The sequence below is a fragment of the Priestia sp. D3YE.R1 genome, from assembly GCF_049199565.1.
Classification (GTDB): Bacteria; Bacillota; Bacilli; order Bacillales; family Bacillaceae_H; genus Priestia; species Priestia aryabhattai.
In genome coordinates, this window is record NZ_JBLTHW010000001.1 from 288,220 (window position 1) to 403,326 (window position 115,107).

Genomic DNA, 115,107 nt, shown 5'->3' on the forward strand with positions numbered 1-115,107 from the left:
TAACGATTTTACCATCGCTTTCACTTGTTGATAAAACAGCCAGTTCCAGAGCATTCAAAGCGGAGCGTACGTCACCGTTACAGCTGTTGGCAAAATGGTTCATGGCGTCATCTTCTACGACAATTTTTCTATCCCCAAATCCATTGGATGAGTCGCTGAGTGCTCTTGTTAGCGCCATTTTGATATCATCTGGCGTAAGAGATTTTAATTCAAAAATTTGGCATCTGCTTCGAATAGCAGGATTAATCGCGTGATAAGGATTGCTTGTTGTCGCTCCGATTAGAATGATCATGCCGTTTTCTAAATAAGGAAGTAAAAAGTCTTGCTTGGCTTTGTCAAGGCGATGAACTTCGTCTAACAGCAGAATTACTTTGCCTGACATTTTGGCTTCTTCGGCGACAATTTCCATATCTTTTTTATTGTTTACAACGGCATTTAACTGACGAAACGCCGTGTTGGTTGTTTTTGCAATAGCTGTTGCAATTGTTGTTTTCCCAACGCCTGGAGGCCCATATAAAATCATCGAGCTTAAGTGATTTGCTTTTACCATTCGATAAATCATTTTATCTTTGCCAACTAAATGCTGCTGCCCGATAACGTCATCTAAATGAGTCGGACGCATTCGAAATGCAAGAGGTTTTGTAGCCATGTTTATCTCCTTTCTTTTCTTTCACTGTATCACAAGAGGTGAATAGGTGGTGGAAATTTATCTTATAGGCATAGTATGTTATAATGTCAACAGCTACATTTGCAAGAAACGTGTATAGAGAAGTTCATATAGCTTAGTAAAAAACGACTCATCACAGCATTCAGTGACAACGTGAGAGTCTTATTTTTTTCATAAATAAAAAAGTGTATTGAAGGAGTGTATCGTATGAAAATTTCAACAAAAGGACGCTACGGTTTAACGATTATGATTGAGCTTGCGAAGCGCTTTGGCGAAGGTCCTATCTCGCTTAAAACTATTGCTCAAACGCATGACTTATCTGAACATTATTTAGAGCAGCTTATTTCACCGCTGCGTAACGCTGGGCTTGTAAAAAGCGTGCGCGGAGCTTATGGAGGTTACATCTTAGCACATGAACCTGCTAACATTACTTCTGGCGATATTATTTCCGTTTTAGAAGGTCCTATTAGTCCTGTAGAAGGAATTGAGGATGAAGAGCCTGCAAAACGCGAGCTGTGGATTCGTATTCGTGATGCCGTTAAAGAAGTGCTAGATAGTACAACGCTTGAAGATTTAGCAAATCATTCTGATGATGATCAAGCGTCTTATATGTTTTATATTTAATAATGAGCTAGGAGGCGTTTATTTTGGAACGTATTTATGTTGATCATGCAGCAACGTCTCCAATACATCCAGCAGTCGTTGAGAAAATGACGACTTTTATGCATGAGTACTTTGGAAATCCGTCTAGTATTCATCACTACGGGCGGGAAAGTCGACGCTATTTAGACGAAGCTCGCCAAACGATTGCAGCAAGTATTGGAGCACACGAAAATGAACTGATTTTTACAAGTGGTGGGACAGAAGCAGATAATATGGCACTGATCGGAGTCGCTCTTGCAAACCGCCATAAAGGAAATCATATTATTACCACGCAAATTGAACACCACGCTGTGCTTCATACGTGTGAATATTTAGAAACACAGGGCTTTGAAGTAACTTACTTACCAGTTAATGAGTACGGACAAGTATCTGTAGATGAAATAAAATCAGCCCTAACGGATCAAACAATTCTTGTGTCGGTGATGTTTGGAAATAATGAAGTAGGCGCTATTCAGCCAATTGGAGAAATTGGAGTTCTGTTAAAAGAGCATGGAGCATATTTCCACACGGATGCAGTGCAAGCTTATGGATTAATTCCGTTAAATGTGCAACAATTAGGTGTCGATCTTTTATCCGTTTCGGCTCATAAAATTAACGGACCAAAAGGGATGGGCTTTTTATATGCAGCTGCTCACGTTTCACTGTCTCCTTTGCTATTTGGAGGAGAACAAGAGCGCAAACGACGAGCTGGAACTGAGAACATGACAAGTATTGTTGGGTTTGAAGAAGCTGTGAAAATTTCGCAACAAACGCTGCAAACACGTGCAGATGAATATAGAAGATACAAAGAAATAATGGTAGCTGTGTTGAAAGAAGAAGGTATTTCGTTTGAAATTAACGGACATCTTGAAAATTCTCTGCCACATGTGTTAAATTTATCATTTCCAAAAACAAATGTTGAATCGATGCTCGTAAATTTAGACTTAGCAGGAATTGCGGCATCGAGCGGTTCAGCTTGCACAGCGGGAGCAATCGATCCTTCTCATGTGCTTGTAGCTATGTTTGGAAAAGGGTCTGAACGTTTAACAACTTCTATTCGATTTAGCTTTGGCTTAGGAAACTCAGCTGAGCAAATTGAAAAAACCGCACGTCAAACAGCAAACATCGTTAAGCGACTAACGATGTAAATAGCAGCCATCAGTAGGGTCTTCATCCCTCACTGATGGTTTGTGTCGTTTCGTTCGCTTTTTAGCGAACAATTTAATTAAAATGAAGAAAGCGGAGGTGGCGAAGTTGACAAAATCACCTAAAGATACGCGTGTAGTAGTCGGAATGAGCGGAGGCGTTGATTCATCTGTAGCAGCTCTTTTATTAAAACAACAAGGATACGATGTGATCGGAATCTTTATGAAAAACTGGGACGATACGGATGAAAACGGTGTTTGTACTGCGACTGAAGATTATAACGATGTTATTCGCGTATGTAACCAAATTGGTATTCCCTACTATGCAGTCAACTTTGAAAAACAATATTGGGATAAAGTATTTACCTACTTTTTAGATGAATATAAAGCAGGTCGTACACCGAATCCTGATGTAATGTGTAATAAAGAAATAAAATTCAAAGCCTTTTTAGAGCATGCAATGACGCTAGGAGCAGACTATCTAGCGACAGGGCATTATGCACGCGTTGCGTATCGCGACGGGGAGTATAAAATGCTTCGAGGCGTAGATGAAAATAAAGATCAAACGTATTTCTTAAATCAATTAGGACAAGATCAGCTGTCTAAAGTAATGTTCCCGATTGGTGAAATTGAGAAATCAAAAGTGCGTGAAATTGCGAAAGAAGCAGGCCTTGCTACAGCAACGAAAAAAGACAGCACAGGTATTTGCTTTATTGGTGAACGCAACTTCAAAGAATTTTTAAGTCAGTATCTTCCTGCTCAGCCAGGTGTAATGCAAACGCTTGACGGCGAAGTGAAAGGCAAGCATGACGGTCTCATGTACTATACGATTGGCCAACGCCATGGTTTAGGTATTGGAGGCAGCGGTGAACCTTGGTTTGTAGTAGGAAAAGATTTAGAAAAAAATGTTTTGTACGTCGATCAAGGCTTTCACAATGAGCTGCTCTATTCTACATCTCTTACAGCAACCAATGTCAGCTGGGTAAGCGACCGTGATTGGTCGTCACCAATGACGTGCACAGCAAAATTCCGCTATCGTCAAACCGATTCAGCAGTAACCGTTGAAAAAGTCGATGATGATACAATTAAAGTTACTTTTGCTGAACCTGTTCGCGCAATTACGCCAGGTCAAGCAGTTGTGTTTTACAAAGATGATGAATGTCTTGGCGGAGCAACAATTGACAAAGTATTTCAAGAAGAAGAGCAAATCTGGTACGTATAATTCATATAAGCAAGAACGAAAAACCTCGGCTGTATATAGCTGAGGTTTTTCTATGATATACTTTACTTATTGGGTAAACTAATAACTTACATATTCTAGATTTTCATGATGTGAAAGTCTTTTAAATCATAACTAAAACAGTGGAGTGAACGAAAAAATGACAGATAAAAATCAGCTAGGAATTCAGTATATGCAGGAAGGGAAATTTGAAGAGGCTGCTAAAACATTTTCAGAAGCAATTGAAGATAATCCAAAAGATCCAATTGTGTATGTGAATTTTGGCAATTTGTTAGCGGCTGTTAGTGAGATGGATCGTGCTTTGAAATTTTATGAACGTGCGATTGAATTAGATGAAGAAACGGCAACAGCGTATTACGGAGCAGGAAATATTTATTTTAATGCAGAGCAGCTTGAGCAGGCAAAGCACTACTTTGATTTAGCAATCAAAAAAGGCTTAGATTCATCCGATGCCTACTTTATGCTTGGTTTAACGCTGTTTCATATGGAAGAAATTCGTTTTGCGATGCCTTATCTGCAGCGAGCGGTAGAACTAAACGAACATGATGTAGAAGCAAAATTTCAGTACGGTCTTTGTTTAGCACAGCTCGAAATGGTAGATGAAGCGATTGCTGAATTTCTTAAGGTAGTAAATCAAGAGCCAGAACATGCCGATGCTTTCTATAATTTGGGCGTAGCGTATGCCATGAAAGATGATAAGGACAAAGCAATTGAGATGTTAGATGAAGCTTTAAACGTGCAGCCAGATCACGTAATGGCAGCAAATGCTAAACAAGTTCTGTCTACATTAGAACATTAAGAAAGCGGGTAAAGGAAGGATAACATGAACGAAGAACTAGTGAACCCTTCACAGCCAGAACGTCATTATATAAGCGGCACGTCAATTGTAACGGTTTTTCATAACGAAGAAAACTTATATAACGTTACGCGGATACGGATCAAAAAAACAAATTTAGAGATTGAAGATAAAGAAACGGTCGTTACAGGCTATTTTCCTAAGCTTAATGAAGATGAAGTATACACATTTTACGGGGACTTCAAAGAGCATCCAAAGTTTGGTCTGCAATTTCATGTTGAGCAGTTTAAAAAAGAACTTCCGCAATCAAGGCAAGGGGTTGTTCAGTACCTATCAAGCGATTTATTTCACGGAATCGGTAAAAAAACCGCTGAAAATATTGTGGACGCCCTAGGAGAACGCGCTATTTTTCGTATTTTGCAAAATGAGTCCGTGCTAAAAGAGGTTCCGAGGCTTTCAGCCGACAAGGCAGAGGCTTTAGTAACGCAGCTTCGTGAACATCAAGGGTTAGAAGAAGTAATGGTAAAGCTGACAGACCTCGGGTTTGGACCGCAGCTTTCGATGAAGATTTTCCAAGCGTACAAACAAGAAGCGCTTGAAATTGTTCAAAATAATCCTTATCAGCTCGTAGAAGATATTCAAGGTATTGGTTTTAGCAGGGCCGATGAACTTGGAAAGAGGCTTGGTATGGCAACCAACCATCCTGATCGTTTGCGTGCAGGTATTTTATACGTCATTGAGCAAGAATGTAATCAAATGGGACATGTATACGTCACGGCAGATCAGCTGTACGGAAAAACAGCAGAGCTTCTTCGAAAAAGCAGGCATGAGAATCTGTCTGAAATGGATCTTACAAGAGAAGTGGACGCATTAAAAGCAGACAAAAAGCTTATCATTCAAGACGAAAAAATTTATTTTCCTCCCCTTTTCTATGCTGAAAAAGGGCTGGTTAAAGCTATTCAAAAAATTATGGCCCAAACGCAATACGAAGAGCAGTTTCCAGAATCAGAATTTTTACTAGCTTTAGGTGAACTAGAAGAGCGATTAGACGTGCAATATGCACCGTCTCAGCGCAAGGGCATACAAACTGCTTTAATGTCTCCAATGCTTCTTTTAACAGGTGGACCAGGTACAGGGAAAACAACGGTTATTAAAGGAATAGTCGAACTCTATGCAGAACTTCACGGATGTTCGTTAAATCCAGGGGATTATAAAAAAGATGAAGCTTTTCCTGTTTTACTTGTGGCACCTACTGGACGCGCTGCTAAACGAATGAGCGAAGCGACCGGACTTCCGGCAGTTACGATTCACAGATTATTAAAATGGAACGGACAAGAAGGATTTGACCATAATGAGGAGAATCCAATTGACGGAAAATTATTGATTGTGGATGAAGTATCGATGGTAGATTTGTGGCTTGCTCATCAGCTGTTTAAGTCTCTTCCTGCTAATTTACAGGTTATTTTAGTTGGAGACGAAGACCAGCTTCCTTCAGTAGGTCCGGGACAGGTGTTAAAAGATTTACTGAGTTCAGAAGTAGTTCCTACCGTCCGTCTGACAGATGTATACCGGCAAGCGGAAGGGTCATCGATTATTGATTTGGCTCATGAAATAAAAAAAGGAAAGCTTCCGGAAGACTTATCGAGGCAGCAAGGAGATCGTTCCTTTATTCGCTGTCACGGACAGCACATCACGAACGTTGTGCAACAAGTTTGCGGGAATGCGTTAAAAAAAGGCTATACGGCTAAAGATATTCAAGTTCTAGCTCCTATGTATAAAGGTCCTGCAGGGATTGATAAACTGAATGAAGTTCTTCAGGAATTATTTAACCCGGCTTCTGAGCAAAGAAGAGAGCTTAAGCACGGAGATATTACGTACCGAGTCGGAGATAAAGTGCTGCAGCTTGTAAATCAGCCGGATAGCAACGTATTTAACGGAGATATGGGAGAAATCGTCTCAGTTTTCTTTGCCAAAGAAAATACGGAAAAACAGGATATGCTGGTTATTTCATATGAAGGAAACGAAGTAACTTATACAAAGCAAGACTTTAATCAAATAACTCATGCATACTGCTGTTCCATTCATAAATCGCAGGGAAGTGAATTTCCCATTGTTGTGCTTCCAATTGTCAAAAGCTATTACCGAATGCTGCGACGCAATTTACTTTATACCGCCGTTACGCGAAGTAAACAGTTTTTAATTTTATGCGGCGAAGACGAAGCGTTTCAGCTTGGAGTCAGCCGGAATGAAGACAGCGTTCGACAAACGAATTTACAGCCTTTGCTTCGAGAAAGCTTGGATAACGACATAGAAGATCCCGAAATTCCATTTATGAAAGATGCAAATATTGGGATGGAAAACGTTACGCCGTATGATTTCATGTAACCTTTCGCATGCTAACAAAGAGTTAAATAAACTCCTTTGTTGCCATCCTTCTTTGCTAATTGTCAGAAAATAAAGTATAGGCGTGAAAAAAAGTGGACATAATGCGTTTATATAAGTAGAACGTATAAAGAGGTGTCGACTTTGTTTAAATGTCCAAACTGTAAAAGTATTGACGTTGGCAAAATTGGTGTAAATCAGTATTACTGCTGGAATTGTTTTATTGAAATGACTATTTCAAAAGGACAAATTAATACTCACCAAGTAGAAGAAGATGGAACATTGAGCTCGCTTGATGATTTGTTCTCAGATGACGAGCGCACAATCAATTTCTAATTCTTTTTTACCGGGAGGAAGAGCAATGGGCAGAATCATTCCGTCAGTAGTCGCTTTCGGTCTTGGAGCTTATGCATTTAAAATGGCAGATGATCGAGAGATGTTTACAAAAAGAAATATGAAAAAAATGCGTAAACGTATGATGAAAGCTATTCACTAATAAAAAAGCACTATTGCACTGAGCTGCAATAGTGCTTTTTTGCAGGCAGAAGATACAACTGCATGTATAAACTCCTTTCTTTATCAAAAAATAGAAGGGAGGAGGAGTTTACGTTGAAAGATAGTTCATTCAAATGGTTCTATAGATTCGGACTGCTGTTATTAGCACTGCTGTGCGTATTAGTCTTTTTTAAAGTCCAGTTTTTATGGCTGCCTGTTATTTACATGTTTTTAAAAGCACTGCTGCCTTTTTTTATTGCAGCATTCATTACATATTTACTTCATCCGCTTATTGAAAAAACGCATGATAAAGGCGTGCCTCGTCCTCTAGCTATTTTACTGATCTACATTATCTTTTTTGGAGGAATCGGGTTCGGAGCCTATAAGTCGTATCCTATTTTTGTGGAACAAGTAAAAGATTTAAATGAACAGCTGCCTCATTTTACGAATACATATAGACATTGGGTAGAATCGATTCATGATCGTACAACTTCACTTCCAAACGGTGTACATGAGAAAATTGAAGGCAGCATTGATGATGTAGAGGCTACGCTCAACGTGTGGCTTACAAAAGTGGCGGAAGGATTAAAATCATTGATTACCTCTTTTTTGATTTTAATCATTATTCCATTTATTGTTTTTTATATGCTGAAGGATTTTTCCTCTATTAAGAAAGCAACAGCTTATGTCACACCTAAAAAGTGGCACAAACCAGGCGAACGTTTTTTATCGGATGTGAATGAATCGCTTGGCAATTATATTAGAGGACAATTTTTTGTTTGTCTCATTATTGGTGTGATTGCCACAGCAGCACTTTGGTTCTTTCATGTACCTTATGCACTTCTTTTAGGCTTTATTATTGGCGTAACGAATATCATTCCGTATTTTGGCCCGATTATTGGTGCGGTTCCAGCAGCTATTATTGCAGCAACTATCTCGATAAAGTTGGTTATTACCATTGTCATTATTATCTTTGTGCTGCAGTTTCTAGAAGGAAATGTGCTGTCTCCGCTTATCGTAGGAAAGAGCCTTCATATTCATCCTTTGTTTATCATGCTTGCGCTCCTTTTAGGAGGAGAGTTTGGAGGAGTATTGGGTCTCATTTTGGCTGTGCCAATTTTAGCAGTCGTTAAAATATCTATTTTGCATATTCGCTCTTATACGCTCAAACATTGACAAAGAGCGGTTAATTTGTCATAATATCGCCATAAGAAAACGCTACATATTTTGAACACAATGATGGATCGAGTACGTTGCACACTGGTTTTTAGAGAAGGGCTTCCTTGGCTGAAAGAAGCGCTAAACAAAGAGCAGCTGAACGCTAGTCCAGAGTGCAGGCTAAAACCTGCCGTGTCAGCAACGTTAACGCTATGAAGGTGATAAATGCTTTTGGCATTTATAATCAGGGTGGTACCGCGAGTTCAACTCTCGTCCCTGCTACAGGGATGAGAGTTTTTTTGTGTGCAAATAACTAGCAATTGCTTTTGGACACAGAGAAAATAGATGCTTTTATGTCATCATTTTTTTGTCTATAAATAAGAAGAGTATTAAAGGAGGACCAATCATGAAAAAACTGACGTCAGCACAAGTTCGTCAAATGTATTTAGATTTCTTTAAAGAAAAAGGCCATGATGTAGAACCAAGCGCATCTTTAGTCCCGCATGAAGATCCATCTTTATTATGGATTAACAGTGGAGTAGCTACATTAAAAAAATATTTTGATGGTCGAGTTATTCCTCAAAATCCGCGTATTTGTAACGCACAAAAATCTATTCGTACAAACGATATCGAAAACGTAGGTAAAACTGCTCGCCATCATACGTTTTTTGAAATGCTTGGTAACTTCTCTATCGGTGATTATTTCAAAGAGGAAGCAATCCAATGGGCATGGGAATTCTTAACGAACGATAAATGGATTGGATTCGATGCAGATAAGCTATCTGTAACAGTTCACCCTGAAGATGAAGAAGCATTTAAGATCTGGAATGAAAAAATGGGTGTGCCTAAAGAGCGCATCATTCGTTTAGAAGGTAACTTCTGGGATATCGGAGAAGGTCCGAGCGGTCCAAATACAGAGATCTTTTATGATCGCGGAGAAGCATATGGTAATGACCTAACTGATTCGGAATTATATCCAGGTGGAGAAAATGAGCGTTATTTAGAAATTTGGAACCTTGTATTTTCTCAGTTTAATCATAATCCTGATGGTACGTACACGCCGCTTCCAAAGAAAAACATCGATACAGGAATGGGCTTAGAGCGCATGGTTTCTGTTATTCAAGATGTGCAAACAAACTTTGATACAGATTTGTTTATGCCAATTATTGAAGCAACAGAAAATATTTCAGGCGCTAAATATCGTACAAATGATGAGCAAGATACGGCATTTAAAGTCATTGCTGACCATATTCGTACGGTAACATTTGCTGTAGGTGATGGTGCGCTTCCTTCAAATGAAGGCCGCGGGTATGTGCTGCGTCGTTTATTACGCCGAGCAGTTCGCTATGCTAAAAAGTTAAACATTAATCGTCCGTTCATGTACGAGCTGGTGCCGGTAGTAGGTGAAATCATGGTTGATTTCTATCCGGAAGTAAAGGAAAAAACGGATTTTATCCAGCGCGTTGTAAAAAATGAAGAAGAGCGTTTTCACGAAACGTTAAATGACGGACTAGCTATTTTGGCAACGGTTATTAAAAAAGAAAAAGCGCAAAACAGTGATACGGTACAAGGCGAAGATGTGTTCCGTTTATATGATACGTATGGCTTCCCTGTTGAATTAACGGAAGAATATGCAGAAGATGAGAACATGAAAATTGATCATGCAGGTTTTGAACGTGAAATGGAAGCACAGCGTGAGCGTGCGCGTGCTGCTCGTCAAGATTCTAGTTCTATGCAAGTTCAAGGCGGCGTACTTGGTGAAGTAACCGTTGCAAGTGAGTTTGTTGGCTATGATAAAAATGAAGTAGAAACAGTTGTTGAAGCAATTATTGTAGACGGAGAGCTTGTTGACCGCGCTGAAGCTGGAACAGAAGCGCAAGTTATCTTAAGCCACACGCCATTCTACGCAGAAAGCGGCGGTCAAATTGCGGACCAAGGTACAATCCAAAGCGCTGCAGGAACAGCGGAAGTAAAAGACGTTCAAAAAGCGCCAAACGGCCAAAATGTCCAAACGGTATCTGTAACAAACGGAGAGCTTGTAAAAGGTGAAACATACAAGGCGACACTTGATGAAGAAAACCGCAGTGCGATTGTGAAAAACCATACGGCAACGCATTTATTGCATCAAGCACTAAAAGATACGTTAGGAACGCATGTTAATCAAGCGGGTTCTTTAGTAACAGCGGATCGCTTGCGCTTTGACTTCTCTCACTTTGGTCAAGTGACACAAGAAGAGCTTGAGAAAATTGAACAAATCGTTAATGAAAAGATTTGGGACAGCATCTCTGTACAAATTGAAAACAAAGCAATTGACGAAGCAAAAGCGATGGGTGCAATGGCGCTATTTGGTGAGAAATACGGAGATATCGTGCGCGTAGTACAAGTAGGCGACTACAGCTTAGAATTATGTGGTGGATGTCACGTACCAAATACATCTGTTATCGGTTTATTTAAAATTGTATCAGAATCTGGAATCGGTGCAGGTACTCGACGTATTGAAGCTGTAACTGGAAAAGCTGCCTATCAGTTAATGAATGATCAAGTAGGTTTACTAAAAGAAGCTGCGGCAAAAGTAAAATCCAACCCGCGCGATTTAGTAGGGCGCGTTGAAGGATTACTAGAAGAAATTCGTAATCTTCAGCGTGAAAATGATTCACTATCTACAAAGCTTGGCAATATTGAAGCTGGCAATCTTGTTGACCGCGTACAAAACATTAATGGTGTAAATGTCCTAGCAGCAAAAGTGAATGCAACGGATATGAATAACCTTCGTGCAATGGTTGATGATTTAAAACAAAAATTAGAATCTGCTGTGATCGTATTAGCTTCTCCACAAGGTGAAAAGGTAAATATTATTGCAGGTGTAACAAAAGATTTAATTGCTAAAGGCCATCATGCTGGCAAACTTGTTAAAGAAGTAGCAACGATTTGCGGCGGAGGCGGAGGCGGACGCCCTGACATGGCGCAAGCTGGAGGAAAAGACGCTAGCCAAATTGAAAAAGCACTTGGCACTGTAGAAGAATGGGTTAAATCCGTTTAATTCTCCTCTTTCTTGGTGTACAATATAAATAAGACTTAGCATAGTGCACAATGTGTTCACAAATTAAGAGAGTGAGGTGGGACCGTGAGTTCATTTGATAAAACCATGCAATTTAATTTTCAAGATGAGCCAGCTGAAACAAACGTACATGAAGTATTGTTTACGGTTTATGACGCACTGCAAGAAAAAGGCTACAACCCGATTAACCAAATCGTTGGGTATTTGTTATCAGGAGACCCTGCTTACATTCCTCGTCATAACGATGCGAGAAACACAATTCGCCAGTTAGAGCGAGACGAGCTCATTGAAGAACTTGTTAAATCTTATTTACAACAGCATCGAAAGGATTCATAAATGCGCGTATTAGGATTAGATGTAGGAACCAAAACAATTGGTGTGGCAGTTAGTGATGAAATGGGATGGACAGCGCAAGGAATTGAAACAATTAAAATTGCAGATGAGCAGATGGAGCAATCATATCCTCGTTTACAGCAGTTAATTGACGAATATTCCGTAGAGAAAATCGTAGTGGGTCTTCCTAAAAATATGAATGGTACGATTGGCCCTCGAGGCGAAGCGTGCATCGAGTTTGCTGACAACGTCAAAGAAAAACTTAACATTGAAACGATGATGTGGGACGAGCGCTTGTCAACGATGGCAGCAGAGCGAGTACTGCTGTCTGCCGACGTAAGCCGCAAGAAACGCAAAAAAGTAATCGATAAAATGGCAGCTGTTATGATTCTTCAAGGATACTTAGACAGCAAGCAATAAGAAAAGCAGCAGGCTTTGCTTAAGCTGACAAGTTATGACTTTCCCTTTTACATATTCTTTTGTACGTAAAAGGGAAGTGAAATAACTGAACAGCTTGCTTTTCGCTGAAGAAAAAGTTAAGCTAAGAGCTTACAATATAAAATGAGGTGCAAACATGAGCGTAGAAGAAAATAAAATTACAATCGTCGATGAGAATGGAAATGAGCAGCTATGCGAAATTTTATTCACATTTGATTCTGATCAATATAACAAATCATATGTAATTTACTATCCAATCGGAGCAGACCAAGATGATGAAGAAGAAATTGAAATTCATGCATCTGCTTTCACACCAAGTGAAGACGGTCAAGACGGCGAGCTTCAACCGATTGAAACAGAAGAAGAGTGGGACATGGTTGAGGAAATGGTTAACACATTCCTTGACGAAGAAGGCGAATAATTATAGTGAAAAAGCTGATGACAATCGTTATCAGCTTTTTTTTACATAGAGGCCGTTCTTTTTAGATATAAAAAGGTTTTTCCTTGCATTCTTAGGGGAGATTGTATGATAATGACGAAAAATGAGATAAATTGTAGTATAATAATTCCTGCGTGTGAGAGTGCATTTTAATAAAAGAATTCATTGTTTGAACGGATGAAACTAGACTTTGGGCAGACAATAACATAAATCATGGAAAAAATTTAGGAGAGGCGATAGTTTAAGGAAGCGATACCATCTCACACCTATAGGAGATACGAATGAATCGCAATCTCATGTATCCTCTCTGTTCATACTTACAAAAAATCAAGAAGAAAAGAGGTGAAACTGGTTGTATCTTCTTTTACAGAAGTAGATTTAACCAGGAAGCTGCTTGTCGCAACAAACATTTTTACCACCTAATCGTTCAAGGAAAAAACGAGTTATTTTTATTACAATTATCGTACTTCTTTTACTTGTTGGCGGTGCATTTTTCTATGCTCAATCCCGCTTAACACCCGTGGATCGAAACAGCAATAAAAAAGTAAATGTGACCATTCCACAAGGTTCTTCCGTTCAATCGATTGGTACGGTATTGAAAAAAGAAGATTTAATTAAAAGTAAAAGTGCCTTTCGCTATTACGTAAAATTAACCCATGTATCTGGATTTCAAGCTGGAACGTATTTATTTTCTCCTTCCATGAGCTTAGGGGAAATGGTTGAAAAAATGGAAAAAGGCGAGGTTTCAAAACAACCTGATATTCGTGTCACCATTCCAGAAGGACGCCAGCTTGTCGAAATTGCTGATATCATTGCTAAAAATACAAAGTTTACAAAAGACGAAGTCATGAAAAAGCTAGACGATAAGGCATTCATCAATAAAATGAAAGAAAAGTATTCAGATTTAGTAACGGATGAAGTGATGCAAAAAGATATTAAACATCCGCTAGAAGGTTATTTATATCCCGTTACGTATGATTTTTATGATAAAAATGTGTCGTTAGATGAAATATTGGATAAAATGGTAGGGAAAACAAATAATGTATTAGGTCAGTACAGTGGGCAAATGGAAAAGAAAAAATTTAGTGCACATAAATTGTTAACCATGTCTTCTCTAATTGAAGAGGAAGCGACTGCGAAAGTCGACCGAGAAAAAATTGCCAGCGTCTTTTATAATCGCCTTGAAAAAAACATGCCTCTTCAAACGGATCCAACCGTATTATATGCCTTAGGAGAGCATAAAGACCGGGTGTTCTATAAGCATTTAGAAGTGGACTCTCCTTACAATACGTATAAAGTAAAGGGGTTGCCTCCAGGACCAATTGCCAGCTCTGGATTGATGTCAATCAAAGCTGCGTTACATCCAGCCAATACAGATTATTTATACTTCTTGGCTACACCTGAAGGAAAAGTTATTTTTACCAAAACGTTAGAAGAACATAACAAAGAAAAAGCCAAGCATATTACAGGTAAAGAAAAGCAAAATACCGAAAAATAATTGGAAATTTAAAATTGGGGAATCGCGATACTTCGCATTCCCCATCTTTTATGTTAAAATATATCGGGTTTACGTAAAAACGAAAAAAACTTATAATAGACTAGTTGTCTTACTATTTTGCAGTAATGAAACGTTATGAAAACATAATGTAAAATGTACTTCTGAGAACGGAGGAAGTGTTTTGCTTTTACAAAACGTAGAGCAGTATGTGGAAAAGCTTATTCCTAAGCGCCAGGAGCTTATTGAAGAAATGGAAGCTTATGCAGAAGAATATCACGTTCCGATTATGGAATTGATTGGTGTTGAAACGCTATTGCAAATTCTTCGTCTTCATCAGCCAAAACATATATTAGAAATTGGAACAGCGATTGCATATTCGTCTATTCGAATCACCCATGCGCTTCCAGAGGCACGAGTGGTTACGGTAGAACGAAATGAAGAGCGTTACCAAAAAGCGCAAGAGTTTATTGAACGGGCGGGAAAACAAGATAAAATTGTGTCGTTGTTTGGAGATGCACTTGAGCTTAGAGATGAAATTGAACGTCATGGTCCTTATGATGCAGTCTTTATCGATGCAGCTAAAGGTCAGTATCAGCGTTTTTTCGAACATTATGAGCCGATGCTATCTTCTAAAGGAATGATTATTTCGGATAACGTACTATTTAAAGGTCACGTAGCGACCGATTTGGCGGAAGTAGAAACACGTCGACGCCGCAGCTTAATTAAAAAAATTCAGGCATACAATACGTGGCTGATGAATCATCCCGATTATTATACAACTATTCTCCCTATTGGAGACGGAATCGCGATTAGTATTAAAAGAGGTGACCAAGAATGAAAAAACCAGAACTATTAGTGACACCAACTGCAGTTTCGGAAATCGAATCATTATTACAAGCTGGAGCAACAGCTATTATGGTTGGTGAACAGCGCTACGGTTTGCGTTTAGCAGGTGAATTCAAACGTGAAGATATCGTAGAAGCTGTAAATATTGCTCATCAGCATGATGCAAAAGTCTACGTAGCGATGAACGGATTATTTCACAATGATAAAATCGCCGAATTAAATGAATATATTTTATTCTTAAAAGAAGCAAGCGTGGATGCGATTGTATTTGGAGATCCGGCTGTATTAATGGCAGTGCGTGAAACAGCTCCAGAAATGAAGATGCACTGGAGTACTGAAACAACGGGAACAAACTGGTATTCATGTAACTACTGGGGCCGCAAAGGAGCTAAGCGTGCAGTTCTTGCTCGTGAGCTAAGCATGGATAGCATCATTGATATCAAAGAAAAAGCCGAAGTAGAAATTGAAGTTCAGGTGCATGGCATGACGTGTATGTTCCAATCGAAACGTTCACTTCTTGGCAACTACTTTGAGTATCAAGGAAAAGTCATGGAAATTGAAAATCGTAAAGTAGAAAAAGATATGTTTTTACTTGATAATGAGCGAAACAATAAGTATCCAATTTTCGAAGATGAAAATGGAACGCATATTATGAGTCCAAATGATATGTGCATTATCGATGAGCTTTCCGAAATGATTGACGCTGAAGTAGATGTATTTAAAATTGACGGCGTATTAAAGTCACCGCAATATATTTTAGAAGTAACAAAAAAATATCGTCAAGCGATTGATTTATGTGTAGATGACCGTGAAGAATACGAAAACGTTAAAGACGATTTGTTAGAAGAAATTGAAAGCTTGCAGCCAATTAACCGCCCGTTAGACACAGGGTTTTTCTTTAAAGAAACGGTATATTAAAAAGCATGCAAAGAAAGATAAACAAAGGAGGTACAAACGATGGCTGTTCAAATCGATACTGTAGTAGAAGGTAAACGAGTTATTACTAAAAAGCCTGAGTTGTTAGCTCCAGCCGGTAACCTTGAAAAATTAAAAGTTGCCGTACACTATGGAGCAGATGCTGTGTTTATCGGAGGAAAAGAGTTTGGCCTTCGTTCAAATGCAGATAACTTTACATTTGAAGAAATGGCAGAAGGTGTTCAGTTTGCAAACAAATACGGCGCACGTATTTATGTTACAACAAACATTTTTGCTCACAATGAAAATATGGACGGACTTGAAGATTATTTAATGGGATTAGAGCGCGCTGGCGTTTCTGGAATCATCGTAGCTGATCCGTTAATTATCGAAACCTGTCGACGCGTTGCACCTAAGCTTGAAGTACACTTAAGTACGCAGCAATCACTTTCAAACTGGAAAGCCGTTCAATTCTGGAAAGAAGAAGGATTAGAACGTGTTGTACTTGCTCGTGAAACGGGTGCTGAAGAAATGCGCGAAATGAAAGAAAAAGTGGATATTGAAATTGAAGCTTTTATTCACGGAGCGATGTGTATTGCTTATTCAGGCCGCTGCGTGCTAAGTAACCACATGACAGCGCGTGATTCAAACCGTGGAGGCTGCTGTCAATCATGCCGTTGGGACTATGATTTATTTAAAGTAGAAGACGGTAAAACGGAAACGCCTTTATTTGATGAGCAAGACGATCCGTTTGCAATGAGTCCAAAAGATTTAAATTTAATTCAATCTATCCCTCAAATGATTGAGCTGGGTATTGATAGCTTGAAAATTGAAGGACGTATGAAGTCGATCCACTATATTGCAACAGTGGTGAGCGTATATCGCAAAGTGATTGACGCATACTGTGCAGATCCTGAGAATTTTGTGATTCAAAAAGAATGGCTTGATGAGCTAGACAAATGTGCGAACCGCGATACGGCTCCCGCCTTTTTTGAAGGGGTTCCTGGAGTGGATGAACAAATGTTTGGCGTACACGGCAAGAAAACAAAATTTGATTTTGCTGGTTTAGTATTGAATTATGATGAAGAAACAAGCATCGTGACATTGCAACAGCGTAACTATTTTAAACCGGGAGAAGAAGTGGAATTTTTTGGTCCGGAAATTAAAAACTTTACGCAAAAAATAGATAAAATTTGGGACGAAGATGGCAATGAACTAGATGCTGCGCGTCATCCGCTGCAAATTGTGAAATTTAAAGTGGACCAACCTCTATTTTCATATAACATGATGCGAAAGGGGATTTAAATATAAAATGGGGAAAAAGCCCGTTGTAATCGGTATCGCTGGTGGATCCGGTTCTGGTAAAACAACTGTAACCAAAGCTATTTATGAGTATTTTAAAGGGCATTCTATTATGCTTCTTGAGCAAGACTATTATTATAAAGATCAAAGCGATGTACCGTTTGAACAGCGTTTGCAAACAAATTACGATCATCCTCTAGCATTTGATAATGATTTGCTGATTGAACACTTGCAAAACTTATTAAATTATGAGAGCATTGACAAACCGGTATATGATTACGCAATTCATACGCGCTCTGAGAAGGTAATTAAAGAAGAACCAAAAGATGTTATTATCTTAGAAGGTATTCTTGTACTAGAAGATCAGCGCTTGCGTAATTTAATGGATATCAAGCTATACGTAGATACAGATGCGGATCTTCGTATCATTCGTCGTATGCTTCGTGATATTAAAGAACGAGAGCGTACGCTTGAGTCAGTTGTTGATCAATACGTATCTGTCGTTCGCCCGATGCATAATCAGTTTGTTGAACCAACAAAACGCTATGCAGATATTATCATTCCTGAAGGCGGTCAAAACCACGTAGCGATTGACTTGATGGTCACTAAAATTCAAACAATTCTTGAACAAAATGCCATTTTATAATAACATAGCATAGATGCAGGAATTTTTTTGAAGACAATGCAGACATATTCTGCTAACTAAACACAAACATTATAAAGAATAGAGAAACGAGCAGCTTCTATTTTGAAGCTGTCATTTCTCTATTAACTGATTTTTCCACAGAGTGGAAAATTTTTTGTACATACAGAAATCGACTGTATACACTAGAGATTTTGAGTTCAAGAAGGAGTGAAGGGATTATGGCACAAGAAAAAGTATTTCCAATGACAGAAGAAGGAAAGCTAAAGCTAGAGCAAGAGCTAGAATATTTAAAAACAGTAAAACGTAAAGAAGTTGTAGAGCGTATCAAGATCGCCCGCAGTTTTGGAGATTTATCGGAGAACTCTGAGTACGATTCTGCAAAAGACGAGCAGGCTTTCGTGGAAGGACGTATTACAACGCTTGAGAATATGATTCGCAATGCGAAAATTATTGAAGAAGATGTAGAAAATTCTTCTATCGTATCATTAGGTAAATCTGTAACATTTGTAGAGTTGCCAGATGGTGACGAAGAAACGTATACAATTGTAGGTAGTGCAGAAGCAGATCCATTTGAAGGGAAAATTTCAAATGATTCGCCAATTGCTAAAAGTCTAATGGGCAAACAAATTGGAGATCAAGTAACTGTTCAAACTCCTGGTGGAGATATGTCAGTGAAAATTGTATCTGTTAAGTAAAACATATGGTTGGAAGCGTTCTACTGAATGCTCGTAAGTAAAAAAGCTGACACGCGTCAGCTTTTTTTATATGATTTAAAAAAACGGAGAGAATAGAAAAGATATGTAGGAAAGGAAAGATGAAGATGAAAGATATCGATTTTACTAAAACAGCGCTTGTTTTAATTGATTTACAAAAAGGGATTGTGCCAATTGGAGGAGACGAAATTGTAGAAAAATCTGTTCAGCTTGTGAATCGTTTCCGCGAACAAAATGGATTTATTAGCTTTGTACGAGTAGATTTTCAAGATGGAAAAGATGCGTTGACGCCAGAAACGGATCAAAAGCCATCTGCTCCTCAAGAAAGACCTGCAGACTGGGCAGAATTCGATCCAAGACTTAATGTTCAAGAGACTGATTACATTGTGAAAAAACGTCAGTGGGGAGCCTTTTTTGGGACAGATTTAGACCTTCAGCTTCGCCGAAGAGGAATTGATACAATTGTCCTTTGCGGAATTGCAACAAACATTGGTGTGGAAAGCACAGCTCGTGAAGCATTTCAGTATGGATATAACCAAATTTTTATCACGGATGCCATGGCGACATTTACAAAAGAAGAGCATGAGGCCACTCTTTCTTACATCTTTCCGAAAATAGGAAAGCTACGAACAACTCAACAATTTTTAACGGAAAATGAATAATAAAAACTTGCTGAATCAGCAAGTTTTTTTATGGAATGAAAAAAAGAATGAATATTTCTTAAGATAATGGTTTTAAAAGTAATGGCAACGTCGACACTTGTAAAGAGTGAGGTGTAGTCATGAAAATAATTCACAAGCGAATTTATATTACTCTTATTTTTATTTTATTATTAATTAGTGGACTGGGAGCACGGCTTGTTCAACTCCAGCTTGTCAGCACGGAATCTTTTACTGATAAAAATATTAACTTAATTGAAGGAAGCGTAAAACAGCGTACGCAGGAAATGGTGGTAGACGACGGGCGAGGGAAATTCGAAGATAAAAATGGACAGTCTTTAACATCTATCACGCATAATCGCTTAGTCCTATTTCCGTTTTTAGAAAAAATGAAGTGGCCCGTTCAGCAAGTAAGCGAAATTGTGGGAATGCAACCACAGGAATTAACGAACAGACTAGCGAATGCTAAAACACCGGTTGTTATTACAAAAGAATTATCCCATGCACAAGTCGAAAAAATAAATGCATTAAAGGTACCTGGCGTGTTTGGAATTCCTCTAAAAGATGAGCGTCCAGTTCCTCTTGCTGAACATTTAATCGGACTAGAAGCACAAAGCAAACAAATAATTGAAGAGAAGTACAGTGATAAATTGAAAAATGGAGCTATTAAATCAACTACACCTGTAGGTATCTCAGGGATGCAGAGGGCTTTTGACGAGTTTTTGCTGCCTGAACAAGAGTCTAAGCTCCTTTATCATGTTGATCGACTAGGTGGGCCTATGTTTGGCATCGATGTAAAATATACGGGCACAGCTAACCCTTATTATCCAGTCAGTGTGCGTACGACGCTTGATTTGTCTGCTCAGGAGCTAGTGGAGAATACATTGAATCATTATAAGTTAAAAGACGGAGGAGCCGTCTTAATTGATATAAAAAACAATAAAGTAATTGCGATGGCCAGCAGGCCTTCAATTAATAAGAAAGATCCATTTAAAAAGCAAAACGGTTCAGACAGCGTAGAAAATCGTTTGCTGACGCCGCAAACTCCTGGATCTATATTTAAAACCGTAACAGCAGCTGCAGCGCTTGAACAAAATAAAATTCAGCCTTCTTTTACCTATAACTGCGATAAAAGTATTTATGGCAATAATGTAGAAGAAGATCATCAAAAAGGGCAGCTGACGTTTGAAGAAAGCTTTGCGCAAAGTTGTAATGCAACGTTTGCCCAGCTAGCAAAAGAAATGATAATATCTAATCCGGATATCATTGAACAATATGCTGATAAGTTAGGGCTTCTTCAGCCTGTAGGATGGACGGGTGATGTGTTTCACTTTGAACATTTTAAGCAGTTTTTAGGAGAAAAATCGGGAAGAGTTTGGACAAATGATAGAGAAAAAAAAGTACCAAATGCTGTAGCGCAAACAGCAATTGGACAGCTTGACGTAAAAGTGACTCCGCTTGCAGTAGCAAATATGATGGCGACAATTGCACGGGGAGGAGAAAAGAAGCAGGTAAAAGCGGTAGATGCGCTGGACTATAAAAATAATACGTCACTGTATACGTTTAAAGAGCATGAGCTAAAAGGAGATACGATTAATGAAGCCACAGCTGCTTCTATGCAGCAGCTTTTAAAAGGCGTCGTACAGAGCGAAAAAGGAACAGGAAGAAGATTTCAAACGCTTCCTTATGAAGTGGCAGGAAAGTCAGGAACTGCTGAAATCAATGTGAAGGCCGATATCGTCAATAAATGGTTTGCGGGTTACTTTCCGGCAGATGATCCAAAATACGCAATGGTAGTAGTGGATTTAAATACAAAAAGTGCGATATCTCCCACAAACAGCGTATTTTATGATATTGTTAAAGGGATGTATGACTTAAATACACGTTAAAACAAGAAGAATTTGTAAAAAATATTACAAATATACTTCAAATAAATTTTGATGCTTCATGTATAAGAAAACACATGTTAGAATAAAGCATTATAAAAGTTGGAGGAAATTGTAGCAATGAATAACAATCGTTCTTCAAGACACGAAAACAAAGAAAAAAAAGTAAACCGATTATATAATCTGTTAATTGCTGTCGTAGCGGTTTTAATTGTATTTGTCGGTGGTACGATGATTCTTGGAAACAAGGATAAATCGGATAACCAAGCGGAAACAACTCAAAACAATCCGCAAACAAATGACCAAAAAACGGACAAGACGGCTAAAAAAGACGATGATTCTTCGAAAGATGATCAAGCAACAGAGGATCAAGCAACGGACGATCAAAGCTCTGAAGATGACCAAAGCTCTGAAGATGATCAAGCAACAGATGAAGAATCAAACGACTCAGATTCACAGGCTGAAGTAGAGAAAAATCCAGAGCCTGGCGTGGCAGAACGCAAGGTAGATCCTTCATGGGATTCAGTAGGTACATCACAAGATGCTCCTGCAGCAACATATAAAAAAGGATCAACGGATTGGAACGAAATGCTAAAAGCTGTAGGCGAAGGGTCAGGCATTAGCCCAAGCAATATGACCGTATGGCGTCTAGGTAATAACGGTGGCGTAGGTAAAGCTGTAGCTACGGTTAGTCCTAAAGGCAACTCATCAACAAAATACCGCGTTCAAATTGAATGGGTAGATGGAGAAGGCTGGAAGCCCGCAGTAGTGGATAAGCTTCAATAAAAAAAGCAGCGCGCTAGCGCTGCTTTTTTATTTTGAAATGAACAACTGCAGAGTACAGTTTTTTACCTTGTTCATAGTCCACAGACATTTGATGAGATACGCTATGTACCTCAAGTAAAATCGCCTTATTTTGATCAATTTTTTCAGCAATTTGTTTTTCAAGCATTTTAACATCAGGCGCTTCAAAAAATTCTATTTTATCTTCAATCATTTCAAATTCAAAATTCATCTTACGGCCTCCTTACCTCATTACTATAGTATAGCAAATAGAAAGTTAAAAGCTTAAAATATTTGTAAATGAAGAACAAACGATGACTAAAAACATACTATATCCATAAGAATTATTAGTTATGAGGAGGCGTTTTTTATGGGGCTAGAGTTTTTAGATATCTTTGAAAAGTGGGCGAATGAGTATGATGCATCGGTAAGCGGGAAAGATGAACAGTATAGAGAAGTGTTTCGCAATTATAATGAAATCTTAGAATATGTAGCAGACCGTTCAATAGGGCATGTGATAGAATTTGGAACAGGCACTGGAAACTTAACAAAAAAACTTTTAGAAAAAGAACTTACGGTAGTAGGAATTGAGCCGTCAGTTCCAATGAGACAATTGGCACACCAGAAATTAGGAGCAGATGTTTTAGTCACACCGGGAGACTTTTTACAGTTTGATACATCGTTGTTTCCAGCAGAGAGCTTAGTTAGTACGTATGCATTTCATCATTTAACAGATAAAGAAAAAGAAGAAGCTGTGATAAACTATGGAAAGTTACTTCAAACCGGTGGTAAAATAGTGTTTGCCGATACAATGTTTGAAACAGCGGATTCATTTGCTGATACCATTGTTCAGGCAAAACAAAAAGGGTATACGCAACTAGCAGAAGATCTAGAGAGGGAATACTATACAACGATCCCTGTCTTAAAGCAAATCTTTGAAAGCAATGGTTTTCACATAACCTTTACACAATTTAATCACTTTGTGTGGGTATTGGAGGCAACGAAACAATAGTAGAAAGAGGTTTTAAAATGAAAGTAGCAATCATTGGAGCAATGGAAGAAGAAGTGACGATTTTACGCGATAAAATTGAGAATCGTCAAGAAACAGTAATCGCAGGATGTGAATACTCAACAGGAACAATCAGCGGCGTGGAGGTTGTATTATTAAAATCAGGTATTGGAAAAGTAAATGCGGCGTTATCTACAGCCATCTTACTAGAGAAGTTCAAACCTGATTACGTTATTAACACAGGATCAGCAGGCGGTTTCCATCCAGAGTTAAACGTAGGGGACGCGGTTATTTCAACAGAAGTTCGTCATCATGATGTAGATGTAACGGTATTCAACTATGAATACGGTCAAGTGCCAAACTTGCCTGCAGCTTTTAAAGCAGATGAAAAACTAGTTCGTCTTGCTGAAGAAAGCGCTCTTGAAGTAACGGATATGAAAATTGTAAAAGGATTAATTGCTACAGGAGATTCGTTCATGAACGATCCTGTGCGCGTAGAGTTTGTTCGCTCTAAGTTTCCAGACCTTTATGCAGCTGAAATGGAAGCAGCGGCTGTTGCTCAAGTATGCTATCAATTTGGCGTACCGTTTGTTATTCTTCGTGCTCTTTCTGACATCGCCGGCAAAGAATCAAATGTTTCTTTTGAGCAATTTTTAGAAAAAGCAGCTGTTAATTCAACGAAATTAGTATTGAATTTTATTACAAAATTAAAATAAGCTGTTCATAAAATATAGAGTTTGTTTTCGTCTACACTCTGCATCGTTTGTCATAACATGGGGTGTAGACTATATTTTTATCTTAATTCCTACTTTATTTATAGGTTAAGTTATATTATTTCGATAGCGAGGTGTTCAAGATTATGAAGGTAGTCAAAAACGTTCATGAATTGATTGGAAACACACCTATGATTGAGATTACACAATTTGATTTACCTAGGGAAATCAGGATATTTGCCAAGCTGGAATATGTTAATCCAGGAGGAAGTGTAAAAGATCGTTTAGGAAAAGAACTGCTGCAAGAAGCTCTTGGCTCTGGAAGACTGAAGCGAGGCGGAACGCTGGTTGAGCCTACTGCTGGGAATACGGGGATCGGGCTGGCTTTAGCTGCTCTTCAGTACGAAATAAACGTCATACTATGTGTTCCAGAAAAATTCAGTATTGAAAAACAGCAGCTTATGAAGGCTTTGGGGGCAACGGTGGTTCAAACGCCTACTGAAGCTGGTATGAAAGGTGCTATAAACAAAGCTCAAGAGCTGCTGCGTGAAATCCCTGGTTCTTATTGTCCTCAACAGTTTGCTAATCCGGCCAACCCTATGACTTATTATAAAACCTTAGGGCCAGAAATATATGAACAGCTTGATGGAAAAGTTGACGTGTTTGTAGCTGGAGCAGGTACAGGGGGAACATTTATGGGTACAGCGCAATTTTTGAAAGAAAAAAATCCTTCTCTAAAAACAGTCATCGTGGAGCCAGAAGGTTCAATTTTAAACGGGGGGAAATCCGGTCCTCACTTAACTGAAGGAATTGGAATGGAGTTCATCCCTGATTATATGGAGCGATCTTATTTTAATGCTATTCATACTGTTGAAGATGTTTATGCTTTTCAAAGAGTGAAAGAGCTGGCTTTAAAAGAGGGGTTACTAGTAGGTAGCTCTTCAGGAGCAGCCTTTGAAGCAGCCCTGATCGAAGCAAAAAATGCAGAAAAAGGGGCTCATATCGTCACGATTTTTCCGGATAGCAGTGAACGGTACTTAAGTAAAAATATTTACAGTGGAGGAAGATAAGATGAAACGTAAAACACAGTTGATTCATGGTGGAATTGTTGGCGATGAACAGACGGGTGCTGTCTCTGTTCCTATTTATCAAGTGAGTACTTATAAACAAGAGGGAGCGGGAAAACATACGGGATATGAGTATTCGAGAACCGGTAACCCTACACGTCATGCCCTAGAAGAACTTATCAAAGAAATTGAAGGAGGATATGCTGGGTTTGCGTTTGGATCTGGTATGGCCGCTACTACTGCCGTGTTCATGCTGTTTAACAGCGGAGATCATGTGTTAATTACAGATGACGTATACGGAGGAACGTATCGAGTGATCACAAAGGTACTAAGCCGTATCGGCATTGAGGCTACTTTTATTGATACAAGCGATATCCAAAATATCGAGAAAGAAATTCGTCTTAACACAAAAGCCATTTTTATTGAAACTCCAACGAATCCTCTTCTAAAAATTACTGACTTGCAGCATGCTTCTTCAGTAGCTAAACAACACCATTTACTTACCATCGTTGATAACACATTCAGTACGCCGTATTGGCAAAATCCTATCGAAAAAGGAGCGGATATTGTTCTGCACAGTGCAACTAAGTATTTAGGGGGCCACAGTGACGTTGTAGCAGGGATAGCAGTTGTGAATTCGCCTAAATTAGCTGAAGACCTTCATTTTATTCAAAATGCGACTGGAGGCATTTTAGGACCTCAGGATTCTTGGCTTTTAATGAGGGGGATTAAAACATTAGGAATACGAATGGAAGAACATGAATTCAACACTAGGAAAATAGTAGAATTTTTACTTGCTCATCCTGCTGTGGCAAAAGTATATTATCCAGGGTTAAAAAACCACCCGAACCACCTCATTGCTAAAAAGCAAGCAAGAGGTTTTGGCGGAATGGTTTCATTTGATGTGGGAAGCGAAGAGAAAGCGGAACGAGTGCTGAGCAAAGTGAAGTATTTTACATTAGCAGAAAGTTTAGGAGCCATCGAAAGTCTTATTTCCATTCCTTCCAAAATGACCCATGCTTCTATACCGAGCGACCGACGTAAAGAGCTAGGAATTACAGATGGATTAATTCGTATTTCTGTAGGTCTTGAAGATGTAGAAGATTTAATTGAAGACTTAGAAAGAGCATTGAAATAAAGGTGGTAAAAATAGGATTTTTATAGACCTATAGATCTATGATAGAGTAGAGATATAACATTCTACTGAGAAGGTGATTGTATGAAAGCTCAACACATCAAAGCAAAAATTGAAGATTACAGCCGCTTTATTTACGTCCTTCTAGCCGTAAGTACATTCTTGTATATTGGTGTTATGATTGGCCAAGGTGAAAAAAGTGATATGCAGCTTGGAATAATGGAAGCGATCGTTATTCTTTTTACCACCCTTGCTTTTTATTTTAGTTATCAAACTAAAAAACTAAAAAAAGAATTAATGAAAGAAAAAGAATAATAGATACAAAAAGGCGATTATTCATCGTCTTTTTTTTATGAGGGTTAAAAAAATAAAAAAATTCCCTATTTTTCAAAAAAACAGTTTACTTTTTATAAGTTCGTGGATATAATTACCATTGTAAGGAAAATACTTTATTAAAAGGAGGTCGAGTCATATGTTAAGACGTTTATCAGGTATGGATCATTCAGTTTGGGCTATGTTCAAAAATCGTCTATATACGTATACTATTCGGCCGTGTTCCTGTATCAAGTAACTTTCTTACCTTGATCGTTAAAACACGTCAATTCACCACAGGTGCGAATAGTAGCCCTGTGGTTTTTATTTTTTTTCAGCCACAGGATGCTTATGCATAACTGTGGTTTTTTTTATAAGGAGGTGATTGTAATGACACTGAATATTTTCTTTTTAACTATTACCATAAAGTCCCGTCAATACTCAGAGGAAGAAATTAAGCATGAACAGTATGTAAGACAATTAGAAGAAGAAATAAAAGACCGCAAGTATGAATTTTATCGTCATTTCTAATTTGAACAGTGGAAAGGAGTGGATGAATGATGATTAATCAAAAAGGATATATCGTTGTATGGCTGCTTGTGGAGAAAGATTCCACCTAAATGACTAGTAGGGGGAGTAATGATGTGTTTGCTGCGGATTATCATTTGGAAATTATTTTAAAAAAAGAGCGGAAAGAAGGATTAATTCTCCTTCTTTCCGCTCTTTTTTTTCTCTTTTTCGGCTCTATAAAATTCGTGAAACATTTTCATCAGCGCTCGCTTTTCAATTCGCGAAACATAACTTCTTGAAATATTTAATTCTTTTGCAATTTCTCGCTGGGTTTTTTCATCCTGCAGATCCAAACCGAAGCGGCCAACAATTACTTCCTTTTCTCGATCATCGAGGATATCGATGTATTCTTTTATTTTTTCTAATTCCATATTTAGTTGAATCATATCAATTACATCGTCTGATTCTGATTTTAATACATCAATCAAACTGATTTCATTTCCTTCTTTATCCTGGCCAATTGGATCATGCAGCGACACATCTTTTTTTGTTTTTTTGAGCGCTCGCAGGTGCATCAATATTTCATTTTCAATACAGCGCGCGGCATAAGTAGCTAATTTTGTGCCTTTTCCTTGAGAATAACTTTCGATTGCTTTAATTAAACCGATTGTCCCAATTGAAATTAAATCTTCCGCATCCTCTCCCGTATTTTCAAACTTTTTAACAATATGCGCAACGAGTCGGAGATTGTGTTCAATAAGAAGATTTCGCGCTTCTTGATCTCCTTGTTCCATTAAAGATAAATATCTCTTTTCTTCAGCAGCAGACAAGGGTTGAGGAAACGCATTGTTTTTTACGTAGGAAACAAGGAAAACCAATTCTTTAAAGAAATAGCCTAGTGCGGTAAATAATGCAGACATCTCTTCACCTCCATAAGGGGATATCAACTTGTGAGAGACTAACATTACACTATATGTAAAAAGAAGGATGTCTTTGCCTGTACGTTTAAAATTCCCCCCGGGGACAAGAGAGTTTGAAAAAGTCCACAGATTTTTCTTTAGAGATAGTTACCAGCCTATACAGGGAAAAAGTATGTACATACGCTAGTAGTAGTTCATAGTGTAAGGAGGGAGAGTATGTACGGTTACGGAAGCTGCTGTTATCCTAATTATCCAGCTTACCCATGTGGAGGAGGCTTCGGCTGGGGACTTGGATTGTTGATTGTTCTATTTGTCCTGTTATTAATTTTCGGAAGCTTCTATTGGTTTTTTAGCTGCTGGTATTAAAAAAAACTCATGCGTGTGCATGAGTTTTTTTAGGTGACATATCCTACCGAATAGAACCATTCATTTTTAAGAATTCTTAAGGAATTTTCGCTTTGTTTCTTAAAGAAGATGATTTATTCTATAATTAGGAAAAGTAGCAAGACGATAATATTCTTCTGCAAAAGTAAATGGAGCTCTATACTTTTTTTAGCTTGAAAGTACTAATCATCAAGCAAGCGAGTACGATAATCAAAAACATATAAAAGTGTGAAGGTAAATAAGGGACGCCCAGGTAGCTAAGAGTTAATAAACAACCTGCTGCGGTAATAGGGAGCCCTGTAAAATACCCAGTATTTTCTGTGATGTTAAAGCGGGCAAGACGAAGCGCTCCGCAAGCAATGTAACAGATGGTAACAATTGAACCTGCAGCACCAAAGTGAGACAAAATACTTTGATAAAGTAGTAGAGCTGGAGCGATGCCAAATGATATAATATCGCACATGGAGTCCAGTTGTTTTCCAAGTTCAGATTCAATTTGCAGCTTTCTGGCTACCATGCCGTCGAATCGGTCTGCTAACGCTGCTAAAAAAATTAGTAATAAACTTAAGTTCAATTCATTTTTCATGACAAATAAAATAGCAAAGCTTCCTAAACTTAAATTAACAATCGTTAAGGAGTTTGCCGCTTGGGATCTCAGCTTTTTAATTGTATGATCTAGATAGTCTAATAAAAACAATTTCCTCACTCCTTTAAAGGATGGAATGAACTAAAGGTAAAAATAATGGTAATTTCATTGTAGACGCAAACCTTAGTCTAGTAAAGAACTATTCAGTATGTGGAGGTAAAATTATTGTTGCAGCACCTGTATCGAACGTTTATTGAGCTTACGAATCACAAAGGATCATCGAAGCTCATTCGAAAATTCACTTTCTCTAAATGGAGTCGGTTTGTTATACCATCCTATACAAAAGTTTTTAAAGTAAATAAAGAAGAAATGGACAAGCCTCTGCATCATTATCAAAACTTACACGAGCTATTTATTCGCCGTTTAGATCCTTCTGCCCGTCCGGTCGATCAGCAGAAAGACAGCGTTGTCAGTCCTGTAGATGCAAAGATAGAAGCATATGGAGTCATTACGCCTCAAAAAGAAATGATTGTAAAAAACAAACCTTATTCTATACAGGAAATGGTTTCAAATGATCTCATTCTTGAAAAATATATAGAAGGACAGTTTATTATCCTCTATCTTAGTCCCAAAGACTATCATCGCATTCACAGTCCGCTTAAAGCCCAAATAGGGAATACGTGGACCGTTGGACAAAAGTCTTATCCAGTAAATTCATTAGGAATCAAGTACGGGAAAGAACCGCTGGTGAAAAATTTCCGGAAGCTCACGGAGTTAACATTTGAAAATGGTCACATGCTGATGGTAAAAGTAGGAGCCATGTTTATCAACAGCATTGAAGCGGTTTCTAAAAAAGAAGTAGTCGAAAAAGGGGAAGAAATGGCTTACTTCACGTTTGGTTCGACTGTCATTTTATTATTTGAGAAGAACTCAATCACTTTTGATTCTAACGTTCACTCAGGTTCTTATGTAAAGTATGGAGAACCAATTGCTCATTTGAAAAAATAGAGCCTATATAATAAAAGAGTAGATAGATGATAAATGAAGATGCAGCTTTCTTTTATTAAGAAGGCTCTTTTATTCGTTAAGAAGGAATTTGTATGCTAATCTTTAATGATCTTCTTTCAATTTCCTCTTCAATTAATTTTATAAAATCAGGGCTTAATTGCAGTTCGGTTGCTTTGCTGTATGATTCAATAAGCAGCTCATCTGATAATTTTCTCATAAGATTGCCGCCACCTCCTACTAAAATAAATATCCTAAAAAGTTATATTTAAATGCTAATAAATTCCTTATTTATAATCTAACATGAATCAAATAAAGGAACAATCGTTCTGTTATCCACAGCTTTCGGTGGATAAAATGTGGGTATGTTGTTTATAATTACCATTAATTGCTGAACTATAACAGAGGATAATGTGTATAAACTTATCCACATAGTTGGGCTTATCATTTTTTGTCGAAAACTTTTAACAGAATTTGTTTACCACTTACCCTATTTGATAAGTAATAAACGTTTTCTGCACTATTTTTTATTTTAAGTTTGCAAAGAGTGAATATATCGTAAGCCCACGAACAAATGGAGGTTTACTACCTTTTGTCAATAACTTTCTGTATAAAGTTAAAGCATTCACAAGGCATATCCTTTATACTAAGAAAAGACCTGTTTTTGAAGAGAATAAAATTTTAGGTTGGAAAATAACAAGAAGTCGTTATAATGATAGACGGCGTTAATTTTAGTATGTAACTATATATTCGAGGTGCATGATACGTGTTGAAACTTTTTTTACCAAATGAACATGTGAAAAACGTGTTTCAAATTAAGCCAGACGATTTGAAAGAGCGCGGCATAAAAGGAATTATTACCGACTTAGATAACACGTTGGTGGAATGGGATCGCCCTGATGCCACTCCGGAATTAATTGAGTGGTTTCAGTTAATGAAAGATAGTGGAATTAAAATCACGATTGTATCGAATAATGTGGAGAAACGAGTCAAGCTGTTTTCAGATCCAGTTGGACTTCCATTTGTATATAAAGCACGCAAACCGATGCGTAAAGCATTTAGAAGAGCTCTTCGTGATATGGAGCTGCAAAAAGATGAGGTTGTGGTCATTGGCGACCAGCTTTTAACGGATGTATTAGGAGGAAATCGCCTAGGCGTATATACGGTTTTGGTTGTACCAGTTGCGCAAACAGATGGATTTGTAACGAAATTTAACCGTAAAATGGAACGAAGAATTCTAGGTTGGATGAAACGAAAAGGTATGATTAACTGGGAGGATTAAAACGTGAGTGAAGAAAAAATACAGTGCGTAGGATGCGGAGTGGAGATTCAAACAGAACGACCGAATGAACTTGGCTACGCTCCAAAATCAGCATTAGAAAAAGAAGCTATTATTTGCCAGCGATGCTTTCGCTTGAAGCATTATAATGAAGTACAAGATGTTTCCTTAACCGACGATGATTTTTTAAAAATCTTAAATGGAATTGGTCAAACGGACGGTTTGGTTGTAAAAGTTGTAGATATATTTGACTTTAACGGCAGCTGGTTACCTGGTTTGCATCGATTTGTTGGCAATAACAAGGTTCTTTTAGTGGGAAATAAAGCAGATTTACTGCCAAAGTCTATAAAGAAAAATAAACTAATTCATTGGATGAAGCGAGAAGCGAAAGAGCTTGGGCTAAAATCAGTGGATGTGTTCCTCATGAGCGCGCAAAAAGGACAAGGAATTCGAGAAATTGCCGAAGCTATTGAACATTATCGCGAAGGTAAAGATGTATATGTTGTTGGATGTACAAACGTTGGTAAATCGACATTTATTAATGCCATTATTAAAGAAGTAACGGGAGAAAAAGATATTATTACTACATCTCAATATCCGGGAACAACGCTGGATATGATTGATATTCCGCTTGATAACGGCGCGTCTTTATATGATACGCCTGGCATTATTAATCACCATCAAATGGCTCACTATGTAGATAAACGAGACTTAAAGTTAATTTCTCCTAAAAAAGAAATAAAGCCGAAGGTTTATCAGCTAAACGAAGGGCAAACGTTATACTTTGGAGGACTAGCGCGCTTAGATTATGTACAGGGAGGCCGCAAGTCATTAACATGTTACGTATCGAATGATTTGCATATCCATCGTACAAAGCTTGAAAAAGCAGATGAGTTGTATGAAAAGCAAGCAGGTGAACTGCTTCAGCCGCCGCGCCCAGAGCAAATGAGTGAGTTTCCTGAACTTGTTGCACATGAATTTACAATAAAAAATGAAAAAACGGATATTGTTTTTTCAGGGCTTGGCTGGGTGACGGTTAATGAGTCAGGTTCAAAAGTTGTGGCGCATGCACCAAAAGGAGTCGGCGTATTTGTGCGCGATTCTTTAATTTAAACAAAAAGGGGAAAAAATCTTGAGTACATTATATGGGCTAGTTGGTTATCCGCTTGGGCATTCACTATCGCCATTGATGCAAAATGATGCCTTTAAACGTCTGAACATGGATGCGCACTATGAGGCTTTTCCGATTGAACCTGTTCATTTTGAGTCAGCTATTGGAGAGCTAAAAGATAAAAATATTCAAGGATTTAATGTCACGATTCCGTATAAAGTTGATATTATGAATCATTTGGATGAAGTCGATCCATTAGCAAAGGCAATTGGCGCTGTAAATACAGTTGTTAATCAAGATGGTCGTTATATTGGATACAATACCGACGGAGAGGGATATGTGACTTCTTTACTCAAAGCAGTAGAAGGCGGCTTATCCCAAAAAAGAATTTTAATTATTGGAGCTGGAGGAGCTGCAAAAGCTATTTTTTATACAATTGCAGCTCAGCACGCTCCCGATGTAATTGCGATATGCAATCGTACCGTCGAAAAAGCAGCTTTACTAGCTAACGAGCTGCCTTTTTCGACGAAAACGGCGGCGATGTCTATTTCTGATGCGGAAAAACAACTAGATACATTCGATATTATTATTAATACCACTTCGGTGGGGATGTATCCTAACGTTGATGAGCTGCCTTTAGCACTTACTTTATTGCAAAAAGCAGCGGTAGTCAGCGATATTATTTACAACCCTTTAAAAACAAAGCTTTTGGAAGAGGCTGAAGCAAAAGGGGCAGGCACTCATAACGGTGTCGGTATGTTTGTACTGCAAGGTGCACTTGCATTTGAAAAGTGGACGAACGTCCGTCCTGACGAAGAGGCAATGGAACACATTGTTCTTTCAACACTAACTAAGAGATAAGATACAACGGAGGTTTTTATGTTAACAGGTAAACAAAAACGTTTTTTACGTTCAAAAGCACATCATTTAAATCCAATTTTCCAAGTAGGAAAAGGTGGAGTCAATGAAAATATGATTGGTCAAATTGCTGATGCATTAGAAGCAAGAGAATTATTAAAAGTAAGCATTCTGCAAAACTGTGATGAAGATCGTGACACGGTTGCTGCTCGATTAACAAAAGGAACAAAAGCAGAGCTTGTACAAGTGATTGGAAATACAATTGTGTTATATAAAGAATCACGCGAAAATAAGCAGTTAATGCTTCCAAAAGTGAAATGAAATAGAGCGGGGAAACCCGCTCTATTTAAAAATGAAGTAAATTAAAGGAGTCGGGGATTGTTGAAGAGTATTGGAATTTTAGGTGGAACATTCAATCCGCCTCATTTGGGGCATTTAATGATGGCAAATGAGGTTTTGCATGCCTTGAAATTAGATGAGATATGGTTCATGCCGTCGTATATTCCACCTCATAAAACAATCAAAGAGCCTATTGAGCCATACCATCGTTTACAAATGCTAAAGCTAGCTGTTGAAGAACATGATCAATTTACCCTGCAGCCGATTGAATTTGAGCGCAAAGAGCCTTCATATACATATGATACGATGAGAATACTAACAGAGAAATATCCAGCGTATCAGTTTCATTTCATCATTGGTGCTGATATGGTAGAATATTTGCCGAAGTGGTATGAAATTGATGAATTAGTCAATTTGGTTACATTTGTAGGTGTAAAGCGTCCGGGGTATACCATTACGTCCCCTTACCCGATAAAAGAAGTAGAAGTTCCGCAGTTTGATGTCTCCTCTTCCTTTATTCGCGAACGAGTAGTAAAGAAAGAAACCATTCGTTATTTTATACCTGCTGGTGTTAAACAATATATCGAGGAGAATCAATTATATGAATCGAACTGAGGCATTAGAAATCGTAAAGAAACAGTTAACAGAACGTCGTTATATTCATACTGTCGGGGTAATGGAAACAGCAATTGAATTAGCTAAACGTTTTGAAGCAGACGAAAAAAAAGCAGAGCTGGCTGCTATTTTTCATGACTATGCCAAGTTTCGTCCAAAGGAAGAGATGAAGCAAATTATTATTGATCAAAACATGAATCCTACTTTATTGGAATACAATACCGAATTATGGCATGCTCCAGTAGGCGCGTTTTTAGTGAGAAATGAAGTAGGGATTACGGATAAGGAAGTATTGAATGCAATTGCTTACCATACATCCGGAAGACCTGGCATGACGTTACTTGAAAAAATTGTGTACGTTGCTGATTACATTGAACCTGGAAGGAGATTTCCAGGTGTTGATGAAGTGCGGGAGTTAGCTAAAACCGACTTAAATGCAGCACTTATTCAATCATTAAAGAATACCATTTCTTTTTTAATGACCAAACATCAGGCCGTTTATCCCGATACGATGATGACATATAATGATTTAATCTTAGGAGGTCAAACACATGACTGAACGTGAATTGCTATCTCTTGTTGTAGAAGCAGCCGATGATAAAAAAGCAATCGATATCGTAGCGTTAAATATGGAAGGAATCTCACTTGTGGCAGATTATTTTGTTATTTGTCACGGTAACTCAGATAAACAAGTGCAGGCAATCGCTCGTGAAATTAAAGAAAAAGCACACGAACAAGGCATTTCTGTGAAGCGTTTAGAAGGATTTGAGCAGGCTAAGTGGGTGCTTGTTGATCTTGGAGATGTTGTGGTTCACATTTTCCATAAAGATGAGCGCGGATATTATAACTTAGAACGCTTATGGGGAGATGCACCATTTGTAAGTTCAGAAGAGCTACAGCTATGAGCAGGTACGGAGAATTTGCCTACGTATATGATCAGCTAATGGCAGACGTTCCGTATGACGATTGGGCTGAATTTTTTAATCAGCAGGTGGCAAAAGCAAAAACAAAGCCTGACAGTATATTAGACCTTGCCTGCGGCACAGGAGAACTCTCTGTTCGATTTGCAAAAGAAGGTTTCTCCGTAGTAGGTGTTGATTTGTCTGATAACATGCTTATGGTAGCTCAAGAAAAGGCAGCAGAAGCAGGGGTAACGCTATCTCTTTTTCAGCAAAACATGGCGGAACTTGAGTTATTGAAAGAGTTTGACTGTGTAGTGATTTTTTGTGATTCTTTGAACTATTTGCAAAGTGATAAAGAAGTTCAAGAGACCATTCAACGTGTATATAAACACTTAAAACCAGGTGGGCTCTTTATATTTGATGTTCATTCAGTGCACAAGATGAAGGACGTATTTGGAAATCAATCTTTTTCTTACGTAGATGAAGACGTGTCATATATTTGGAATTGCGCCTATAATGATGCAGATCTCCGCGTAGAGCATGACATTACGTTTTTTGCTTATGATGAAGAAATCGATGCATATCATCGCTTTGATGAAGTGCATGCTCAGCGCACTTGGTCGATTGACCATTATCACTCATGGCTGAGCGAAGCTGGTTTTATAAATATAGAAATAAGTGCAGATTTCAAAATGAGTAAGCCTACTTCAAACAGTGAGCGCATCTTTTTCTCTGCGCAAAAAAAAGAAGCCGAGTAGAGGCTTCTTTTTTTGTTTCAAAGCAGGATTTCTACAGAAATTATGGAATAAGACTATCAAACTGATTGTGAACAAGCTCAATGTCTTCGTCAAATTTTTCATGTGTTTTTTGAAATACGTGAACAAACATCTCTCCGAGTTCAGCTTCTAAAACTTTAATACCTTCTCCAGTTACCCCACCTTTTACGCATACTTTATCCTGTAAGGTAGGAAGCGTAAATATTTCTTTTTCCAACAGTTTTCCCATTCCAATAATCATATCACTGGCCATGACCGTAGCTTCTTCTTCAGAAATATTTGTTTCTTGAACTGCTGCATCAATAAAGCGCTGAAGCAAAAAGCTGAAGAATGCAGGACCGCAGCTTACGATATCGGATGATACGCGCGTAATCGTTTGATCAATGGCCACAGGCTTTGACATAGATGAAAATAGTTCATGTAAATAATTTTGGTAAAAAGGCGTACATCTTTCTCCAAACGTGAAAAGAGAAACACCTGCTAATGCCCGATTCGTAATGCTAGGGATAATTCTAGCTGCTTGACTCGGAATGAGGCGTTCGATTTGTTCTACGCTAATTGGACTGGTAATGGATACAATGCAGTGATCTTTCGTCAGCAGTGGTTCTAATTTTATTAAAAGGGGGTGAATATCCAATGGCTTAACACAAATAAAAATGACTTTGGATGCGTGAACAACTTCTTCAGCTGTATCAGCAACATGAATTTTTTTATGCTGCTGTTGAATCTCTTTGGCCCTTTTTTTTGTACGATTCATAATAGTAATTTTAGAAGGACGTACGGCTTTTGATTCAATAAACGCATCAATTAATATTTTCCCCATGTTTCCTGTTCCGATAAACCCTATGTTCACTGATTCATTCCCTCCTTCAAAAGCCTTTTCTTCTAAACACTATGAAGACGTAATGGAATTTATGACGTTACTTCAAAATTCAAAGGAGTGTACAATTTGACTTTTTCAAAAAAACAATGGCTAATTGGGTGTATTTGCTTAGCAGTTGGGTTGGCTTTTTATATCTATCGCACAGGCGGAGAGAAACCGGAAAGTTCTCTTCAAACCTCAGATATAATAAAGGCAGAATCTTCTGCTACAAAAAAAGAAGGAGAGTCGTCTGAGCAAGTAATTTCAAGCCAAGATTCCCCGTTTGTGATGGTGGATATTAAAGGAGCTGTTCAGAAGCCTGGTGTATACCAGCTTCCGAAAGATGCAAGGGTAAAAGATGCTCTAGCACAAGCCGGAGGCGCTACGAAAGAAGCGGACTTAAGACAGCTCAATTTAGCTAGCAAGCTACAAGATGCAATGGCTGTTTATATTCCAGCTGCTGGAGAAGAAATCCCCCCTTCATCTCCAGTTTCTTCAATCTCTTCCTCAGGAACTTCAAATGATCAGCCCCTTGTTAATATCAATACAGCGAACACTGATGAACTGCAAACGTTAAATGGCATTGGACCTTCAAAAGCGAGTGCCATCGTTTCATATCGAGAGGAAAATGGCTTGTTTCAAACAGTAGAGGATTTGGGGCAAGTATCAGGTATTGGCGAGAAGTCGCTAGAAAAAATCAAAGCTCAAATTACGGTACAGTAGAGACTTATTGACGAAAAAGGAAAAAAAACGCTACACTATGAAAGAAACAAGTATAATTATAATTATTCAGTTTTAAATAAAAAGGTAGGGAATGAGATGAACCGGATTTCATGGGATCAATATTTTATGGCACAAAGCCATTTGCTAGCTTTAAGAAGCACTTGTGAACGTCTGGCTGTTGGGGCTACAGTGGTGCGTGATAAACGTATTATAGCTGGAGGATACAACGGCTCGATCAGCGGAGGCGTGCATTGTGCTGATGAAGGCTGTTATGTGATTGATGGACACTGTGTAAGAACTGTCCATGCAGAAGTGAATGCACTCTTGCAGTGTGCTAAGTTTGGTGTGAAAACAGAAGATGCGGAAGTATACGTCACGCATTTTCCTTGTTTAAACTGCTGTAAAGCCCTTATTCAAGCGGGAATTAAAACAGTATATTACGCTAATGATTACAAAAATCATCCGTATGCTGTGGAGCTATTTCAACAGGCGGGAGTGAAAACAGCAAAAGTTGAACTTGATGAAGCAATCATTGACTTAAAAAGTAAAGAGAAGCTTCAATTTGTGACGGATGTTCTCGCTCGTTTAGAAAAAAGCGGAGCTGACGAAGCAGAAGTGATGAATTTACAGCGTGAAGCTCTCGCATTGTTTACGGCAAATTAAAGGTAAAAGAGGTTTTTTACTTGGTAACAGTAAGAAGCCTCTTTCTTTTAAGAAGAAAGGAGCTAAAAGTGAAAGGATATTATATTTACTGTGCTCTTAGCATGATGCTAGCTTTATATGTATATGATAATCATTCCGCTGTAAGCCTGTTTTTGCTAATCGTGCTTTTCATTTTTCAATGGCTACAATGTCCGAGGAAAGTGGTTATTGCTTCTGCACTGTTGAGCGTTTCGTGCGTCTACTTATTAGCTGAGACAAATAAGCATAACAAAACGGTTCTTTTAGCTGAATCTTCTACTTTTACAGGCGAAATTTCATCTGTTCCGCATAGTGACGGCGACAAGCTTACTTTTAAGTTTACGGTTCAAAATGAAGAGGTCATGGCTTTTTATAAACTAAAAATGCTGGAAGAGAAACAGCAGCTCGAAAAGCTAACGATTCATCAAGTTTGTCAACTAGCGGGGCAATTAACTTCTCCTTCACCTGCTCGCAATCTTCATGCATTTAATTATCAGCAATATTTGTACCATCAGTCTATTCATTGGCAGCTTAACGTCAAGAGACTTGATTTGGTAAAATGCCAGCTTCCCACTTTAACTCCACTTACGTACCTTACCTTTATTCGTCAAAAAGGAATTAATTATATTCAACAAAATATGTCGGAACCAGGCGCTGGGTTTATGCAGGCACTAATTTACGGTGAGCGCACTGGAATCGAAGAAGAGAGTATCAAGCGCTATCAGCAATTTGGTTTAATACATTTGCTTGCCATATCAGGTCTTCATGTTGGACTGCTGACAGCGATGTGTTTTTATTTGCTCATTCGGATTGGAATAACGCGCGAGCGAGCCATTACGCTTTTACTTTTGCTTCTTCCTGTATACATGGTTTTGGCCGGTGGCAGCGCTTCAGTTGTCCGAGCTGTTTTTATGAGTATGCTGATGCTTATATCGATAAAAATACAAAGGAAAATTCTTTTGGCTGATAGCATCAGCCTTGCTTTTATAAGCATGCTGCTTTTTAAGCCGTACTATTTATTTGATGTAGGATTTCAGCTTTCTTTTGCCGTTAGTTTTGCCTTGATTTTATCGAGTCAGACAATTTTACCTCGTTTTCATTCTTCTTTCAGCCAGCTCATGGCTGTTTCAGCGATTGCACAAGTCAGTTCACTTCCTTTATTGTTGTACTATTTTTATGGAGTATCTCTCCTCAGTTTGCCATTAAATATGGTTTTTGTACCGTTGTTTTCTCTTGTTGTATTACCTCTTTGTTTGCTCATTCTTTTTGTTCGTATCATTTTGCCGGGAGTGAGTGAATTGCTGGAGCAAATTCTTCATGTTCTTTTACTTGTTTGTGAAAAATTACTTGGCTTTTTTGAGTGGATTCCCGCTGATTTTGTAACGGGAAAACCCCACATTTTGCTGTTTTTGGGCATGTACTTATGCATTTATGCTTTATTTGTGGCGGTCGAAGAAGGAGAGTTTTTCGTTCGCTATATGTTTCTTCTCGCAGCATTGTTAGCCGCACAATGTATGTATCCTTATTTGAATCCAAAAGGAACGGTCACAATGGTCGATGTAGGACAAGGAGATTGCTTTATCATTGAGCTTCCTTATCGAAAAGGTGTGTATATGATCGATACCGGAGGAACCGTTTCATTTCCAAAAGAACCATGGCAAAAACGTCGTTCTTCTTTTGACGTGGGAGAAGACGTACTTGTTCCCTTTTTGCATTCAAAAGGAATGACAAAGGTAGATAAAATGATTATTACACACGGCGATTATGATCACGCAGGGGCAGCACAGCATTTATTTTCACAAGTGGCTGTCGGAGAGCTGGTGCTTGGGAAAAAAGCTGAATTAAATGACGTAGAGACTGGCTTGGTGATCGCTGCTCAAAAACAAAGCGTGCCTGTTCAAATTGTTCAACAAGGAGATAGCTGGCAAGAAGGAGGTGTCTTATTTCAGGTTATTTCTCCGACAGGTTTCGAAGAAACGAGCAACAACGGCTCAATTGTAATAGACGCTAAGTTAGGAAATTTAAGATGGCTATTCACCGGAGATTTAGAAAAAGAAGGAGAACAAAGAATATTAAAAGACTTTCCCAACCTTAAAGCAGATGTATTAAAAGTTGGACATCATGGCAGTAAAACCTCAACTTCAGAAGAGTTTGTTCAACATTTAAATCCTAAAGTAGCGCTTGTTTCAGCAGGGCAAAAAAATCGTTATGGTCATCCTCATCAAGAAATATTAGAGCTTCTGAAAAGCTACGGGGTTTATATTTATCGAACGGATGAAGATGGTGGGGTAATGTATGAATTTACAAAAAAGTCAGGAACGTTTTCACAGCAACTTCCATAGTCTATAGTAAGAAAAACGAACTGAAAAAGACTGCTAAGAAGCAGCCTTGAAGCAATTTTACGAACCCAAGTAGTGAATCACAGTTGCAATAACAAATAAGGCAGTGAAAAAGCCAAATGAAACACCAAATCCTACGGCAGAATCGACAGCGTCGTTGCGTTTACTTTGGACACTTTCTTCAAATTGGTTCATTAACACCCCTCCTGTTTACAGTATAATCTAACTTTTTTTAAAAATCTAGACAATTTAAAAGCGTTTTCATAAACTGACAACAGTTAACAACTATACTTTATGAGCATGAGGAGAAAATAGAGATAAGGGTTTAATCATTAACAAATAAGTAACCTAGGGCTTATATTGTTGATGTTTATCATAAACTGAGGAATTGTCGTTTTAAGACAATTCCTTTTGTATTGTTGCCAAAAACTCATAACACCTTTACGATAGAAATTGTATTTTGTTTATCAATAACTATACATAATCAATATAGATGAATAAAAAAAAGAGGAGCGTATATACGTTGGCAGTTGATAGCTTAAAAAGTATTACTAAAAATAATATAGCCCCCGTTTATTTAATACACGGGGTTAATGCATTTATGAGTAAAAAGATTAGAGATAAAATCGTCGACTATACGTTGAATGAAGAAGATAAAGAATTTAACTTGTCACTATACGATTTAGAAGAGACATCGATTGATCAAGTGCTAGAAGATGCTGAAACGCTTCCTTTTTTAGGAGACAAGCGTGTAGTGGTCGCGAAAAATGCAGCATTTTTAACGGCTGAAAAATCAAAAGATAAAGTCGAGCATGATCTGGCAAAACTTCAGCAATATGTCGAACAGCCCCCGTCTTTTTCAACGTTAATTCTTCTAGCTCCTTATGAAAAGCTGGATGAAAGAAAAAAAATAACAAAATTATTAAAAAAACAAGCAGCTTACATCGAAGCGAACGAATTTGGTGAAAAAGAAATGAAGCAGTGGATTCATAATTTACTTTCAAAAGATGGAGTGAATATGGATGAAGAAGCTGTAACGCTGCTTATTCAGCTTGTGGGTCTTAATGTAACGCTTGTGACAAATGAAATTGAAAAAATGATATTATACGTTGGACAAGGCGGAGTCATTACAAAAGAAGTTGTGCTTAAGCTTGTGGCGAAAACGCTTGAACAAAATGTATTTACGCTTATTGACGCTGTTATTCAGCGAAAGGTTTCTACTGCTTTAAATATGTATCAGGATTTACTGCGTAATAACGAAGAGCCTATTAAAATTTTATCTTTGTTAGCGACGCAGTTTCGGTTGATTTATCATGCGAAGCAGCTGTCTAGCCAAGGGTACGGTCAGCAGCAAATTGCTCAAACGATTAAGGTTCATCCGTTTCGTGTGAAAATCGCTTTGCAGCAGAGCAGAAGTTTTGAGGAACAGCAGCTTAAAGGAATTTTAAAGGATTTAGCAGAGGCAGATTATGAAATGAAGACGGGAAAAATGGATAAGGCGCTTATTTTACAGCTGTTTTTATTAAAAAGAGCGCAATAAAAAAACGATCCTAATGGGATCGTTTTTGTCTCAATTATGCAGATAAACCGTTAAGTTTTACTGCTAAGCGAGATTTTTGACGAGCTGCAGCGTTTTTGTGGATAAGACCAGATTGTGCGGCTTTGTCTAATTTTTTAGAAGCAACAGCAAATGCTGCTTTTGCGTTATCTACATCGTTGTTTTCAACTAAAGCTTCAAAGTTTTTGATTGCAGTACGCATAGCTGATTTAGCTTGAATGTTATGAGCACGGCGAGCTTCAGTAGTTTTTACACGTTTGATAGCTGATTTAATGTTTGGCATCCGTTTCACCTCCCGAAATGATAACAATCGAGATTATATAGAACTCGACATTCTTCACAATAAGAACAAAAGATATTTTATCAAACACAAGGACAGAATGCAATAGCCTTGACAAGGAATTTTATATGACAGACCTCTCTTTAAAAGCTTGTAGCTGATATTGCGCTCTTCCTTCTACTTTTCATTTCTTAAATGCATGAATCTGCCAGTCCTCGGTGACAATAATTTCAACAAAGATTGTCTAGGAGGTTAAGAAATGGAAAAAGAACTTGATTTAAGTCAATATAGCGTGCGCACGGATTTAGCTGTCGAAGCAAAAGACATAGCGTTAGAAAATCAGCCTAAACCGAATAACCAGTCAGAAATCAAAGGCGTAATTGTAAAAGAAAAAGAAGAACAAGGTGTCAAAATTTCAATGGTAGAAATTACGGAAGAGGGCGCAGAAGCAATCGGTAAGAAAAAAGGCCGATATGTAACCCTTGAATCGGTAGGCATTCGCGAGCAGGATACTGAAAAGCAAGAGGCCATGGAAGAAGTATTTGCTAAAGAGCTGAATTTTTTTATTAAAAGCCTCAACATTCCAGATGATGCTAGCTGTCTTGTAGTGGGCCTTGGAAATTTAAGTGTTACACCAGATGCGCTTGGACCAAAGGCAGTAGATAATTTGTTGATTACAAGACATTTGTTTGAGTTACAGCCTGAAAGCGTGCAAGATGGCTTTAGACCCGTTAGCGCCATTGTTCCGGGAGTAATGGGAATGACGGGTATTGAGACAAGTGATATTATCTTTGGCGTTGTAAAGAAAGTGAATCCAGACTTTATTATTGCAATCGATGCGCTGGCCGCTCGTTCGATTGAACGGGTAAATGCTACCATTCAAATTTCAGATTCAGGTATTCATCCGGGGTCTGGGGTTGGAAACAAGCGCAAAGAAATCAGTTATGAAACACTTGGCATTCCAGTTATTGCAATAGGTATTCCAACGGTGGTGGATGCTGTGTCCATTACAAGCGATACAATTGACTTTATCTTAAAACATTTCGGCCGAGAAATGAAAGAGCAGGGAAAGCCGTCTAAGTCGCTGCTTCCGTCTGGTATGACGTTTGGAGAAAAAAAGAAGCTCACGGAGGATGATTTACCCAATGAAGAGCAGCGTCAAACGTATCTCGGTATGATTGGCACCCTTCCCGATGAAGAAAAAAGACGTCTTATTCATGAAGTGCTTGCACCTTTAGGCCATAATTTGATGGTTACGCCAAAAGAAGTGGATATGTTTATTGAAGATATGGCGAATGTAGTTGCAGGAGGACTTAACGCTGCTTTGCATCATGAAGTGGACCAAGATAATTTTGGGGCATATACTCATTAATACGCTTTTAGATGAATGAGTTCTTCAGAATATAGTCATAATGGTTAGTACTACAGAAGATAAAGAAGTAAGGGGCCTAATAATATGATTAAATTTACTTTAAAATCAGTAGTGCTAACCATTTTTTTACTGTGCGTCGTATTTTTAGGAATGCAGACGGCTCAGCAAGGGTTGATTAAAATGAAGGGATATAATGATCCTTCGATTGAACATGTTATTAATGTGTCTAAAACGTCAGATGGTCAGGTGGAAGCTGCTGTTTTAGGTTCAAAAAAAGTCGTGAACATTGATGAAAAACAGCAGTTTTTAGAAAAACGAAAGGCTTTTAACTTTTTCTCCTCGCTAGGTCAAAGTCTAGCGGAAGGCGTGAAAAGTACAATAGGAAAAGCTTTTAAGGCTATCCATCATCTTCTTAATTAAAAGCAGAATCTCTTTCTGCTTTTTTGTATGGAAAAATCCCCAATGGAATGCTTATTGAATGTTGACGAATGTGTTGTTATAATTTAGTTTAGTGTATTTTGCCGATTTTCAGTAGGAGTGAAAAAAATATGGATAGAGAAGCAAGATTGAAACGACAATCGAAAATCAGAAACTTTTCGATTATTGCTCATATAGACCACGGTAAGTCAACATTAGCAGACCGTATTTTAGAAAAAACAAATGCGTTAACACAGCGAGAAATGAAAGCTCAGCTTTTAGATTCAATGGATTTAGAACGTGAACGTGGAATTACCATTAAATTAAATGCTGTGCAGCTTCAATACAAAGCAAAAGATGGAGAAGAGTATACTTTTCATCTAATTGACACACCGGGACACGTCGATTTTACATATGAAGTGTCGCGAAGTTTAGCCGCGTGTGAAGGTGCTATTCTAGTAGTAGATGCAGCTCAAGGTATTGAAGCTCAAACACTAGCAAACGTATATTTAGCGCTTGATAACAACCTTGAAATTTTACCTGTCATTAATAAGATTGACCTGCCGAGCGCAGAGCCAGAGCGAGTGCGCCAAGAGGTTGAAGACGTAATTGGATTAGATGCGTCGGAAGCTGTATTAGCTTCAGCTAAAGCAGGAATTGGAATCGAAGAAATTTTAGAACAAATTGTTGAAAAAGTGCCTGCTCCTGAAGGGGATCCAGATGCACCGCTTCAAGCACTAATCTTTGATTCATTTTATGATGCATACCGAGGTGTAGTCGCATCTATTCGTATCGTACAGGGACGAGTAAAAGTAGGCGACAAAATTAAAATGATGGCAACAGGAAAAGAGTTTGAGGTAACGGAGCTAGGTGTGTTAACGCCAAAAGCCGTTGCTAAAGATGAACTTTCTGTTGGCGACGTAGGGTTTTTAACAGCAGCTATTAAAAACGTTGGAGATACGCGAGTAGGGGACACGATTACTCTTGCTAAGAACGGAGCAAGTGAACCTCTTCCTGGTTATCGTCGTCTGAATCCAATGGTATACTGCGGACTGTATCCGATTGATACAGCGAAGTATAACGATCTTCGTGAAGCACTAGAGAAGCTAGAGCTAAATGACTCTGCACTTCAGTTTGAACCAGAGACGTCTCAGGCCTTAGGGTTTGGTTTCCGATGTGGATTCTTAGGACTGCTTCACATGGAAATTATCCAAGAGCGTATTGAGCGCGAATTTAAAATTGATTTAATTACAACAGCTCCAAGCGTTATTTATGACGTGTATTTAACAGACGAGACTCATCTGTCTGTAGATAACCCGTCTAATATGCCGGACCCACAAAAGATTGAACGCGTGGAAGAACCATATGTGAAGGCAACGATGATGGTACCAAACGATTATGTAGGTGCTGTGATGGAGCTTTGTCAGAAGAAGCGAGGCAACTTTATTGATATGCAGTACTTGGATGCTAATCGCGTTAGTATTGTATACGAAATTCCGCTGGCTGAAATTGTATATGATTTCTTTGATCAATTAAAATCAAATACAAAAGGCTACGCGTCGTTTGACTACGAGCTTATCGGATATCAGCCTTCGAAGCTTGTGAAGATGGATATTCTCTTAAACGGTGAAACGGTCGATGCGCTGTCCTTTATCGTTCACAGAGATTCAGCTTACGATCGTGGTAAAGTCATTGTAGAAAAGCTTAAAGAGCTTATTCCACGTCAACAGTTCGAAGTGCCGATTCAAGCGGCAATCGGTCAAAAAATTGTGGCGCGTTCAACCATTAAAGCCATTCGCAAAAACGTTTTAGCAAAATGTTACGGAGGAGATATCTCTCGTAAACGTAAACTTCTTGAAAAACAAAAAGAAGGTAAAAAACGTATGAAGCAGGTCGGTTCTGTTGAAGTACCGCAGGAAGCATTCATGGCTGTGCTTCGCATGGACGAAGATTAATAGCTCAAATTCTATTATTTAACATGTCAAATTAGTTTTGAAAATGAAGCTAATCTGATACGATAGTAAAGAGTTTTGAGCGCTGTAAATAAGTGTGAACGAACATAGATAAAAATACCGCAGAGAGACTCTGCGGTATTTTTATCATTTATAAATGTGATTGAGGTGAAAGTCCATGGTGAAGGCAGCATATCTGCATATCCCGTTTTGTCATCATATTTGTCACTATTGTGACTTTAATAAAGTGTTTTTCAAAAACCAGCCCGTTATGCCGTATTTGGAAAGCATGCGAGAAGAAATGAAACAAACAGTCGAACGTTATCCAACGACCAATTTAAACACGATATTCGTTGGGGGTGGAACGCCCACAGCCTTAGATGAACAGCAGCTGGAGTATTTTTTAGAATCCATTCGTATGTATCTTCCTTATGACGAGAAAGGTGAGTTTACATTTGAAGCGAATCCGAATGAATTGACAAAAGAAAAGCTTCAGCTTCTCCATGACTATGGCGTGAATCGTTTAAGCATTGGTGTACAAACGTTTAATGAAAGATTATTGGAGAAAATTGGACGTGTGCATTCAAATAGACAGGTATTTGATTGTGTTGAGCAAGCGAGAAAGATTGGAATGTCGAATATAAGCTTAGACTTAATTTATAGCTTGCCAGAACAAACGGTAGCTGATTTTTCTTCGACGCTTCAAACCGCTTTTTCATTAGAAGTAGAGCATATGTCTGCCTATTCGTTAATTATTGAACCTAAAACGGTATTTTATAATTTAATGAATAAAGGGAAGCTGCCGCTGCCTGCTCAAGAAGAAGAAGCAGCTATGTATGAGCTGCTTATGAAAGAAATGGACAAACAAGGTTTTCGTCAATATGAAATCAGTAATTTTGCAAAGCCAGGGTACGAGAGTATTCATAATCTAACATATTGGAACAACGACGATTATTACGGAATTGGCGCAGGTGCACATAGCTATATTGACGGAATAAGACGAGCAAATATTGGACCATTAAAAAAGTACATTGATTCAGTCGAGCAAAAAGGAAATGCATATCTTAATGAAGTGAGCGTGACCGAGGCTGAAAAAATGGAGGAAGAAATGTTTCTGGGCCTTCGTAAAACGCAAGGAGTCTCAAAAGAGGAGTTTAAGAAAAAATTCAATCGAGAATTAAAAGATGTATTTGGAGAACCTATTCGAGAATACAAAGAGAAAGGACTTTTGGGTGAAGACAATAGCTCCGTCTTTTTAACACACAATGGTCGATTTTTGGGGAATGAAGTTTTTCAAGCCTTTATTGGGATAATCTAATATCAAATCGTTGACATCGCTATAGTGATTTGGTAATTTATTATTAGATTTAGCACTCAGAGTTTTAGAGTGCTAACAGAGGTGATGAAGCGTGCTTACTGATCGACAGTTATTAATTTTACAAGTCATTATTGATGATTTCATTCGATCTGCGCAGCCGGTAGGCTCTCGAACATTATCTAAGAAAGAAGAGTTTAATTTTAGTTCGGCTACGATTCGTAATGAGATGTCAGACCTAGAAGAACTTGGATTTATTGAAAAAACTCATACTTCTTCAGGGCGCGTTCCGTCTGAGAAAGGCTATCGTTATTATGTTGATCATCTAGTGTCCCCGCAGCACTTGAAAGCAAGCGATGTTTCTACGGTACGTTCGGTATTTGCTGAACGCATTGTAGAACTGGAGCAACTCGTTCAAAAGTCAGCGCAAATTTTATCTGATTTAACGAGTTTAACGTCCATTGTGCTAGGGCCAAAAGCGGTCAGTCATAAGTTAAAACAGCTGCAGATTTTACCTTTAACGGCTCAGTCAGCTGTTGCGATCATTGTGACGGATACAGGACATGTTGAAAGTCGGACGATTACGCTGCCGAGCAGTATTCAACCTTCCGATATTGAAAAGATGGTTAACATTTTGAACGAAAAGCTCATCGGCGTTCGTATTACGGATTTACATGATAAAATGTACAAAGAAGTAGCGACGCTCTTAAAAAGCCATATTCAAGGGTATGAGCAGACGATGGATATACTCAATGATGCATTAAAGCTCAACATGAATGGCAAATTAGTAGTTGGCGGCAAAACGAATATGTTTGCTCAGCCGGAATTTCATGATCTTAATAAAATTCGCGGGCTGTTCAACATTATTGAACATGAACAGCAGTTTTATAAGCTGCTAAGCCCAAATGAGGCTGGCATACATGTGAAAATTGGTCATGAAAATAAGTTGAATGAAATGGTAGGGTGCAGCTTAATTACAGCTAGTTATTCTTTTGGTCACGAACAGCTTGGCACAATTGCTATACTGGGACCGACCCGCATGGAATATGCGCGTGTGATTAGTTTGCTTACACTGCTATCATCAGATATGTCTCAAGTGTTAACAAACTTGTATAAAGAATAAAGGAATCGGGTGGAATATATTACTTCCATCCTTTCCCTGTGATAAAATAAAAATCGTTGTTTAAAATGTGAAAATGTGTGTAAACATTTAAGGGAGGTGAATGAATTGTCAAACGAAAAGCAAGTAGAAGAACAAAACGAAGAAGTGGTTGAAGAAGTTCAAACAGAAGCTGCTGAAGCAACTGAAGCTGAAGCGTCTGAGGAAGTAAACCCTCTTCAACAAGAAAATGATCAATTAAAGCAACAGCTTGAAGAAGAAGAGAATCGCTACTTACGTCTACAAGCTGATTTCGATAATTTCCGTCGTCGTTCACGTCTCGATGCAGAAGCTGCTCAAAAATACCGTGCTCAATCATTGGTTGCGGATATTTTACCAGCACTTGATAACTTTGAACGTGCATTACAAGTTAACACAGCGGACGAACAAACCAAATCTGTGCTGCAAGGTGTAGAAATGGTATACCGTCAATTGGTAGAGGCACTTCAAAAAGAAGGTGTTGAAGCAATTGAGTCAGTTGGGAAAACATTCGATCCATACGAGCATCAAGCAGTGATGCAAGTAGAAGACGGTGAATACGAACCGAACACGGTAGTAGAAGAGCTTCAAAAAGGTTACAAATTAAAAGATAAAATCATCCGCCCTGCGATGGTTAAAGTTAATCAATAACACTACATATTATGAAGGAGGTCATTGTCAATGAGTAAGATCATTGGTATCGATTTAGGTACAACTAACTCTTGTGTTGCTGTATTAGAAGGCGGCGAACCAAAAGTAATTCCAAATCCAGAAGGAAACCGTACAACGCCATCAGTTGTGGCATTCAAAAACGGTGAGCGTCAAGTTGGGGAAGTAGCGAAACGTCAAGCTATTACAAATCCTAACACAATTATTTCAGTTAAACGTCATATGGGTACAGACCATAAGGTGGAAGCTGAAGGCAAGCAATACACGCCTCAAGAAATGTCAGCTATCATTCTTCAACATTTAAAAGGTTATGCTGAAGAGTATTTAGGTGAGCCTGTAACAAAAGCTGTTATCACAGTTCCTGCTTACTTTAATGATGCTGAGCGTCAAGCAACAAAAGATGCTGGTAAAATTGCTGGTTTAGAAGTAGAGCGTATTATTAACGAGCCTACTGCAGCAGCACTTGCATACGGATTAGAAAAAACAGATGAAGATCAAACAGTTTTAGTTTATGACCTTGGTGGCGGTACGTTTGACGTATCTATTCTAGAACTTGGCGACGGCGTATTTGAAGTTCGCGCAACTGCAGGTGACAACCGCCTTGGTGGTGACGACTTTGACCAAGTAATCATCGACTATTTAGTAGCTGAATTCAAAAAAGAAAACGGCGTTGATTTAAGCAAAGATAAAATGGCGCTTCAACGTTTAAAGGATGCGGCTGAAAAAGCGAAAAAAGATTTATCAGGCGTAACATCTACACAAATTTCTTTACCATTTATCACTGCTGGAGAAGCTGGTCCTCTTCACTTAGAGGTATCTTTATCACGTGCTAAATTTGACGAGTTATCAGCAGGTCTTGTAGAGCGTACAATGGCTCCTGTGCGTCAAGCTTTAAAAGATGCAGGTCTTTCTGCAAGCGAACTTGATAAAGTAATCTTAGTTGGTGGTTCAACTCGTATCCCAGCCGTACAAGATGCAATCAAAAAAGAAACTGGTCAAGATCCTCATAAAGGTGTAAATCCTGATGAAGTAGTTGCACTTGGTGCAGCAATTCAAGGTGGCGTATTAACTGGTGATGTAAAAGACGTTGTATTACTAGACGTAACGCCTTTATCACTAGGTATCGAAACAATGGGTGGCGTATTTACAAAGCTAATTGAGCGTAATACGACAATTCCAACAAGTAAATCACAAGTATTCTCAACGGCTGCAGATAGCCAAACGGCTGTAGATATTCACGTTCTTCAAGGTGAGCGCCCAATGTCTGCAGACAACAAAACGCTAGGACGTTTCCAATTAACAGACATTCCTCCTGCACCACGCGGAGTACCTCAAATCGAAGTATCATTCGATATTGATAAGAACGGTATCGTAAACGTTCGTGCAAAAGATTTAGGTACAAACAAAGAGCAGGCTATTACAATTAAATCTTCAACTGGTTTATCAGATGACGAAATCGACCGCATGGTAAAAGAAGCGGAAGAAAACGCAGATGCTGATAAGCAACGTAAAGAAGAAGTGGAACTACGCAACGAAGCAGATCAATTAGTGTTCACTACTGAAAAAACATTAAAAGATCTTGAAGGAAAAGTAGAAGAAGCTGAAGTAACAAAAGCTAACGAAGCAAAAGATGCTTTAAAAGCTGCGATTGAAAAGAATGACCTTGAAGAAATCAAAGCGAAAAAAGATGAACTTCAAGAAATCGTTCAAGCGTTAACTGTAAAATTGTATGAGCAAGCTCAACAAGCTCAGCAAGCAGGTGAACAAGGCGCTCAAAATGATGATGTTGTAGATGCAGAGTTTGAAGAAGTAAACGACGACAAAAAATAATGCATCTTGACGACTAACGTGAATGACGCCATGGTGCGATTCACATCTTTTTAAAAAGTCAAAGTCAAGCTTATTTCTTGGCTTTGACTTTTTTAACGTGGAAAAGCGAAAGGGAAAGTTTTTCTCTTGGCTCTCTGCGTGCACGGGAGCAATAGAAAGTAACTTTTATGTTGCTATGGAATTATTAATAATGATACAATTACGTTTATGTGAAACGATTCGGGAGTGAGTATTGATGAGTAAGCGAGATTACTATGAAGTACTCGGTATCAGTAAGAGCGCTACAAAAGATGAAATAAAAAAAGCATACCGCAAGCTTTCTAAACAATATCATCCAGATATTAACAAAGCGGAAGATGCTGCTGACAAATTTAAAGAAGTAAAAGAAGCATATGAAGTATTGAGTGATGACCAAAAAAAAGCACAATACGATCAATTTGGTCATACTGATCCAAATCAAGGCTTTGGCGGCTTTGGTGGAGGCGGCTCAGACTTTGGCGGCTTCGGCTTTGAAGATATTTTCAGCTCAATCTTTGGTGGTGGTGGTCGCAGACGTGACCCTAATGCTCCGAGACAAGGTGCCGATTTACAATATACGATGACACTTTCTTTTGAAGAAGCTGTTTTCGGAAAAGAAACAACAATTGAAATTCCACGTGAAGAAACGTGTGAAACATGTCACGGTTCAGGTGCAAAACCTGGAACAAAAGTTGATACATGTTCGCACTGTAATGGTTCAGGTCAGTTAAACGTTGAACAAAACACGCCGTTTGGCCGCGTGGTAAATCGACGTGCGTGCCATCATTGTAATGGTACGGGAAAAATCATTAAAGACAAATGTGCAACGTGCCACGGTGACGGTAAAGTAACAAAACGACGTAAAATTAATGTTAAAATTCCAGCTGGTGTAGATGATGGTCAACAGCTGCGCGTTAGTGCTCAAGGAGAACCAGGGGTAAATGGTGGTCCTCCGGGAGATTTATACGTAGTGTTCCACGTGCGCACTCATGAATTCTTTGAACGTGATGGAGACGATATCTACTGCGAAATGCCTTTAACGTTTGCTCAGGCAGCGCTAGGTGATGAAGTAGAAGTACCAACTCTACACGGCAAGGTGAAGCTGAAGATTCCTGCTGGTACACAAACGGGGACGAAATTCCGTTTAAAAGGAAAAGGTGTGGCAAACGTACGAGGGTATGGTCAAGGAGATCAGCATATTCACGTTCGCGTTGTAACGCCAACAAAAATATCAGAAAAACAAAAACAATTATTGCGTGAGTTCGCTGAACTGAGCGGTCAAGAAGCCGTTGATGAGCAGCATGATTCCTTTTTTGCAAAAGTAAAACGAGCAATTAAAGGAGAATAATTGTCTTTCATAGTAAACAGAGACAGGTTGGTAAAGGTACTTTGCCAACCTGTCATCTGTCATGTTCATATTTAAAATTCTATATTACTGAAGGCAGAAAGGATGAAGTTGGTAGCAATGAAATGGTCTGAAATTTGTATTCATACAGCGCAAGAAGCAATTGAACCCATCTCTCATATTTTACATGAATCAGGAGCTAGCGGGGTAGTTATTGAAGATCCTGCTGATTTAGTGAAGGACAGAGATACAACTTTTGGTGAAATCTATGATTTAAACGTAGAAGACTACCCAGAGGAAGGTGTAGTGATTAAAGCATACCTTCCAGTTAACAGCTTTTTAGCAGAAACTGTGGATGGTATCAAAAAAGAAATTAATGGACTGCTTGTTTACGACTTTGATTTAGGAGCTAACAAAGTTACGATCAGTGAAGTGAACGAGGAAGAGTGGGCCACAGCTTGGAAAAAATATTACCACCCCGTGAAAATTTCAGAGCGTTTTACGATTGTACCAACTTGGGAAAACTATGAAAAAGTAAGCACAGATGAATTGATTATCGAGCTTGATCCCGGAATGGCTTTTGGTACAGGTACGCATCCAACGACGGTTATGTCTCTTCAAGCATTGGAAAGAACAGTGAAAGCAGGAGATACCGTTATCGACGTAGGTACAGGTTCAGGAGTGCTAAGTATTGGCGCAGCTCTGTTAGGAGCAAGTAATGTACAAGCTCTAGATCTTGATGAAGTAGCCGTACGTTCTGCCCGCGAAAATATTGAACTGAATCAAGTTGGAAATATCGTAACAGTAGGTCAAAACAACTTATTGCAAGGTATAGAAGGACCGGTTGACATTGTTGTGGCGAATATTCTAGCTGAGGTAATCGTTCGTTTTGTAGACGATGCTGCAAAGGTATTAAAGCCAGGAGGCATGTTCATTACATCAGGTATTATTAGTGCGAAAAAAGAAGATGTCAAAAAAGCGTTAACGGGAGCGGGCTTTGTTATTCAAGAAGTAACGCTTATGGAAGACTGGGTAGCAATTATTGCGCAAAAACAAGCTTAACAAGTGAGAAGGTGTCAAGATGCAACGTTATTTTCTGCCAAATGATCAATTTCAAGAGCAAAGTGTCACAGTGACACAAGATGATGCCCATCATATCTCACGCGTCATGAGAATGAATGAAGGATCACAGTTTATTGCCTGTAATGAACAGGGGCAAGCTGCTTTGTGTGAAATTGAAAATATTTCCGCTAACGAAGTGAAAGCATCTATTATAGAATGGATAAGCGAAGAAAAAGAGCTTCCAGTCCATGTTACAATTGTGAACGGTCTGCCTAAAGGGGATAAGCTCGAGCTTATTATCCAAAAAGGGACAGAACTTGGGGCGTATAGGTTTATCCCTTTTATTGCGGCTCGTTCAGTTGTTAAATGGGATGATAAAAAGAGTCAAAAAAAATTAGATCGCTGGAACAAGATTGCTAAAGAGGCTGCAGAACAATCTCATCGTACGATTGTACCAGCAGTAGAAGCCCCAATTTCTTTTAAAAAACTAGTAGAAATTAGCGGTGACTATACTCATAAAGTTGTAGCCTATGAAGAAAGAGCAAAGCAAGGAGAAACATCTCATCTGCACGCTGTTCTTTCAGCTTTAAAACCCGGCAATTCCGTGCTTGTGGTTGTAGGCCCTGAAGGTGGTTTGACCGAGCAGGAAGTAGAAGTATTAGAAGAAAATGAATTTACAATAAGCGGATTTGGTCCGCGGATTTTACGAGCAGAAACAGCTCCTTTATATGCGCTGTCTGCTATATCTTATCAAACTGAGTTAATGAGGTGACGATTATGTCAACAGTTGCTTTTCACACGCTAGGGTGTAAAGTAAATCACTATGAAACAGAAGCAATTTGGCAATTGTTCAAAGGCCAAGGCTATGAGCGTGTTGAATATGAACAAACTGCCGATGTATATGTAATTAATACATGTACGGTAACAAATACAGGAGACAAAAAAAGCCGTCAAGTTATTCGCAGAGCTGTGCGAAAAAATCCAGATGCGGTTATTTGTGTAACGGGGTGTTATGCTCAAACTTCGCCAGCTGAAATTATGGCAATTCCTGGCGTTGATATCGTAGTAGGTACACAAGATCGTGTTAAGATGCTTGATTATATTGAACAATTTAAAAAAGAGCGTCAGCCGATTAACGGTGTAGGAAACATTATGAAAACACGCGTATATGAAGAGCTAGATGTACCGGCATTTACAGACCGTACGCGTGCTTCGTTAAAAATTCAAGAAGGCTGTAACAACTTCTGTACATTCTGTATTATTCCATGGGCGCGCGGTTTAATGCGATCTCGTGATCCTAAAGAAGTAGTAGCACAAGCACAGCAGCTAGTGGATGCGGGCTATAAAGAAATCGTGTTAACAGGTATTCACACTGGCGGATACGGAGAAGACATGAAAGATTACAATCTTGCCCAGCTTCTTCGCGATTTAGAATCTCAAGTAAAAGGACTAAAACGTATTCGTATTTCGTCAATCGAGGCAAGCCAAATTACGGACGAAGTGATAGAGGTACTAGATCAGTCAGAAATGGTTGTACGTCATTTGCATATTCCTCTTCAATCAGGTTCAAATACGGTATTGAAGCGCATGCGTCGTAAGTATACAATGGAGTTCTTTGGTGAGCGCTTAAACCGTCTGAAAGAAGCTCTTCCTGGATTAGCGATTACATCAGATGTGATTGTCGGGTTCCCAGGTGAGACAGAAGAAGAGTTTATGGAGACGTATAACTTTATTAAAGAGCACGGTTTTTCAGAGCTTCACGTATTCCCGTATTCTAAACGTACAGGTACGCCAGCAGCTCGTATGACCGACCAAATTGATGAAGAAGTAAAAAATCAACGTGTGCATCGTTTAATCGAACTTTCAAATCAATTGGCAAAAGAATATGCTTCAACGTTTGAAGGAGAAGTACTGGAAGTAATTCCGGAAGAAAAATATAAAGAAGACCCTGAAAGTGGTTTATACGTAGGATATACCGATAACTACTTAAAGGTAGTGTTTAAAGCTTCGGAAGAAATGGTTGGAAAGCTTGTAAAAGTTAAAATTACAAAAGCTGGATATCCTTATAATGAAGGTGAGTTTGTTCGCGTGCTAGATGAGGTTCATCTTCAAGATCAGGTGAAAATGAGCTCATAACACTTATTGGAAAGCTGCGTGTTTACGCAGCTTTTTTCATACGTATAAAACAGCTGAGCGAGTAATGTTTTATCAAGAAAGTTCATAAAATAAAGGGGGAATAACTGCATTACTTTATGTAAAGCGGTTGACCTTAAGGAATCATTATATTATAATTGCAAAAGACATGTCTAACATGTCATTTCATTATGATGTTAGTGGTTTTGTTCGGAGGGAGGGAATTAGAATGTCAAGAACAGTTGTTCGTAAAAACGAATCGCTTGAAGATGCTCTTCGTCGCTTCAAACGTTCAGTTTCAAAAACTGGTACGTTACAAGAAGCAAGAAAGCGCGAATTCTATGAAAAGCCTAGCGTAAAGCGTAAGAAGAAATCTGAAGCTGCTAGAAAACGCAAGTTCTAATAAGAGGGTGGATTTATGAGTCTTCTCGAGCGTTTAAATAGTGATATGAAACAAGCGATGAAAAACAAAGAGAAAGAGAAGCTTGGGGTCATTCGTATGGTCAAAGCATCTCTTCAAAACGAAGCCATTAAGTTAGGGACTGACCTAACTGAAGCAGACGAGTTGACGGTTATTTCTCGCGAATTCAAACAACGTAAAGACTCCCTCCATGAATTTGAGAAAGCAGGTCGTCAAGATCTTGTTGATAAAATTCATTCTGAATTAGCGGTTTTAGAAGTTTACGCTCCTAAACAGCTAACCGAAGAAGAGTTATCTGAAATTATTAAAACGACGATTGAAGAAACGCAGTCTTCCTCTAAAGCTGATATGGGGAAAGTTATGGGAGCGCTTATGCCGAAAGTAAAAGGCAAAGCGGATGGCTCTCTTGTTAATAAGCTTGTCCTTCAACACTTATCATAAAAAACACCTTACCTTGTGTAAGGTGTTTTTTATATGGATAATAATCGAACTTATGTTTTGTTTTTCTAGTGTAAAGAAGAAAATAGATAAATTTTAAAAAATTTGAAACTATTGTTAAAGTTATTCGTATATACAGGTACATACTCATACTATCTATGGAAGGAGGGAAGTGTATTCGGTGAAAACCTTATTTTCTTTCGCGTGCTTTCTTATTTTAGCCACTGGGTTATTCCCCACTATTAGCACCGCTGACGTGAAGCGCGTACACGTTATTCCTGTCAATAAAACGGTAGAAAATGGATTGCTTTCTTTTTTAAACAGATCCATTGAAGATGCGGAAAATGACGGTGCAGATTTGATTATATTGGACATAGATACTCCTGGAGGAGCTGTAGATGCAGCTTCTGAAATAGCTAAAAGCTTAACCTCAACACCTATTCCTACCGCTGCTTTTGTCGATAAAAAAGCATTATCAGCCGGAGCGTATATTGCACTTAACGCCGATCAAATTTATATGACACCCGGTTCTACAATGGGATCGGCAGCTGTGATTGACCAACAGGGAAATGCAGCAGGAAAAAAAGCTCAGTCTTATTGGTTATCTGCTATGAAGAGCGCAGCAGAACAAAATAACCGAAACCCTAAATATGCAGAAGCGATGGCAAACACAAAGATGGTAATACCTGAGCTCAACTTAAAAGGAAACGAATTGCTGACGCTCACTCCGAAGCAAGCCGAGCAAGTTGGTTATTCAGAAGGAACTGTAAAAAATTTAGATGATCTCCTGAGCGTACTTGGCTATGAAGATGCTAAACTGACGTATGCAAAAATGAGTGTAAGTGAACAAATTGCTCGTTTTCTTACCCATCCGCTTGTTGTTCCCATTTTATTATCCATTGGTGCTTTAGGAATTGTAATTGAATTGTTTGCGCCTTCATTTGGTATTGCGGGCTCTATTGGAGTCGCTTCACTTCTTTTATTTTTCTATGGTCATATGGTAGCAGGATTAGCAGGAATGGAAGCCCTCGTTTTATTTATAGCAGGAATTATACTGCTTCTGTTAGAGATTGTAGTACCAGGCGGAGTTTTAGGACTGCTAGGGCTTGGAGCTATCATTTTAAGTTTTTTTATGTCAACAGATAATAATATCGAAATGGGAATTTCTCTTGTAATTGCAATAGTGGTGGCACTGGGAGGTGCGTTTGTGATGATGAAATTTTTTAAAAGAAAGCTTACACCTTTCAAAAAAATGGTGCTTAATGATTCACTTAATACCGAATCTGGTTATGTATCGAATCAAAATCGTTATGAATTAATAGGAAAGCAAGGTAAAACAACAACACCGCTGCGTCCTTCAGGTACCGTGCTCATCGATGAAGAGTATGTGGATGTAGTCACTGAAGGCGGATATTTAGACAAAGATGTGTTAGTAAATATTATAAAAGTAGAGGGATCAAGGGTTGTGGTGCGGAAGCTCACAGAGCCTTTGAAAAAGGAGGACCTTAATTAATGGAAGTAGGTAGCGTATTGTTTTTTGTAGTTATTGGTCTAGCAATTATTGCTTTAGCTGTTTTTTTCACTTTTGTACCGATTATGCTATGGATCTCAGCATTAGCAGCAGGCGTTCGTATTAGTATTTTCACATTGGTCGGAATGAGACTTCGTCGAGTGATACCATCTCGCGTTGTGAACCCGTTAATTAAAGCAAGTAAAGCAGGTTTAGGCATTACCATTAATCAGTTAGAAAGCCACTATTTAGCAGGCGGTAACGTTGACCGCGTGGTAAATGCGTTGATTGCAGCGCACAGAGCAAATATTGAGTTAACATTTGAGCGCGGAGCAGCTATCGACTTAGCGGGCCGTGATGTGCTAGAAGCTGTACAAATGAGCGTTAATCCAAAAGTTATTGAAACACCTTTTATTGCAGGGGTGGCTATGGATGGAATCGAAGTCAAAGCAAAAGCTCGAATTACCGTTCGTGCAAACATTGATCGACTAGTAGGGGGAGCTGGAGAAGAAACGATTATTGCCCGTGTTGGCGAGGGGATTGTTTCTACAATCGGTTCACAAAAAGATCACAAAAAAGTATTGGAAAATCCTGATATGATTTCTCAAACAGTTTTAGGAAAAGGGTTGGATTCCGGAACAGCATTTGAAATCTTATCCATCGATATTGCTGATATCGATATTGGTAAAAATATTGGGGCAGTTCTTCAAACAGACCAGGCGGAAGCAGACAAAAATATTGCACAAGCAAAAGCCGAAGAACGTCGCGCTATGGCCGTTGCTCAAGAACAAGAAATGCGTGCAAAAGTAGAAGAAATGCGTGCAAAAGTAGTAGAAGCAGAAGCAGAAGTACCATTAGCGATGGCAGAAGCACTGCGCTCTGGCAATATTGGCGTCATGGATTATATGAATATTCAAAACTTGACTGCTGATACGGATATGCGTGATTCAATTGGAAAAATGTCTAAAGAAGACGATGAGAAATAATGAATCAGTTTAACAAGGAGGTTTTCTCCTAATGAATATTGTTGAAACGCTTATTAAACTAATTATTAATAATGCTTTCATTTTTGTCATCATTGGAGGGATTATTTTTAATGTTGTGCAGCGTTTTATGGCTCAGTCAAAAGAGGAAGAGCAGCAGCGTTCTAAAAGAGCTCCTATGCCTCCTGTAAACAATCCTTCAAGGCGGGAAAGACCTAGATATCGTCCTGTCAAAGAAGAGCCAAAAACAGCTCGTATGGAGCCGGAAACTGTTCCTTCAGCAGAAACAAATCCTTTGCAAGGAAAACTGGAAGAGCTGAAAAACCGTTCGTATCATGAACCGTCTATTCAAAAGAAAATCACAGTTGAAAAACCAAAAATCACGGGTGAGAAAAACGTTTTTCAGCCCATTTCTCGTAAAGAAGCTGTTCAAGGAGTGATATGGTCCGAAATTCTAGGGCCGCCAAAATCGAAACAACGTAAATATAAACGATAAATAGATGTGATACATTAACCCCCTTTCTCATAAACATGAGATGAAAGGGGGTTCTTTTTATGAGCAAAAAGTGGAGACACCAAATGAAAAGATGGATGACAAAAACAATGGAACTACCCGCTGATGTATTAATGGATCTTCCCCGTATTACGTTAGTTGGACAAATACACATTTATATTGAAAATCATAAAGGTTTATTAGCCTTTTCTGATACTGAAATACGCGTGTTACTAAAACAGGGACAAATGTTAATTCGAGGTGAAGGACTGGTCATTAAAGTAATACTGCCGGAAGAACTGGTTTTAGAAGGTAAAATCAATCAAGTTCTTTATTTAGAACAATAACACAAGGAGGAAAAAAATGAAGAATGGATGGACAAACTTTGTTATTGGTACCGTACGTATTCGAATTGTTGGAAAAGGAATTGAACGTTTTTTAAATAATTGTGTGAGACAACAGATTATGATTTCGAATGTCCATAAAGTTGACGGTCAGCTAGCGACAGCAACGATATTATTGAAAGATGTAAAGAAAATTCGTATACTAATTCGCAACGCAGACTGTAAAATTTATTTTATAAGAGGCCGAGGTTTTCCTTTTTTAACAAAACGAGTGATCAAAAATAGTGGGTTTGCTTTAGGTTTTCTTTCTTTTTTTATTATTCTTGGTTTGCTTTCCAACATGGTGTGGAAAGTGGAAATTAGCGGTGCAGAACCACAAACAGAACATCAAATGACTAAGCAGCTAGCCAAAATAGGTGTAAAAAGAGGAGAGTTTCAATTTCTGTTAGAGAGTCCTGAAAAAATTCAGCGCTATTTAACGGATAATATGAACAATATTACCTGGGTGGGAGTAGAAGTGCGCGGCACTTCTTATCACTTCCAAGTGGTTGAAAAAAATGAGCCCAAGCCTCAGCAAAAAACACCTTACCAACATTTAATTGCTAAAAAGAAAGCCATTATTACGAATTTGTTTGTCGAAAAAGGACAACCTTTAGTCAAGGTTAATGATTTTGTCAATGAAGGCGAGGTCTTAGTTTCCGGTATTATTGGAAACGAAAAAAATAAAAAAGTAGTAGCTGCTAAAGGGAAAGTCTACGGTGAGACATGGTATAAGTCTGAGGTGGAAGTGCCTTTAAAAACTGATTTTCAGGTATTAACGGGTAATGGATATACGAAGCACTATTTAGATTTTCAAGCTTTTAAAATGCCTCTTTGGGCTTTTAACAAAGAGAAATACGGCTCAAAGGTGACAGAAAAAGTGGAGCATCCACTCTATTTTTTTAAATGGAAATTACCTCTGTCGTATGAGAAAGTTGCTGTACGAGAAGAACAGAACTCGCAGCGCGTCTATTCTAAACAAGAGGCGGTGGAAAAAGCTTTGGAAATCGGTCGAAAAAAATTACTATCAACTTTAGGTGAGGATGCTAAAATAAAAGGTGAAAAAGTTTTGCACCAAGAACAGGACAATGGTAAAGTTAGATTATCAATACATTACCAAGTTATAGAAAATATTGCGAACACTCAACCAATTATTCAAGGAGATTGATGAATGTCAGAACAGCTAGTAACAATTAACGTACAACTTGATGATTCAAACGAAGCCATTTCATTATTTGGCGTACAAGATGCGAATTTAAAGCGAATTGAAGAAGAAATGCAGGTCTCGATCATTTCAAGAGGTGAGACTGTTGTAGTCTCCGGAAGTACAGAAAATGTTCAGCTAGTGGAAGAAATGCTTAAAAAGTTACTGAACATTATCCGAAAAAATATTTCCATATCTGAACGAGATGTTGTGTATGCGATTCAATTAGCTAAGAAAAATTCTCTTGAGTTTTTTGAAGATGTATATGAAGAAGAGATTGGTAAAAATGTAAAAGGTAAGACTATTCGTGTTAAGACATTAGGACAAAGTCAATACATTTCTGCTATTAAGAAAAATGATTTGGTATTTGGAATTGGGCCTGCTGGTACGGGTAAAACGTATTTAGCCGTTGTCATGGCTGTTAATGCTCTTAAAAATGGTCACGTACAGCGTATTATTTTAACACGTCCTGCTGTTGAAGCAGGTGAAAGTCTTGGCTTCTTGCCAGGAGATTTGAAAGAAAAAGTAGATCCGTATTTGCGGCCTCTGTACGATGCATTACATGATGTATTAGGAACAGAACATACGCAACGCCTAATCGAACGCGGAGTTATTGAAATAGCACCCCTTGCTTATATGCGAGGTCGTACATTAGATGATGCGTTTGTTATCTTAGACGAAGCACAAAACACCACGATGGCGCAAATGAAGATGTTTTTAACACGACTAGGATTTGGGTCTAAAATGGTGATTACAGGAGATATTTCACAAATTGATTTACCAAAAGGAGCTCAGTCTGGTCTAGCGGCTGTCTCGAAAATCCTGACCAATGTTAAAGGTATTTCGTTTGTTCATCTAGAACAGTCAGATGTTGTGCGCCATCCACTTGTGGGACGCATCATTCAAGCGTACGAACACGCTGACCAAAAGACCCTTTCTTAATAGGGTCTATTTTTTGTAAAAGGGGGTACGTTTGTGTCAACGTTTCGGATAATCAAGCAAACAATGGCACAGATCGAGCGATTACGGTTAATTCAAATTGGGTTATATGCCTTGTTAGGTATAATGATGTTTGCGTCTATGTATAGCAATGTAAAGCCGCAGGAATTAGATCTTAGACTACTGTCTATTTCCCCGCAAACCATTTACTCACCCGTTACCATTGAAGATAAAGAGAGCACAGAGAGAAAACGGGCAGAGGCAGAACAAGCCGTTGAAGATGTGTATACACAAAAAACAGAATACGCACAGAACCAAGTCGATCTTGTTGCATCTATTTTTGATGCGATGATGGAAGTTAATACAGAATATGAAAAAGAAGATCATGAAGATGACAGTATCGATGCCGTATTAAAAACTAAACAAAAAATGCTAGAGGACAAGCTTCCTGAAGATATTCAAAAAAACTTGCCAAAGGATACCATTAAGCAGCTTCTTCAGTCTTCTAACAGTGATTTATCGATTGCGAAAGACGCTGTAGTCACAGCCGTTCATCATGTGATGAAAGATCAAGTGAAGATTAGCGATGTAGAAGAGAAAAAAGACCAGGTAGAAGGTCAGCTTGTTTACACCAATGTCAGCAACTCCCTAAAGGATTCAATGAATGCCATTGCGAAATTTGCTATTATTCCAAATGTGATTTATGATCCCAAAAAAACAGCTGAAAACCGTCAAGCAGCTGTGGAAAAAGTGGAGCCTGTTCGAATCAAACAAGGCCAGATTATTGTAGAAGAAAATCAGCTTATTAATCCTGATATATATCGTCAGCTCCAGCTCGCGGGATTGTTGAATAACAAAGGATCTATTCAGCCTTTTGCGGGATTAGCTTTGCTGATTGTGATGATGATAGCCGGCCTCATTTACTATTTGCGTGAATTTCACACCAAGACATATCAGCCCTTGCTGTTGTACGTATTGGTAGCAACCATTACGATTGGCCTCATGAAAATCTTAAGCTTGTTTCAGCAAATTGATTTATCGGAAATTGGTTTCTTAGCCCCGGTTGCGGTGGGAGGTTTGCTGATTCGAATTTTAATGGATGAACGCATTGCTATTTTATCAAGCATTGTATTTGCTATTTGTGGAAGTATTATTTTTAATGGTGAATTGACAACCTCGTTTAATATGAACATTGGGATCTACTTTTTAATTAGCAATATTGCTGCTATTTTATTTTTAAGCAGGCAGCACAGGCGTTCACGGATTTTGCAGGCAGGTCTATTTGTGGCCATGGTAAACGTAATTATTAGCTTTGCTATTATTTTTATTAAAAATGGCCAAATTGGTACTGTAGAGCTTGGCTATTACAGCATGATGTCAATTGCATCTGGTGTTATTGCTTCCGTTTTAGCTATAGGTTTGCTTCCGTTTTTTGAAAGTGGATTTGGCATTTTATCTACGATGAAGCTGATTGAATTATCGAGTCCTAATCATCCGCTATTACGTAAAATTTTAACCGAAACACCGGGAACGTATCATCACAGTGTAATGGTGGCAAACTTATCTGAAGCGGCGTGCGAAACGATAGGAGCTAATGGTTTATTAGCGAGAGTGGGGGCTTATTACCACGATATTGGTAAAACGAAGCGACCGCAGTATTTTATTGAAAATCAAATGAATATTACCAATCCGCATGATAAACTAAGTCCGAAGACTAGTAAAAATATTATAATCGCACATGCTACAGATGGAGCTACCATTTTGCGAAATCACAAGTTTCCAAAAGAGATTGTAGATATTGCAGAGCAGCATCACGGAACGACCCTGCTTAAGTTTTTCTATCATAAGGCACTTGAACAAACAGAAGAAAAAATTGATGAAAAAGAATATCGCTATCCTGGACCAAAGCCTCAGTCAAAAGAAGCAGCGGTTATTTGCATAGCTGATAGTGTAGAAGCAGCCGTAAGGTCAATGTCCAATCCAACTCCGGAAAAGATTGAGAACTTGGTGCGAAATATTATTAAAGATCGCTTGCAGGATGAGCAGCTTAGCGAGTGTAACGTAACGCTCAAAGAGCTAGAGTTAATTCGCCAAGCACTATGTGAAACTTTAAATGGGATTTTTCATTCCCGAATTGAATATCCAGAGATAAAAAAAGAGAAGGTGAAGGTATGAGTTTAGTTATTGATTTTATTGATGAAACAAACGAAGTGAGTAAAGAGCAGCAAAAAGAGCTTGAGCAGCTGCTTGAAGCCGCTGCTATATATGAAAATCTGCAAGAGGATGCAGAAGTATCCGTTACATTTGTGGATAATGATCGAATTCAAGAAATCAATCATCAATACCGCCATAAAAATCAGCCAACGGATGTAATATCGTTTGCGCTAGAAGAAATGGGCGAAGATGAAATGCAAATTATCGGAGATGAGATGCCAAGAGTCCTAGGGGACATTGTCATTTCGATTCCAAAAGCTCATGAGCAAGCAGAAGAATACAACCACTCGTTTATGAGGGAGCTAGGCTTCTTAACGGTTCACGGTTTCTTGCACTTGCTTGGATATGACCATGAAACATCAGAAGATGAAAAAGAGATGTTTACACGTCAAAAAGATATTTTAGAACAATATGGACTCTCGCGATAAAAAAGGGATAGCTAAAGTTGTCAGTAGCTTTGGTTATGCAATAGAAGGGTTTCTCTATGTTTGTAAAACACAGAGAAATATGCAAATTCACGTAGCAGCTTCTTTCATCGTCCTTCTCTTGGGCGCCGTGCTGTCAATTACAGCTGGTGAATGGACGGTTGTGCTGCTTCTGATTGCAGGCATGTTCAGCTTAGAGTTAATGAATACAGCGGTTGAAAAAGTTGTCGATTTAGTTTCTCCTGAATATCACATACTAGCAAAACACGCAAAAGATGCAGCCGCAGCCGCGGTGTTGGTCTATGCGTGTTTTGCTGTCCTTATAGGAGGAATTATTTTCTTAAAGTATTTGTTTTAAAAAGGATTCTTTTTGGTTCTTTACACCCCCGTGGTATAATAAAAAAGGACAAGTTAAAAGACATGTAGAAGCGCAAAAGGAGAGCGAATAAATGGATAAGACCGGACTGATTGATGAGGCGAAAAAAGCTCGTGAAATGGCTTATGTACCGTATTCAAAATTTAAAGTTGGTGCAGCTTTATTGACGAAAGATGGAAAGGTTTATCGCGGCTGCAATATTGAAAATGCAGCTTATAGCATGTGCAATTGTGCTGAGCGTACGGCTTTATTTAAAGCTTATTCAGAAGGAGATAAAGAGTATGCAGCACTTGCTGTAGTAGCTGATACTGATCGTCCTGTTTCTCCGTGTGGAGCATGCAGACAAGTAATCTCTGAGCTTTGTCCAAAAGAAATGAAAGTTATATTAACCAATTTAAAAAATGACATACAAGAACTAACTGTGGAAGAATTACTTCCAGGAGCATTTTCATCGGAGGATTTACATGAGTAATAATGAATTTAAGTCAGGTTTTGTTTCAATTATTGGAAGACCAAACGTAGGGAAATCAACTTTTTTGAACCGAGTAATTGGTCAAAAGATTGCGATTATGAGTGACAAACCGCAAACAACTAGAAATAAAATTCAGGGTGTATACACGGAAGATCAGGCGCAAATTGTGTTTATTGATACACCAGGAATTCATAAACCAAAGCATAAATTAGGCGACTTTATGATGAAGGTAGCGCAAAATACGCTTAAAGAAGTAGATTTAATTTTATTTATGATTAACGCAACAGAAGGCTTAGGTCGAGGCGATGAATTTATTATCGAGCGTTTAAAGGATACAAAAACGCCTGTTTTCCTTGTGATTAATAAAATTGATGAAATTCATCCAGACGAATTGTTTTCAATTATCACGAACTATAAAGACTTATATCCTTTTGCTGAAATTGTGCCAATTTCAGCTTTACAAGGAAATAACGTGGAGCGTTTGCTTGATCAAATCAAGCAGCGATTGCCGGAAGGTCCGCAATATTACCCGGCAGATCAGGTAACAGATCATCCAGAGCGCTTTATTATTACGGAATTAATTCGTGAAAAAGTGCTGCATGCAACGAGGGAAGAAATACCTCATTCTATTGCCGTTGTGATGGATTCTATGCAAAGACGAGATAATGGCGCTGTTTACGTCGGGGCTACAATTATCGTCGAAAGAGATTCACAAAAAGGCATCGTAATTGGAAAGCAAGGAAAGATGTTAAAAGAGGTAGGAAGAAAAGCAAGAGCAGACATTGAAGCCCTTTTAGGTTCAAAAGTATTTTTAGAACTATGGGTAAAAGTGCAAAAAGATTGGCGGAACCGAGCGTCGCATCTCCGTGACTTTGGATTTAGAGAAGACGAATATTAATCATTTGAGTTCTTGTTTGCGTCGATTTATATCCCTTCATAAAAGAAGGTAATTTGTAAAAAATTGTGTTACATGATTTTACGTCGGAAGGCTATTCTAAACATAAGGAATTGAAATATGTATCTGATCTTTATGGTTAGAAAGGTGGGAGTTCTATGTTGAATTTTACTTGGAACATTTTTTCACAAACAGGTAGCATTGATACTTATCTCATTTTTAAGGAACTTGAAAATGAAGTGAAAGAAAGACCCGAAACATATGAGGACAACAGCGAAAGTCTCAATTCTCCCTTGTCTTAGCCTTCTGTAAGATGGCGGTGATGATGATTGTTTAAAAAGTGTGAAGGAATTGTCATTCGAACGAATGATTACGGTGAATCAAATAAAATTGTCACCATTTATTCACGTGAACTCGGAAAAGTGGGTCTTATGGCAAGAGGGGCAAAAAAGCCCAGTAGTCGCTTAGCTTCCGTCACACAATTATTTACGTATGGATACTTTTTTATACAAGCAGGTTCAGGAATGGGTACTCTCCATCAAGGAGAAGTTATCTCATCTATGAGAAGCATACGCGAAGATATCTTCACAACAGCGTATGCTTCTTATATTCTTGAATTAACAGATAAAGCTACTGAGAACAATAAACCAAATCCATTTCTATTTGAACTGCTGCACCAAACCATTCATTATATGAACGAAGAGTATGATGCAGAGATCTTAACATTTATTTATGAAATGAAAATGTTAAACGTTCTAGGCCTTCATCCTACATTAAATGAATGTGCAGTCTGTCATCAAGGTGAAGGAACATTTCATTTTTCCATTCGAGAAGGCGGGTTTATTTGTCATCGATGCTTAGAAAAAGATCCTTATCATTTGAAAATTAGTCCGATGACGGTTAAACTATTAAGGCTATTTTATTACATCGATTTAAAGCGGTTAGGTTCTATTTCTGTTAAGCCCGAAACAAAAAAACAACTAAAATTTGTAATTGATCAATATTACGAAGAATATTCGGGATTGTTTTTAAAAACAAAGCGGTTTTTGAATCAGATGGAGTCTTTAAAACACTCGCTCTCTGATGAGAAATAGAAAAGATAATCAGTGATATGCAAGGAATTGCTGTCGCTAGGGTGCCTCGTAGTATGTAGGGGACACCCTTTTTACTGTGGAGCAAAGAGGTAGTTTCACTTTTTGTAAGCGTAATGTCTGCTTTTTTTGAGAAGCCGTGGTAAAATAAACGGCATTCTAAAAAGATAAAATGCTAAAATTAATAAGTTATAGCTTTTACTTTTGCTTAAAAAGTATATAATGTTTTATAAATAGTATGTCACATTTAATGATTAGGTGGTGAGTACAATCGAACTGAATAAACGACAAGAACAAATTTTACAAATTGTGAAAGATGAAGGCCCTATTACAGGCGAACATATTGCAGATCAGCTTAGTCTTACTCGGGCAACGCTAAGACCCGACCTTGCTATTTTAACAATGGCCGGCTATTTAGAAGCGCGACCCCGCGTAGGTTACTTTTACACAGGTAAAACAGGAGCACAGCTTCTTACAGATAAAATAAAAAAAATACAGGTGCAAGAATATCAGTCTATCCCGGTAGTCGTGAACGAAAATGTGTCGGTATATGATGCTATTTGTACAATGTTTCTAGAAGACGTGGGGACCCTTTTTGTAGTGGATGAGAAATCTCAGCTAGTGGGAGTACTGTCGCGTAAAGATTTATTGCGCGCGAGTATTGGAAAGCAAGAGCTAACATCTATTCCTGTTCATATTATCATGACGAGAATGCCCAACATTACATATTGCTATCGCGAAGATTTGTTAATTGATATTGCTAAGATTTTAATTGAAAAACAGATTGATGCTATGCCCGTTATTAAAGAGGGAGACGGCAATTTTGAAGTGGTGGGACGCATTACCAAAACAAATATTACAAAATTACTAGTAGCATTAGCAAATGATGAAGTATTATAAGTGAAAAAGGATTAAAAAGGGGATGCACAAAATATGAACAACCCATGTCTTTATGTCATTTCGGATTCTGTAGGTGAGACAGCTGAACTAGTTGTAAAGGCTGCCTCAAGTCAGTTCAATATGACAGACTTTGTAATTAAAAGAGTACCTTACGTAGAGGACATCGCAACACTTTCAGAAGTGGTTTCAGTAGCAAAGATGAACAACGCTATTATTGGCTTTACGTTAGTAAAGCCCGAAATGAGAGAATTTTTAATTCAAGAAGCGTCTAAGAACGGGGTAGAGGTATTTGATATTATTGGACCTTTAATTGATAAAATTCAATCTTCTTATCAACTTTCTCCTCGCTATGAGCCTGGTATGGCTAGAAAATTAGACGAAGATTATTTTAAGAAAGTAGAAGCGATTGAATTTGCAGTGAAATATGATGATGGGCGTGACCCGAGAGGAATTCTTAGAGCGGATATCGTATTAATCGGTGTATCAAGGACGTCTAAAACACCTCTTTCTCAATTTTTAGCACACAAGCGTTTGAAAGTAGCCAATGTTCCGATTGTACCTGAGGTAGATCCACCAGAAGAGCTGTTTCACGTATCACCTGAAAAGTGTATAGGGCTTACTATTAGTCCCGAAAAATTAAACGATATTCGTAAAGAGCGTTTAAAGTCTCTTGGTCTAAACGATAAAGCAATTTATGCTAATATTGGTCGTATTAAAGAAGAACTTGAATTTTTCCAAGGGATTGTAGATAAGATTGGCTGTGAAGTGGTTGACGTATCCAACAGAGCCGTAGAAGAAACAGCTGGTATCATTCTCAATACCATCAAAAAGAAATAAAAGATGGACCTCCTCCGTGCGTGACATAAAGGAGATTGCTTTCTTATGTTTGTATGCTGTAAGCCTAAGAAAATATACCAAAGATGAATATGACAGAACTTTTAAAAACAAGTGACTTTTGTATAGAAAATATAGGTTGTTTATATTATAATAAAAAATTGTGATAAAAAAGAATAGTTTTAGGTTTAGACTTTGTTAAGAACGAATAAACTATTTATATAAAAGTCAAGTCAAAATCGAAAAAAGTATTCGACAAATGCCATCTACAGGAAATAACAAATTGTTAGAAGGAATCTCTGGAGGGATGTAGAATACAGAGTTATAGTAAAAGAAAAAGTAAAGTTTTTGTCGATGCTGATGCATGCCCTGTTAAAGCAGAAATCGTTGAACTTACACATACATATGACATCGAGCTTGTGTTTGTTGCTTCCTATGCTCACATGCAAACAAATCCTACACCAGGAAAATGGGTCTATGTGGATGCAGAAAAGGAAGCCGCAGATTTATATATTTTAAATCACGCAGCCAAGCAGGATATTGTCGTAACTCAAGATACTGGCTTAGCAAGCATGTTAGTAAGTAGAGGGGTTTACGCACTGTCTCCTCGTGGAAAGTACTATAATGACGACGAAATGAATACGGTGCTTTTCTTTCGCTATGTTTCTGCAAAAGAGCGACGGTCAGGGCGTCATACTAAAGGCCCAAAGGCATTTAGTGAAGAAGATCGCCAGCATTTCATTCAAGCTTTTGAAAAAATGTTGTCGAAACTTGCAGGAATTTAGCACTTAGTGAAGAATATTATATGAAATACGGAGCTGTTACTATGGCAAATCGAATTCCTGATGAAGTAATCGACCGTATTCGGCATTCAGTAGATATTGTCGACGTCATAAGCGATTATGTACAACTAAAAAAACAAGGGCGCAATTATTTTGGACTCTGTCCGTTTCATGGGGAAAGCACACCATCTTTTTCAGTATCGCCTGATAAACAAATTTATCATTGCTTTGGATGCGGTGCAGGAGGGAATTCATTTTCATTCATAATGGAATTAGAAGGACTGTCCTTCACGGAAGCAGCTCAGCAGCTTGCTGAAAAAGGAGATATTCCTTTCGAACATGAGATACATCCTCATGAAGAAGATAATCAAAAGCCTAGCAATAAAATGATTGAAGCACACGAGCTTTTAAAGAAATTTTACCATCATTTATTGGTAAATACAAAAGAAGGCCAAGATGCTTATGATTATTTAATAAATCGAGGGTTTTCGCGAGAAATTATCGATGAATTTGAGATAGGTTTTGCTTTAGATTCGTGGGAATTTGTAAGTAAGTTCTTAACAAAACGTGGGTTTAATCCGCAAGAGATGGAACATGCAGGTTTAATCATTAAACGCAACCAAGATGAAACGTACTTTGATCGTTTTCGTGATCGAATTATGTTTCCTATTGCTGACTTGCAAGGCAAAACAATTGCATTTTCAGGGCGCCTGCTAAAAGAGATAAAAGGGCAGCCTAAATATTTAAACAGTCCCGAAACTTCTATTTTTAACAAAAGTCGCACACTCTACAACTTTCACCGCGCTAAAAAACATATACGCAAAAATCAGCAGGTTATTTTATTTGAAGGATTTGCAGATGTTATTTCAGCTGTTAAAGCGGGGTGCCCAAACGCAATTGCAACAATGGGAACTGCCTTAACCGAAGAACAAGCTAAGATTATTCGCCGAAATGTAGAGTCCGTTATCATTTGCTATGATGCAGATTCTGCCGGAATTGAAGCAGCGCACAAAGCAACTGCTATCTTAACAAATGTGGGTTGTACCGTTAAGATTGCTGTGATGCCGGATGGTTATGACCCGGATGATTATATTAAAGAATACGGGGCAGAGAAGTTTCAAAATGATGTTATTAATAGCAGCTTGACCTTTATGGCATTTCAAATGAGGTATCTCCGCCGAAAACGAAATCTACAAAATGAATCTGAACGTATGCAATACATTGAAGACGTTTTGAAAGAAATAAGCCTCCTTACGAAAGCTGTAGAGAGAGATCATTATTTACGCCAATTGGCACAAGAGTTTTCCATTTCATTAGATGCGCTTAAAGAACAGCAGTATCAAGTGTATCGAACTGAAAAAAAGAAAAAGGATAATGATTCTCCAAATCGAAATAATATAAATAGACAACCAGTCGTAAAGAGAAGCTTATTACCGGCTTATCAAAATGCAGAACGCTTTTTAATCGCTCATATGTTGAAAGATAAGGATGTAGCATTTAGAATTCAAGACCGACTTCAAGGTCAGTTCAATGTTGAGGAACATCGTGCGCTTGTTCTATATTTGTATGCTTATTACGAGGAAGGACACGAGCCTAATCCGAGCGGATTTATCGAACGGTTGCCCGAGTCTTCGTTGTCTAGTCTAGCTTCAGAATTGGCGATGATGTCAATCAATGATGAATTGTCGGAGCAAGCTTTGAATGATTATATCCAAACGATATTGATTTATCCACAAATGGTAGCGATAGAAAAAAAAGAAGCAGAAAAGCAAGAAGCAGAGCGTCAAAAAGATTATTTAAAAGCTGCGACAATAGCAATGGAAATTTTACAGTTAAAAAAAACGTTAAAATAAACGATGTTGCGTATTAGTCCCACTTTTAGAAGGTTTTCCTTAAAATTTTGGAAGGAGGGGATCTGATGGCTGAAAAATCAGCTCAATCAAAACAACTTGATTCAGATTTAACAATTGAACAAGTAAAAGATCAATTGACCGAAATCGGAAAAAAACGTGGTGTGCTCACATACGAAGAAATTGCAGAGCGTATGGCGAACTTCGAAATTGAATCCGATCAAATGGATGAATATTATGAATACCTTGGAGAACAAGGTGTTGAAGTAATGAGTGAATCTGAAGCAAATGATGACGATGCCGATCCCGATATTCAAGAACTGTCAAAAGAAGAAGAGTTTGATTTAAATGATTTAAGTGTACCTCCTGGTGTGAAAATTAATGATCCAGTTCGTATGTACTTAAAAGAAATCGGACGCGTTGACTTATTGTCGGCAGAGGAAGAAATCAATTTAGCAAAACGTATTGAAGAAGGCGATGAAGAAGCGAAACGTCGTCTTGCTGAAGCAAACTTACGTCTTGTTGTAAGTATCGCTAAACGCTATGTCGGGCGCGGTATGCTGTTTCTTGATTTAATTCAAGAAGGAAACATGGGCCTTATTAAAGCGGTAGAAAAATTTGATTATCGCAAAGGTTATAAATTCAGTACGTATGCGACATGGTGGATTCGTCAAGCCATTACTCGTGCAATTGCTGACCAAGCAAGAACGATTCGTATTCCCGTTCATATGGTTGAAACGATTAACAAGCTAATTCGTGTTCAACGTCAGCTTCTACAAGATTTAGGTCGCGAACCATCTCCTGAAGAAATTGCAGAAGATATGGACTTAACACCAGAAAAAGTTCGTGAAATCTTAAAAATTGCCCAAGAGCCGGTTTCTCTTGAAACACCAATTGGTGAGGAAGATGACTCTCATTTAGGTGACTTCATTGAAGACCAAGATGCAACATCACCTTCTGAACATGCTGCGTATGAATTATTAAAAGAGCAGTTAGAAGACGTCCTTGATACGTTAACAGATCGCGAAGAAAATGTTCTTAGACTCCGCTTTGGTCTGGACGATGGACGTACGCGTACACTTGAAGAAGTAGGAAAAGTATTTGGCGTAACGCGTGAGCGTATTCGTCAAATTGAAGCTAAAGCGCTTCGTAAGCTTCGTCACCCTAGCCGCAGCAAACGTTTAAAAGATTTCTTAGAATAGATAAAAGCGTAAATAGCGCTTATGAGATAGCTTCTTTCCTTGAGGAAAGGGGCTATCTATTTTTGTGGAATAAATTTCATAAAAACGCATTTTGAAGAAGTATATTGATTTTTTTACCAACTTTTCTTCTTTCATATATTTTACTGAATTGTCCTTCGTTTTGCAAATGCTCCTTTATATTCTTTTGTTATAGAACATAAGCTGTTCAAATTCCTTTTAAACATCCGAAAAATGGAATCGCTATCATTTTATTCATGCTTTGATTAGTATTCTTCTATTATAACATGAAAAAATTAAAACGTTTTAAAAGTTGAGAAAATTTACAAAAATGAATTATAATTAAATAATGTAAGCGTATACATTTTTTTAGGGGGAATAAAAATGAATTTTGAATTAACCAATGAACAAAAGATGATTCAACGAACGCTCAGAGAGTTTTCAGAGGCAGAAGTAGCACCGAATGCATTAGAGCGCGATCGAAGTAAGCAATTTCCGCTTGAGGTTTTTAAAAAGCTAAGTGAGCTTGGTGTAATGGGTCTTCCTTTTCCTGAAGAATACGGAGGCGGAGGAGCAGATACGGTTAGTTTTGCTATTGTCGTAGAGGAGTTAAGTAAAGCTTGTGGCTCTACAGGAATTACATACTCAGCTCATGTTTCGCTCGGGGGGGCACCTATTTATTTATTTGGAACAAAGGAGCAAAAAGAACAGTACCTACCTGCTTTATGCTCCGGGGAATCTTTTGGAGCGTTTGGTTTAACCGAACCGAACGCAGGAAGTGATGCGGGGGGAACGGAGACCGAAGCAGTGTTGAAGGATGGGACATTTAGGATTAATGGAAGTAAATGCTATATTACGAATGCCAGCTATGCAAAGTTTTTAGCTTTAACAGCTGTTACAAATCGTACAGAAGGGAAAAAAGAAATCTCAGCTGTTATCGTGCCTACAGAAGCTCGAGGTTTTACTGTAATAGACAATTACGAGAAAATGGGTCTACATGCTTCAAATACAACTGAACTTGTTTTAGAGGATGTTGAAGTGCCTGAAGAGAATTTACTCGGTGTAAGAGGAGAAGGTTTCAAACAATTTCTAATGACGCTTGACGGGGGAAGGATTGGAATTGGAGCAATGGCCGTTGGAATCGCTCAAGCTGCGTATGAAAAAGCACTGTCATATGCGCAGGAAAGAAAGCAATTTGGGAAAGCTATTTCATCGTTTCAAGCGATTCAGTTTAAATTAGCTGATATGGCGATGAAAATCGAGTTAGCAAGAAATATGGTATATAAAGCAGCGTGGTTAAAAGACCAAGGAAAGCCATTTACGAAAGAAGCAGCTATGTGTAAACTGTATGCTTCTGAAATTTGTATGGAAGTAGCCAGTCAAGCTGTTCAGATTCATGGAGGATACGGCTACATGAAGGAGTATCACGTGGAGCGGTATCTACGAGATGCCAAGCTTTTAGAAATTGGAGAAGGAACTTCAGAAATTCAGCGCTCGGTTATTGCAAGGCAAATTGGCTGTTAAGATACGCAATAAGAAATTAGTTAATTATGTAAATAAAACCCTTTCACTTATGAGCATTTTCAAGTAAAATAAAAGTGCTTATACTATTTTGTTATTTCTAGGGATGGGAATACATAAAGGGGGTATAGTGAGTGAAGCGAAATCCGCTAATACCATTTTTATTAATTGCGGTAATTGGGATTGCTTTAATGTTAACGCTTTCGTTCAACGGATTGAACAATGCAAAAGAAATTGCGGCTGAAAAAGAAGGCGGTGGCGCGGAACAGCAGGCTTCAGCTAAACCAGAAGAAATTTATCAAAAAACTTGTATTGGTTGTCACGGTGATCAGTATCAAGGTGGAGTAGGCCCTTCGTTAAAAGGAATTGGGAAAAAAGTTTCTCAAGACGAAATTGCAGATATTGTTGTAAACGGTAAAGGAAACATGCCGCCTGGGCTGGTTCCTCCGGAAAAAGCGAAGGAAATGGCTAAATGGGTATCAGAAATTAAATAGAGTTCAGAAACATGATTTTCTGGAAAGCCGCTCATTTATAAAGCAGGCTTTTTTTTTATGACTTTTTTATACGCATTGAGTTAAAAGGAAAACATGAAGAGAAATAGGAATCATGCAGCTATCTATGTTAAAATAATGAACAGTAATCACATAGAGAATAGGTGACAAAATGAATGAATTAAACTTATCAACAAGACTTGAAGAAGTAGTAAAGTCGATTCCTTTGGGAGCAAAGATAGCAGACATTGGCTCAGATCATGCGTACTTGCCGTGTTTTGCTTATTTAAATGGATATATTAGCGGCGCCGTAGCAGGAGAAATTACAGAAGGTCCTCTTCAATCGGCTATTCAGCAGGTGAAAAAAACAAACTTAACGGATGTTATTGATGTTCGAAAAGGAAACGGCCTAGAAGTAATATCACCGAATGAAGTAGACTGTATTACAATCTGCGGAATGGGCGGAACGCTTATTACGATGATTTTAGAAGAAGGAAAAGAAAAGTTAGAAGGAGTAAAAAGACTTGTGCTTCAGCCGAATATTGGCTCACATCATATTCGCAGCTGGCTGATTCAACATAACTGGGAAATCATTGATGAAAAAATCATCGAAGAAGACGGTCGTATGTATGAAGTCATCGTGGCTGAACCTGGAAATGCCTTAGCTCCTTATAACGGAGAAGTGGAAGCCGGTGTATTAATGGGCCCTATTTTAAAAGAAAAACGTTCTTCTGCTTTTATGACAAAGTGGACGCATGAGTTAAATCATCTTAAACAAATTGTCAGCCAAATGAAGCAGGCTCAGTCAGAGGAAAGCAAAGCAAAACTTCAAAAACTTACCCAAGACATCTCATTAATTGAGGAGGCGTTAAAATGAGTAAAATCCCTAACGGATTTCAAGTAATTGAAGCATTTGAATCATTTTCTCCCAAGCATTTAGCGGTTGAAGGAGATAAAATTGGTTTACAGATTGGAACGTTAAACAAGCCTGTAAAAAAAGTAATGGTAACGTTAGATGTTCTTGAAACGGTCGTAGACGAAGCGATTGAAAAACAAGTGGATTTAATTATTGCTCATCATCCGCCTATTTTTAGACCTCTAAAACAAGTGGTCACAGATCGTCCTGAAGGACGTATTTTAGAGAAATGCATCAAGCATGATATTGCCGTATATGCTGCTCATACAAACTTAGATATAGCTAAAGGCGGAGTAAATGACTTGTTAGCCGAAGCGTTGGGGCTAGAAGAGACAAAAGTGCTGGTTCCGACAACGTCTATTCAATTAAAAAAGCTAGCTGTATTTGTTCCTTCAAATGACGCTGAAGCAGTGCGCACAGCTATTTGTGAGGCAGGAGCTGGACATGTTGGCCTTTACAGCGACTGTACGTTTTCAACAGAAGGCGAAGGCACATTTAAACCTTCTTCAGAAGCCAATCCATACATTGGCTCAAAAGGAGAGCTAGAACGTGTCAATGAAACAAAAGTTGAAACTATTTTTGAAGCGGATCAACAAAACAAAATTATTCGTGCCATGCTCAGTGCTCATCCTTACGAAGAAGTAGCCTATGACATTTATCCAGTGGAACAAACGGGCGAGACGCTTGGACTTGGCCGAATTGGTAAATTAAAAGAAGAAATGACGTTAAAACAATTTGCTGCTCATGTTAAACAAGCACTGGATGTAGATGGTGTCAGAGTAGTAGGGTCTATGGATGCCACTGTGAAAAAAGTAGCTGTTCTTGGGGGCGATGGAAACAAGTATATTACAAACGCAAAATTTAGCGGGGCAGATGCCTATGTAACAGGTGATTTGTATTTCCACGTTGCGCATGATGCAATGGCAATGGGATTAAACGTTGTAGATCCTGGTCATCATGTTGAAAAAGTCATGAGACAAGGTGTAACGCGTGTATTAAATAATCTTTTTGCTGCGAAAAACTTTGAGTGTGAAGTATTTGATTCAAAAGTAGACACAAACCCATTTACGTTTATGTAACAAAGAAAGAAGGTGTTGACGAATGTCAACACCTTCTTTTGCGTCTATTAAGACGATTTTTTTGTTCGAACTTTTGGTAAAATCTTTGAAAGAGGCACGCTTTTTTCACGTGTCCAAGTTGTTTCATCTTCTGGATCGAACTGATCTAGAAAATTGATGACCTCTTTTGTAATTGGAGTAGGGGTAGAGGCGCCTGCCGTAACGGCTACGGTTTTCGCGTTCATCAACCATTCGATCTGAAGCTCTGAGATGTCACCGATACGATATGCCTCAGTGCCGGCAATCTCCATTGATACTTGAGCTAAACGGTTTGAATTGTTACTTTTAGGATCTCCTACTACGATTGTAACATCTGCTTCACCTGCTTGCTCAGCTACAGCTTCTTGGCGAACTTGTGTAGCTAAACAAATTTCCTTGTGAACTTCAGCGTGCGGATATTTTTCTTTTACTTTTTCCATTACATCTGCAACGTCCCACTGACTCATTGTTGTCTGGTTTGTTACAATGATTTTCTCGCGTTGAATATTTAAATGGGCTACGTCTTCTGCTTTTTCAATTAAATGAACGATATCTGGTGCGATGCCAAGTGCACCTTCTGGCTCAGGGTGATTTCGTTTTCCGATATAAATAACGTCATAACCTTCTTTTTCTTTTTGGCGAATAAGGTCATGGGTTTTTGTAACATCCGGACATGTAGCATCGATTGTTGTTAAACCTTTTTCTTTTGCTCGTTCTTTTACTTCGGGAGATACTCCGTGCGCCGTAAAAATAACGGTTCCTTCATTTATTTGGTCTAAGATTTCTAGGCGATTAGCACCGTCCAGTGTGATAATGCCGTCCTCTTCAAACGCATCTGTAACGTGTTTATTATGAACAATCATTCCTAAGATATAGATTGGTCGAGGCAATGATTTATCTAAAGCGGCGTTTCGTGCAATGACCATTGCGTCTACTACACCATAACAATAGCCGCGCGGTGCGATTTTAATAACTTTCATTTCAATTTCCTCCTCATCATAATCCTGACGAGCAATTCAACTCGCTTCTATTATATAAAAGAGGAAGGAAGAATACAAAGATATTCTTTTTTTACTCACTGTATTTCATTAAGGAGTCAGCTGATTTATCAAATATAAAGTTTTGGTTTAGACACTCGATCTCTAGAGGAAAGTTCAATTTCTTCTTCGAAGAAATCCAGCTCATCATCAGATGAATCCGTGCTTTCTGTGCCTGCTGACAAAACCTTACTGTCTTTACTTTCATCAGTTTCAGAAACCTCTGTTCCTTCTGCTTCGAGTACTTCATCTGTATCATCACTTGAGCGCAGGGCCTGATAGATTTTCCATAGAGAAGGAGCATTTTTGACAAGAGGTCCGTATTGTTGAATCATAGGTCCCATCGTTTCCGCAGCTTTTAACACTCGCTGAACATTTCCCATCATGGAGCTTAAGTTAGCAGGGTTCGTTAAACCTTGCAAACCTCCAAGCAGGGAAGAAGAGTTGGTCGCTCCTGCAGCACCTTGGGCTCCTGAAAGGCCTGAAAACAAAGAACCTCGAGGAGCAGCAGCTGCTGCTTGTTGAAAGGGGATGTTTCTATTGCCGCCTCTTCGGAATAGGCGAGTTAAGAAGTTACCTCCTCCACGGTTCAGGCCTTGCTGATTCGGGTAAAATGATTGTTGAGCATTTGTCTGCTGGGCAAAGTTACGAAACTGCTGTAATGGATTAAATTGGCCAAAGTTACCAGGTTGTTGCCCAAAACCGTTTTGCGGTGGCATTCCTGGCATCATTCTTCTTTGCATACCGGGTGGAAATGGTGGTCTTCGCTGTAGCAAAGGACGCACCTCCTTTAGTAAAGTAGATTTTCTTTTACTATCGTATGCAACTCGCGATAAAATGTTTTTGAAACAGGTAATAAGTTTTAGTAATATGAATGAGAAGTAGTCACAGAAGGAAAAATCGATTATAATCATATATTGTGCCTTAAAAGATGAACGTGAATGTAAAAAAGGAGACTATTATGGAAAAAACAAACTTTGAACGTTTTGAGTTTCAACCATTTTTAATAGAAGCAATTAAACAATTAGGTTTTTATCAACCTACAGAGATTCAGGAGCGCTTAATTCCTTCCGTTTTAAAAGGGGAAAGTGTAATTGGTCAGTCACAAACAGGGACGGGCAAAACACACGCTTATTTATTGCCTTTACTTGAAAAGGTAGATCCTAAAAAAGAAGAAGTACAAGTTGTGATTACCGCTCCAACTCGTGAGCTTGCTTCTCAAATTTATCAAGAAGTATTAAAGCTAACAAAACACAGTGCTGAAGGAGAAGAAATCTCAGCAAAATGTTTCATCGGTGGTACAGATAAACAGCGTACAATCGACAAATTAAAGAAGCAGCCTCAAGTTGTCGTAGGAACACCGGCTCGTTTGTTTGATTTAGTAAATGAAAAAGCGTTAGTTGTGTACACAACTAAAGCGCTAGTAGTAGACGAAGCTGATTTAATGCTTGATATGGGATTTTTAGAAGATGTGGACCGTTTGGCAAGCAATATGCCTGAAAAATTACAGATGCTTGTTTTTTCAGCAACTATTCCTGAAAAACTAAAGCCATTCTTAAAAAAATACATGGAAAATCCAAAATTTACGCATGTTTCGCCAAAGCAAGCGGCAGCGGCTAAATTAGAGCATGTATTAGTTCCACTACGTCATCGTAACAAGTTTAAGCTGCTGCATGATATGCTTATTTCGTATAACCCTTATTTAGCTATTGTCTTTACAAATACAAAGAAAATGGCGGACGAAGTAGCAGATGATCTACTGTCTAAAGGCTTAAAAGTAGGAAGAATTCACGGAGACTTATCTCCTCGTGACCGTAAGAAAATGATGAAACAAATTAATAATTTAGAATTTCAATACGTAGTAGCGACAGATTTAGCAGCTCGCGGTATTGATATTGAAGGAATTTCACACGTCATTAACTTTGAGCTTCCTTCAGATCTAGATTTCTACATTCACCGCGTAGGACGTACAGCTCGTGCCGGTCATTCTGGAATTGCTGCTACAATCTTCGATGTGGAAGATGAAGATGCAGTAAATAAGCTGGAGAAAATGGGGATCGAATTTGTAAACAAAGATCTTCAAAAGCAAGAATGGGTTTCCATTGATGACCGCAACCGTCGTAAAAAGCGTGTGAAGAAAGCGGATGAAGTTGGAGAAGAGGCACATCGCTTTATTCAAAAGCCGAAGAAAGTAAAGCCTGGCTACAAGAAAAAACGTGCTCGTGAAATTACAAAGTACGTTCAAAAGAAAAAGCGTAGTGAAAGACGCAACAATCGTTAATCGCAATAGGTTAGAGGTGTAAAAAGGAATGTTGAAAATTGGTTCTCACGTATCGATGAGCGGCAAAAAGATGCTTTTAGGAGCAAGTGAAGAGGCAGCTTCTTACGGAGCAAATACGTTTATGATCTATACAGGCGCTCCACAAAATACTCGTCGCAAAAAGATTGAAGAGCTTAATATTGAAGCTGGTCTTTTGCATATGAAAGAGCATGGAATGAAAGATATTGTTGTACATGCTCCCTATATCATTAATTTAGGAAATACAACAAAGCCCGAAACATTTGAGCTTGGAGTAGATTTCTTAACGTCTGAAATTCAGCGCACCCATGCTCTTGGCGCAAAGCAAATTGTTCTTCATCCAGGGGCTCATGTGGGCGCTGGAGCAGATGCCGGTATTCAGCAAATTATCAAGGGTCTAAACGAAGTATTGACAGCTGATCAAGAAGTTCAAATTGCGCTTGAGACAATGGCTGGAAAAGGAACAGAGTGTGGAAGAAGCTTTGAAGAAATTGCCCAAATTATTGATGGCGTGACGCACAATGAAAAGCTCTCTGTTTGTTTTGACACATGTCACGTACATGATGCTGGTTATGATATCGTTCAAGACTTTGACGGTGTATTAAATGAATTTGACAAAACCGTAGGAATACAGCGAATTAAAGTGCTTCACATCAATGATAGTAAAAATGTATGCGGTGCTCGAAAAGACCGTCATGAAAACATTGGATTTGGTGAAATCGGATTTGGTGCACTGAATTATATTGTTCATCACCCAGCGTTTAAAGATGTTCCTAAAATTCTAGAAACTCCTTATGTAGGAGAAGATAAGAAAAATAAAAGAGCGCCATATCAATTGGAAATTGATATGATTCGTGCACAAAGCTTTGATTCAGAGCTAAAACAAAAGCTTATGTAATTTCATATGTGATTGAAAGAGGTCATGTCTATAGACATGACCTCTTCTTTTACATCAACTGCTGAAATAATTCGTTCACTCGTCTGGCAGTTTCACGATCTGTTACTTGAGCAATTTGTTTGATTAAATTTCGGCGCTCTTCAAGGTTATAAATATTTACGGGCTGCTGTCTAATGACGGATACAAGGGTGTGTGCCTGCTGATCTGTAATGGGGATGTTGTATTGTTTGCTATACTTTAAAAGCTCTTTCGGGGTAATGTTGTTTACTTTCTTATTGACAATCTGCTGTACAATTTTCATATGATTACCTCCTCGTCATATACAGTTTATGAATAAAAAAGAAAGATGTGACTATATTGTGTAATAAAACAACATTTTGAGTCAGATAAACTTACGGAGGCAAGAAAGCGAAGGAGTGAAACGGCTTAGTTTACAAATAAAAGACAATCCTGTATACTACATTAATGACTAAATCGTAATGATTCTGAGAAAGTAAATGGGTAACGGAGTATACGATAGAAACCGTGCCCTCTTTTGTATGGAGAAATATAAAAAAAAGAATGGTGAGGCGCATATGAATACACCTGATATCATTGAAATTGATCATTTATCATTTCAATATGATGGAGTGAATGTATTAGAAGATATAAGTTTTTCAATTCCAAAAGGAGCTTTTTTAGGTCTCGTTGGTCCAAATGGTTCTGGGAAATCAACGCTAATCAAATGTTTGCTTGGTTTGCAAAAACCATCTCAAGGTTCAATTCGTTTATTTGGAAAAGATCAGAGAAGGTTTAAAGAACGAAGTAAAATTGGATATGTATCGCAAAAAGCGAATAGTTTCAACAGCGGCTTTCCTGCTACCGTTTTTGAAGTGGTTTCGACGGGTCTTACTTCAAAATTAGGTTTGTTTCGCTTTATGAATGCTTCTCATAAACAAAAAGTAAAAGAAGCGGTAGAAGCAGTGGGGATGAGCGAATTTTTAAATCGAAACATAGGAGAACTATCCGGTGGTCAGCAGCAGCGAATTTTTATTGCACGCGCGCTTGTAAGTGAACCGGAGCTGTTAATTTTAGATGAGCCCACGGTCGGGGTGGATGCACAAAATGTGTACACTTTTTATGAGCTTCTTGAAAAGTTAAATAAAGAAAAAGGAATTACGCTTGTGCTTGTTACTCACGATATTGGCACTGTCTCGGAAAAAGTAACCCACGTTGCATGTTTAAATAAATTTCTACACTTTCATGGGAATGCCAAAGAATTCGAACAGCTTTGTGAACATGACGTATCAATGTTTTATGGCCATAATGTTCATGTGTTAACCCATGATCATCATCATGGAGGGCAGCACGTATGATAAGCAGTTTATTTCAATTTGAGTTTTTACGAAATGCATTTTTAACCGGTATGATTATAGGTGTCTTGGCTCCTTTATTGGGGACATTCATCGTAGTGAGACGCCTTTCTTTAATCGCAGACGCTTTAAGTCACGTAACGCTAGCGGGAATTTCTGCGAGCTTGCTGCTTAGTCAAAAAATAGGGTTTATGCAAGGAGTGAACCCGGTTTATTTAGGAATGGTGTCTTCCGTTACAGGCGCTCTTTTTATTGAAAAACTTCGAGGAGTCTACAAGCATTATCAAGAGCTCGCTATTCCGATTATTTTATCGGGCGGAATTGGTATTAGTGCCATTTGTATCTCGCTGGCGGACGGTTTTAATAATGATTTAATGAATTATTTGTTTGGAAGCGTGAGTGCGGTGAGTCGTTCGGATCTTTGGACAGTTGTTGTCATAGCCGTATTTGTAATAGCTATTGTCTTTTTCTTATATAAAGAATTGTTTATTTTATCGTTTGACGAGGAGCATGCTTCTGCTTCTGGAATTAAATCCAAGTGGATGCACTTTTTATTTATTGTGATGGTTGCTCTTGTCATTGCTGTATCGATGCGTATCGTCGGTATTTTATTGGTGTCATCTCTTATGACTCTTCCTGTAGCAGCAAGCATTCGCTTAGCGAGAGGCTTTAAACAAACGATTCTGCTTTCGGTGATTTTTGGTGAAATATCTGTTTTAGGCGGATTATTTTCAGCGTACTACTTGGATTTAGCACCAGGGGGTACAATTGTTGTCATCGCTGTTGTTATTTTAATCATATCTATTATGATTAATAAAGGACGGAAGGGGAAACAAAAATGAATTTAACTGAAGCCATTCATTTATTAAAAGATCAAGGATATAAACATACGGGAAAACGTGAAGAAATGCTTGCCCTGTTTTCAAAATCAAATAAGTACTTAACGGCAAAAGATGTATTAGAATATATGAAGCCTGATTATCCTGGTCTAAGTTTTGATACAATCTACCGTAATTTATCATTATTTGTGGAGTTAGGCGTACTTGAAATGACGGAGCTTTCGAGCGAAAAGCACTTTCGATTTAAATGTGCAACCGCTCATCATCATCACCACTTCATTTGTTTAGATTGTGGAAAAACAAAAGAAATTGAAGCTTGTCCGATGGAGTATGTAGACGAGGATTTGCGAGGGTATAATATTACAGGCCATAAATTTGAAATTTACGGTCAATGTATAGAATGTAATCAATAAAAAAGAGAGGGCGCTATGCACCTCTCTTTTTTATTTTTGCTGTTCTTTTAACCAGTTGGCTACCCACTGATCTGCTTCTAGCCAATTGTATACGCGAACCACTCCTTTTGGAACAGGCAAGCGATTATAAGGAGTATCAAATAAGATAACGGGAATATCGCATTCTTCACTGATTTCACAAGCATTATCATGTTTGTCTTCAAAAAAGATATCAACATCGTATCGTTTTGCTGTCTCAACTTTAAAATGAGAGCCGACTAATTCAATGTGATGAAACGATAGTTCATTTTTTTGAAACCATTCTTCCGTGACGTCTAATAGCTTATCGTGCCTTGCACTAATAAAGAATAATTCGTGCTTTTGATGCCACTTTTGCAAAACCGCTTTTGCATCGTCTGCAAGGGGAGAGGTTTCGTAAATAGAGCGTTCATTTGCTTTAAACCATTTACCAAGTTCTGCAGGTGATACATTTACAAAAGGGCTGAAATCATATTCTGTAATATCTTCAAGTGTTAAATTTAAGTTAAAGGCTTTATTTAAATGAGGAACAAAAGTTTCAGGAGAGGTAACAGTTCCATCAATGTCAATTCCAAACTTTTTTGTCAACTACGTGCACTCCTTTAGTACGTTTATTCTACTTAGATGCTTGATTATTCTTGTCTAGTGTAACATAAAGCCTAAAGAGAAACAGTAATACTTTTTATACTCCTTAAGAAAAAAGATAAGGATGATTATGCGGTGTGGGAATCGTGTAGGTATTTATGTTTGTAAGAAAATGAGCAGCTGTATAAGATTAACACTTATAATTTTTTCTCCCATTCAGATACTATAAATGCTCCTTATTTACGAAAGCGAGGGATTAAGCATGGAGAATGAAGAACAAAGGCGTAGAAAAGATGTATATGAAGCTGATTTCATGGAAGAAACTGCGGCTGAAGTGGGCGTTCCTGACCGAGTAGGAGAGCCTCATGCAGAGCGTGAGGTTATAGATATTGATCGCAATCGCAATCATGAAGTCGCAGGACGAGGAGAAGGAACGGGATACGGTCGTTTCGCACTCGTACTTTCGATTCTTTCACTATTCTTTTTACCAATTATTCTTGGTGCCGCTGGGATTATTCTAGGGTTTATCGCACGCAGAAAAGGAGCACTTACGCTAGGAGCATGGGCAATAGGGATCGGGGTTGTATCGATTATTGTCGGTACGTTTATATTACCGTTCTTTTCATAAAAAAAGCGAGGTGCATATGCGCCTCGCTTTTTTTGGTTATGATTTAGCTGCAGCTTTTTCAGCTTCTTGCTTTGCGTGATATTCAGCAGCGATTTTATCAATTTCTTTTTTCAGTTCCTCAACCATTGTTTCTTCAGGAACTTTGCGTACGATTTCACCTTTGCGGAATAGAAGACCTTCACCGCGTGCTCCTGCAATCCCGATATCAGCTTCACGAGCTTCACCAGGGCCGTTTACAGCGCAGCCAAGTACCGCTACTTTAATCGGTGCTTTTACAGTTGAAATATACTCTTCCACTTCATTAGCAATGCTAATTAAATCAATTTCAATACGTCCGCAAGTTGGGCAAGAAATAAGAGTTGCAGCATTGGAAGCTAAACCGAATGATTTTAGCAATTCGCGCGCAACTTTTACTTCTTCTACAGGATCCGCACTTAAAGAAATACGTAATGTATTTCCGATACCTTTAGATAAGATAGCGCCAAGACCTGCTGCACTTTTTACAGTTCCTGCAAATAATGTACCCGATTCTGTAATTCCTAAGTGAAGAGGGTAGTCAAATGCTTGAGCAGCTTTTTCATAAGCTTCAATTGCCAAGTTAACATCGGATGCTTTCATTGAAACGATGATGTCATGGAAATCAAGGTCTTCTAAAATTTTAATGTGATGAAGTGCACTTTCTACCATGCCATCTGCTGTCGGATAGCCGTATTTATCTAAAATACGTTTTTCCAGTGAACCGGCGTTAACTCCAATACGAATTGGAATATTTTTAGCTTTTGCAGCATTTACAACAGCTTCCACTTTTTCACGGCGTCCAATATTACCTGGGTTGATACGGATTTTATCCGCTCCGCCTTCGATTGCTTTTAACGCTAAGCGATAGTCAAAATGAATATCTACAACTAACGGAATGTTAATGCGTTTTTTAATTTCAGGGATTGCATCTGCTGCGCGCTCGTCTGGACAAGCAACACGAACAACTTGGCATCCTGCTTCTTCTAAACGTTTAATTTCTGCAACCGTTGCTTCAACATCATGTGTTTTAGTGGTTGTCATACTTTGAATAACTAATTCGTTACTGCCCCCAATTGTTAAATCTCCAACTTTAACGGGGCGTGTTTTTGTACGATGTATAATTTCACTCACGTGATAATCTCTCCTTCAAAATGAAATCAAGAATTTGAATTCATTAATAGAATAACTCTTTATGAACAAAATAACTAGTAGAAAGTACTACCTTAGCTATTTTAACAATGACTATCCTATCTTGACAAGAAGAATGCTGTCATTACTTGTAAATAGGGAACTTATACGTTTTTCCAATTTGAATATCTTCAGGCGCTGTACCATTATTTAACTTCTTAAAGTCTTTAATCATTTGGTTCATGGAAACCGGTATCGATTTTTTTGTAAGCTCCTCAATTACGGACAAAACTGTATCGCCTGGCTTAATTTTTATTTTTGTATAGATGGAAGAAGAGCTGGCGGCTTTTGTTTCTGCAGGCTGCGCTTTGCTGACTTGAACTGCTTCAGTAGCAGTGGGAATGGTCCCGTATTTAATGTCGTAGTGACAAATATATCCGATAAAAGCGAAAGCGGCTAATGCACATAGCTTTTTCATTATGCTCCTCCTTCATTCTTTTGCTTATGTGTAAAGCCTATGCTTGTCTTACTTAAATATGATTGGAGAACGAAAATTGAAAGAAAAATTAATGATTGTTTCATTAGGCTTATTGCCTTTAATCATGGTGCTGGGAAATTCCATGCTCATTCCTCTGCTGCCGAGCATTCAAAAGTCACTTCACTTAAGCGGAGTTCAAACCAGTTTAATACTGAGTGCATTTTCGATTCCAGCCGCATTGTGTATCCCTGCTGTAGGGATTTTATCAGACCGGTATGGGCGTAAAAAGTTAATCATATATTCACTCATCATGATGATAATAGGTAGTGTCATCGCTGCTAGTAGTGCTTCATTCTCTTCTGGAAGCTTTGCTGTGTTGATGGCTGGCAGAGTGATTCAAGGGATTGGAGCTGCAGGTACTACAACGTTAGCAATGGCATTAACTGGAGATGTATTTACAGGGGAAAAAAGAGCAAAAGTCCTCGGGATTTTAGAAGTATATAACGGAGCTGGAAAAGCGGTTGCGCCTATAATTGGAGCATCGGCAGCACTCGTCGTATGGTATGCCGCATTTTTGGTCTATCCTTTAGCTGCAGGCGCTGCTTTAGTAGGTATAGCGATGTATGTGAGAGAAGCGAAAACAGGTTCGGATTCAGTATCTGTTGGAAAGTATTTAAAGAGAGCTATTGGGATTGTTTATGATAAAAGAAAATCGCTTTTTCCTTTATTCTTTGTCGGGGGATTGGGGTTGTTTTTATTATTTGGCATTTTATATTATTTATCTTTTTTAATAGAGGAAACGTATCATATAGACGGTTTTTTCAAAGGAACCGCTTTTTTATTTCCTCTTGGCGCGATGACCATCGTTTCTTATTGGACCGGTCAGCGAATCAAAACAGATGTAGAGCTCATGAAAAAATTGATGATAGTAGGAATGATTCTTTTATTCGTAATGTTTGGAGTATTAACGATGATTTACACGCTTCCTGTGCTGATGTTTTGTTTGACAGTTGCCTTTGGCGGCTTAGGATTTGTTCTTCCGTGTATTAATATGATGATTACTTCAGCAGCTTCAGACGAAGAAAGAGGGTTTATTGTATCCATTTATGGAACGGTGAGATTTTTAGGAGTGGCGTTGGGACCTGTTGTTTTTGAAGTGTGGATGCATACTGAAAGGCTGATGTTTATTTATAGCTTTCTACTGCTCGCAGCAGGAGGGTTATGGGTTTTGTATCAGTTGAAAATTCTTTCTTCTGCAATGGGAAGAAAAGTTGTACAGAAATAAAGAGGCTGAGACTTAACTAAATCACTCCAATCACCAGCTAGAAGCATCTACATACATGAAAACCGCGTTCACCATATCAATAAAAAAATCCGAACGAGTTGAATTCTCTATCAAGAATCTAGAGTCCTCGTTTGGATTTTCCTTCAACTAAAATACGTTTGTCCCAGCCTCTTTATTAGGTTTTACCTTTTTTCTTATAGGAATCCTTGTGACGAGCAATAAGTAAATGAAGAACGTTCCTATCCAGTAAAGAGAGCTGTGCGTTGCTAGAGACAAAGAAAAAGCTTCAAAAAGCGTATAAAGCAGTGTGAAGGTTACCGTACTATAAGCGCTCAGTGCCCATAGCTGCTTAAAAGGAATCTGGTTTTTGGTAATGAGTCCAATCAGCTTTCCAAGATAAGCAAGGCAGGTAATAGAAAGGAAGCTTAGTCCAGCTGTTAATACGTACAGTAAAAGCATAGCGATAGGGACAAGTATGTATAAAGAAAATTTTTGTTCGTGCAGCAAGTTTAACAGTTCATTTTTATCTTTATGATGCCAGTTTAGCAACTCATATGAATACGTTTGTGTTTGTGAATTAGTCGTGATATATATTCCATCCTTTAAAAAACCAATTGCATGAGCAGGGGAATGAAACCGTTCAATAGACTGTGAGGGGTTTAAGATAAAAGCGGTACCGTTTACTTTTTTTGTGAAAGGTTGACTTGACGTAAGCTGTGAATTTGAGATAGCAAAAGAAGAAACAGATTTCGGGAGATCTGTAGTAGCGATATGATAGCCGTTTACAATCGTCAAAGCCATAAAGAAAAATGTAGGCAGCAAAGAAATGAATGTTAAAAACAGCACAAAGCCAATTGTTTTATTCGTATGCTCAAAGCGAAGCGATCTTATTTTTTGGAAGGAAGTAAAACTCCATGCCATCTTTTTCAGCATGCTCATTGTAAAGCCTCCTATTATTAAAAATTCTGATTATAACCTATTTTATAGCGAAAATTTAAGGTTTACAATAGATTTTAGAAACCGTTACCAATTACAATGATACGATGGAGCGCTTTGTTAAAAGCATATCTTTATATGTACAGATTTTGCTGTCATTGTTTTTGGAGATATTACCGGCAGCTTGAGGACCGTGCTGTTAATATTGCAGTGGTACACTCGAAAATCGTTATCTGAAGACGTATTCGAAAGTAAAATAAAGGAAGGTCTCGTGGTGCAAGGTCTTTCTTTATAGGAGTGGTTATTGTATGATAAATAGTAATAATAAAAAGGATAGGTGCGGGCATGGCTATTTTATGTTGGGCATTAGTTATCATTAGCTTTGTTGTATCGTTTATTGGGTTGGTTTATCCCATCATCCCAAGCGTGCTGTTTGTAGCTCTAGGATTTGTTATATACGGTTTATTTTATGATTTTAGCTCCTATAGCTGGTTATTTTGGGTGATACAAGGATTGTTAGTTGTCGCACTTTTTTTAGCAGACTATATAGCTAATATTATTGGTGTAAAAAAATTCGGAGGCACTAAAGCAGGCGTTTGGGGAAGCACAGTTGGGCTGCTTGTGGGTCCGTTTGTTATTCCGGGATTTGGGATTATTTTAGGGCCGTTTATCGGAGCGATTGTAGGAGAACTGATTGTTCATCGGACCACAATTAGCAACGCAGTAAAAATTGGAGTAGGTTCGGTTATTGGCTTTTTTAGTGGCGCTATCTCGAAAGGATTTATTCAACTGTTGATGATTGCCTATTTTTTATATGCTGTTTTAAAATAATATATTGACTTTAGGCCAAAAACATGTTAAATTTTTAATGTCGCTAGTAAATGTTATATTGTTCCACAGTAGCTCAGTGGTAGAGCTATCGGCTGTTAACCGATCGGTCGTAGGTTCGAGTCCTACCTGTGGAGCCATGGCGGTGTAGCTCAGCTGGCTAGAGCGTACGGTTCATACCCGTGAGGTCGGGGGTTCGATCCCCTCCGCCGCTATTTTTCAATTTACGTTTGTGACATACATAATTCATATTGTTCCACAGTAGCTCAGTGGTAGAGCTATCGGCTGTTAACCGATCGGTCGTAGGTTCGAGTCCTACCTGTGGAGCCATGTGGACCCTTAGCTCAGCTGGTTAGAGCAGACGGCTCATAACCGTCCGGTCGCAGGTTCGAGTCCTGCAGGGTCCACCATTTATAGGGTTGGAGGAATACCCAAGTCCGGCTGAAGGGATCGGTCTTGAAAACCGACAGGGGTGTTAAAGCCCGCGGGGGTTCGAATCCCTCTTCCTCCGCCATACTATTGTCTATTCAAAGCTTCTTTTGAGAAAAAGAAGCTTTTTTTATGTTTAAAAGAATAGCGAATGGGAATTAGGTAAATATAAATCATGGATTAGGTACTTTTTATTTGAAACAGTAGGGTAAATTTGCTAATCTAAACGTATATGGTGCTTTTGCGCCAAAATGCTTACATATTTTGAAGGAGGAATTATTCATGGCTTACAAATTACCAGAACTACCTTATGCATACGATGCACTGGAACCACATATCGACAAAGAAACAATGAATATTCACCACACAAAACATCACAACACATATGTTACAAACCTAAACGCTGCTGTTGAAGGCAAAGCGGATTTAGAAAGCAAAAGTATTGAAGAGTTAATTTCAAACTTAGATGCTGTTCCTGAAGATATCCGTACAGCAGTACGCAATAACGGTGGCGGTCATGCCAACCACTCATTATTTTGGACAATCCTTTGCCCTAACGGCGGCGGTGCTCCAACTGGTGAATTAGCAGACGCTATCGCTAGCAAATTCGGAAGCTTTGATCAATTCAAAGAAGAATTTGCAAATGCAGCTAAAACTCGCTTCGGTTCTGGCTGGGCTTGGTTAGTTGTAAATAACGGCGAATTAGAAGTAACAAGCACACCAAACCAAGATAGCCCATTAATGGAAGGCAAAACGCCAATTCTTGGTCTAGACGTTTGGGAGCACGCTTACTACTTAAATTATCAAAACCGCCGTCCAGATTACATTTCAGCATTCTTTAATGTTGTAAAATGGGACGAAGTTGCTAAGCGTTACGACGCTGCAAAATAAGCTGAAGACGTATTTAAGAGCCAGTAAAGTAATTATTACCTTTACTGGCTTTTTTGTTTTCCAATTCTTTTACATATCTCCTTTTCTTTTTCACACACTAGGTGTAGAAGAGAAAAGGAGTTTTTTGATATGCCTTTATTAAAAAAAGTAGTTGGAGATGTAGAAGTTAGTAAAGATTTACTTTTGCTTTTAATTATAGGCGGTCTTTACGCCTTGGCTATTTCAATTTCCAATTCGTTTGTTAACATTTATCTGTGGAAACAATCAGGCGAATTTTCGGATCTCGCTATTTATAATTTAGCGGTAGTGGTGCTTCAGCCGCTTACGTTTATTTTAGCAGGTAAATGGGCCAAACGAATTGACCGGGTTGTGGTTTTAAGGTTAGGCGTATCTTTTTTGGCTGTTTTTTATATCGCTGTATTAGTCAGTGGAGCTAACGCAGCCGAGTATTTAGTATTGCTTGGTGGACTGCTAGGGATAGGATATGGCTTTTATTGGCTCGCTTTTAATGTGCTAACTTTTGAAATTACTGAACCCGATACAAGAGACTTTTTTAACGGATTTTTAGGGATCTTAAACTCTTTTGCAGGGATGATTGGTCCTTTAGGAGCGGGCTTCGTTATTTCCGCTTTGTATGAATCACTTGGGTATAAAATTGTGTTTGGTGTATCTCTGCTATTGTTTGTCGGTGCCGTTGTGCTTAGTTTTTTTATTACAAGACGCGCAGCTGAGGGAGTATACAAATTTAAAGAAGTATGGGCTGAACGAAAAGTCAACAAAGACTGGAATCGAATATTGCAGGCTCATTTCTTTCAAGGATTGCGTGAAGGTACGTTCATTTTTGTCGTATCCGTCATGGTATTTATTACAACAGGAAGTGAATTAGCTTTAGGAACTTATGGACTGGTGAATTCAGCGGTTGCATTTGTAGGATACTATGTAGCCTCAAGGTTTATTAAGCAAAAAAATCGCCTTCGATTTATCTTCACGGGGGGCCTCCTTCTCTATGGCGCAGTCTTTTTGCTTATCTTTAACTTATCGTATCCAAAGTTAATTATATATGCTGTTTGCATTGCCATTGCCTATCCTATTTTGTTGGTTCCATTTATCTCTCTAACGTACGATGTAATTGGACGGGCAAAAGACGTTGTTTCAAAAAGAATTGAATACATTGTTGTCAGAGAAGTATTTCTTAATATTGGGCGCGTCGTTTCCATATCTTTATTTTTAATAGCTGTGCTATTTTTTGATGAAGCAAAAAGCATTCCCATTTTATTAGCTATTGTTGGAGCTGGGCATACGATCATTTATTTTTGTGTGAGACATATCTCACAGCCTCTGCACAAAAAAGAAACGACTGTTACTCCTCCAGTATTAAATGAAGGAGACGGAGAGTCTCCAGCGTAGAGTATTGTCAGCTCCTTCATTTGTACTATGGAAAATGTATCGCTTTTCTTTTAGAATAAATACGTTGTGTAAATAGGCACCTGCCAGGTGTCTATTTATTTGCTAAATATCTGATTTTATGGTGTTATGGTATATATGTTTTATAAAGTGTAGGTGTTGGTATGAAAAAGAAAAAAAGAAGAAAAAGTCACGTGCCTTTTCGTGTGAACTTACTTTTCTTGACCGTATTTGCCCTATTTTCCGTATTAATTTTGCGGTTGGGACTTGTTCAAATTGTGTACGGTGAGAATTATGAACGAGAAGTCGAAAAAACACAGGACGTTACAGTCAGTACGCCTGTTCCTCGAGGGAAAATGTACGATCGGTATAACCGCGTAATTGTAGATAATACCTCTTTAAATACGATTACATATACTCGTTTTCAAGGAAACACAGCTGAAGAAAGGCTGCGCATCGCTAAAAAGTTAGCCACTATGATCGATGTTCCTTACGCCACAAATGTGATTGATATTCCAGAAAATAAAAAGAATAAAGATGCTAAAAACGTGGTAAAAATTACAGAACGCGACATGAAAGATTATTGGATTATGCTTCACCCTAAAGAAGCGGAGCAGAAAATTACGAAAGCTGATCGCAAAAAAGTTCAAGATGGTGAAATGACTGATGATGAACTGTATCAACGTCAGTTAGACCGCATTTCTAAAAAAGATTTAGAAAGTTTAAAGAATGATTTAGAAGTTCTAGCTATTAAGCGCCAAATGGAGGCAGGTTATTCTAACACCCCGCAAATTGTTAAAAGCGGTGTGACAAATGAAGAGTATGCCGTTGTAAGTGAGCACTTAGATGAACTTCCAGGTGTGGATACAACAACGTATTGGGATCGCTCATACCCAGAAAACAGCACTCTCCGTACTTTGCTTGGAAATGTATCCTCTGCCAACGAGGGTCTGCCCAAAGATAAAGTACAGTATTACTTATCAAGAGGATATAGCCGAAATGACCAAGTTGGGACGAGCTATTTAGAGAAGCAATACGAAGCTCAGCTCAGCGGTCAAAAAGAAAAAGTCCAGTATGTAACAGATGATAAAGGAAATCTCCTTGATACAATTCAAGTGTCTAAAGGCGAACGGGGCAGTGATTTAGTTTTAACTATTGATATGGAGCTTCAAAAAGCAGTAGAAAAACAAATTACGGACCAGCTTTTAGCCAAAAAGAAAATGAAAGGAACTCAGTTTTTAGACCGTGCTTTTGTAATTATGATGGATCCTCACACAGGAGAAATCTTAACAATGGCTGGTAAAAAATACACCATTGATAAGAAGACTGGGGTACCTAAAATAGAAGATTTTGCATTAGGGAATATTTCAACATCTTATACAATGGGCTCTGTTGTAAAAGGGGCAACGGTTCTGGCTGGCTTAGATTCAGGAGCTATTAAGCCAAACACAGTGTTCGTTGATGAACCGTTAAAAATTAAAGGAACACCAATTAAGAAATCAGCTGAGGCTGAGGGGTTAGGACCCTTAACGTATTCATCCGCGTTAAAATATTCATCCAACGTATTTATGTTTAAAACGGTAATGGCGATGGCTGGATTACAGTACCATAAGAACATGACTTTACCGATTAAACCTGACACATTCAGCGAACTGCGTTCGTACTACAGTCAGTTCGGCTTAGGCGTATCAACAGGCATAAACCTCGATAACGAATCAACAGGTGTACAAGGCGGAAGCAACGTTCCAGGTACAGCACTTGATTTAGGAATTGGTCAGTATGATACGTACACGCCGCTGCAGCTTGTGCAATACACTTCTGCAATAGCTAATGGAGGGTATCGCATCAAGCCGCAGCTGGTAAAAGAAATTCGAAAACCAACGATAAAGACCGATGAAATTGGCGGTACGCAGCATTCATTTGAACCTGATGTGTTAAATCGTATCACGATGAAAGAAGAATACATTAAAGATGTTCAAAATGGCTTTAAGCGCGTTACGCAGGAACAAGGCGGTACAGGGTACGCAGCTTTCCATACAGCGAACTATAATCCTGCTGGTAAATCAGGAACGGCACAAGCCTATGAGAAAAACCCAAGCGGAGGGGATCCGATTAAAGTTAATAATTCAAACTTTGTCGCCTTTGCTCCGGCAAATGACCCTGAAATTGCAGTAGCTGTCGTGGTACCATCGGCATTTGTGCCAAGTGCACCAAATACCATTACAAAAGAGCTTGCTCGTTCTGCGCTCGATACGTATTTTGATTTAAAGAAAAAAGGTGAACAACAAGTAAAAGATCAAGAAGAGAATCAACAGGCTGTCATTGCAAACGACGCCAATTAAAGAAGCTGGGAAAAAGCATATTAGTTGAAATAAGATCCGAACGACGTTGATTAAGAATCAGCTTCGTTCGGATTTTTTTATTGGTAGAGTGAACGTAGATTAAATCAATTTAGCTATGTCTCAACCTCTTCATTTTTTTAGAAATCTTTACATATATGGTTTTTTATTGAATTTAAGGGTCGTAAGAACTAGTTTTCTACCTAAAAAACACGCAGATAGACCTTCGTTTACAAAAGCTTTACATTGAATTAAAACACAATTAATAGTCGGCTATTATTCTGTAAGTGTAAGGATTAATAGGAAATGATCAAAATAAGGGGAAGCGTTTCGGCTTCTCGTATTTATTTACACTGATAGTAAACAATAGATATTAAATAGATATAGAGAGACTTTTATTGTGCTCAAAACGGTTAAAGAAGATGAAGGAGGATTATCCAATGGCAATAACAATGGAATTAACTAACAAAGAAAAAGTAAATACTCCGCAAACAAAAGAAATTGTATATAAAACAAAAGGTTTGAATTTATGGTATGGCAACACACATGCTTTGAAAAATATTGATTTAGACATTCATGCTAACGAAGTTACCGCGATCATTGGTCCATCAGGCTGCGGAAAATCAACATATATTAAAACGTTAAATCGTATGGTAGAAATGACCCCAATTGTCCGCACATCAGGTGAAATTGAGTATAGAGGAAAAAATATTTTTGATAAATCGTACCATGTGGAAGAGCTGCGCACGCAAGTAGGAATGGTTTTCCAAAAGCCAAATCCGTTCCCAAAATCTATTTATGATAATATTGCGTACGGTCCAAGGATTCATGGCGTTCGCAACAAGAAAAAACTAGATGAGATTGTTGAAAAAAGTTTACGAGGAGCAGCTATTTGGGACGAAGTTAAAGATCGTTTGAATCAAAATGCGAATGGGTTGTCAGGTGGACAACAGCAGCGTATCTGTATTGCGCGCTGCTTGGCTATTGAACCCGACGTTATTTTAATGGATGAGCCTACTTCTGCACTCGATCCAATTTCAACATTAAAAGTAGAAGAATTAGTACAAGAATTAAAGAAAGACTTCAGTATTATTATTGTTACACATAATATGCAGCAAGCGGCACGTATTTCAGATAAAACAGCATTTTTCTTAAATGGAGAAGTGGTAGAGTACGCAGAAACAGATAAAATCTTCTCAATGCCATCTGATAAACGCACAGAAGATTATATTACAGGTCGTTTCGGTTAAGACATACAAGGAGATGGGATAAGTGGTTGTACGCGAAAAGTTTCATGGTGATTTAAAGATATTACGTGAAAAATTATTAGAAATAGGGCGCTTAACGCATGAGGCGCTATCAAAATCAATTGAAGCGTTGCAAACAAGCAACGTTGAGCTGGCGCTAGAAATTATCGACGGCGATGCATACGTGGATGACTTAGAAGAAGAAATCAATGACCTAGCTATCTTGCTTATTGCAAAGCAGCAGCCGGTGGCTATCGATTTAAGACGTATCATTGTGGCAATTAAAATTGCTTCGGACGTTGAGCGTATGGCAGATTTTGCGGTTAACGTAGCAAAATCGGCTATACGAATTGGAAATGAAGAATTAATTAAGCCGTTAGAACATGTGAAGAAAATGCACGATATTTCAATTGAAATGCTGAGTCTTTCGTTAAAAGCTTATCACGAGGAAGATCTTGTTTTAGCTAAAAAAGTAGCGGAAATGGACGATGAAGTGGATGAGCTTTACGGAATAACAATCAAAGAACTTTTAAGTCTTGCTAAAGAAAAGCAGGAGGCTATGAACCAAATTACGCAGCTTTTATTTGTAGCCCGCTATTTAGAGCGTATGGCTGATCATACAACGAACGTAGCAGAAAGCGTATTTTACCTTGTGAAAGGCAAACGCTACGATTTAAACGAATAGTAGAAAAACCTCTTCTAATAAGCGAAGAGGTTTTTTTGTTAGTACATTACAATCACTATGTTTATCTTAGTTTTTAACACAAATCGACAAATTGTGTTTATTGTGGCAACTTTTTCTGAATGGTAAGATGTTAATAAGTTTATACGGCATTGATATGTAGAAAAAACAATCTAAGAAACGAAGTGATAAAACAGTGGCTCCTAATCTTATTCAAAACTTAAATGTGTGTATAGCTACTCAGCTTGACTCATCTCGTATTTATGTTCACTGGTCGTTTTCTGAGCATATTCGAGAGATGGTAGAAAGTATGTTTTCGACACGGTGGGAAGAATTGAATCTAGCTATGTGTACGTATGATATAACAGGTCTTCATTTTAACGGCCATGAATCAAACCGCTATTATATGAAGAGTCTTACTGCTCATCAAGACTTCATGTTTATGAATAGCTTGGAAAGCGAGCGCACGTATGTAATAGATATTGGTATTCAAGATAAAGAAGGAAGTTTTTTTTCCCTTCTTCGTTCGAATCCGGTTTATTTGATGAAAGAACAGCATGAACAAGTGAATGTAACTTCGTTAAGCTGGATGTACGAACCTGTAAAAGTTCACCAGGGTGTTCAAAATGAATTTAGCACATATTCCTTATATTCAAATGACTTGGAGCAGGTGAAGAAGCAATATGAATAGTGATGACTGTATTCTTTTAACTTATATGCATTATCCGTTGCTACATGTACTTCAAGCAGAGAGTGAGTATCCGCTGTTTGAACAAGTAACGAACGAATTCATCCCTTTTTTAGATCAAATTGAATCTAAGAAATTGATAGGTGCAACAGCTGTGATGTCTTGTGTATTTTTGAACGTATTAAACGACGAGAAGTTTAATGCTCGTTACGCTCGGTATTTACACCAGTTTTCAAGCCAGCAGCATCAGAGAGCACTCACTTTTTTAAAAAAGTGGGACGGGAGCTTGTTCTCAGCCTGCAAATATTTCTTTCAGCATGACATGATGGAATGTATTCCTACTACCGTAACGAACGCGTTCGTTTCCATCCTTAAAACGGAACAAACATTAAATCTCCAAATTACAGAAGCAATACGTGTTTTTCAACAGTTTTTTGAAAAAAAGCCCGTCGGTTTTTTTATACAGCAAGGAGAGTATACTCATCAAGTAGATATGCTCCTGAAATCTCATGAAATGCGCTATACCTTTGTGAAGTCATCAACAGATGAACTAAAAAAGTCGCCTGCTGGCATTATCTTGTTTCCATATCCTAAGCAAGGAAAACAAGTTGAGGAAGGAACAATGAATAAAGCGAGCGCTGTTTTGGATTTGAAAGCGAAGCACACGCTTAGCTTTCAGCGAATGCAAGCAGCAAGCGGGACATTTCAATATCCTTTAGATTACGCGAGGAATATACAGTTTCACCAAAACGAAACTCTTGCACTCTACGGTGCAACAAAAAGCGCCGAATTTGTCAGTGAGAACAATCAATTGTTTATTTCAACCGTACAGAAGACAGAGGCGATGCTAGATGTTATCGATTTTAAACATCCTAGCGTGGTGAATGCTATCTACCGACAGTGGCTCCTTTTAAGTAGCAGCGACTGGCTTTATAATTTTAAAAAGGTCAGAGATGAATACGAAAGGCAAGTAAAACTGTTTGATTTCCTTTGTCATGATGAGAATCCAAGGATGGATAGTGAAAACAGTTTTCTTTCAGGAAGTTCTTTTTTATACCCTGCAAAAGAGACAGAGCCGGCGGCTTTATCAGTAAATCAATATAAAGGCGGTCTCTCCATTTTAATGCTTGCATGGGAATTCCCTCCGCTAGTTATCGGAGGACTTGCACGACATGTATTTGATTTATCCAGAGCGTTAGCAAAGGCGGGCCATCACGTTAGTGTATTAACGACATATGTAGAGGGGCTGCCGGAATATGAGCGTTTATACGGGGTTCACGTTTACCGAGTTAAAAGCCTGCAGCCTCATCATCCGGATTTTTTGACATGGGTAAACAGTTTGAACGTGGCTATGGCTCTTAGAGGACTGCAGTTAGGCTACAAGCTGTCTTTTGACGTTATTCATGCTCATGACTGGCTTGTTGCATCCGCAGCAAAATGTTTAGCAGATAAAACGGATAGACCGCTAATTACGACCATTCATGCGACAGAACATGGGCGCAATAATGGTATTCATAATGACATGCAGCAGAAAATTCACTTGCAAGAAGAGGAGCTAATTCGACAATCAAGCTCAATCATTGTCTGCAGTGACTATATGAAGAAAGAATTAATCACTTTATTTCACGTAGAACAAGATAAAATTGCTATATTTCCAAATGGAATTGACAAGCAGCTGGTAGTCGACGCAGTAAATGAGCGGTTAAAAGAAAGTTTACAAAAGAAATATAATTTTAGAAAGGCCCCTATTATTTTTTCAATTGGACGAATTGTATATGAAAAAGGATTTCAGCTATTTATTGAAGCAGCGGAACTATTTAAGAAAAAACAAATAGATGTTCAATTCGTTGTGGCGGGAAAAGGGCCTTTACTTCATGAGTTTCGAACGCAGGTAAGTGAAAAGCAATTGGACAAATACGTGTATTTTATTGGATACATTACCGATAACGAGCGAAATCAGCTTCTTCAAGCTTGCAAAATGGTTGTTTTTCCAAGTCTATATGAACCTTTTGGAATTGTTGCTTTAGAGGGTATGGTAGCCAAGAAGCCAACCATCGTTGCCGATACAGGAGGTCTAAGCGATATTATTTCACATTTCGACACGGGCCTGACGTTTGCCCGAGGAGATACGCTCGAATTAATCAACTGTATTGAATTTTTGTTAAAAAATGAAAAAATAGCTGCGAAAATCAGCGAAAATGGGTATAGAAAAGCAACAACTATGTTTAGCTGGGAAAAAATCGCTATCGATACAAGTAAGCTGTTTCAACATCACATTTGCCAGGATAAAAAAAGGAGGGAGGCAAAAAATTGAAAGCCATTATACTTGCTGGCGGTAAAGGAACAAGACTGCAGCCCTTGACCTACACAATTCCAAAGCCTATGCTGCCGCTTTACGATAAACCTGTGATGGAATATAGCATTGAGCTGCTTAAGAAACATGGAATTACAGAGATTGGGATTACGCTGCAGTATAGGCATGAACAAATTATTGAATACTTTGGGGATGGCTCTCAGTGGGGAGTGACGCTTACTTATTTTATCGAAAAAGAGCCTCTTGGAACAGCGGGCGGAATTAAGCGAGCAGAGGCCTTTATTGAGGAAGACTGTATTATTATTAGTGGAGATGCCTTAACAGAAATTAATCTTCAAGACGTTATTCATTTTCATTATGAACAAAAAAGCGAAATGACCATTGTTACAAAAGAAGTAAACGACGTGCGGGGTTATGGAGTGGTGACGATAGATGAAGGGAATCGAGTCACGGGATTTGTAGAGAAACCAACCTACGAACAGGCCAATAGCCGATTGATTAATACGGGAGTGTATGTGATCAAAAAATCCGTTCTTGATTACGTGAATTCTTATGGTCCTACGGATTTTAGCTTTGACATTATCCCACTTCTTTTGGAATATAATCATACTGTGTGCAGTTTTGTAACGGAAGATTATTGGATTGATATTGGGCAAATTCACCATTATCGTCAAGCACACTATGATTTGTGGAGCAAGTGGTTTGGCAATAGACAGGAAAGTATTGTCTCAGATGACGCGCTTATAGAAGAAGGGGTGACTGTTTACGATCCGGTTTACGTAGGAGAAAATGTGGTGATTAGAAAAGGTGCTTCAATTGGTCCTTACACGATTATCGGAACCAATAGTATCATAGAAGCACATGCTGCAATCGATAAAACGATTTTGCTTCAAAACGTAACGGTCGGGGCAGAATCTTTTTTATACAACGCTACGATAGGTCCTTATGTAAATGTTCAACCAATGACTACGTATGTCCAAGATACAGTAGCTGAAAATCAAGTGCTACCTCAACTTTCTGTGAAACCAGATGTTTCCATCTTCAAAAACGGTCGCCTGTATGTCCATTCATCTGTTGATCGAGAAAGACTATACAATGCGTTATTACTTGTATGCAAACATCAAGGGTCGTTCTGTCTAGCAAGCGATGATGAAGAAGAAGCCATTCAACTTCGCAAAGAATGCTTTTCTTTTTTACGGAGTAATCATTCCGCTGTGTATGATATTAAAAAAGAAGCTCTTCCGTTATTTCGATATTACATGATGACTTCACAAGCGAGCATTGGTGTTTATATTGGTGTGGATAGCAAAAACAGCAGCCTTTTTTTAGAAATATATGACAAAAAAGGGCAATTAGTTAATCAGCTTATTGAAAAAAAGATTGAGCGGATGTACCTTCAAGCTAAAAAAGCAAACATGACGATTTCTGCTCCACTTAAAAAAACAAGCATAGGAAATATCAGGGAAGAATATTGTGATGCTTTAGTAAAATCCATTAATCAGCATGTTTTATTAGAAGACAGTATGCGAATTGGAGTGATTTGTTCACCGTTTATACAGGAAGTTGTCGAATTATTATGTAAGCGTCTTCGTGTCCATGTGTTGTTTTTAAACAAATGGGAGAAAACAGAAGAAATCAAACGAATGATTAAAAAAAATAAGCTGTCTTTTTGTATTCAGATTAAAGAAGATGGAGAAACATTTGCTCTATATGATGAAAAAGGCTGCAGCGTAAATGATTCAGAAATTATGTCGCTTTATATTTATAGCGTGTACATGACAAAAAAAGTAGCATTCGTTCCTATTCCTATACACTATTCATCCACACTAGAAACATTTGCCCAATCTCTCAATCAATCATTTATGAGGACAAAAGCAAAAAAACGTGATTTGCTTAGTCTTTTGGGGCCCGTTCAATTTCAGTTAGATGCCATGTACGCTTTATGTCAGCTGATCGAATTAATTAGGGTGCAGCAGCGGAAAATTTCTGAAATGATTCAATATGTCCCGCACGCTTATATGAACTGGCGCTATATTTCATGTCCGCTAGAAATTCAAGAACAAGTGATGAAGAAGTTGTTAGAAGAAGCAATCGGTAAACAAGTATATGTCATTGATGGCTTAAAAATTTACCATGATCCCCATGAATGGACGCTGATTTTGCCCGATGGTCACTTGCCTGTATTAAATATTTATTCAGAGGCGTTAAACACTCAGACCGCCAAGAAGCTGTCGGCATATTTTGTGGAAAAAATACAAGAGTATCAAAGAGTGTAAATAATGGATTTTATTTAAAAGAAAGGAAGTACACCTCTCAGAAAAGAGTTCCGCTTATTTTAAGAAACTTCATCTATGTATAAGGCGTAGCAGAGAAGGAGCTCAGGACTCTAAGAGGAAAGAAAAAGTGAAGAAATGAAATTAAATGACTTTCTTCAAAAAAACAGACTGGCATTTCCTTTCGAAAAATGATATTATATTAAAGTCTGATTTATGTTTATAATGTTTGGAGGGAAAATAGATGCGCGTAAACGTTACATTAGCTTGCACTGAAACTGGTGACCGTAATTACATTACAACTAAAAACAAGCGTAATAACCCAGATCGTCTTGAGTTAAAAAAATACAGCCCAAGACTTAAAAAAGTTACACTTCATCGTGAAACAAAGTAAGCAGTAGGAGTACAATCCTGCTGTTTTTTTTTATAGGGGGAATTAAAATGAAATCTCATCTGCGCAAAGAGATGAAGCGCGTTCTTAATTTAATTTCTGAAGAGCAGCACGAGGCGCATTCAACAAGCATAGCAAATGCACTGTATGAAACTTGTTTATGGAAAGAAGCTAGAGTCATTGCAGCTACGGTTTCAAGAAATAAAGAAGTTAATACGAAAGCCATCATTGAACGTGCTTGGAAAGATGGAAAAAAAGTAGCTGTTCCAAAATGCAACCCCACAACATCTCAAATGGTTTTCTACGAGATTACGAATTTTTCACAGCTTGAAACAGTGTACTACGGGTTAGCCGAACCAATTGTTGAAGAAACTGTTTCCGTTTCAAAATCTTCAATTGATTTACTCCTTGTGCCTGGCGTGGTATATAGCAAGAATGGATATCGCATCGGCTATGGAGGCGGTTATTACGATCGTTATTTAGCAGATTATACCGGACAGAAGCTAAGCCTTGCGTTTGATTGTCAAGTCGTTTCAGAGGTTCCATATGAATCTCATGATATTCCCGTTGAATATATTTTGACAGAGAAGGAGCTTATTTGCTGTGAATCCGTTTGATGCTGTCATGATAATTGTAATATTACTCATGGCAGGAGCAGGCTACATAGCAAAAGCACTGACAGTATCGGGAGCCTGCATGTCTTTCATCGTAGGAGCGAGCGTTTATATCGGTTTTTCGCTTCAAGGTTTTTTACTCTTACTCTTATTTTTTAGCACTTCTACGCTGTTTAGTAAGTATAAAAAAGAAAAAAAACGCGCGTTAGAAGAAAAGCTAGAGAAGCACGACAGGCGAGATTATATTCAAGTCCTTGCTAATGGAGGTGTAGCTGCTGCTTGCGGTTTGTTATATGCTGCAACAGCTTTGCCTGTTTATATGTGGATGTTTATGATTAGTATCTCAGCTGCTAATGCCGACACATGGGCATCTGAAATAGGGTCTCTTAGTAAGAAGCCGCCGTTTTACATTTGGACGTTAAAGAGAGTAGAAGCGGGTACTTCAGGAGCCGTTTCACTTTTAGGTACAGCAGCCGGAGCAGCTGGAGCTTTTCTTATTGCTGCCGCTTGTTATTTTGCTTTTCCATCCGTATCGCTGAGTAGTATATTGCTAGTCGGGTGCTTTGGTTTTATTGGAAACGCTATAGACACTCTTCTTGGAGCAAGTGTGCAAGTTCGCTTTCGCTGTCAAAGCTGCGGTATTGAAACGGAAAGGAAAGATCATTGCCGCAAGCCGACGGTAAAAGAAAAAGGAATAACTTTCTTTAACAATGATGTTGTGAATCTTGCCGCTATTTTGCTTGCTGCCTTTACAGGCGGAATCCTTATCCTGCTTTTACCTATATAAGAGCATAAAATGTTCGTCATAGGAGCAAAGTAAACGTAAGGAGGCTTGAAAATGAGACATATTGTATTAGTACTTACGCTTTTAGTTGTTGGAACGCTGGGCTACCAAATGAGATACCGTGTTTTAAATTCGCTGTTTGGAAATTCATTTATCCGCAGTCTAGCTGTTCGTTCATTTTTTAATTTGCCGTTTGTTCGGGATCGTTTAATGAAGCAGGTCTTCCGCTAAGAGCGAAAGATACATAAAAAACACCTTACCGACCTGTAAGGTGTTTTTTTGTAGAAAAAGAAAAAGGGAAAATCGTTGCTTTTTTCCTGGCTTTCTGCCATCTTTACATATAGAGAGTGTGAGGAGGTGACTATTTGTCTAGGCAAGATTTTTATTATTTGCAGCTGGCACAGCAATTGCTTGGCCATTCTTCATATGAGCTGATTTCGATGAAAGCTGATGCTTCAGAGCTGTGGTTTCAATCTTCGCATCGCAAAGATAAGTCAATTGTCCGCATAGTCCGCCGGAGTTTTAAATCAGCCGTTGAGCAGCAAAAAGATGTATTGTATGCATTACAAAGAGCTGAGAATGTGCGAAAGCAGAGAGGTAAATCAACGCTTACTCTTAACACGATTTACTTTGCTGATTTTGATCCTTTTTATACAGAGCAGTCCTTAGAAAGTGCGCCAAGTCCCTCTAAAGTGAATAGTTACGTTGAACAACTAACGGCAGAGAAAGCAAGCGCTTATGAACCTCTATTCGAACGGCTGGGTCTTACATTAGAAAGCGCAGACAATTTCTCTTCCGAAGAAGAAGCTCAGCGAATAGAACAGTGGAAACATAAAATTGTGCTTTTTGTGCAGAAAAAACAAAGCGAAGAACAGCAAATAGCTGGATACGGGAAACCTATTTTTACATATATATTTTTAGCGATGCAGATCTTAATGTTTCTATTTCTGGAGTGGAAGAGCAGTACGCAAAATACGCTCACTCTCATTCAATACGGAGCTAAATACAACCCCTTAATTATGGAAGGCGAGTGGTGGCGTTTTTTTACACCTATAATTTTGCATATAGGACTTCTGCATTTGCTTATGAATAGTGTAGCCCTGTATTATTTAGGAACGCTTGTAGAGAGGATATATGGCAGCGGGCGTTTTGTCTTTATTTATATCTTTGCCGGGTTTGCAGGATCTCTAGGAAGTTTTATATGGAATACGTCTATTTCCGCAGGAGCCTCAGGGGCCATTTTCGGTTGCTTTGGAGCTTTACTGTTTTTAGCAAGAACAAATCCACGCTTCTTTTTTCGAACAATGGGATCGAGTTTCATTGTAATCATTGTGATTAACTTGATTTTTGGATTTGTTGCGCCGAACGTCGATAATGCAGGGCATATTGGCGGTTTGGTTGGCGGATTTCTAGCTGCGAGCATCGTCAGTTTACCGAAACAAAAAAAGCTGTATATTCAGATTCCGGCTTTCATTTGCACGCTTTTATTAGTAGGCAGTCTGCTTTTTTATGGATATCATGAGCGTTCTGTTTATCAAGATGAGCCCTATGCACTCAGCGTAGCGGCTACGTATCTTCAGCAGAAGCAGTATGAAGAAGCAAAAGACGCCATCAAGCTTTTTATTGAAAAAGGGACAAGCAATAGTAACATATATTTTATCAGTGCTAGCGCAGAATTTTATCTTGAAAATTATCAAGAAGCTAAACAGCAATTGAATCAGGCTGTAAAGTATGATTCAACTTTTCATGAGGCGTATTACAATTTAGCTCTGGTGAATATGAAACTGAATGATATTCCCGCGGCCACACAAAATATCGACAAAGCAATTGCGCTTGAACCACAAAGTGAAAAATATGAAAAGCTGAAGCGACAGCTAGAAAATTAAAACTGTTGAATGATGAATTTAATATTTTATACTTTACTATTGTGAGAACGTTTACTAGAATATTAATATGTAGACCTAGCAGTGGGCGTTAAATACGGCCGCTGTTTATGACTGAATGACTGTTGAGTTATCTCAAAAATAAATGAATCATATCACCTAGAAAATAGGATAAAGGTGACAGAATGAATACGTTATATGATGTACAACAATTATTAAAGTCCTTCGGCATTTTTATATACGTGGGCGATCGTACTGCTGATTTAGAGCTGATGGAAGCGGAAGTAAAAGAGTTATATCAGTCTAATTTGATTGATGTACGTGACTATCAAATGGCAATTCTTTTGCTTCGTCGAGAGTTAAAACAACAAAAAGAGAAAAAGGATGAATGAACATGGATGACAAATGGTTAGTTGGAGTTGATTTAGGCGGTACAACAATAAAAATGGCCTTTATTAATCATTATGGAGAAATCATTCACAAGTGGGAAATCAATACGGATGTGAGCGAGCAAGGCCGTAAAATTCCAACAGATATTGCAAAAGCAATTGATAAAAAGTTAAACGATCTTGGAGAAGTAAAGTCAAGGTTAGTAGGAATTGGTATTGGTGCACCGGGCCCTGTCAACTTTGCAAACGGTTCGATTGAAGTAGCTGTCAATTTAGGGTGGGAAAAGTTTCCTATCAAAGATATCTTGGAAGTGGAAACTTCTCTTCCTGTTGTAGTAGACAATGATGCAAACATTGCGGCGATTGGAGAAATGTGGAAAGGTGCTGGAGACGGAGCAAAAGATTTGCTGTGCGTTACGCTTGGCACAGGTGTTGGCGGCGGTGTCATTGCCAACGGTGAAATTGTACAAGGCGTAAATGGAGCAGCTGGTGAGATTGGCCACATCACATCTATTCCTGAAGGCGGGGCACCGTGTAACTGCGGCAAAACCGGCTGTTTAGAAACAATTGCTTCAGCAACTGGGATTGTACGTTTAACGATGGAAGAATTAACGGAAACGGACAAACCAAGTGAGCTTCGCACAGTGTTAGAGCAAAATGGACAAGTTACATCTAAAGATGTATTTGATGCTGCTCGTTCAAAAGACGAGTTAGCTATGCATGTTGTAGACAAAGTTGCCTTTCATTTAGGTTTAGCACTAGCAAACTCTGCCAATGCATTAAACCCTGAGAAAATTGTTCTAGGCGGCGGCGTGTCTCGTGCAGGCGAGGTATTACTTGCACCGGTAAGAGATTATTTCAAACGTTTTGCATTTCCTCGCGTAGCGCAAGGTGCTGAACTAGCAATTGCTACTTTAGGAAACGATGCGGGAATTATTGGAGGAGCTTGGTTAGTTAAATCTTATTTTGAATAATAAGCAAGAATCTAACTGAGATAAAAAAGCGCTTTGACATTCAGTCAAAGCGCTTTTTTATCATGCATCTTTTCAATCTTTACATATACATAGTGTAAAGGAGTGAAGATTATGCGAATTATAGATACCCAAAAGCCTTACGATTACAAGCGAACAATAAAAGACATACAAACACTTTTGACGTATTATCCCTATGGTTCTCTTGAATGGATAGGGTGCAGCGTGCTTGGAAAGCCGATTCCTCATATTTTAATTGGAAACGGAGAGAGAAAAGTTCATCTCAATGCGTCTTTTCATGCTAATGAATGGATTACGACAAATGTTCTTCTACAGTTTATGGAAGATTATTTAGCTGCTCTTCATTATGATCAGGCGTTGAACGGGCAAGATTCAAGAGCTCTTTTTAATCAAATTACGCTTTCTGCAGTTCCAATTGTTAACCCAGACGGAGTAGATCTGGTCTTAAAAGGTCCTGGTGTAGGTGAACCTTATGCGTCTTTTCTTTCTAAAATAGGGAGAGATTTTCCGGATTTTCAAAGCTGGAAAGCAAATATCCGAGGGGTGGACTTAAACAATCAGTTTCCGGCTTATTGGGAAATCGAAAAAAAGCGTAAAGAACCTAAAGCGCCGCATTATCGAGATTTTCCAGGCTATGAATCTCTCTCCGAACCTGAAGCTCAGGCAATGGTAAAACTCGTTGAGCGTCATGATTTTGATTGTGTAATTGCTTTACATACCCAAGGAGAAGAGTTTTATTGGGGGTATATGAATGAAGAGCCTGAGGAAGCAAAGGAACTAGCAAGCTATTTTGAAAGGGTAAGCGGTTATAAAGCTGTCAAAACGATTGATAGTCACGCGGGATTTAAAGATTGGTTTATTTTAGAAAAGAAAAAGCTGGGGTTCACCTTAGAACTGGGGAAAGGGATTAATCCGCTGCCTTTATCTCAAATATCGCGCGTATATAATCCGACTAAAGCCATTTTAGTTGCGGCAATGGATTATCTGTCTATTTAAAAAGCCACGCAAAGCATATGCTTTGCGTGGCTTTTTTAATGATGTACCGCCGGATAGCCGTGATGTATGATGGTCATCACGGTAAACCATCCAAATACACCGAATGTTAGTACCGAAAAACCAATGCCTAATATGTTTTTATTTCTCAAAGATGAAATAGCTGCAAATACGCCTAGCAATGTTGTTAGTGCAAAAATAATCATAAGACCCACTCGAAGAAACCTCCTTTAGGTAACTTAAAATTAAAGCGCTATCATTAGCTTATCCCTTCAATTGTAAAACTTTTCTAACCGTTTGTCGAGATGAAAACCAATCTTTCTTTTGCTTCTTTGGCTTAGAAAGGTCCTTACTTTCATTTATAAGATGATGTGTGTATGATAATGCATATAACGGAAATAAATTTACACAAGGAGGACACATTATGAACTATCATCGTATACCGCTAGGACCTATTCAAACGAATTGTTATGTCGTTGCTAACGAAAAAAAAGAATGTTTAATTTTTGATCCGGGAGCTCAGGGAAATCAGCTTGTTGCATTTCTCGAAAAACAAACGTATAAACCATTAGCTATTTTGCTGACACACGCTCATTTCGATCACATTGGAGGAGTAGATGAGGTGATGAATCACTACTCTATCCCGCTTTATGTACATAAAAACGAAAAAGAATGGCTTCATAATAGTGACTTAAACGGTTCGAAATTTTTTGACCTAGGAGAAATTACAGCTCCAGATGCAACCGATATTATTTCATCAGAAGGCAATTTAACAATCGGTTCATTCCAATTTGAGGTGTATGAAACGCCTGGTCATTCTCCTGGCAGCGTTTCATATCATTTCAAACCGGGTAACTTTGTAGTATCTGGTGACGCGCTTTTTGCAGGCGGCATCGGGCGCACAGATTTACCTGGAGGTAATCAAGCACAGCTGTTAGAAAGCATCGAATCGAAATTGCTGTCTCTTCCAGAAGATACGCTTGTACTAAGCGGTCACGGACCTGAAACAACTGTGGGACACGAAATGGATCAAAATCCTTTTCTAAATGGTTTTTAAGAATACAAAAAGCGATGGAAGCCCATCGCTTTTCTCTTTACTGTCCTGGTGTCATCATAAAAGTTGACCAGTACGTGAACCCCACAAAAAAGACGGTCAAATATGCTCCAAAAACGTAAATGTACATTCTTTCAGACAGCTTTAAATAACTAAGAATTACAAAAAAGCCTGTTTGAGCTAAAAAGAGTAAAGAAGTCTTATGCATGTGACCGAGGTAAAACATTACAGTGAAAATTGCTGTCCAGAACCCCATTACACGGTACATTCGTTCCACGTCCATTTCCTCCTTTATCAAACTTAGTTAGTGTCATGATGAATGTCATCGCTGTGTAAGCACTAGAAAGCACTTATAAAACTATATCGATACTTTTCCATTATAATACATCCTTTCTTTCCTGAAAACGCTATCTTTTTCTTGAAATACGACAGAAGAAAAAAAGTTATACAAAACGTATGTAAAAAACTATACAAAGGTTATACAAAACGTGTACAATGTATATAAACAATCTATAACTAAAAAACGGGAGGGTTTCATATGGAAGAAATTAAATTTTATACGTACCCGAGCTGTACATCATGTCGTAAAACGAAAAAGTGGCTAGTGAAGGAAGATGTAAATTTTAAAGAGCGTCATTTATTTAGAGAAACACCTACTCATAAAGAAATGCTTGAACTTCTTTCTATGACAACAGAAGGAATGGATGAACTTCTTGCTAAAAGAAGTCAAGAATATAAAAAGTTAAATGTTGATGTGGACAGCATGACGTTATCAGAAGTAGTCAATCTATTAATTGAACATCCTCGTTTACTTCGCCGCCCCATTTTAACGGATGGCAAAAAGCTTGTAGTAGGTTATAACGAATCTGCTCTTAAAAATTTAGTCAAGAAAAAAACAAGTCTTGCGTCTCTAGTGGTGTAAGCATACATGATGAAGAAGCTCAATTCAGTAAATAACGAATAAAAAGACAGCGTAGAGTTTTACATCACGTTGTCTTTTTTTATGTAGTCGTTTAGAGGTGTACAGAAGTTGTACATCGTGCAAACGGATTGAAGTGAAGAAAAGAAGCGTGTACTAAAAAAAATTATAAAAAATGAAAAAAGAAGAAGGAAAATCTCGAAAAAGGTCGAAATTACTGTTTCTAGATGTTTTAACAATCATCTTTATTACAAATAAAGGAGCGATGATCGTTTGACCGAAATTGAACAGTTTGCTACTTACGTTATACGAGATGCATGTGAGTGCCGAAGTTCAGATGTGCATATTGTGCCCCGAAAGAAAGATGCTGTGATACAGCTGCGAATTGACCAGGAACTTATTTTAAAAAGTGTCATTTCAAAAGAAATGTCTGAACGGCTCATTTCGCATTTTAAATTTTTAGGCGGAATGGATATTGGGGAACGCAGAAAACCTCAAAATGGTGCATTGACAACTTCCGTTGATCACTATCAAGTAAATCTGCGTTTATCTACTCTTCCTACTTCTCATGATGAAAGTCTTGTTATTCGGCTTTTACCTCATCAACAATCTACATCTCTCAAACATTTATCTCTTTTTCCTGAACATACAAAAAAGCTTATTTCTCTCTTGAAATTCTCCCATGGATTAATTATTTTTACCGGCCCTACAGGATCAGGTAAAACCACTACTCTATACACTCTTTTACATGAAGTAAAGCATCTTTTTAACCGAAATGTTATTACACTAGAAGATCCTATTGAAAAACCGAGTGAAACCGTGCTTCAAGTGCAGGTGAATGAACGCGCAGGGATTACGTACACGACTGGTTTAAAAGCTATATTGCGCCATGACCCAGACATTATCATGGTGGGAGAAATAAGAGATAGTGAGACTGCCAAAATTGCTGTGAGAGCAGCGCTTACCGGACATTTGGTTTTGACAACGATGCATACTAAAGATACAAAAGGATCTTTGTACAGGCTGCTTGAGTTTGGCGTTAGCTTTCAAGAAATGGAACAGACTCTTGTAGCAGTAGCTGCACAGCGTCTTGTAGAAATTCGCTGTCCGCTGTGTTCTGGAAAATGCCACCCGGCTTGTAAAAAAATGAGGAAGCATCGTCAGTCCAGCATATACGAATTGCTTTATGGCAAGGAGCTTAGCGCGGTGATGAGAGAAGTGAAAGGAGAAAATGCGGATTATGATTATAAGACGCTCCGAGATGTTATTCTAAAAGGAATTGCGCTAGGCTATTTATATCCGCATTCGCTAGACGGATGGGGGTAAAGACAAATAGACAAAAAAGGTGGTCTCTGGCTCAGCAAGCAAAAATTCTGAAGCAGGTCTCTAAGCTCTTAGAAAAAGGCTACACTCTTTCTCAAGCTCTTTCGTTTTTGACGTTTCAAGTATCTAACAAAGAAAAAACGGATATTGAAAAATGTCTTGAGCAGTTAAAACGAGGAGAATCTTTACACGATGCTTTTGTTAAACTTCAGTTTCACCGTGATATTTTAAGCTATTTATATTTTGCGGAACAGCATGGAAACCTTCAATTTGCACTAAAAGAAAGTAGCTCAATGATTGAAGAAAAAGTAAGGCATCGTAAAAAATTTCAAAAGCTTGTTCAATATCCCGTATTGCTACTTCTGTTTATTCTTTCCATTTTATTTGTTTTAAGTACGGTTTTACTTCCGCAGTTTGAAGCTCTGTACTTATCCTTTGGAAACAAGCAGTCTTCGTTTATCCTCTTATTTATGCAGGCGATGTCGTTCTTTCCTTTTGTGTTACCTGCAGTCATCAGTATGCCAATCATCCTTTATTTGTTTTATGTGATTTACATTAAAAAATTGCCTCCAGTAGTTCAAATGCAGCTTTTTATGAGAGTTCCCGTTATCCGAACGTTCACACGTCTATTTAACTCGTACTTTTTTTCTGTTCATATGAGCAATTTACTAAACGGTGGTTTATCTATTTATGAATGCTTTGCTCTTTTTCAAAAGCAGGAGCATCATCCGTTTTTTCAAGTGGAAGCCTTTGCTTTTACAGATCAACTTTCCTCAGGAATGCGATTAGATCATATCGTTTCAGGTAAATCTCATTATGAAAAAGACTTGGCTCAAGTTATTGTGCATGGCCAGCAGAACGGTGAGCTTTCTCAAGAGCTGTATGATTACAGTCTATTTATGATGGAAAGAATGGAACAATTTATTTTTCGTATTTTAAAATATGTACAGCCGCTTACATTTTTATTCATCGGAATTGTCATTCTGCTTATGTATATGTCCGTTATGCTTCCGATGTTAGAAGTGATGTCGAGCTTGTAGAAAGGTGAAAGAATATGATTCTAAAAGGTAATAAAGGATTTACCCTTATTGAAATGCTCATTGTTATGCTCGTTATTACCGTGCTTTTGCTCATTATGATTCCAAATGTATTAAAGCATAATACGGTTATTAACAATAAAGGCTGCTCAGCTCTTGTCAAAACCGTAGAGGCTGAGGTACAAGTATATGAACTTGAAAACGGCGAAAAACCAAGTCTAGAAGAGCTTGAAGCAGGAGGCTACTTAAAAGAAGGTACCGTGTGTCCAAATGGTCAAGCTATTCAAATTGACGGTACCGGAAAGGTTACGGCTAGTGGTTCTTCTTAAGCAAAAAGGATTTACCCTCATTGAGATGCTGATGGTTTTATTTATTGTGCAAGTGATGATGTTTTCCATTATCGTAACCATTCGGCCGCTTGTCGAATATTACAAAATCACATTATTCTTGCGACAGCTGCAAAGTGACACGTTTTATGTGCAGCAGACAGCCATGAACCGCGAATCTCCAATTAAAATTAACTTCGCACCAAAGGGAACAGAATATATTGTTTCTGATTCTCGTGCCGTTCTTTATAAGCGCGCCTATGACTCCACCATTCATATCACGTTTGGAAGCGGCAATTCCACGATACAATACAACAAAAACGGCAATATTTCTCAAGCAAAGACTATTTTTATCAGCAGCCAAAAATTTAAATACAAAGTTACTTTTCAAATAGGTAGAGGCCGTTTTTATGTGGACAAGATGTAAGGGGCAGCAGGGCTACACCTTGTTAGAAATGCTTGTGTCATTTAGCATGCTTTTACTCCTAACCGGTACAATTATTCCTTTGTATGTTCAGATGAAGGAAGCAGAAAAGAAGCAATATGTTTCGTATCAAGCCGATGCTATCTTGCATGAAGAGCTATTGAAATATAAATATGAAGCAGGATATAAACGGCAAGAAAAAATCGAAAAAGAAAACGTTGTGTTTTATCTGAAATGGAACGGAGAAAGTGCTCAAAAGCTTTGTGTAGAATGGACAGATTCCGCTGATAAAATGAAAAAGAAGTGTGATGTGATGTTGAAGTGAAAAGTGAAAAAGGCTTTACGCTTGTAGAGATGTTAGTCAGTTTTACTCTTTTTTTGATCATTGTTTCATTTTTCCCCATTATCATTCCGCTAGCTAAGCAAACATATAATCCAGACTTTAGTATGAATGAAATGGAGTGGGAAATTTTTGTGAATCAACTTGCTATGGAATATCGAGAAGCAAAAGAAGTGAGAATTCATGCGACTACTCTTACGTTGAAAATGGAAAATAATCAGGTCATCACGTATGAACGATACGAAGACAAGATAAGAAGACGAGTGGATGAAAGCGGTCATGAAGTTGTGCTGCAGCATATTAAGAATATTATGTATGAACAGCAAAAAGAAAGGCTGTTGATTCGTTCAACAGACGGTGTTAACAAAGTTAGAGAAGAAACCATTACGACGTTTTTGATGCTTGCTTATGAAACATAATGAGCAAGGGTTTATTCTCCCGGTTGTTTTGGCATTTTGTGCGCTTTTTCTTCTGTTAGTAGCTCAGCAAACCACTTATTTTGTGACGAAAAGTTCATTTTATCAAGAAGTAGAGCAGAAAAATCGTCTGGAGCATCTTTTAGAAAACGCGGTTGTACATGTAAAAAAAGAAGTAAAAGAACATAGTAAATCTCCATCTACACCCCTAGTATTAGAAACGGGTACGGTTTCATACGAAGTAGTAAGTGAAGATGAACAGATGATTATCCTAAAAATAAAGTGTCAAACACTGCAAGGAAGAGCATTGACAGAAACCGCATATATTCAAAAAAAGGATCAACACATTGTGAAGTGGACGGATTAAGTCTCTTTCTCTCCGGATATAATAGTGCTGAGGAGATGATTATATGAAAACGAATGATTATGTAAAATATATGACTCAGCAATTTGTACAATATATGGATCAGCCAAAAGAAGAGAGGAAAACGAAAAAGATTCAAAAAAAAGAAGAGCGAGCACCTTTTGCAAACAGATGGTTTGGAATGATTCCGCTGTCGTTTATGCTGTGGTACCGAAAGAAAAAAGAAAGATGAGCATATCATATGCTCATCTTTTTTTAACCGGCTTGTGTTTTATTAAATTGACGAGACATCGTTTCGGGCGATATGTAAAATAAGCCACCGTTTATAAACTTAAATAATATAGTCGGTTCGTACAGCTCTTGAAGCGCTGTTTTTTCGGTCACATATATTTCTGGCAGCTCTTCTGCTGTTTCGTAAAAATGATCAAGAAGCGCTAAGTCTTCATACCATCTTTCCTGCGCTTTTTCTGCCCATTCAGTCGGCTGAGCTTTAACATAGTCAGTCACGTATGATGTGAGTCGTGCAATCGCACTTTTCGGCCTAATAAAAGGTGAAAGAGTAAAGCAATAGTCTGAGATTTTAGATGATAAATTTTGATTAATGATTAATTCATGAAAAGATTCAATAATTTGTCCATTGATTAAATTAATGCCAAGCGACAAGAGCTCATCTTTTTTACGATCACATTTGTACGAGACTTTAATATTTAACGCAAGCCAAGGGTGTAAAGGCTGATTTGTTGGCTGAGCTGATGCAACTTGTTCATACAGATGAATAAATCCGCCTAGCTTTTGAGTAGAAGCGAAAATTTGATGCAGCCTAGGTGAACCAAAATGAATTCGTTCTCCTTGAACAGAATCATCTTCAAACGCTGGGTCTGTAATGAAAGTGAGTGAAGCAGGATTTGCTTCTCCGCCTGTCTTTTCAACATAATGCCAATAAAATGGACGATTCATCAACTCTTTGTCAAGTTCGATCGTTAATTGAACCGTTAGATAAGATGGTGTTTCTGTGACAATAGAACAATTATTAGCTAGAAAGTAACGCTTTAAAAATTGATGAATATCAGTTTGCTGCATGCTGATCCTCCTCGCTGTCTTCGTATTGAATAATAGACGTCAAGTTCTCCATTTTGATTTTTATTTCTCCTTCACTCCG

129 protein-coding genes and 5 tRNA genes (2 of these 134 cut by a window edge) are annotated in these 115,107 nt (G+C 38.3%); 115 read left to right on the forward strand and 19 right to left on the reverse strand.

Annotation, left to right across the window (positions count from 1 at the left end):
- Positions 1–649, reverse strand: partial view of a replication-associated recombination protein A gene (locus tag ACOZIR_RS01445; protein ID WP_045292120.1) — the 5' portion only. The gene continues 629 nt to the left of window position 1, outside the view; the window shows 649 of its 1,278 coding nt (coding positions 1–649); it begins with the start codon at positions 647–649; its stop codon lies off the left edge, out of view.
- Positions 650–874: 225 nt separating this feature from the next.
- Here ACOZIR_RS01445 and cymR point away from each other — a divergent pair, with 225 nt between their 5' ends.
- From cymR to ACOZIR_RS01550, 21 genes are all read left to right on the forward strand, one after another.
- Positions 875–1,291 carry a cysteine metabolism transcriptional regulator CymR gene (gene cymR / locus ACOZIR_RS01450; RefSeq protein WP_013059297.1) on the forward strand — a complete coding sequence of 139 codons (417 nt, stop codon included), beginning with the start codon at positions 875–877 and terminating at the stop codon, positions 1,289–1,291.
- Between the two features lie 23 nt (positions 1,292–1,314).
- The gene (locus ACOZIR_RS01455; RefSeq protein WP_025750574.1) at positions 1,315–2,457 is read left to right on the forward strand and encodes a cysteine desulfurase family protein; all 1,143 of its coding nucleotides are present in this window, start codon (positions 1,315–1,317) and stop codon (positions 2,455–2,457) included.
- A gap of 106 nt (positions 2,458–2,563) precedes the next feature.
- Positions 2,564–3,676, forward strand: a complete 1,113-nt coding sequence (gene mnmA / locus ACOZIR_RS01460; RefSeq protein WP_045292118.1) for a tRNA 2-thiouridine(34) synthase MnmA — start codon at positions 2,564–2,566, stop codon at positions 3,674–3,676.
- A 157-nt stretch (positions 3,677–3,833) separates the two neighbouring features.
- Positions 3,834–4,493: a tetratricopeptide repeat protein gene (locus ACOZIR_RS01465; protein WP_013085089.1), complete on the forward strand. Its 660-nt coding sequence runs from the start codon at positions 3,834–3,836 to the stop codon at positions 4,491–4,493.
- Positions 4,494–4,517: 24 nt separating this feature from the next.
- Positions 4,518–6,875 (forward strand): ATP-dependent RecD-like DNA helicase, encoded by a 2,358-nt coding sequence (locus ACOZIR_RS01470; protein WP_047749816.1) that lies wholly within the window; start codon positions 4,518–4,520, stop codon positions 6,873–6,875.
- 141 nt (positions 6,876–7,016) lie between these two features.
- Positions 7,017–7,208: a hypothetical protein gene (locus tag ACOZIR_RS01475; RefSeq protein ID WP_013059292.1), complete on the forward strand. Its 192-nt coding sequence runs from the start codon at positions 7,017–7,019 to the stop codon at positions 7,206–7,208.
- A 25-nt stretch (positions 7,209–7,233) separates the two neighbouring features.
- Positions 7,234–7,368: a YrzQ family protein gene (locus ACOZIR_RS01480; RefSeq protein ID WP_013059291.1), complete on the forward strand. Its 135-nt coding sequence runs from the start codon at positions 7,234–7,236 to the stop codon at positions 7,366–7,368.
- A 113-nt stretch (positions 7,369–7,481) separates the two neighbouring features.
- Positions 7,482–8,543 carry an AI-2E family transporter gene (locus ACOZIR_RS01485; protein ID WP_028411681.1) on the forward strand — a complete coding sequence of 354 codons (1,062 nt, stop codon included), beginning with the start codon at positions 7,482–7,484 and terminating at the stop codon, positions 8,541–8,543.
- A 388-nt stretch (positions 8,544–8,931) separates the two neighbouring features.
- A complete protein-coding gene (alaS, locus tag ACOZIR_RS01490) occupies positions 8,932–11,565 on the forward strand; it encodes an alanine--tRNA ligase (RefSeq protein ID WP_045292112.1) in 2,634 nt (877 codons plus the stop codon).
- A gap of 84 nt (positions 11,566–11,649) precedes the next feature.
- Entirely contained in the window at positions 11,650–11,919 is a 270-nt protein-coding gene (locus ACOZIR_RS01495; protein WP_013059287.1) for an IreB family regulatory phosphoprotein, read from the forward strand.
- Positions 11,920–12,336: a Holliday junction resolvase RuvX gene (gene ruvX / locus ACOZIR_RS01500; RefSeq protein WP_013059286.1), complete on the forward strand. Its 417-nt coding sequence runs from the start codon at positions 11,920–11,922 to the stop codon at positions 12,334–12,336.
- 154 nt (positions 12,337–12,490) lie between these two features.
- Positions 12,491–12,775 (forward strand): DUF1292 domain-containing protein, encoded by a 285-nt coding sequence (locus ACOZIR_RS01505; protein ID WP_013059285.1) that lies wholly within the window; start codon positions 12,491–12,493, stop codon positions 12,773–12,775.
- A 412-nt stretch (positions 12,776–13,187) separates the two neighbouring features.
- On the forward strand, positions 13,188–14,291 hold the full coding sequence (gene mltG / locus ACOZIR_RS01510) for an endolytic transglycosylase MltG (protein WP_340141696.1): 1,104 nt from the start codon (positions 13,188–13,190) through the stop codon (positions 14,289–14,291).
- 181 nt (positions 14,292–14,472) lie between these two features.
- A complete protein-coding gene (locus tag ACOZIR_RS01515; protein ID WP_328120118.1) occupies positions 14,473–15,129 on the forward strand; it encodes an O-methyltransferase in 657 nt (218 codons plus the stop codon).
- Positions 15,126–16,055, forward strand: coding sequence for a peptidase U32 family protein (locus ACOZIR_RS01520; protein WP_028411677.1), 930 nt, complete (start codon positions 15,126–15,128; stop codon positions 16,053–16,055). Before ACOZIR_RS01515 ends, ACOZIR_RS01520 begins: the two co-directional genes overlap by 4 nt.
- Before the next feature lie 39 nt (positions 16,056–16,094).
- Positions 16,095–17,357, forward strand: a complete 1,263-nt coding sequence (locus ACOZIR_RS01525; RefSeq protein ID WP_028411676.1) for a peptidase U32 family protein — start codon at positions 16,095–16,097, stop codon at positions 17,355–17,357.
- Between the two features lie 7 nt (positions 17,358–17,364).
- The gene (gene udk / locus ACOZIR_RS01530; RefSeq protein WP_028411675.1) at positions 17,365–18,000 is read left to right on the forward strand and encodes a uridine kinase; all 636 of its coding nucleotides are present in this window, start codon (positions 17,365–17,367) and stop codon (positions 17,998–18,000) included.
- Between the two features lie 218 nt (positions 18,001–18,218).
- On the forward strand, positions 18,219–18,695 hold the full coding sequence (gene greA / locus ACOZIR_RS01535) for a transcription elongation factor GreA (RefSeq protein ID WP_013059279.1): 477 nt from the start codon (positions 18,219–18,221) through the stop codon (positions 18,693–18,695).
- A gap of 119 nt (positions 18,696–18,814) precedes the next feature.
- Positions 18,815–19,375 carry an isochorismatase family protein gene (locus tag ACOZIR_RS01540; RefSeq protein WP_421535498.1) on the forward strand — a complete coding sequence of 187 codons (561 nt, stop codon included), beginning with the start codon at positions 18,815–18,817 and terminating at the stop codon, positions 19,373–19,375.
- A 119-nt stretch (positions 19,376–19,494) separates the two neighbouring features.
- A complete protein-coding gene (locus ACOZIR_RS01545; RefSeq protein WP_028411673.1) occupies positions 19,495–21,261 on the forward strand; it encodes a peptidoglycan D,D-transpeptidase FtsI family protein in 1,767 nt (588 codons plus the stop codon).
- A 117-nt stretch (positions 21,262–21,378) separates the two neighbouring features.
- Positions 21,379–22,044, forward strand: coding sequence for a YrrS family protein (locus ACOZIR_RS01550; protein WP_045292102.1), 666 nt, complete (start codon positions 21,379–21,381; stop codon positions 22,042–22,044).
- Positions 22,045–22,057: 13 nt separating this feature from the next.
- On the opposite strand, the gene ACOZIR_RS01555 is transcribed toward ACOZIR_RS01550, so the two are convergent.
- The gene (locus ACOZIR_RS01555; protein ID WP_033579671.1) at positions 22,058–22,273 is read right to left on the reverse strand and encodes a YrzA family protein; all 216 of its coding nucleotides are present in this window, start codon (positions 22,271–22,273) and stop codon (positions 22,058–22,060) included.
- 138 nt (positions 22,274–22,411) lie between these two features.
- Between ACOZIR_RS01555 and ACOZIR_RS01560 the strand changes: the two genes are divergently transcribed.
- The 6 genes from ACOZIR_RS01560 (at position 22,412) to ACOZIR_RS01585 (ending at position 26,808) form a co-directional block, all read left to right on the forward strand.
- A complete protein-coding gene (locus ACOZIR_RS01560) occupies positions 22,412–23,053 on the forward strand; it encodes a class I SAM-dependent methyltransferase (RefSeq protein WP_013059274.1) in 642 nt (213 codons plus the stop codon).
- 17 nt (positions 23,054–23,070) lie between these two features.
- The gene (gene mtnN / locus ACOZIR_RS01565; RefSeq protein WP_028411671.1) at positions 23,071–23,766 is read left to right on the forward strand and encodes a 5'-methylthioadenosine/S-adenosylhomocysteine nucleosidase; all 696 of its coding nucleotides are present in this window, start codon (positions 23,071–23,073) and stop codon (positions 23,764–23,766) included.
- Between the two features lie 143 nt (positions 23,767–23,909).
- Positions 23,910–24,833, forward strand: coding sequence for a PLP-dependent cysteine synthase family protein (locus tag ACOZIR_RS01570; protein ID WP_328120119.1), 924 nt, complete (start codon positions 23,910–23,912; stop codon positions 24,831–24,833).
- Between the two features lies 1 nt (position 24,834).
- Positions 24,835–25,968, forward strand: coding sequence for a bifunctional cystathionine gamma-lyase/homocysteine desulfhydrase (locus tag ACOZIR_RS01575; protein ID WP_328120120.1), 1,134 nt, complete (start codon positions 24,835–24,837; stop codon positions 25,966–25,968).
- An 81-nt stretch (positions 25,969–26,049) separates the two neighbouring features.
- Positions 26,050–26,280, forward strand: a complete 231-nt coding sequence (locus ACOZIR_RS01580; protein WP_045292097.1) for a YrhC family protein — start codon at positions 26,050–26,052, stop codon at positions 26,278–26,280.
- 387 nt (positions 26,281–26,667) lie between these two features.
- Positions 26,668–26,808: a YrzI family small protein gene (locus ACOZIR_RS01585; RefSeq protein ID WP_014458165.1), complete on the forward strand. Its 141-nt coding sequence runs from the start codon at positions 26,668–26,670 to the stop codon at positions 26,806–26,808.
- Positions 26,809–26,978: 170 nt separating this feature from the next.
- On the opposite strand, the gene sigK is transcribed toward ACOZIR_RS01585, so the two are convergent.
- A complete protein-coding gene (gene sigK / locus ACOZIR_RS01590; protein ID WP_013059268.1) occupies positions 26,979–27,707 on the reverse strand; it encodes an RNA polymerase sporulation sigma factor SigK in 729 nt (242 codons plus the stop codon).
- 216 nt (positions 27,708–27,923) lie between these two features.
- On the opposite strand from sigK, the gene ACOZIR_RS01595 reads away from it, so the two are divergent.
- Positions 27,924–28,073, forward strand: a complete 150-nt coding sequence (locus tag ACOZIR_RS01595) for a hypothetical protein (RefSeq protein ID WP_169746663.1) — start codon at positions 27,924–27,926, stop codon at positions 28,071–28,073.
- Between the two features lie 175 nt (positions 28,074–28,248).
- On the opposite strand, the gene pssA is transcribed toward ACOZIR_RS01595, so the two are convergent.
- Positions 28,249–28,788, reverse strand: a complete 540-nt coding sequence (pssA, locus tag ACOZIR_RS01600; protein ID WP_013059266.1) for a CDP-diacylglycerol--serine O-phosphatidyltransferase — start codon at positions 28,786–28,788, stop codon at positions 28,249–28,251.
- A 114-nt stretch (positions 28,789–28,902) separates the two neighbouring features.
- Between pssA and ACOZIR_RS01605 the strand changes: the two genes are divergently transcribed.
- Positions 28,903–29,685, forward strand: a complete 783-nt coding sequence (locus ACOZIR_RS01605; RefSeq protein WP_310879000.1) for a phosphatidylserine decarboxylase — start codon at positions 28,903–28,905, stop codon at positions 29,683–29,685.
- 76 nt (positions 29,686–29,761) lie between these two features.
- On the opposite strand, the gene ACOZIR_RS01610 is transcribed toward ACOZIR_RS01605, so the two are convergent.
- Entirely contained in the window at positions 29,762–29,902 is a 141-nt protein-coding gene (locus tag ACOZIR_RS01610) for a sporulation histidine kinase inhibitor Sda (RefSeq protein WP_013059264.1), read from the reverse strand.
- A gap of 549 nt (positions 29,903–30,451) precedes the next feature.
- Between ACOZIR_RS01610 and ACOZIR_RS01615 the strand changes: the two genes are divergently transcribed.
- The 8 genes from ACOZIR_RS01615 to ACOZIR_RS01650 are packed head-to-tail and all read left to right on the forward strand — an operon-like array spanning position 30,452 to position 35,544.
- Positions 30,452–30,964, forward strand: coding sequence for a YqeG family HAD IIIA-type phosphatase (locus tag ACOZIR_RS01615; RefSeq protein WP_013059263.1), 513 nt, complete (start codon positions 30,452–30,454; stop codon positions 30,962–30,964).
- A gap of 3 nt (positions 30,965–30,967) precedes the next feature.
- Positions 30,968–32,074, forward strand: a complete 1,107-nt coding sequence (gene yqeH, locus ACOZIR_RS01620) for a ribosome biogenesis GTPase YqeH (RefSeq protein WP_028411666.1) — start codon at positions 30,968–30,970, stop codon at positions 32,072–32,074.
- A gap of 19 nt (positions 32,075–32,093) precedes the next feature.
- The gene (gene aroE / locus ACOZIR_RS01625; RefSeq protein WP_080890170.1) at positions 32,094–32,933 is read left to right on the forward strand and encodes a shikimate dehydrogenase; all 840 of its coding nucleotides are present in this window, start codon (positions 32,094–32,096) and stop codon (positions 32,931–32,933) included.
- 18 nt (positions 32,934–32,951) lie between these two features.
- Positions 32,952–33,251, forward strand: a complete 300-nt coding sequence (yhbY, locus tag ACOZIR_RS01630; RefSeq protein WP_013059260.1) for a ribosome assembly RNA-binding protein YhbY — start codon at positions 32,952–32,954, stop codon at positions 33,249–33,251.
- 60 nt (positions 33,252–33,311) lie between these two features.
- On the forward strand, positions 33,312–33,884 hold the full coding sequence (locus ACOZIR_RS01635; protein ID WP_310878998.1) for a nicotinate-nucleotide adenylyltransferase: 573 nt from the start codon (positions 33,312–33,314) through the stop codon (positions 33,882–33,884).
- Positions 33,871–34,443, forward strand: coding sequence for a bis(5'-nucleosyl)-tetraphosphatase (symmetrical) YqeK (yqeK, locus tag ACOZIR_RS01640; protein WP_045292091.1), 573 nt, complete (start codon positions 33,871–33,873; stop codon positions 34,441–34,443). The genes ACOZIR_RS01635 and yqeK overlap by 14 nt, the downstream gene beginning before the upstream one ends.
- The gene (gene rsfS / locus ACOZIR_RS01645) at positions 34,436–34,789 is read left to right on the forward strand and encodes a ribosome silencing factor (RefSeq protein ID WP_013085071.1); all 354 of its coding nucleotides are present in this window, start codon (positions 34,436–34,438) and stop codon (positions 34,787–34,789) included. The genes yqeK and rsfS overlap by 8 nt, the downstream gene beginning before the upstream one ends.
- Positions 34,786–35,544 carry a class I SAM-dependent DNA methyltransferase gene (locus ACOZIR_RS01650; RefSeq protein WP_045292090.1) on the forward strand — a complete coding sequence of 253 codons (759 nt, stop codon included), beginning with the start codon at positions 34,786–34,788 and terminating at the stop codon, positions 35,542–35,544. The genes rsfS and ACOZIR_RS01650 overlap by 4 nt, the downstream gene beginning before the upstream one ends.
- 40 nt (positions 35,545–35,584) lie before the next feature.
- Here the strand turns inward: ACOZIR_RS01650 and comER are convergent, their stop codons facing one another.
- A complete protein-coding gene (comER, locus tag ACOZIR_RS01655; RefSeq protein WP_025750559.1) occupies positions 35,585–36,415 on the reverse strand; it encodes a late competence protein ComER in 831 nt (276 codons plus the stop codon).
- 96 nt (positions 36,416–36,511) lie between these two features.
- On the opposite strand from comER, the gene ACOZIR_RS01660 reads away from it, so the two are divergent.
- From ACOZIR_RS01660 to ACOZIR_RS01670, 3 genes are all read left to right on the forward strand, one after another.
- Positions 36,512–37,147, forward strand: a complete 636-nt coding sequence (locus tag ACOZIR_RS01660) for a helix-hairpin-helix domain-containing protein (protein ID WP_412762000.1) — start codon at positions 36,512–36,514, stop codon at positions 37,145–37,147.
- A gap of 96 nt (positions 37,148–37,243) precedes the next feature.
- Positions 37,244–37,810, forward strand: coding sequence for a ComE operon protein 2 (locus ACOZIR_RS01665; RefSeq protein ID WP_025750557.1), 567 nt, complete (start codon positions 37,244–37,246; stop codon positions 37,808–37,810).
- Between the two features lie 68 nt (positions 37,811–37,878).
- Positions 37,879–40,170, forward strand: coding sequence for a DNA internalization-related competence protein ComEC/Rec2 (locus tag ACOZIR_RS01670; protein ID WP_421535499.1), 2,292 nt, complete (start codon positions 37,879–37,881; stop codon positions 40,168–40,170).
- 57 nt (positions 40,171–40,227) lie between these two features.
- Here ACOZIR_RS01670 and ACOZIR_RS01675 read toward each other — a convergent pair whose 3' ends face one another.
- Complete coding sequence (locus ACOZIR_RS01675; RefSeq protein ID WP_013059251.1) at positions 40,228–40,362, reverse strand: YqzM family protein; 135 nt, start codon at positions 40,360–40,362, stop codon at positions 40,228–40,230.
- A 328-nt stretch (positions 40,363–40,690) separates the two neighbouring features.
- Between ACOZIR_RS01675 and holA the strand changes: the two genes are divergently transcribed.
- Positions 40,691–41,707 (forward strand): DNA polymerase III subunit delta, encoded by a 1,017-nt coding sequence (holA, locus tag ACOZIR_RS01680; protein WP_328120123.1) that lies wholly within the window; start codon positions 40,691–40,693, stop codon positions 41,705–41,707.
- 34 nt (positions 41,708–41,741) lie between these two features.
- On the opposite strand, the gene rpsT is transcribed toward holA, so the two are convergent.
- Positions 41,742–42,008, reverse strand: coding sequence for a 30S ribosomal protein S20 (gene rpsT / locus ACOZIR_RS01685; RefSeq protein WP_013085065.1), 267 nt, complete (start codon positions 42,006–42,008; stop codon positions 41,742–41,744).
- 256 nt (positions 42,009–42,264) lie between these two features.
- Here rpsT and gpr point away from each other — a divergent pair, with 256 nt between their 5' ends.
- The 35 genes from gpr to ACOZIR_RS01860 all read left to right on the forward strand — a co-directional run bounded on the left by gpr (position 42,265) and on the right by ACOZIR_RS01860 (position 76,672).
- Positions 42,265–43,377, forward strand: a complete 1,113-nt coding sequence (gene gpr, locus ACOZIR_RS01690; RefSeq protein ID WP_045292087.1) for a GPR endopeptidase — start codon at positions 42,265–42,267, stop codon at positions 43,375–43,377.
- Between the two features lie 84 nt (positions 43,378–43,461).
- Positions 43,462–43,797: a DUF3679 domain-containing protein gene (locus ACOZIR_RS01695; RefSeq protein ID WP_014458177.1), complete on the forward strand. Its 336-nt coding sequence runs from the start codon at positions 43,462–43,464 to the stop codon at positions 43,795–43,797.
- Between the two features lie 128 nt (positions 43,798–43,925).
- Positions 43,926–45,749 carry a translation elongation factor 4 gene (gene lepA, locus ACOZIR_RS01700; protein WP_013059246.1) on the forward strand — a complete coding sequence of 608 codons (1,824 nt, stop codon included), beginning with the start codon at positions 43,926–43,928 and terminating at the stop codon, positions 45,747–45,749.
- Between the two features lie 175 nt (positions 45,750–45,924).
- Positions 45,925–47,064, forward strand: a complete 1,140-nt coding sequence (gene hemW / locus ACOZIR_RS01705) for a radical SAM family heme chaperone HemW (protein ID WP_045292086.1) — start codon at positions 45,925–45,927, stop codon at positions 47,062–47,064.
- A 91-nt stretch (positions 47,065–47,155) separates the two neighbouring features.
- Positions 47,156–48,184, forward strand: coding sequence for a heat-inducible transcriptional repressor HrcA (hrcA, locus tag ACOZIR_RS01710; RefSeq protein WP_013059244.1), 1,029 nt, complete (start codon positions 47,156–47,158; stop codon positions 48,182–48,184).
- Between the two features lie 105 nt (positions 48,185–48,289).
- A complete protein-coding gene (grpE, locus tag ACOZIR_RS01715) occupies positions 48,290–48,850 on the forward strand; it encodes a nucleotide exchange factor GrpE (RefSeq protein ID WP_088049222.1) in 561 nt (186 codons plus the stop codon).
- A 30-nt stretch (positions 48,851–48,880) separates the two neighbouring features.
- Entirely contained in the window at positions 48,881–50,698 is a 1,818-nt protein-coding gene (gene dnaK, locus ACOZIR_RS01720) for a molecular chaperone DnaK (RefSeq protein ID WP_013059242.1), read from the forward strand.
- A gap of 235 nt (positions 50,699–50,933) precedes the next feature.
- Positions 50,934–52,064, forward strand: a complete 1,131-nt coding sequence (gene dnaJ, locus ACOZIR_RS01725) for a molecular chaperone DnaJ (protein WP_013059241.1) — start codon at positions 50,934–50,936, stop codon at positions 52,062–52,064.
- Between the two features lie 117 nt (positions 52,065–52,181).
- Positions 52,182–53,123 (forward strand): 50S ribosomal protein L11 methyltransferase, encoded by a 942-nt coding sequence (gene prmA / locus ACOZIR_RS01730; RefSeq protein WP_028411654.1) that lies wholly within the window; start codon positions 52,182–52,184, stop codon positions 53,121–53,123.
- A gap of 19 nt (positions 53,124–53,142) precedes the next feature.
- On the forward strand, positions 53,143–53,895 hold the full coding sequence (locus ACOZIR_RS01735) for a 16S rRNA (uracil(1498)-N(3))-methyltransferase (RefSeq protein WP_045292084.1): 753 nt from the start codon (positions 53,143–53,145) through the stop codon (positions 53,893–53,895).
- A gap of 5 nt (positions 53,896–53,900) precedes the next feature.
- Positions 53,901–55,259 (forward strand): tRNA (N(6)-L-threonylcarbamoyladenosine(37)-C(2))-methylthiotransferase MtaB, encoded by a 1,359-nt coding sequence (gene mtaB, locus ACOZIR_RS01740; RefSeq protein ID WP_045292083.1) that lies wholly within the window; start codon positions 53,901–53,903, stop codon positions 55,257–55,259.
- Positions 55,260–55,485: 226 nt separating this feature from the next.
- Positions 55,486–55,659 carry a 30S ribosomal protein S21 gene (gene rpsU, locus ACOZIR_RS01745; protein ID WP_013059237.1) on the forward strand — a complete coding sequence of 58 codons (174 nt, stop codon included), beginning with the start codon at positions 55,486–55,488 and terminating at the stop codon, positions 55,657–55,659.
- 15 nt (positions 55,660–55,674) lie between these two features.
- Positions 55,675–56,118, forward strand: a complete 444-nt coding sequence (locus ACOZIR_RS01750) for a GatB/YqeY domain-containing protein (RefSeq protein ID WP_013059236.1) — start codon at positions 55,675–55,677, stop codon at positions 56,116–56,118.
- A gap of 178 nt (positions 56,119–56,296) precedes the next feature.
- The gene (locus tag ACOZIR_RS01755; RefSeq protein ID WP_328120125.1) at positions 56,297–57,628 is read left to right on the forward strand and encodes an NfeD family protein; all 1,332 of its coding nucleotides are present in this window, start codon (positions 56,297–56,299) and stop codon (positions 57,626–57,628) included.
- Entirely contained in the window at positions 57,628–58,611 is a 984-nt protein-coding gene (floA, locus tag ACOZIR_RS01760) for a flotillin-like protein FloA (RefSeq protein ID WP_013059234.1), read from the forward strand. The genes ACOZIR_RS01755 and floA overlap by 1 nt, the downstream gene beginning before the upstream one ends.
- Before the next feature lie 31 nt (positions 58,612–58,642).
- Positions 58,643–59,104, forward strand: coding sequence for a hypothetical protein (locus ACOZIR_RS01765; protein ID WP_071270579.1), 462 nt, complete (start codon positions 58,643–58,645; stop codon positions 59,102–59,104).
- A gap of 59 nt (positions 59,105–59,163) precedes the next feature.
- Positions 59,164–59,448 carry a sporulation protein YqfC gene (yqfC, locus tag ACOZIR_RS01770; protein WP_013059232.1) on the forward strand — a complete coding sequence of 95 codons (285 nt, stop codon included), beginning with the start codon at positions 59,164–59,166 and terminating at the stop codon, positions 59,446–59,448.
- 16 nt (positions 59,449–59,464) lie between these two features.
- A complete protein-coding gene (gene yqfD, locus ACOZIR_RS01775) occupies positions 59,465–60,652 on the forward strand; it encodes a sporulation protein YqfD (protein WP_028411649.1) in 1,188 nt (395 codons plus the stop codon).
- 3 nt (positions 60,653–60,655) lie between these two features.
- Positions 60,656–61,630, forward strand: a complete 975-nt coding sequence (locus ACOZIR_RS01780; RefSeq protein ID WP_045292080.1) for a PhoH family protein — start codon at positions 60,656–60,658, stop codon at positions 61,628–61,630.
- A gap of 63 nt (positions 61,631–61,693) precedes the next feature.
- Positions 61,694–63,802 (forward strand): HD family phosphohydrolase, encoded by a 2,109-nt coding sequence (locus tag ACOZIR_RS01785; protein ID WP_415382821.1) that lies wholly within the window; start codon positions 61,694–61,696, stop codon positions 63,800–63,802.
- The gene (gene ybeY / locus ACOZIR_RS01790) at positions 63,799–64,269 is read left to right on the forward strand and encodes an rRNA maturation RNase YbeY (RefSeq protein ID WP_013085050.1); all 471 of its coding nucleotides are present in this window, start codon (positions 63,799–63,801) and stop codon (positions 64,267–64,269) included. The genes ACOZIR_RS01785 and ybeY overlap by 4 nt, the downstream gene beginning before the upstream one ends.
- The gene (locus ACOZIR_RS01795) at positions 64,253–64,624 is read left to right on the forward strand and encodes a diacylglycerol kinase family protein (RefSeq protein WP_016765589.1); all 372 of its coding nucleotides are present in this window, start codon (positions 64,253–64,255) and stop codon (positions 64,622–64,624) included. Before ybeY ends, ACOZIR_RS01795 begins: the two co-directional genes overlap by 17 nt.
- 91 nt (positions 64,625–64,715) lie before the next feature.
- Positions 64,716–65,114, forward strand: coding sequence for a cytidine deaminase (locus ACOZIR_RS01800; protein ID WP_013059226.1), 399 nt, complete (start codon positions 64,716–64,718; stop codon positions 65,112–65,114).
- Positions 65,107–66,012 (forward strand): GTPase Era, encoded by a 906-nt coding sequence (gene era, locus ACOZIR_RS01805; RefSeq protein WP_013059225.1) that lies wholly within the window; start codon positions 65,107–65,109, stop codon positions 66,010–66,012. Before ACOZIR_RS01800 ends, era begins: the two co-directional genes overlap by 8 nt.
- A gap of 155 nt (positions 66,013–66,167) precedes the next feature.
- Positions 66,168–66,311: a YqzL family protein gene (locus ACOZIR_RS01810; protein WP_014458193.1), complete on the forward strand. Its 144-nt coding sequence runs from the start codon at positions 66,168–66,170 to the stop codon at positions 66,309–66,311.
- 27 nt (positions 66,312–66,338) lie between these two features.
- Positions 66,339–67,103 (forward strand): DNA repair protein RecO, encoded by a 765-nt coding sequence (gene recO, locus ACOZIR_RS01815; RefSeq protein ID WP_045292077.1) that lies wholly within the window; start codon positions 66,339–66,341, stop codon positions 67,101–67,103.
- Positions 67,104–67,361: 258 nt separating this feature from the next.
- The gene (locus ACOZIR_RS01820) at positions 67,362–68,000 is read left to right on the forward strand and encodes a helix-turn-helix transcriptional regulator (protein ID WP_025750542.1); all 639 of its coding nucleotides are present in this window, start codon (positions 67,362–67,364) and stop codon (positions 67,998–68,000) included.
- Positions 68,001–68,033: 33 nt separating this feature from the next.
- The gene (locus ACOZIR_RS01825; RefSeq protein ID WP_013059222.1) at positions 68,034–68,837 is read left to right on the forward strand and encodes a pyruvate, water dikinase regulatory protein; all 804 of its coding nucleotides are present in this window, start codon (positions 68,034–68,036) and stop codon (positions 68,835–68,837) included.
- 311 nt (positions 68,838–69,148) lie between these two features.
- A complete protein-coding gene (locus ACOZIR_RS01830; protein ID WP_028411643.1) occupies positions 69,149–69,619 on the forward strand; it encodes a YaiI/YqxD family protein in 471 nt (156 codons plus the stop codon).
- Between the two features lie 41 nt (positions 69,620–69,660).
- On the forward strand, positions 69,661–71,469 hold the full coding sequence (gene dnaG, locus ACOZIR_RS01835) for a DNA primase (RefSeq protein WP_328120126.1): 1,809 nt from the start codon (positions 69,661–69,663) through the stop codon (positions 71,467–71,469).
- Between the two features lie 65 nt (positions 71,470–71,534).
- The gene (gene rpoD / locus ACOZIR_RS01840) at positions 71,535–72,668 is read left to right on the forward strand and encodes an RNA polymerase sigma factor RpoD (protein WP_013059219.1); all 1,134 of its coding nucleotides are present in this window, start codon (positions 71,535–71,537) and stop codon (positions 72,666–72,668) included.
- A 381-nt stretch (positions 72,669–73,049) separates the two neighbouring features.
- Positions 73,050–74,189 carry an acyl-CoA dehydrogenase family protein gene (locus ACOZIR_RS01845; RefSeq protein ID WP_328120127.1) on the forward strand — a complete coding sequence of 380 codons (1,140 nt, stop codon included), beginning with the start codon at positions 73,050–73,052 and terminating at the stop codon, positions 74,187–74,189.
- A gap of 131 nt (positions 74,190–74,320) precedes the next feature.
- A complete protein-coding gene (gene cccA / locus ACOZIR_RS01850; protein WP_013059217.1) occupies positions 74,321–74,680 on the forward strand; it encodes a cytochrome c550 in 360 nt (119 codons plus the stop codon).
- Positions 74,681–74,849: 169 nt separating this feature from the next.
- Positions 74,850–75,554, forward strand: coding sequence for a tRNA (adenine(22)-N(1))-methyltransferase TrmK (locus tag ACOZIR_RS01855; protein ID WP_310878991.1), 705 nt, complete (start codon positions 74,850–74,852; stop codon positions 75,552–75,554).
- Positions 75,551–76,672, forward strand: a complete 1,122-nt coding sequence (locus ACOZIR_RS01860) for a Nif3-like dinuclear metal center hexameric protein (protein WP_328120128.1) — start codon at positions 75,551–75,553, stop codon at positions 76,670–76,672. The genes ACOZIR_RS01855 and ACOZIR_RS01860 overlap by 4 nt, the downstream gene beginning before the upstream one ends.
- Before the next feature lie 47 nt (positions 76,673–76,719).
- Here the strand turns inward: ACOZIR_RS01860 and ACOZIR_RS01865 are convergent, their stop codons facing one another.
- On the reverse strand, positions 76,720–77,670 hold the full coding sequence (locus ACOZIR_RS01865; protein ID WP_045292072.1) for a 4-hydroxy-3-methylbut-2-enyl diphosphate reductase: 951 nt from the start codon (positions 77,668–77,670) through the stop codon (positions 76,720–76,722).
- Positions 77,671–77,798: 128 nt separating this feature from the next.
- Entirely contained in the window at positions 77,799–78,503 is a 705-nt protein-coding gene (locus ACOZIR_RS01870) for a YqfQ family protein (RefSeq protein WP_045292071.1), read from the reverse strand.
- A 185-nt stretch (positions 78,504–78,688) separates the two neighbouring features.
- On the opposite strand from ACOZIR_RS01870, the gene ACOZIR_RS01875 reads away from it, so the two are divergent.
- Both ACOZIR_RS01875 and ACOZIR_RS01880 read left to right on the forward strand, forming a co-directional pair.
- Positions 78,689–80,008 (forward strand): DEAD/DEAH box helicase, encoded by a 1,320-nt coding sequence (locus ACOZIR_RS01875; RefSeq protein WP_013059212.1) that lies wholly within the window; start codon positions 78,689–78,691, stop codon positions 80,006–80,008.
- A 28-nt stretch (positions 80,009–80,036) separates the two neighbouring features.
- Entirely contained in the window at positions 80,037–80,924 is an 888-nt protein-coding gene (locus ACOZIR_RS01880; RefSeq protein ID WP_221814297.1) for a deoxyribonuclease IV, read from the forward strand.
- Positions 80,925–80,973: 49 nt separating this feature from the next.
- Here ACOZIR_RS01880 and ACOZIR_RS01885 read toward each other — a convergent pair whose 3' ends face one another.
- Positions 80,974–81,225, reverse strand: a complete 252-nt coding sequence (locus ACOZIR_RS01885) for a DUF2624 domain-containing protein (protein WP_013059210.1) — start codon at positions 81,223–81,225, stop codon at positions 80,974–80,976.
- A 274-nt stretch (positions 81,226–81,499) separates the two neighbouring features.
- On the opposite strand from ACOZIR_RS01885, the gene ACOZIR_RS01890 reads away from it, so the two are divergent.
- The 3 genes from ACOZIR_RS01890 to ACOZIR_RS01900 are packed head-to-tail and all read left to right on the forward strand — an operon-like array spanning position 81,500 to position 83,528.
- Positions 81,500–82,279, forward strand: a complete 780-nt coding sequence (locus ACOZIR_RS01890) for a metal ABC transporter ATP-binding protein (protein ID WP_028411634.1) — start codon at positions 81,500–81,502, stop codon at positions 82,277–82,279.
- Positions 82,276–83,118: a metal ABC transporter permease gene (locus tag ACOZIR_RS01895; RefSeq protein ID WP_028411633.1), complete on the forward strand. Its 843-nt coding sequence runs from the start codon at positions 82,276–82,278 to the stop codon at positions 83,116–83,118. The genes ACOZIR_RS01890 and ACOZIR_RS01895 overlap by 4 nt, the downstream gene beginning before the upstream one ends.
- Entirely contained in the window at positions 83,115–83,528 is a 414-nt protein-coding gene (locus ACOZIR_RS01900) for a Fur family transcriptional regulator (protein ID WP_013059207.1), read from the forward strand. The genes ACOZIR_RS01895 and ACOZIR_RS01900 overlap by 4 nt, the downstream gene beginning before the upstream one ends.
- Before the next feature lie 30 nt (positions 83,529–83,558).
- On the opposite strand, the gene ACOZIR_RS01905 is transcribed toward ACOZIR_RS01900, so the two are convergent.
- On the reverse strand, positions 83,559–84,134 hold the full coding sequence (locus ACOZIR_RS01905) for a 5' nucleotidase, NT5C type (RefSeq protein ID WP_045292069.1): 576 nt from the start codon (positions 84,132–84,134) through the stop codon (positions 83,559–83,561).
- A gap of 259 nt (positions 84,135–84,393) precedes the next feature.
- Here ACOZIR_RS01905 and ACOZIR_RS01910 point away from each other — a divergent pair, with 259 nt between their 5' ends.
- Positions 84,394–84,759, forward strand: coding sequence for a DUF4190 domain-containing protein (locus ACOZIR_RS01910; protein ID WP_421535500.1), 366 nt, complete (start codon positions 84,394–84,396; stop codon positions 84,757–84,759).
- A gap of 36 nt (positions 84,760–84,795) precedes the next feature.
- On the opposite strand, the gene ispG is transcribed toward ACOZIR_RS01910, so the two are convergent.
- Positions 84,796–85,899, reverse strand: a complete 1,104-nt coding sequence (gene ispG / locus ACOZIR_RS01915) for a flavodoxin-dependent (E)-4-hydroxy-3-methylbut-2-enyl-diphosphate synthase (protein WP_201763664.1) — start codon at positions 85,897–85,899, stop codon at positions 84,796–84,798.
- Between the two features lie 151 nt (positions 85,900–86,050).
- Positions 86,051–86,383: a hypothetical protein gene (locus ACOZIR_RS01920; protein ID WP_033579687.1), complete on the reverse strand. Its 333-nt coding sequence runs from the start codon at positions 86,381–86,383 to the stop codon at positions 86,051–86,053.
- 76 nt (positions 86,384–86,459) lie between these two features.
- Here ACOZIR_RS01920 and ACOZIR_RS01925 point away from each other — a divergent pair, with 76 nt between their 5' ends.
- Entirely contained in the window at positions 86,460–87,668 is a 1,209-nt protein-coding gene (locus ACOZIR_RS01925; protein WP_328120129.1) for an MFS transporter, read from the forward strand.
- Between the two features lie 147 nt (positions 87,669–87,815).
- On the opposite strand, the gene ACOZIR_RS01930 is transcribed toward ACOZIR_RS01925, so the two are convergent.
- Positions 87,816–88,607, reverse strand: a complete 792-nt coding sequence (locus ACOZIR_RS01930) for a DUF1189 domain-containing protein (RefSeq protein ID WP_328120130.1) — start codon at positions 88,605–88,607, stop codon at positions 87,816–87,818.
- Positions 88,608–88,949: 342 nt separating this feature from the next.
- Between ACOZIR_RS01930 and ACOZIR_RS01935 the strand changes: the two genes are divergently transcribed.
- From ACOZIR_RS01935 to ACOZIR_RS02040, 22 genes are all read left to right on the forward strand, one after another.
- Positions 88,950–89,435 (forward strand): DUF456 domain-containing protein, encoded by a 486-nt coding sequence (locus ACOZIR_RS01935; protein WP_045292065.1) that lies wholly within the window; start codon positions 88,950–88,952, stop codon positions 89,433–89,435.
- Between the two features lie 62 nt (positions 89,436–89,497).
- Positions 89,498–89,572: transfer RNA gene (locus ACOZIR_RS01940), tRNA-Asn, on the forward strand.
- A gap of 1 nt (position 89,573) precedes the next feature.
- Positions 89,574–89,647: transfer RNA gene (locus ACOZIR_RS01945), tRNA-Met, on the forward strand.
- 40 nt (positions 89,648–89,687) lie between these two features.
- A tRNA-Asn gene (locus ACOZIR_RS01950) sits at positions 89,688–89,762 on the forward strand.
- Positions 89,763–89,765: 3 nt separating this feature from the next.
- Positions 89,766–89,842 (forward strand) — tRNA-Ile (locus ACOZIR_RS01955).
- An 11-nt stretch (positions 89,843–89,853) separates the two neighbouring features.
- A tRNA-Ser gene (locus ACOZIR_RS01960) sits at positions 89,854–89,946 on the forward strand.
- 197 nt (positions 89,947–90,143) lie between these two features.
- Positions 90,144–90,752: a superoxide dismutase SodA gene (sodA, locus tag ACOZIR_RS01965; protein ID WP_013059198.1), complete on the forward strand. Its 609-nt coding sequence runs from the start codon at positions 90,144–90,146 to the stop codon at positions 90,750–90,752.
- Between the two features lie 129 nt (positions 90,753–90,881).
- Positions 90,882–92,159, forward strand: coding sequence for an MFS transporter (locus ACOZIR_RS01970; RefSeq protein ID WP_047749833.1), 1,278 nt, complete (start codon positions 90,882–90,884; stop codon positions 92,157–92,159).
- Positions 92,160–92,320: 161 nt separating this feature from the next.
- Complete coding sequence (locus ACOZIR_RS01975) at positions 92,321–94,498, forward strand: peptidoglycan D,D-transpeptidase FtsI family protein (RefSeq protein WP_071270613.1); 2,178 nt, start codon at positions 92,321–92,323, stop codon at positions 94,496–94,498.
- Between the two features lie 449 nt (positions 94,499–94,947).
- Entirely contained in the window at positions 94,948–95,745 is a 798-nt protein-coding gene (gene pstB / locus ACOZIR_RS01980; RefSeq protein ID WP_370506071.1) for a phosphate ABC transporter ATP-binding protein PstB, read from the forward strand.
- A 22-nt stretch (positions 95,746–95,767) separates the two neighbouring features.
- A complete protein-coding gene (gene phoU, locus ACOZIR_RS01985; protein WP_045292064.1) occupies positions 95,768–96,427 on the forward strand; it encodes a phosphate signaling complex protein PhoU in 660 nt (219 codons plus the stop codon).
- A gap of 193 nt (positions 96,428–96,620) precedes the next feature.
- Entirely contained in the window at positions 96,621–97,115 is a 495-nt protein-coding gene (locus ACOZIR_RS01990; protein ID WP_045292063.1) for a DUF4912 domain-containing protein, read from the forward strand.
- Positions 97,108–99,426: a glycosyltransferase gene (locus ACOZIR_RS01995; RefSeq protein WP_310878357.1), complete on the forward strand. Its 2,319-nt coding sequence runs from the start codon at positions 97,108–97,110 to the stop codon at positions 99,424–99,426. The genes ACOZIR_RS01990 and ACOZIR_RS01995 overlap by 8 nt, the downstream gene beginning before the upstream one ends.
- Complete coding sequence (locus ACOZIR_RS02000) at positions 99,423–101,702, forward strand: sugar phosphate nucleotidyltransferase (RefSeq protein WP_045292061.1); 2,280 nt, start codon at positions 99,423–99,425, stop codon at positions 101,700–101,702. The genes ACOZIR_RS01995 and ACOZIR_RS02000 overlap by 4 nt, the downstream gene beginning before the upstream one ends.
- Before the next feature lie 241 nt (positions 101,703–101,943).
- Complete coding sequence (gene rpmG / locus ACOZIR_RS02005; protein WP_013059189.1) at positions 101,944–102,093, forward strand: 50S ribosomal protein L33; 150 nt, start codon at positions 101,944–101,946, stop codon at positions 102,091–102,093.
- Positions 102,094–102,140: 47 nt separating this feature from the next.
- A complete protein-coding gene (locus ACOZIR_RS02010; protein ID WP_045292060.1) occupies positions 102,141–102,707 on the forward strand; it encodes a 5-formyltetrahydrofolate cyclo-ligase in 567 nt (188 codons plus the stop codon).
- Positions 102,694–103,491: a DUF92 domain-containing protein gene (locus ACOZIR_RS02015; RefSeq protein ID WP_310878358.1), complete on the forward strand. Its 798-nt coding sequence runs from the start codon at positions 102,694–102,696 to the stop codon at positions 103,489–103,491. Before ACOZIR_RS02010 ends, ACOZIR_RS02015 begins: the two co-directional genes overlap by 14 nt.
- 51 nt (positions 103,492–103,542) lie before the next feature.
- Positions 103,543–103,719 (forward strand): hypothetical protein, encoded by a 177-nt coding sequence (locus tag ACOZIR_RS02020; RefSeq protein WP_013059186.1) that lies wholly within the window; start codon positions 103,543–103,545, stop codon positions 103,717–103,719.
- 134 nt (positions 103,720–103,853) lie between these two features.
- Positions 103,854–105,374 (forward strand): rhomboid family intramembrane serine protease, encoded by a 1,521-nt coding sequence (locus ACOZIR_RS02025; RefSeq protein WP_310878359.1) that lies wholly within the window; start codon positions 103,854–103,856, stop codon positions 105,372–105,374.
- Between the two features lie 182 nt (positions 105,375–105,556).
- Complete coding sequence (locus ACOZIR_RS02030; RefSeq protein ID WP_028411617.1) at positions 105,557–105,763, forward strand: YqgQ family protein; 207 nt, start codon at positions 105,557–105,559, stop codon at positions 105,761–105,763.
- A 2-nt stretch (positions 105,764–105,765) separates the two neighbouring features.
- Complete coding sequence (locus ACOZIR_RS02035; protein WP_013059183.1) at positions 105,766–106,734, forward strand: ROK family glucokinase; 969 nt, start codon at positions 105,766–105,768, stop codon at positions 106,732–106,734.
- A 111-nt stretch (positions 106,735–106,845) separates the two neighbouring features.
- Positions 106,846–107,748 carry a M14 family metallopeptidase gene (locus ACOZIR_RS02040; protein ID WP_045295439.1) on the forward strand — a complete coding sequence of 301 codons (903 nt, stop codon included), beginning with the start codon at positions 106,846–106,848 and terminating at the stop codon, positions 107,746–107,748.
- 35 nt (positions 107,749–107,783) lie between these two features.
- Here ACOZIR_RS02040 and ACOZIR_RS02045 read toward each other — a convergent pair whose 3' ends face one another.
- Positions 107,784–107,960, reverse strand: a complete 177-nt coding sequence (locus ACOZIR_RS02045; RefSeq protein ID WP_028411614.1) for a DUF2759 domain-containing protein — start codon at positions 107,958–107,960, stop codon at positions 107,784–107,786.
- A 209-nt stretch (positions 107,961–108,169) separates the two neighbouring features.
- On the opposite strand from ACOZIR_RS02045, the gene ACOZIR_RS02050 reads away from it, so the two are divergent.
- The gene (locus ACOZIR_RS02050; protein WP_310878360.1) at positions 108,170–108,802 is read left to right on the forward strand and encodes an MBL fold metallo-hydrolase; all 633 of its coding nucleotides are present in this window, start codon (positions 108,170–108,172) and stop codon (positions 108,800–108,802) included.
- Between the two features lie 37 nt (positions 108,803–108,839).
- Here the strand turns inward: ACOZIR_RS02050 and ACOZIR_RS02055 are convergent, their stop codons facing one another.
- Positions 108,840–109,076, reverse strand: a complete 237-nt coding sequence (locus tag ACOZIR_RS02055; protein ID WP_013059179.1) for a DUF2626 domain-containing protein — start codon at positions 109,074–109,076, stop codon at positions 108,840–108,842.
- 261 nt (positions 109,077–109,337) lie between these two features.
- On the opposite strand from ACOZIR_RS02055, the gene ACOZIR_RS02060 reads away from it, so the two are divergent.
- The 9 genes from ACOZIR_RS02060 (at position 109,338) to ACOZIR_RS02100 (ending at position 114,180) form a co-directional block, all read left to right on the forward strand.
- Positions 109,338–109,721, forward strand: coding sequence for a Spx/MgsR family RNA polymerase-binding regulatory protein (locus tag ACOZIR_RS02060; protein WP_013059178.1), 384 nt, complete (start codon positions 109,338–109,340; stop codon positions 109,719–109,721).
- 270 nt (positions 109,722–109,991) lie between these two features.
- Positions 109,992–111,044 (forward strand): competence type IV pilus ATPase ComGA, encoded by a 1,053-nt coding sequence (comGA, locus tag ACOZIR_RS02065; RefSeq protein WP_045295437.1) that lies wholly within the window; start codon positions 109,992–109,994, stop codon positions 111,042–111,044.
- Positions 111,035–112,081, forward strand: a complete 1,047-nt coding sequence (comGB, locus tag ACOZIR_RS02070) for a competence type IV pilus assembly protein ComGB (RefSeq protein ID WP_013059176.1) — start codon at positions 111,035–111,037, stop codon at positions 112,079–112,081. Before comGA ends, comGB begins: the two co-directional genes overlap by 10 nt.
- A gap of 14 nt (positions 112,082–112,095) precedes the next feature.
- On the forward strand, positions 112,096–112,407 hold the full coding sequence (comGC, locus tag ACOZIR_RS02075) for a competence type IV pilus major pilin ComGC (RefSeq protein ID WP_016765560.1): 312 nt from the start codon (positions 112,096–112,098) through the stop codon (positions 112,405–112,407).
- Positions 112,394–112,831 (forward strand): competence type IV pilus minor pilin ComGD, encoded by a 438-nt coding sequence (gene comGD / locus ACOZIR_RS02080; protein ID WP_016765559.1) that lies wholly within the window; start codon positions 112,394–112,396, stop codon positions 112,829–112,831. The genes comGC and comGD overlap by 14 nt, the downstream gene beginning before the upstream one ends.
- Positions 112,815–113,153 carry a type II secretion system protein gene (locus tag ACOZIR_RS02085; protein ID WP_045295436.1) on the forward strand — a complete coding sequence of 113 codons (339 nt, stop codon included), beginning with the start codon at positions 112,815–112,817 and terminating at the stop codon, positions 113,151–113,153. Before comGD ends, ACOZIR_RS02085 begins: the two co-directional genes overlap by 17 nt.
- On the forward strand, positions 113,150–113,587 hold the full coding sequence (gene comGF / locus ACOZIR_RS02090) for a competence type IV pilus minor pilin ComGF (protein ID WP_045295435.1): 438 nt from the start codon (positions 113,150–113,152) through the stop codon (positions 113,585–113,587). The genes ACOZIR_RS02085 and comGF overlap by 4 nt, the downstream gene beginning before the upstream one ends.
- Entirely contained in the window at positions 113,577–113,951 is a 375-nt protein-coding gene (gene comGG / locus ACOZIR_RS02095; RefSeq protein ID WP_045295434.1) for a competence type IV pilus minor pilin ComGG, read from the forward strand. The genes comGF and comGG overlap by 11 nt, the downstream gene beginning before the upstream one ends.
- Positions 113,952–113,994: 43 nt before the next feature.
- Positions 113,995–114,180 carry a YqzE family protein gene (locus ACOZIR_RS02100; protein ID WP_013059170.1) on the forward strand — a complete coding sequence of 62 codons (186 nt, stop codon included), beginning with the start codon at positions 113,995–113,997 and terminating at the stop codon, positions 114,178–114,180.
- Positions 114,181–114,203: 23 nt separating this feature from the next.
- On the opposite strand, the gene ACOZIR_RS02105 is transcribed toward ACOZIR_RS02100, so the two are convergent.
- Both ACOZIR_RS02105 and ACOZIR_RS02110 read right to left on the reverse strand, forming a co-directional pair.
- Positions 114,204–115,028, reverse strand: a complete 825-nt coding sequence (locus ACOZIR_RS02105; protein WP_045295433.1) for a YqhG family protein — start codon at positions 115,026–115,028, stop codon at positions 114,204–114,206.
- Positions 115,015–115,107, reverse strand: the 3' end of a protein-coding gene (locus ACOZIR_RS02110; protein ID WP_014458233.1) for a DEAD/DEAH box helicase. The gene runs 1,581 nt beyond the window's last position; 93 of the gene's 1,674 nt are visible here — the last part of the coding sequence; its start codon lies off the right edge, out of view; it ends in the stop codon at positions 115,015–115,017. The genes ACOZIR_RS02105 and ACOZIR_RS02110 overlap by 14 nt, the downstream gene beginning before the upstream one ends.

Bases quoted from the DNA above. Each gene is read 5' to 3' on its own strand.
- ACOZIR_RS02060 (WP_013059178.1), top strand. From the start codon at position 109,338: ATGGAAGAAATTAAATTTTATACGTACCCGAGCTGTACATCATGTCGT.
- prmA (WP_028411654.1), top strand. From the start codon at position 52,182: ATGAAATGGTCTGAAATTTGTATTCATACAGCGCAAGAAGCAATTGAA.
- rpmG (WP_013059189.1), top strand. From the start codon at position 101,944: ATGCGCGTAAACGTTACATTAGCTTGCACTGAAACTGGTGACCGTAAT.
- ACOZIR_RS02100 (WP_013059170.1), top strand. From the start codon at position 113,995: ATGAAAACGAATGATTATGTAAAATATATGACTCAGCAATTTGTACAA.
- ACOZIR_RS01560 (WP_013059274.1), top strand. From the start codon at position 22,412: ATGGGGCTAGAGTTTTTAGATATCTTTGAAAAGTGGGCGAATGAGTAT.
- ACOZIR_RS01910 (WP_421535500.1), top strand. From the start codon at position 84,394: ATGGAGAATGAAGAACAAAGGCGTAGAAAAGATGTATATGAAGCTGAT.
- ACOZIR_RS01575 (WP_328120120.1), top strand. From the start codon at position 24,835: ATGAAACGTAAAACACAGTTGATTCATGGTGGAATTGTTGGCGATGAA.
- ACOZIR_RS01795 (WP_016765589.1), top strand. From the start codon at position 64,253: ATGGACTCTCGCGATAAAAAAGGGATAGCTAAAGTTGTCAGTAGCTTT.
- ACOZIR_RS01970 (WP_047749833.1), top strand. From the start codon at position 90,882: ATGCCTTTATTAAAAAAAGTAGTTGGAGATGTAGAAGTTAGTAAAGAT.
- ACOZIR_RS01885 (WP_013059210.1), bottom strand. From the start codon at position 81,225: ATGAAAATTGTACAGCAGATTGTCAATAAGAAAGTAAACAACATTACC.
- ACOZIR_RS01975 (WP_071270613.1), top strand. From the start codon at position 92,321: ATGAAAAAGAAAAAAAGAAGAAAAAGTCACGTGCCTTTTCGTGTGAAC.
- yqeK (WP_045292091.1), top strand. From the start codon at position 33,871: ATGAATCGAACTGAGGCATTAGAAATCGTAAAGAAACAGTTAACAGAA.
- rpsT (WP_013085065.1), bottom strand. From the start codon at position 42,008: ATGCCAAACATTAAATCAGCTATCAAACGTGTAAAAACTACTGAAGCT.
- ACOZIR_RS01785 (WP_415382821.1), top strand. From the start codon at position 61,694: ATGGCACAGATCGAGCGATTACGGTTAATTCAAATTGGGTTATATGCC.
- ACOZIR_RS01505 (WP_013059285.1), top strand. From the start codon at position 12,491: ATGAGCGTAGAAGAAAATAAAATTACAATCGTCGATGAGAATGGAAAT.
- lepA (WP_013059246.1), top strand. From the start codon at position 43,926: ATGGATAGAGAAGCAAGATTGAAACGACAATCGAAAATCAGAAACTTT.
- ACOZIR_RS01810 (WP_014458193.1), top strand. From the start codon at position 66,168: ATGTTGAATTTTACTTGGAACATTTTTTCACAAACAGGTAGCATTGAT.
- ACOZIR_RS02010 (WP_045292060.1), top strand. From the start codon at position 102,141: ATGAAATCTCATCTGCGCAAAGAGATGAAGCGCGTTCTTAATTTAATT.
- ACOZIR_RS01695 (WP_014458177.1), top strand. From the start codon at position 43,462: ATGATTAAATTTACTTTAAAATCAGTAGTGCTAACCATTTTTTTACTG.
- pstB (WP_370506071.1), top strand. From the start codon at position 94,948: ATGGAATTAACTAACAAAGAAAAAGTAAATACTCCGCAAACAAAAGAA.
- udk (WP_028411675.1), top strand. From the start codon at position 17,365: ATGGGGAAAAAGCCCGTTGTAATCGGTATCGCTGGTGGATCCGGTTCT.
- yhbY (WP_013059260.1), top strand. From the start codon at position 32,952: ATGTTAACAGGTAAACAAAAACGTTTTTTACGTTCAAAAGCACATCAT.
- comGB (WP_013059176.1), top strand. From the start codon at position 111,035: ATGGGGGTAAAGACAAATAGACAAAAAAGGTGGTCTCTGGCTCAGCAA.
- ACOZIR_RS01665 (WP_025750557.1), top strand. From the start codon at position 37,244: ATGAACCGGATTTCATGGGATCAATATTTTATGGCACAAAGCCATTTG.
- sigK (WP_013059268.1), bottom strand. From the start codon at position 27,707: ATGTCTGCATTATTTACCGCACTAGGCTATTTCTTTAAAGAATTGGTT.
- ACOZIR_RS01540 (WP_421535498.1), top strand. From the start codon at position 18,815: ATGAAGATGAAAGATATCGATTTTACTAAAACAGCGCTTGTTTTAATT.
- ACOZIR_RS01595 (WP_169746663.1), top strand. From the start codon at position 27,924: ATGTACGGTTACGGAAGCTGCTGTTATCCTAATTATCCAGCTTACCCA.
- ACOZIR_RS01920 (WP_033579687.1), bottom strand. From the start codon at position 86,383: ATGAAAAAGCTATGTGCATTAGCCGCTTTCGCTTTTATCGGATATATT.
- yqfD (WP_028411649.1), top strand. From the start codon at position 59,465: ATGAAGAATGGATGGACAAACTTTGTTATTGGTACCGTACGTATTCGA.
- ACOZIR_RS01570 (WP_328120119.1), top strand. From the start codon at position 23,910: ATGAAGGTAGTCAAAAACGTTCATGAATTGATTGGAAACACACCTATG.
- hemW (WP_045292086.1), top strand. From the start codon at position 45,925: ATGGTGAAGGCAGCATATCTGCATATCCCGTTTTGTCATCATATTTGT.
- ACOZIR_RS01855 (WP_310878991.1), top strand. From the start codon at position 74,850: ATGAATGAATTAAACTTATCAACAAGACTTGAAGAAGTAGTAAAGTCG.
- ACOZIR_RS01555 (WP_033579671.1), bottom strand. From the start codon at position 22,273: ATGAATTTTGAATTTGAAATGATTGAAGATAAAATAGAATTTTTTGAA.
- rsfS (WP_013085071.1), top strand. From the start codon at position 34,436: ATGACTGAACGTGAATTGCTATCTCTTGTTGTAGAAGCAGCCGATGAT.
- ACOZIR_RS01765 (WP_071270579.1), top strand. From the start codon at position 58,643: ATGAATATTGTTGAAACGCTTATTAAACTAATTATTAATAATGCTTTC.
- ACOZIR_RS01890 (WP_028411634.1), top strand. From the start codon at position 81,500: ATGAATACACCTGATATCATTGAAATTGATCATTTATCATTTCAATAT.
- ACOZIR_RS01895 (WP_028411633.1), top strand. From the start codon at position 82,276: ATGATAAGCAGTTTATTTCAATTTGAGTTTTTACGAAATGCATTTTTA.
- ACOZIR_RS01580 (WP_045292097.1), top strand. From the start codon at position 26,050: ATGAAAGCTCAACACATCAAAGCAAAAATTGAAGATTACAGCCGCTTT.
- ACOZIR_RS02035 (WP_013059183.1), top strand. From the start codon at position 105,766: ATGGATGACAAATGGTTAGTTGGAGTTGATTTAGGCGGTACAACAATA.
- ruvX (WP_013059286.1), top strand. From the start codon at position 11,920: ATGCGCGTATTAGGATTAGATGTAGGAACCAAAACAATTGGTGTGGCA.
- ACOZIR_RS02020 (WP_013059186.1), top strand. From the start codon at position 103,543: ATGAGACATATTGTATTAGTACTTACGCTTTTAGTTGTTGGAACGCTG.
- ACOZIR_RS01845 (WP_328120127.1), top strand. From the start codon at position 73,050: ATGAATTTTGAATTAACCAATGAACAAAAGATGATTCAACGAACGCTC.
- ACOZIR_RS01520 (WP_028411677.1), top strand. From the start codon at position 15,126: ATGAAAAAACCAGAACTATTAGTGACACCAACTGCAGTTTCGGAAATC.
- ACOZIR_RS02085 (WP_045295436.1), top strand. From the start codon at position 112,815: ATGTGGACAAGATGTAAGGGGCAGCAGGGCTACACCTTGTTAGAAATG.
- ACOZIR_RS01675 (WP_013059251.1), bottom strand. From the start codon at position 40,362: ATGAACCAATTTGAAGAAAGTGTCCAAAGTAAACGCAACGACGCTGTC.
- ACOZIR_RS01865 (WP_045292072.1), bottom strand. From the start codon at position 77,670: ATGAAAGTTATTAAAATCGCACCGCGCGGCTATTGTTATGGTGTAGTA.
- rpoD (WP_013059219.1), top strand. From the start codon at position 71,535: ATGGCTGAAAAATCAGCTCAATCAAAACAACTTGATTCAGATTTAACA.
- dnaK (WP_013059242.1), top strand. From the start codon at position 48,881: ATGAGTAAGATCATTGGTATCGATTTAGGTACAACTAACTCTTGTGTT.
- comGC (WP_016765560.1), top strand. From the start codon at position 112,096: ATGATTCTAAAAGGTAATAAAGGATTTACCCTTATTGAAATGCTCATT.
- yqfC (WP_013059232.1), top strand. From the start codon at position 59,164: ATGAGCAAAAAGTGGAGACACCAAATGAAAAGATGGATGACAAAAACA.
- ACOZIR_RS02050 (WP_310878360.1), top strand. From the start codon at position 108,170: ATGAACTATCATCGTATACCGCTAGGACCTATTCAAACGAATTGTTAT.
- mtaB (WP_045292083.1), top strand. From the start codon at position 53,901: ATGTCAACAGTTGCTTTTCACACGCTAGGGTGTAAAGTAAATCACTAT.
- ACOZIR_RS01610 (WP_013059264.1), bottom strand. From the start codon at position 29,902: ATGAGAAAATTATCAGATGAGCTGCTTATTGAATCATACAGCAAAGCA.
- ACOZIR_RS01750 (WP_013059236.1), top strand. From the start codon at position 55,675: ATGAGTCTTCTCGAGCGTTTAAATAGTGATATGAAACAAGCGATGAAA.
- dnaG (WP_328120126.1), top strand. From the start codon at position 69,661: ATGGCAAATCGAATTCCTGATGAAGTAATCGACCGTATTCGGCATTCA.
- ACOZIR_RS01550 (WP_045292102.1), top strand. From the start codon at position 21,379: ATGAATAACAATCGTTCTTCAAGACACGAAAACAAAGAAAAAAAAGTA.
- ybeY (WP_013085050.1), top strand. From the start codon at position 63,799: ATGAGTTTAGTTATTGATTTTATTGATGAAACAAACGAAGTGAGTAAA.
- ACOZIR_RS01875 (WP_013059212.1), top strand. From the start codon at position 78,689: ATGGAAAAAACAAACTTTGAACGTTTTGAGTTTCAACCATTTTTAATA.
- gpr (WP_045292087.1), top strand. From the start codon at position 42,265: ATGGAAAAAGAACTTGATTTAAGTCAATATAGCGTGCGCACGGATTTA.
- ACOZIR_RS01930 (WP_328120130.1), bottom strand. From the start codon at position 88,607: ATGAGCATGCTGAAAAAGATGGCATGGAGTTTTACTTCCTTCCAAAAA.
- comGG (WP_045295434.1), top strand. From the start codon at position 113,577: ATGAAACATAATGAGCAAGGGTTTATTCTCCCGGTTGTTTTGGCATTT.
- ACOZIR_RS01900 (WP_013059207.1), top strand. From the start codon at position 83,115: ATGAATTTAACTGAAGCCATTCATTTATTAAAAGATCAAGGATATAAA.
- ACOZIR_RS01545 (WP_028411673.1), top strand. From the start codon at position 19,495: ATGAAAATAATTCACAAGCGAATTTATATTACTCTTATTTTTATTTTA.
- floA (WP_013059234.1), top strand. From the start codon at position 57,628: ATGGAAGTAGGTAGCGTATTGTTTTTTGTAGTTATTGGTCTAGCAATT.
- ACOZIR_RS01935 (WP_045292065.1), top strand. From the start codon at position 88,950: ATGGCTATTTTATGTTGGGCATTAGTTATCATTAGCTTTGTTGTATCG.
- ACOZIR_RS01825 (WP_013059222.1), top strand. From the start codon at position 68,034: ATGAACAACCCATGTCTTTATGTCATTTCGGATTCTGTAGGTGAGACA.
- ACOZIR_RS01735 (WP_045292084.1), top strand. From the start codon at position 53,143: ATGCAACGTTATTTTCTGCCAAATGATCAATTTCAAGAGCAAAGTGTC.
- ACOZIR_RS01480 (WP_013059291.1), top strand. From the start codon at position 7,234: ATGGGCAGAATCATTCCGTCAGTAGTCGCTTTCGGTCTTGGAGCTTAT.
- ACOZIR_RS02030 (WP_028411617.1), top strand. From the start codon at position 105,557: ATGAATACGTTATATGATGTACAACAATTATTAAAGTCCTTCGGCATT.
- ACOZIR_RS01650 (WP_045292090.1), top strand. From the start codon at position 34,786: ATGAGCAGGTACGGAGAATTTGCCTACGTATATGATCAGCTAATGGCA.
- ACOZIR_RS01585 (WP_014458165.1), top strand. From the start codon at position 26,668: ATGACACTGAATATTTTCTTTTTAACTATTACCATAAAGTCCCGTCAA.
- ACOZIR_RS01465 (WP_013085089.1), top strand. From the start codon at position 3,834: ATGACAGATAAAAATCAGCTAGGAATTCAGTATATGCAGGAAGGGAAA.
- ACOZIR_RS01800 (WP_013059226.1), top strand. From the start codon at position 64,716: ATGGATAAGACCGGACTGATTGATGAGGCGAAAAAAGCTCGTGAAATG.
- mtnN (WP_028411671.1), top strand. From the start codon at position 23,071: ATGAAAGTAGCAATCATTGGAGCAATGGAAGAAGAAGTGACGATTTTA.
- rpsU (WP_013059237.1), top strand. From the start codon at position 55,486: ATGTCAAGAACAGTTGTTCGTAAAAACGAATCGCTTGAAGATGCTCTT.
- ACOZIR_RS02040 (WP_045295439.1), top strand. From the start codon at position 106,846: ATGCGAATTATAGATACCCAAAAGCCTTACGATTACAAGCGAACAATA.
- sodA (WP_013059198.1), top strand. From the start codon at position 90,144: ATGGCTTACAAATTACCAGAACTACCTTATGCATACGATGCACTGGAA.
- ACOZIR_RS01780 (WP_045292080.1), top strand. From the start codon at position 60,656: ATGTCAGAACAGCTAGTAACAATTAACGTACAACTTGATGATTCAAAC.
- dnaJ (WP_013059241.1), top strand. From the start codon at position 50,934: ATGAGTAAGCGAGATTACTATGAAGTACTCGGTATCAGTAAGAGCGCT.
- ACOZIR_RS01995 (WP_310878357.1), top strand. From the start codon at position 97,108: ATGAATAGTGATGACTGTATTCTTTTAACTTATATGCATTATCCGTTG.
- ACOZIR_RS01525 (WP_028411676.1), top strand. From the start codon at position 16,095: ATGGCTGTTCAAATCGATACTGTAGTAGAAGGTAAACGAGTTATTACT.
- ACOZIR_RS01860 (WP_328120128.1), top strand. From the start codon at position 75,551: ATGAGTAAAATCCCTAACGGATTTCAAGTAATTGAAGCATTTGAATCA.
- ACOZIR_RS01880 (WP_221814297.1), top strand. From the start codon at position 80,037: ATGTTGAAAATTGGTTCTCACGTATCGATGAGCGGCAAAAAGATGCTT.
- ACOZIR_RS01470 (WP_047749816.1), top strand. From the start codon at position 4,518: ATGAACGAAGAACTAGTGAACCCTTCACAGCCAGAACGTCATTATATA.
- cymR (WP_013059297.1), top strand. From the start codon at position 875: ATGAAAATTTCAACAAAAGGACGCTACGGTTTAACGATTATGATTGAG.
- greA (WP_013059279.1), top strand. From the start codon at position 18,219: ATGGCACAAGAAAAAGTATTTCCAATGACAGAAGAAGGAAAGCTAAAG.
- alaS (WP_045292112.1), top strand. From the start codon at position 8,932: ATGAAAAAACTGACGTCAGCACAAGTTCGTCAAATGTATTTAGATTTC.
- ACOZIR_RS02105 (WP_045295433.1), bottom strand. From the start codon at position 115,028: ATGCAGCAAACTGATATTCATCAATTTTTAAAGCGTTACTTTCTAGCT.
- era (WP_013059225.1), top strand. From the start codon at position 65,107: ATGAGTAATAATGAATTTAAGTCAGGTTTTGTTTCAATTATTGGAAGA.